The organism is uncultured Hyphomicrobium sp. (assembly GCF_902826555.1).
GTDB lineage: Bacteria > Pseudomonadota > Alphaproteobacteria > Rhizobiales > Hyphomicrobiaceae > Hyphomicrobium_C.
On the sequence record NZ_CADEFI010000009.1, the window covers coordinates 1 to 94,145 of the forward strand.

Sequence of the window (94,145 nt, forward strand, 5' to 3'; positions counted from 1 at the left end):
GCACGAACCCCCGCGCGTGGCGATGAAACAGGGAAACCTTGAGATCGCGTTCGAGCGCCGAAACCTGGCGGCTGACCGCGGACTGGCTCATATGCAGCGCGTCGCCCGCATGGGTGAAACTTCCGGCGGCAGCCGCCGCGTGAAAAATCCTGAGCTTGTCCCAATCCATAAAAGCAATTCCCCCGCAGCATCTGCGCGATGCAATCCGCACGCACACGCATCAATTGCCGAGCATTGCGACTATTCGATATCTAAACTGGCCAAGCCATCGAAAAATGCATACCAGCGCCGATCCACCACAGGGGATCACGCATTGGCGAGACCTCTCCGAATACCTATTAAACGGGCACACCCTCCCGAAGGGCCCGGCCCCGCGCCTCGTTGAAGCCCCCACCACCAGCATAAGGTCCAAGAACCCATGAGGATTTTGCGCGTTGCCGCCCTCGCCGTTGCCAGTTCACTGGCGGCCTGCGGTGGCTCTGACCAGCCGACCAAGCTCTGGGAGGCAACCGGCTTACAGAATCCCGAATCGGCGCTGCCCGACACCGCGGCCGGCGTGATCTACGTCAGCAACGTCGCCGGCGGTCCAGCAGACAAGGACGGCAACGGCTTCATCTCGAAGCTCTCGCTCGATGGCAAAGTGACGGCCGAGAAATGGGTCACCGGCCTCGACGCTCCCAAGGGCCTCGCCCTGCACAACGGCAAGCTGTTCACCGCCGACGTCGACAAGCTGGTGGAGATCGACGTCGCCACCGGCACCGTCACCAAGCACGAGGCGGCGGGTGCCAAGATCCTGAACGACGTCGCAGTCGACGGCGAGGGCCAAATTTACGTCACCGACTGGCAGGGGAATGCGATCTGGCGCCTTGCCGACGGCGCGTTCGAGAAGTGGCTCGAGAGCCCCGACCTCAAGAACCCGAACGGAATAATCGTCGAGGGCAACAAGCTGATCGTCGCCGCCTGGGGGCCCATGCAGCCCGACTTCTCCTCCAAGACGCCGGGCAACCTCCTGGCGGTAAGCCTCGTCGACAAATCGATCGCCAACCTCGGCAGCGGCGCGCCGGTCGGCAATCTCGACGGCCTCGAGCCGTTCGACGCCGACAGCTACATCGTCACCGACTGGATCGCGGGCAAGGTCTTCCAGATTTCGCGCACGGGCGAGGCCAAGGTGCTGCTTTCGCTCGGCCAGGGTACCGCCGACCTCAACTTCAGCCCCGACAGCCACACGGCCATCATCCCGCTGATGGTCGAGAACAAGGTCGTCGCCTACAAGTTCTGACGCGCCTCGCTCGCCACCGAAGAGGGGCGAAAAGTATCGCGCCACCCTCGCCTCTCTTCAGGGGAGAGGCCGCGCAGCTTCGCTGCGCGGGTGAGCGGGCTCACTTGCGCCGCCCTTACGTGCTCATAGCGGATTACTCCGCCGCGGCAGCCGAGGAGCTGGCCTCGTGCGCCAGATACCGTTCGGCTTCTAGCGCCGCCATGCACCCCATGCCCGCCGCCGTGACGGCCTGCCGGTAGACGTCGTCCTTCACATCGCCGGCCGCGAACACGCCGGGGATCGAGGTCGCGGTCGAATCCGGAGCCGTCACCAGATAGCCCGAGGCTTTCATCTCGAGCTGCCCCTTGAACAGCTCGGTCGCCGGCGCATGCCCGATGGCGACGAACACGCCGTCTACCTTGCGCTCGGTCACCTTGCCCGTTTTGACATTCTTGATCCTGACACCCGAGACCGCGCGCGGTTCGCCCGTGCCGACGATCTCCTCGATCGCGCTGTCCCAGACAACCTCGATCTTCTCGTTCTTGAACAGGCGATCCTGCAGGATCTTCTCGGCGCGGAAATGATCGCGCCGATGCACGACGACAACCTTCTTCGCGAAATTGGTGAGGAAGATTGCCTCCTCAACGGCCGTGTTGCCGCCGCCGACCACCACCACCTCTTTGCCCTTGTAGAAGAAGCCGTCACAAGTGGCGCACGCCGACACGCCATAGCCTTTGAACGTCTCCTCGCTCCCGATCCCGAGCCAACGGGCCTGCGCACCCGTGGCAATGATCAGCACGTCGCAGGTGTAGCGGTCGCCGGAATCGCCCTCGAGCCGGAACGGCCTGACGCTGAGATCCACCTTGACGATGTAGTCCATGATGATCTCGGTGCCGACATGCTCGGCCTGCGCCTTCATCTGCTCCATCAGCCACGGCCCCTGGATCACGTCCGCGAAGCCCGGATAGTTCTCGACGTCGGTCGTGATCGTCAGCTGTCCGCCCGGCTGGTTGCCCTGGATGATCACCGGCTTCAGCATGGCACGGGCAGCGTAGATGGCGGCGGTGTAGCCGGCCGGCCCGGAGCCCAGGATGATGACGCGGGAGTGCTTGGCTTTGCTCATGATCGACCCTTCTGCCGCAACGACGCGTTGGCGGCCCCCAAGCCGCGAAGCACACCGATGAGGCGCGCGCGGCTGCCCTGATATAATCAAGGAAAACGCCCGGTGCGAGCCCCGCCGTCCGCAAGCTGCCGACTATCAACCGTCCATTAGATAGGATGACGCTGCGCGAATCACCGGCGGAGCGAATAAAATATTCCGGTGCCCCAAGCCATCGACCGCCAGAAGCTCTGCTCGGGGGCAGGCAGCGACGATCTCCTCCGCATTCCGGAACGTCACTTCGCGATCATCCAGCGCATGCATCACGAGCGCCGGCCGGCCGGTCTGAGCCAGCAGAGTAGCGGCCGTAAAAGTCGCCATCGGCCGATGGGCGATCCGCTCCAGGCGCCGCTCGAAGGCACGGGTAGCCGCCGCCCCGAGATGAAGCTCGTCGGCGAATTCCTGCGTAATGGTCTGGAAGCGGTTCGGCGACGAGACCAGCACATAGCGCTCGAACGGATAGGCATGCGCCAACGGCAGTCCGCCCTCTCCGACAAGCAAAGCGGCGAGCCCGCCCATCGAATGCGTCACCGCGAAACGCAAAGGACCAAGGGCCTCCGCCACTGCGAGCGAAGCGCGCGCGCAATCGATGAGGCTGGCCCGTTCCTGCGCACTTCGGCCGTGCCCCGGCTGGTCGAACGCAACCACGCGGAACCCGGCACGCCGGAGCTGCTCCGCAATCACGGCCATGAAGGACGCTTCGCTCGTCCAGCCATGCGAGATCATCACGCCGCCGCGCTGCGCTCCGGCGTCCGGTTCGAACACATAGGCCTGCACCTCCCCTTCGCTCGTAGGAACGCGCACCCAATGTGCGTTGCGGAGATGGAACCGCGCCCGCTCCGTCAGCACGGCATGGTCCGGGCTGCGCCGCGTCGAGAACTTCGGCAAGCAGAAGCGCCGGTAGGCGAGATCGCCCGCCAGGGCCGGCGGCAAATGGTCGAGGCGAACCGGCCGTGTTCTCTCTCTCCGATCGAAAAACAGTGTCATCCGGCTGTCGCCTCCTCGGGACGCCTCAAGCGAGTTTCGAACCCTCAGCCACGATCTCGAAAGGCCCGCCACCGTTCGACACCTGGGTTGCCTCTAGTAGAAAAGACACCGAGACGTCGCGCCCGCAATCCGACGAGACGGCGCACGCGAACACGATATCGCTTCACGCTTATCGAACGGTAAGTGCCGGTTTGAAGGAGCGGCCGGCCTGGCCCCGGCGCGACCTAGATCAGCCGCATTGCGCGAAAGCTTGCATGACCGTTCCGGCCCACAATGACATGATCGTGCACCGTGACGCCGAGCGGCCGGCCAGCCTCGACGATCAGGCGCGTCATGTCGATATCCGCCCGCGAGGGCGTGGGATCGCCCGACGGATGGTTGTGCACGAGCACGATGGCGGTCGAGGACAGCTCGAGCGCCCGTTTCACCACCTCCCGCACGTAGACCGGAGTATGGTCGACGGTACCCTGCCCCTGCACCTCGTCGGCGATCAGCCGGTTCTTCTTGTCGAGAAACAGGATGCGGAACTGCTCGCGATGCGCGAACCCCTGCACCGCCTTGAGATAGTCGAGCACCTGGGTCCATGACGAGAGCAGCGGCGCCGACGTAATCTCGCTGCGCATGAGCCTCAACGCCGCCGCGTGAATGAGCTTGAGCTCGGTGACCACTGCCTCGCCCACGCCCTGCACCTCTTTGAGGCGTGCGTCCGGCGCATTGACCACCTCCGCGAACGAGCCGAAGCGCGCGAGCAGACGCTTCGCGAGATCTTTCGTGTCGCGCCGGGGAATGGCGCGGAACAGCACCATCTCGAGCAGCTCGTAGTCGGGCAGCGCGTCGGCACCGCCCTTGCGGAACCGCTCGCGCAAGCGCTCGCGATGACCGGAATGGGGCGGCAGCGGCACCTCGAGGAAAGAGCCCTGGACCCCGGAGCCTCCCGAACCCTCCCTGAGCCCGTCCGCCGGCCCGTCGTCCGGATCGGTGTCCTTCGGATCACGCGGGCCGGGGTGGGGCATCGGCTTCCCCCGCGGTCAGCTCTGGCGCGACGGCCACTCGAGACCGGCTGGCGAATGCGTGAACACCTCGACGCCGGTCTCGGTCACGCCGACCGTGTGCTCGAACTGCGCCGACAGCTCGCGGTCCCGCGTCACCGCCGTCCAGCCATCCGACAGGACCTTCACCTGCGGCTTTCCGAGATTGATCATCGGCTCGATCGTGAACAGCATGCCGGGCTCCATCACCGCTCCGTCGCCCGCCTCGCCGTAGTGGAGGATGTTCGGGCGATCGTGAAACAGCCGGCCGAGCCCGTGCCCGCAGAAATCCCGCACCACGCTGCAGCGCTGATCTTCGGCGAACTTCTGGATTGCGGCGCCGATGTGACCCAGCGTATTGCCGGGCTTGACCTGCTCGACACCGAGCCGCAGCGCCTCGTACGTGACCTCGATCAGCCGTTCCGCCCGCCGGCTGATGGCACCGACCGAATACATGCGGCTCGTGTCGCCGTGCCAGCCATCGACGATCAGCGTCACGTCGATGTTGATGATATCACCCTCGCGCAGCGGCTTCGGCCCGGGAATGCCGTGGCACACCACGTGATTGACCGACGTGCAGATGGACTTGGGAAAGCCCCGGTAGTTGAGCGGCGCCGGCACCGCGCCATGATCGAGCGCGAACGCCAGCACCCGATCGTCCAGCTCTTCCGTCGTCACGCCCGGCTGCACGTAGGGCCCGATCATGTCGAGCGCACTGGCCGCGAGTTGTCCGGCCTTGCGCATGGCAGCGAAGGCCTCGGGCCCATGCCGCTTGATCTGACCCGTTTCGCGCAGCTGCGCGCGGCTGACTTCGACGTTCGACATCATGCTGGGGCCTCTCCCCGAGGGAACATCCTCGAAATGTAGTCCAATTCGCCCGCGGCGCAACGCTCCCCGAACGGACGGACATCATAGCAAAACGGCGGCCGCCCCGAAGGCATGCCGCCGTCCCGATCATCCGCGCTGGCCCGGGTTACCCGGGCCGCCGGCTTATTCCTTTGCCTCGTCCGCCGGAACCTCGGCGGCGGCAGCCTCGGCGATGAGCTTCTGCGCCTCGCCGACCCAGTCGTCGCGCTCGATCTGGCCGTTGAGCTTCAGCGCGTCATCGACGTTGGCGATGTCCTCATCGGAGAAATTTGCGATCTGCTCGAACTTGGTGCAGTTGAGCGTCTTGAGCCGCGCCGCAAGATCGGCGTCGATGCCCTTGATCCGCGTCAGATCATCGGCTTCGCCCTTGGCCTTCTTGAAGCCCTTCCACGCCGCATTGAGGCGGCGGGCGCGAACGTCGGTGCGCTCGAAGATGCGGGCAGCACGGCCACGGCGGCCACGCAAGTAATAGAGCTTCGCGCGGCGGACGCGGCCACGGCGCAGAACCTCGATTTCAGCGATGTAGGGCGAGTAGATCGGGAACACGCGCTCCACGCCCTCGCCGTAGGAAATCTTGCGGACCGTGAAGCTCTCGTTGATGCCGCCGCCCGAGCGCGCGATGACGACGCCCTCATAGGCCTGGAGGCGCACCGACTGGTTCTTGCCCTCGCCCTCGATGACCTTCACCATCACTTTGACGGTGTCGCCGGGGCCAAACTCCGGCACGGTACGGGTCTTGAGCACGGCGTTGATCTGCTCGCGCTCGAGCTCTTGAATGATGTTCATTTTCGTTCCTTTTTGCTTGTACATCAATGCAGAGGAGCGGCGCCGGAACATGCAAGTTCGCGAGCACGGCTCGTGCGGCTCCTTATGGAGCGGACCCTTAATGGGGAGTTGTTGGGGCGGCCTATAGCCGAAATGCAAGCCCCTGTCGAGGGGTAGGGCACATACGGGCCAGGAGCAAGCTTGTCACCCGCTGGGGCCCGGACCGGCGCAAATTAACACTCCACGCCATAGCACCGGTTGAGGCAGCGCATCCGCACCCCTTTCGGTCTCCCACCGATCACCATCAATCATGTGATGCAGCCTCGATACGAGGAGCGTCACGATGCAGCCTCCGCGGGCGTGCGTCAAACGGCAGTCTCGATCGATGCCAGCGAAGATTAATGCCCCGCCGTCTGGGCGGGCACGTCGGCCGGCTTTTTCATGAGGAGCGCCATCAGCGCAATACCGGCGAACAGCGCGGTGAGTACGATGAACACGTCCGCGAACGCCATTACGTTGGCCTGCCGGCGAACGAGATGCGCAAGCTGCTTCACGGCTGCGAGATCTCCGTCTGCGATCTGCGCCGAAAGCTGCTGCGTGAGCCCTGCGAGCGTATCCTCGGCGACGGACCGCCCCCACGCGACGCTCTCGTGCAAGCGCACGAGATGCAGGTCGATCCTGTTGTTGAGCACGGTGTTGATCACCGCGAGCCCAACAGCACCGCCGAGATTGCGCGTCAGATTGTAAAGTCCCGACGCATTCTTGAGTTGGTCCGGCGGCAGCGTGCCGAGCGCCAGGTTGTTGATCGGCACCATGCAGATCATCAGCGACGCGCCGCGCAGGATCTGCGGGATCAAGAGCTCGTAGAAATCCCAGTCGACGGTGATGCCGGACGCGATATAGGTGCCGAGCGCAAAGCCCATGAAGCCCGCGAGCATCATGAGGCGTGGGTCGACCACCTGCGACAGCCGTCCGGCAAGAGGCGCCGCCAAGAACATGGCGACACCCGTGACGAACATCGTCTCGCCGATCATCAGCGCATCGCAGCCGCGCACTTGAGAGAGATAGACGGGATAGAGATAGGTCAGCCCGTAGAGACCGATGCCCATGACGAAGCTGAACAGCGAGCCGAACGCGAAGTTGCGGTCCCGGAATGCCCTGAGCTCCACGATCGGCTGTGCGGCCGTGAACGCGCGCCAGAAAAAGATGAGCCCGCCGGCGATGCAGAGCGCGGCGAACGTTGCAATGGTGGAATCGTCGAGCCAATCGTAGCGCGGCCCTTCCTCGAGCACGTATTCCATCGAGCCGAGAAAAAGCGCCATGGCTCCGAGCCCGATGAAGTCGAAACGGCGGAGCAGCGAGCGGTCCGGCTTGTCGAAATCGACCAGGAAGAACACCGACACCGCCACCACGATGCCCGGCACCACGTTGACGAGAAACAGCCAGTGCCAGGAGAAGGTATTGCTGAGATAGCCGCCGACCGTCGGTCCGATGGTGGGTGCCAGCGTCGCCACCAGGCCGATCATCGGCGAAACGATGCCGCGCTTGGAGGCCGGGAACAGCGAGAACGCGACCGCAAACACCGACGGGATCATGCCGCCGCCGATGAAACCCTGCAACGCCCGGTAAAGGATCATCTCGTCGATCGTCGTCGCGGTCGCGCAGAGCAAGCTCGCGAGCGTGAAGCCGACCGCCGAGGCGACGAACAGCACCCGCGTCGAGAGCGCGCGCGCCAGGAAGCCCGACAGCGGGATCATCACCACTTCGGCGATCAGATACGATGTCTGAACCCAGGGGATCTCGTCCCCGCTGGCCGAAAGACCGGCCTGGATCTCCGACAGCGACGCCGACACGATCTGGATGTCCAGGATCGCCATGAACATGCCGAACACCATCGCCAGGAAACCGGCAAGCTCGCGCGGCGTGACGCCGATCCATTCGAGCTTCCTGGGCTCGGACGGTACCGGGCGATCAGCGGTGAATGAAGTGGACTGGGCCATGGCAGCGGCTCCGAGACCGATCCGTTACTCGGCATGCCTAGCGAGTTGCTGCGAGGCGGCCGCACCGACGTCTTTCGGCGCCGCGCGCGTGTCGATGCCGACCACGACCGAAAGGCCCGGGCGCAGGTTGCCCTTCGCCTCGGATGCCGGCACCACGATGCGCACCGGAACGCGCTGCACGATCTTGGTGAAGTTGCCGGTCGCATTCTCCGGCGGCAGCAGGGAGAACTGCGATCCGGACGCCGGCGCGATGCTTTCCACAGTGCCTTTGAGAGACGCGCCGTCGAGCGCATCGACGCTGACCTCGGCCTGATCCCCGACCTTGATGCCCGCGAGCTGCGTCTCCTTCACGTTCGCATCGACGTACACCTTGTCGAGCGGCACGACCGCCGCAAGCCGCTTGCCGGGGGTCACGTAGTCGCCCACCTGCACGCTCCTGTTGCCGATCACGCCGTTGAACGGGGCCCGGATAACGGTGAACGAAAGGTCACGCTTGGCCTTTTCGACGGCGACCTCCAGCTCCTTTGCGACCTGGAGGGCCTGCTCACGCTGCGAGTGGAGCACGGCGGTGCTCGCGTCCGCCGAGGCAATCGCAGCCTCGCCGGCTTTGGCCTGCGCACGCGCCGTATCGCGGGCGGCAATGGCGGCATCGAGCGTCGCTTTCGAGGTGAAGTCGCGGTCCGCCAGCGGTTTTGTACGCTCGTAGTCGGCTTGCGTCTTGGCGACGTTGGCAGTGTACGCATCGAGCTGCGCGCGCATCTGCGCTTCCGTCGCCTCCGCGGCCCGGATCTGCGCATCGAACGTGGTGATGGCCGCATTTTGCGTGGCAAGCTTGGCCGTCGCCTGATCGAGATCCAGACGATAGTCGCCGTCGTCGAGGCGCACGAGCACATCGCCTTCTTTGACGGACTGGTTTTCGACGATCGGCACCTCGGCCACGTTGGCCGCGACCTTGGGCGAGATGATCGCCATGTCGGCACCCACATAAGCGTCGTCGGTCGAGACGATGAAGCGTCCCACCGTCAGATAGTCGTAACCGAACCACGCACCGGCAGTCAGCACCGCCGCGCCGACCGCGCCGAGAACGAGCGTCTTGCGCGAGCGTGGCGCCGGAGTCTGGCCCCCCGCCTCGGCATCGGCCTTGGGAGCCCGTGTCTCGCGGGCGGTCGAGGGCAAATCGGGCGGCCCTTGATCGCCGCGATCTTGAGGGAGGAGCACCGGCGGAGCATGCTGGGCGGCCTGCGAGAGTGCCCCTTCGTCAGAGGGCGGCCGCTGGCGCCGGTCATCGGCAGATCTGAAGTTCGGGTCCGCTTTGAAGCGAAGGGCTTTGGTGGTTGACATGAGCGTCATCCCGAAGAAGGAACAAAACCGTACGGTTTAGTTCGGTATTGACATAGCGTACGAATGCACCGATATCAATACCAAACTGAACCGTTTGGTTCGATGTGCGACGCATTTGCGCAGGAAGGCCGATGAGCGAATTGAAATCTATGGAGAAAAAGGACACATCAGCGGATGCACCGGAGGCTCGCCGCGGCGGCCGCCCTCCGGCCGGCACCGATCCGCAGAAGCGGCATCAGATTGTCGAAGGCGCCGGCCGCGTCTTCGAGACCCTTGGCTTCGACGCCGCCAGCATGAGCGACGTCGCCCGCGAGGCCCAGGTCTCCAAAGCCACGCTCTACGTCTACTTCCAGGACAAGGAGCACCTCTTCGCGGCCGTCTGCGGCGAGCGCCGCGACCGCAACATCGCCGAGATGATCGCCATGCTCGATGTCGAGAAGCCGCTCGAGGCGATGCTGCAAACCTTCGGGGCGGAGATCACGCGCAAGATCTCGCAGCCCTATGTCGTGGCAGCGCACCGCATCGTCATCGGTGTGGCCGAGCGCATGCCGGAGATCGGCAACGAGTTCTTCGAGCAGGGACCGATGCGGGTCGTGAACGCCTTTGCCGCCTTTCTCGACCGGCACGCGGCGAGAGGAAACTTGAAGATCGAGGACACCGTCCTCGCCGCCGTGCAGTTCCTTGAGCTGTCACAGGCCACGATTTTCCGCCCACGCCTTTACGCCTTGACCAAGGAGCCCGCCTCCGAGCACGAGATCGAGAAAGTGGCCGCCTCTGCCGTTCGCGTCTTTCTGGCCGCCTACCGCGCCTGATCCGGTGTCGTCACCGCGGCCGGCGCCGCCACTGCGGCGACCGGCTTGTCCTGATCCATCACATCCGCCGTCGAAGGACTGAGCGGCGTGGCTTTGTTTTTGGGCGGCGTGAGAGGTGTCGGCTCCGGCGTCGTCATGTTGCCCCTCAGAAGTGAACGGCCTGCCGTGAACCCGCCGACGAGCTGCAGTGCCAAACGCTCCTCGTCGCGCTTGCGCACGTCTCGTGCCGTATCCTCGGCTTCCGCCGGGCTGAACCCGAGGCCCACCAGCACCGCCTGTCCGAAGGCGAGCGCCGATTCGAACGTCTCGCGGATCTGGTAGTCGACGCGGGCCTCGATGAGCCGGAGCGTGTGCCCGCGGTCGAAGGAGCGCACGAACAGCTTCGCCACCGGGAACTCCGACTTGACCAGCTGCACGATCTTGTCGGCGGACTCCGGCTTGTCGACGCAGACCAGAATGGCCTCCGCCTCGGCCGCTCCCGACGCGTGCAACACGTCGAGGCGCGTTCCGTCCCCGTAGTAGACCTTGAATCCGAAATTTCCGGCCGCACGGATCATGTCCACGTCGATCTCGATCAGCGAGACATCGACGCCGCGCGCCAGGAGCGGCTGGCTGACGAGCTGCCCGAAGCGTCCGAAGCCGATGATGAGTACTCGGTTCTCGAGCCCGTTGGCCTTCTCCACGCCGTCGAACGACACCTTCTCCGGCGGGATGTAGCGCTCGAAAAGCAGCAGGAAGAGCGGCGTCAGCGCCATCGAGAGGATGACGATCGCGCTCATGATCGCGGCAGCCCGCGAATCGAACACGCCGGCGCCAAGCGCCGCAGAATAGAGGACGAAGGCGAACTCGCCGCCCTGTGCGAACAGCGCCGCGCGCAGGAGCGACTCCCGCCAGCTCGCGCCGAACAGGAGCGCGATCGCGAAAATGCCGATCGCCTTGGTGATCATGAAGGCGAGCACACCGGCAAGGACGATCGCCCATTCCCTGGCCACGAGCGCCAGATCGAGCGACATGCCGACGCCGAGAAAGAACAATCCAAGCAGAAGCCCCTTGAACGGATCGATGTCCGCCTCGAGCTGGTTGCGGAAACTCGATTCCGATAGCAGCACGCCGGCCAGGAACGCGCCCATGGCCATCGAGAGGCCGCCCCACTGCATGAAGAAGGCCGCGCCGAGCACCACCATCAGCGACGCGGCAAGCATGATCTCGCGCCCGCCGAGCGTCGCCACCAGACCGAACATCGGATTGAGCAGCCAGCGCCCAGCCACGAACACGGCCACGATCGAGACGATGGCCACCCCGATATTGATCCACATTTGCTGGCCGGTCGTTTCCACGTGCCCGCCGCCGAGGGCCGCCAGCAGCGCCACCAGCGCCAGCAGCGGCACGATGGCGAGATCCTCGAGCAGCAGGATGGACACGGCCCGCTGGCCGGCGGGTGTCGCCGTCTCGCCGCGCTCGTCGAGCATCTTCATGATGACGGCGGTCGACGACAGCACGAAGCCCATCGCACCGATGATGGCGACCGGCCACGAGAGACCGCCCAGGAACACGCCGACGCAAGAGAGCAGCGCCCCGCACGTCAGCACCTGCACCAGACCAAGCCCGAAAATGTCCTTCCTGAGCGCCCACAGCTTTGCCGGCCGCATCTCGAGCCCGATGATGAAAAGGAACATCACCACGCCGAGCTCCGCCACGTGGATGATTTCAACGGGGTCGGTGAAAAGGCCAAATCCGAACGGCCCCATGATGAGCCCGACGGCGAGGTAGCCGAGCACCGAGCCGAGACCGAACTTCCGGAACAGGGGGACCGCCACCACGCTGGCGGTGAGCAGCGCCACCACGGGACCGAGACTGACGGTTGCTTCTGCTGCCATGGCTGGATCTCCGTAAAATGCGACGAGGCCGGAGCAACGGCAGCATCACGAGCGATGTGGTTGCATAGTCTCGATAATCCGATCGGATGGAATTATGCAAGCTTCCATACCGACCCGGCATCCCGGAGGGGCTATGGTTTGCGGTGCAGGAGATCGGGTCGCCGCTCGCGTGTGATGCGCTCGGCTTCCGCCCGGCGCCACTCGGCGATCTTCTTGTGATCGCCGGACATCAGGACCTCGGGCGTCGCCCGCCCTTCCCACTCTCGCGGCTTCGTATACTGCGGATATTCGAGCAACCCATCCTCGAAGCTCTCGTGCACCAGGCTCTCGTCCGCTCCGAGAACACCCGGGACCAACCGCACGCAGGCATCGATCAGCACCATGGCAGCAAGCTCGCCGCCCGAGAGCACGTAGTCGCCGATGGAAACCTCACGCGCGCCACGGGCCGCAATGACACGCTCGTCGACCCCCTCGAAGCGCCCGGCCAGGATGATCGCGCCCGCCCCGTCCGACAGCTCGCGCACGCGCTCCTGCGTGAGCGGCACGCCGCGCGGCGACATATAAAGAAGCGGCAGGTCGGGATCGGTCTCGCGTACACGGTCGATCGCGGCCGCGATCACATCCGGCCGCATGACCATCCCGGCTCCCCCGCCGGCAGGCGTATCGTCCACGGCGCGATGACGCCCGATCCCGAAGTCGCGGATCTGGTGCGTGGCGAGCGACCACAGTCCCGCATCGAGCGCCTGCCCGACCAGCGAGACGCCGAGCGGTCCTGGGAACATCTCGGGAAAGAGGGTGAGCACGGCCGCACGCCAAGGCGGGAGGCCCGTACCGGTCGGAAAATGCGCCATGAATTGCTCGAGCTCGGACCGTGATCACTTCATGCGCCACCGGCTCAACGCGGATCCCGCGCAGGCCCTGAGGCGTGGCCTCGGAAAAAACCCGCGGCTTCAGCGCCGAATGTAGTGCGATCACACGAGCCGATACACGCCTATTTCCGATCCGTGATGAACGGATGCCGGCGCGTGCTCAGGGTGTCTCAATGAGGATTGAGGGAGAAGACGGGACCGCTAGGCGCGGCAAGTACTCCTCAGCGGCGCGCCACGCCATGAGGCTGTATGCAATCCCCGACCAGAGCGCAGAGGCCCCTGAGCCCAAGGCTCAGCCAGCCCATGAAATAGCCCTGCCACCGATCCGCGAGATCGTCGAAATGATCTTCGAGCTTGTAGAGCAGCTTGGACATCTCCCACCTCGTGTCTCAACGGTAGGTCCCCACGCTTAAGAAAAAGCTAACCTGCGATTGGGGCTGTCAGACGGCGGGAGTGAGGTCAATTTCGGCCAAAATCGACGTTCTAGGCGAGTATCAGACCCCCTCGACGACGGTAATGTCGATCGTGCCGGCTCCAGCCCGCAGGGCTTTGGCCTCCGCATATTCGGGGCTCGTGGCATAGCCCAGCGCATGCTCGTAGCTCGGAAACTCGAGCACCACGTTCCGCTGCGTACCCTTGCCTTCCATGATCTGGCACTTGCCGCCGCGCACGATCGGCCGCCCCTCGTACTTGTCGAGCGCGACCTTGGACTTGGTGACATACTGCCCCCACTTCTCCGGATCCGTGACGGTCGCATGCGCGATGACGTAACCCTTGGCCATGAACGCTCTCCTGAAGATCTATGATGAGTGAGTCTAATGCGGGCCTGACGCGCCGGCGGTCGCCTTGGCGATCACCTCGCGGATATGGTGAATGAAGGTCTCCGCCGCGAGCTTGGGATCGTCGGCCTGCGTGATCGGGCGCCCCACCACGATGTGATTGGCCCCCGCCGCGATGGCATGCTCGGGCGTCATGACGCGCTCCTGATCGTCCGTCGCACTACCGGTCAAGCGGATGCCGGGCGTGACGATGAGGAAATCCGGTCCCGTGGAAGCACGGATCCGCGCCGCCTCCTGACCCGAAGCGATCACCCCGTCAAAGCCGGCGGCATGCGCCAGCTCTGCACGGCGCAGGACGAGATCGGCAGGCGAGAGCGTCGAGCCCTGCTGGCGCAGATCCTCTTCCGTGAGGTTGGTCAGCACGGTCACCGCAAGCAGCTTGACCTTGCCCGAGGCGCGCCCCGCAACGGCCGCCCGCAAAGTTTTGAGATCGTGGCCATGCACGGTGAGAAAAGTGATGTCGAGCTCGGTGGCATTGGCAACGGCACGCTCGACCGTGTTCCCGATGTCGAGCAGCTTCATGTCGAGGAATACGCGCTTGCCGCGACGCCGGAGATCTCGGGCAAGATCGAGGCCTCCCGCAAACAGCAGCTCGAGCCCGACTTTGTAGAACGACACCGTGTCGTCGAGCTTGCTGACGAGTTGGCGCGCCTCTTCGACGCTCGGCATGTCGAGGGCGACGATCAATCGGTCTCGGACGGTATCGTGGCTCATGGGATCAGCCATGCAGCACATGCGCAGCGCGCGCCAGCTTCTGGATCAGCCGCTTGAAGTTCTCCTGGCTTTCCTTGTTCTTGAGGTGGCCGTTGTCCTCGAAAGCCTCGCCTGCCTTCGGCACGGCGAACTGATCAGGCAGAACCAGCGCATTGAGCCCGAGCTCGAGCACAGTCCTCACCGTATTGACGCCGCGCAATCCGCCCATGCCTCCGGGCGAGGCCGAGCCCAGCGCGAACACGCGCGTCTTGTAGACGGCAAGCGGCTCCTCGCCCTCGATGCGCACGCGGCTCACCCAGTCGAGCGTGTTCTTGAGCAGCGGCGTGATCGACGCATTGTATTCGGGGCAGGCGATGAAGATGCCGGTGTGCACTTTCATCAGCGCTTCGAACTTCCGCGCGTTCTCCGGGATGCCCTCGAGCGCCTGCAGGTCGGCATCGTAGAGCGGCATGGGATAGTCGCCGAGATCGGCGAATGTCGCCGCAAGCCCGTTGGCCTCCGCAATCTCCGCGCCGAGCCTCGCGAGGCGTTTGTTGTAGGAGGCATCGCGCGCACTTCCGGCGAAGAAGAGGAGCTTGGTTGAAGAAAGGCTCATGCGTCCTCCAGGGTCGCCAACAAGGCAAACGAGCGCGGGTTATCCGCTCTTGCCGTCGAAAAAGTCCTTCACCCGCGCAAAGAAGCCGGCGCTCTCCGGGCTCGTGCCTTTGTGACTCTCGCGCTCGAACTCTTCCAGCAGCTCCCGCTGGCGCCGCGTGAGATTCTTCGGCGTCTCGACATCGACCTGGATGTACATGTCGCCGATCGTTTTCGAGCGCAGCACCGGCATGCCCTTGCCCTTGAGCCGGAATTGCTTCCCGCTCTCGCTGCCTTCGGGAATCTTGACGCGGCTCGCCGTGCCCTCGAGCGTCGGCACCTCGATCTGCCCGCCGAGCGCCGCCGTCGTCATGGAAATCGGCACCTTGCAGAACAAATCCGCCCCGTCGCGCTGAAAGAACGAATGCGGCTTGATGGAGAGAAAAATATAGAGGTCGCCGGGCGGTCCGCCGCGCAGTCCCGCTTCGCCGTCACCGACCAGGCGCACCTTGGTTCCATCCTCGACACCGGCCGGAATGTTGACCGACAGCGTCCGCTCGCGCATCACGCGACCCGCACCCGAGCACGCCGGACACGGATCGTCGATCACCTCGCCGCGCCCAACGCACGCCGGACAGGTCCGCTCGATGGTGAAGAAGCCCTGGCTCGCGCGCACCTTGCCGATACCGCCGCAGGTCGGGCACGTCGTCGGCTTGGTGCCGGCCTTCGCCCCGCTCCCCGAGCACGTATCGCAAGCAACGCTCGTCGGCACGCGGATCTCCGCCGCCTTTCCCGTGAAGGCTTCGTCGAGCGTGATTTCCATGTTGTAGCGAAGGTCGGCCCCGCGCTCACGCGAGCTGCCGCGCCGCTGGCTGCCACGCCGCCCACCCATGAATTCGCCGAACAGATCGTCGAAGATGTCCGACATCGATGACGCGAAGTCGGGCCCGAAGCCCGCACCCGGATGACCACGCCCCATGCCGTGATCGAAGGCGGCATGGCCGAACTTGTCATAGGCGGCCCGCTTCTGCGGATCCTTGAGCGCTTCGTAGGCCTCGTTGAGATCCTTGAAGCGCTGCTCGGCATCCTTGTCACCCGGATTACGATCCGGATGGCATTCCTTGGCGAGCTTGCGGAAGGCGGATTTGAGGTCCTGCTCGCTCGCGGTGCGCGGCACACCGAGGATTTCGTAGTAATCGCGTTTGGCCATGGGAGGGCATTCTATCCGGCGGGCGGAGGCGGGAAGCAAGCACTATCACGGAACAATTGGCCTTAGCCTTTCCGCCCGGCAACACCCGCTGCAAAAAAAGCTCTCCCCGGCCTGCGGAGCGCGCATGTGCCGGGGAGAGGGGTCCCGAAGCAGGCGTTTAGCCCGCCTTCTTCTTGTCGTCCTTGACCTCTTCGAAGTCCGCGTCGACGACATTGTCGTCCGCGTCCTTCGCGGAGGGGGCATCGCCCTGGTCGGCATCGCCGCCCTTGGCGCTATAGACCGCCTCGCCGATCTTCATCGCCACCTGCGCAAGCGACGTGGTCGCCTGCTTGATGCGATCGACATCGTCGGAGGCGATCGCCTCCTTGGCAGCCTCGACGGCCTTTTCGACGTCGGCCTTCACCGCAGCCACCGCCGGGTTCGACCCGTTCTCGACGAGTTCCTTCTCGGTTGCGTGAATCAGGGCTTCGGCCTGGTTCTTGGCCTCGACCTGCTCGCGCTTCTTCTTGTCGTCGGCCGCATGCGCTTCCGCGTCCTTCACCATCCGCTCGATCTCGGTATCGGAGAGACCGCCGGAGGCCTGGATGCGGATCGACTGTTCCTTGGCCGTCGCCTTGTCCTTGGCCGAGACGTGCACGATGCCGTTGGCGTCGATATCGAACGTCACCTCCACCTGCGGCACGCCGCGCGGCGCCGGCGGAATGCCGACCAGATCGAACTGGCCAAGCAGCTTGTTATCGGCCGCCATCTCGCGCTCGCCCTGGCTCACGCGAATGGTCACCGCATTCTGTCCATCCTCGGCCGTCGAGAACACCTGGCTCTTCTTGGTCGGGATGGTCGTGTTGCGATCGATCAAGCGCGTGAACACGCCGCCCAGCGTCTCGATGCCGAGCGAGAGCGGCGTCACGTCGAGCAACAGCACGTCCTTGACTTCGCCCTTGAGAACGCCGCCCTGAATCGCTGCGCCGACGGCCACCACCTCATCCGGGTTGACGCCCTTGTGCGGCTCCTTGCCGAACAACTCCTTGACGACCTGCTGCACCTTGGGCATGCGCGTCATGCCGCCGACCAGCACCACCTCGTCGATGTCGGCCGCCTTGAGGCCGGCATCCTTGATGGCTTGCTCGCACGGCCCGCGAGTCTTCTGGATAAGGTCGTCGACAAGGCTTTCGAGCTTGGCGCGCGTGAGCTTCATCGTCAGATGCTTCGGACCCGACTGGTCCGCCGTGATGAACGGCAGGTTGATCTCGGTCTGGGCCGACGAAGACAGCTCGATCTTGGCCTTCTCGGCAGCTTCCTTGAGACGCTGCAGCGCGAGCTTGTCGTTGCGCAGGTCGATGCCCTGCTCCTTCTTGAACTCGTCGGCCAGATAGCTGACGAGCTTCATGTCGAAGTCTTCACCGCCGAGGAACGTGTCGCCGTTCGTGCTCTTCACCTCGAACACGCCGTCGCCGATCTCGAGGATCGAGATATCGAAGGTGCCGCCGCCGAGATCGTACACGGCGATAATCTTGGCACTGGTCTTCTTGTCGAGCCCATAGGCGAGCGCAGCTGCCGTCGGCTCGTTGATGATGCGCAGCACTTCGAGTCCGGCGATCCGGCCGGCATCCTTGGTTGCCTGCCGCTGGGCGTCGTTGAAGTAGGCGGGGACCGTGATCACGGCCTGAGTGACTGTCTCGCCGAGCTTGGCTTCGGCCGTCTCTTTCATCTTCTGCAGGATGAACGCCGAAATCTGCTGCGGCGAATATTCCTTGCCGTTGGCCTCGACCCAAGCGTCGCCGGTCGGCCCCTTCACGATCTTGTAGGGGACGAGCTTCTTGTCCTTCTCGACCATCGGGTCGTCGTAGCGCCGTCCGATCAGGCGCTTGATGGCGAAAAGCGTGTTCGTGGGATTGGTCACCGCCTGGCGCTTGGCCGGAAGGCCGACCAGACGCTCGCCATCGTCCGTAAAGGCGACAATGGACGGGGTTGTATTCACGCCTTCGGCATTCTCCAGCACCCGGGGTTTGCCCCCTTCCATGACGGCGACGCACGAGTTCGTGGTGCCGAGGTCGATACCGATGACTTTTGCCATGTCTCCGAAATTCCTCTTCGTTGCGGCAGACCGTCCGGACCCTTTGCTAGGCCGGCGCCCGGTTGTGTCTCTTCGCCTCCGGATGGAGGTCTGGAGTACGGTCCCCAGGAGAACAATTGATGATGCGCGGTTATATAGGGTGGGCTTTTCGGCACGCAACGGGCCGACGAAACCGCCGCACGATCAATTTTGGGGCTCTTGGTTTAACACTTCTCACAGGCGCGGACGCAAGACCTTTGGCGCCACAAGCGACGACTTGGCAGCGGCGAGCGCAGGTGCCGCGACGCGGGCTGAGCTTTACTTGCCTGATCAACTGTTACCGATCGGTCCCATTTGATACCTCGCCCACCTGTCGCGCCACCGGCCTGGCCTTCCGCCGTTCTACGAGGCGTCCGTGTCGTCGCCGGAACGCGGACCGTCGGACGCTTGAGCCGTACCGTCGGCGCCAGCCGAAGTCTCGCTCTTCCCAGCTTTCGGCCCGCCCTTGGCCACCACCACCATCGCCGGCCTGAGCACGCGATCGTCGATGACGTAGCCGCATTGGAACACGTCCAGGATGGTGCCCGGCGGCACCTCCGCGTTCTGCATTTCCATCATCGCCTGATGCTGATGCGGATTGAACGGCTCGCCCTTCGGATTGACGCGCTTGACGCCGTTCCGCTCCAGTACGTTGATGAACTCGCGCTCCGTCATGCTAACGCCGTCGACCAGGCTTTTGAGCGCGCTGCTCTCCTCGACCGCTTCGCCTGGCACCGCCTGAATGGCGCGCTCGAAATTGTCGGCAACCGTCACCACGTCACGCGCGAACTTGGTAATCGCGTACTTGGCGGTTTCCTCGCGCTCGCGCTCGGCGCGCTTGCGAATGTTGTCCATCTCCGCGTGCGCGCGCAGAAGGCGGTCCGTGAGGTCGGCAATCTGGCCCTGGAGAAGATCGACCTCGGCCGCGAGGCGGTCGGCCTCTTGCCCCGGCTCGGCCGCAGCTTGAAACGGTGCCTTGGTTTCGGATCCTGGCGTCCCGCCCTCCTTGGAGCCAGGGTCGTTGGGATTTGTCGTCTCGTCAGCCATTGAAGCTCCACGTCTCAAAAAAGAGGGGGGGCAGCGCCCGGGCCGGATACCAGCCTTGCAGAGCCGCCGAAGATGGGCCCGATATCAGCCCCTAAGATGAAAAAATCAAGTCAGGACACGGCTCACCAGTCGGGCCGTGTAGTCCACCATCGGTATGATTCGCGCATAGTTGAGACGCGTCGGACCGATGACGCCGAGAACTCCAACCACCTTGCGCTCGGTATCGTGGAACGGCGCCACGATCAGCGACGATCCCGACAACGAGAACAACTTGTTCTCCGAGCCGATGAAAATACGCACGCCCTCGGCATGCTCGGCAAGCCCGAGGATCTGCGACAGGTCGCGTTTGGTCTCTAGATCGTCGAACAGTTGCCGGATCCGTTCCAGATCCTCGATTGCGGTCAAATCTTTGAGCAGGTTCGCCTGCCCGCGCACGATGAGGCTCTTGCGGTCGTCGACGGTGCCGGACCATTCGGCAAGTCCCGCCTTGATCACCTTCTGCGTCAGCTTGTCGAGCTCGGCCCGCGCCTTCCCGAGCTCCGTCTCGACGGAGGCGCGCGCCTCCCCGATCGTGAGCCCGCGAATGCTCGCGTTGAGATAATTGGCAGCCTCGACCAGCGCCGACGGCGGCAGCCCGGCCGGAATGTCGATCAGGCGGTTCTCGACATTCTGATCCTCGTCGACAAGCACCACCAGCGCCCGCAGCGGATCGATGGGAACGAAGTCGATGTGCTTGAGGCGGGCCACCTGCTTTTCCGCCAGCACCACGCCGGCGCAGTGCGAGAGACCCGAGATCATCTCGCCCGCTTCCCTCAGCACCTGATCGAGCGACTTGCTGCGCTTGACGGCGATCTGCGCCTCGATCTGGCGCCGCTCCTCCTCGGAGAGGTCTCCGACCTCGAGCAGCCCGTCGACGAACATCCTGAGCCCCGAGTGCGTCGGCAACCGCCCCGCTGAGGTATGCGGCGCATAGATCAGCCCCGCATGCTCGAGATCGCTCATGACGTTGCGGATCGACGCCGGTGAGAGCGCCATCGGCAGGACACGCGACAGATTGCGCGAGCCAACCGGCTCGCCCGTCGCCAGATAACTGTCGACGATCTGCCGAAGAATGGCGCGCGAGCGCTCGCTGAGCTTTTTGATCTCGGACTGAGCTTCGGACATCGGCAGATTTCGCACTTTCATCGACGCTGGCGCAAGGAGCCTAAAAATGGCGGACCGGCTCGTCAATGCAAGAGCCGCCGAGCCCACTGGTAACCTTGAGCACCGCCCCAGGGCGGGCATGTGATTGAGGTTGATCCGGCAAGGCCGCTCCCGTAGGGTCGCGCCAAAGCACGGCCGGGTGGACGGGGAGCGCGCCCCACGACCCGGCGGCACGCCATCCGCAACAATATAGAGCTAACATGCGCCCGTCCAAACGCCAGCCAGGCGAGCTTCGCCGCGTTTCTCTCGAGCGCGCCGTATCCATGCACGCCGAAGGCTCGTGCCTGATCAAGTTCGGCAATACCCACGTGCTCTGCACGGCCAGCCTGGAGGAGCGAATTCCGCCGTGGCTCAAGGGCCAGGGTCGCGGCTGGGTGACTGCAGAGTACGGCATGCTCCCGCGCGCCACCAGCGAGCGCACGCGCCGCGAGGCGAGCGTTGGCAACCAGTCCGGCCGCACGCAGGAAATCCAGCGTCTGATCGGCCGCGCGCTCCGCGCCGTTGTCGATCTGCCGAAGCTCGGCGAGCGTCAGATCTCCATCGACTGCGACGTCATTCAGGCCGACGGCGGGACGCGCACTGCCGCCATCACCGGCGCCTGGGTGGCGCTCTACGATTGCATCCAGTGGATGAAGCTGCGTGACATGGTGAAGGACGGCGTTCTGCGCGACCACGTCGCGGCCGTCTCCGCAGGCCTCTACAAGGGCTCGCCTGTTTTGGACCTCGATTATGCCGAGGACTCTGCGGCGGATGCGGATTCCAACTTCGTCATGACCGGCGCCGGCGGCATCGTCGAGGTGCAAGGCACGGCCGAAACCGTGGCCTTCAGCCAGGAAAGCTTCGACCAACTGATGGCGCTCGCGAAGAAGGGCATCGCGGAACTCGTCGAGCTGCAGAAGCTGACCGTCGCCTGAGGCGCGGCGGCAGACAGAGCGCATAGACCGCAAAACATGCGGTCTGTCGCCAGCGTCGCCCTGCCCGAGAAAAGGAGCTCCATGCTCACTGGACACATGGCCCTGACCGTTGCAGCCCTATTCACCGGCGCGGCATTCTACATCAACTTCGCCGAGCAGCCGGCGCGCTTGACGCTCGACAACCGCGCACTTCTGACCCAGTGGAAACCGAGCTATGCGCGCGGGTTCGCGATGCAGGCCTCCCTCGCCGTCATCGGCTTCCTGCTGGGCGCCGGAACCTGGTGGCTCACGGGAGATTGGCGTTGGCTTGCAGGCGCCCTCGTGCTGCTCGTCAACTGGCCATTCACGCTGTTCGTGATCATGCCGACAAACTATCGTCTCAACATGACTCCCCCGGAATCCGCCGGTCCCGTGACGCGCGAGCTGATCCAGAAATGGGGCGGCCTCCACGCCGTGCGCACCGTCCTCGGGGCCGTTTCCACATCGGTTTTCCTATGGGCGCTCAACTGAAAGTCTTGGAAACTGTGCTCTACGCGCCGGATCTTGCCGCCGCCGAGGACTTTTACGGACGCGTGCTCGGCCTGAGCATGCATGCGAAGGCCGAAGGGCGGCACGTCTTCTTCAAGCTCGAGAACCAGATGCTCCTGATCTTCAATCCCGATGCCACCAAAAAGCCAGGAGCAGGCGCGCTGCCCGTGCCCAACCATGGCGCCGAAGGCCAAGGGCACGTCTGCTTCGCCGCCGACACCGCCCAGCTCCGCGAATGGCGCCACCGCTTCGCCGACGTTGGCGTTCCCATCGAGGCTGACTTCGAATGGCCCGGCGGTGGCCGCTCCATCTATGTGCGCGATCCCGCTGGCAACTCCGTCGAATTCGCGGAACCGAAGATTTGGGGGATCGAGGCATGAAGCAGCTCGAACCCGGCAGCCGCCTCGTCGTCGCCAGCCACAATCCCGGCAAGGTGTGGGAGATAAAGCAGCTGATCGCCCCCTACGGCTTCGATGCCATCTCTGCCGGCGATCTCAAGCTCATCGAGCCCGAGGAGACGGAGCCGACGTTCGAGGGCAACGCGCGCCTCAAGGCACTCGCCGCCGCCGAGGCATCGGGCTTGCCGTCGCTCGCCGACGACTCGGGCCTCGAGGTCGACGCGCTCGGCGGCGCACCCGGTATTTACTCCGCCCGCTGGGCCGGCCCCGGCAAGGATTTCGCCCTCGCCATGGAGCGCGTCCACGACGCCCTCGCCGAGAAAGGGGCCTGGGACGGCCTGCCGCCGCGCGCAAACTTCATTTCCGTGTTGTGCCTCGCCTGGCCGACCGGCGAGCACCGTCTGTTCGTCGGGCGTGTGTTCGGCACGCTGCGTTGGCCGGCCCGCGGTGGCAACGGTTTCGGATACGATCCGATGTTCGTGCCCGACGGCGCAAGCCAGACATTCGGCGAGATGGAGCCGGAAGCAAAATACGCTGTCTCCCACCGCACGCGCGCGTTCGAGGCCTTCAAGCGCGATTGCCTGGAGCACGTCCCGAAAGCCAATGCCGCCGCCGGAAAAGGACGCGACCTCGAAGGTCTCGAGGCCGCCGCCCGCAATCTGTCGACGCAACTGGAATTGGCACGCTTTGTCGCCGGCCTCCGCGAGGATCTGGCCCGCAACGGCGCCTCCTGGAGCGCACACGATATCGCAACCTTCCTCGCCGCCCTTGAAACGGCGGTGGCTTCGACCGACGTTCCCGACGCAGAGCCGCGCTGGCGCACGCTGGCGCGCGCCTTGCTTGCCGCCAGCCGATAGAGGACAACGGCAGGCGGCGAGTGGCGAACCATAACCGGATCGAAATCGATCCGGCATAGAGAGCACCGAGCGACGTGTCCCACGACGAGCCGGGTTTCGGCGTCTACATCCACTGGCCGTTCTGCGCGCAGAAGTGTCCCTACTGCGATTTCAATAGCCATGTCCGCTTCGGCGGGTGGGACGAGCCGCGCTATCTGGCGGCCTACAAGCGCGAGCTCGATCACACCGCGCACCTCATCGCGGGCAAACCGAGAACCGTCTCTTCCATCTTCTTCGGCGGCGGCACACCCTCCCTGATGAAGCCGGAAACGGTCGCGGCCATCCTCGATCATATCGGGGCTCTCTGGCCGGTCGCACCCGGCGCCGAGATCACGCTCGAAGCCAATCCCGGAAGCGTGGAAGCCGCCCGCTTCGCCGGCTACCGCGCAGCCGGCGTCAACCGGGTCTCGATCGGCGTGCAATCTCTGCGCGACGCCGACTTGAAACGCCTCGGCCGCATCCACTCGGTCGACGAAGCCAAAGCCGCCGTCGCCATTGCACACCGCACCTTCGACCGCGTCTCCTTCGACCTCATTTACGCGCGCCCCGAGCAGACGCTCGAGAGCTGGCGCGACGAGCTCGCCGAAGCCCTCGCCATGGCGAGGGGGCATCTCTCGCTCTACCAGCTCACCATCGAGCCCGAGACGCGCTTCGCCGATCTCTACGCTAAAGGCCGGCTCGTCATCCCTGCCGCCCAGGACGCTCACGACCTTTATGAGCTGACACAGGAGCTGACCGCGGCCTCCGGCCTCGCCCAATACGAAATCTCGAACCATGCGCGCCCCGGCGAGGAGAGCCGGCACAATCTCCTTTACTGGCGCTACCACGAATACGTGGGCGTCGGACCGGGCGCCCACGGCCGCCTGAACGCGCCGGACGCCCACCTCGCGACGATGACCGAGCGCAATCCCGAGCGCTGGCTGGCGCTCGTCGAGGAGAAAGGCCACGGCATCGCCGACACGGAGAGTTTGTCGCCGGCCGCGCGCGCCGACGAAATGCTGCTCATGGGCCTGAGGCTCGACGAGGGACTGGACCTCGACGCGCTGGCCCGCATCGGCGGTGTGGCACCCCGGCCTACCGTCGTCTCCGGCCTGATGAGCCAGGACCTCATCGAGCGGCTTCCCGCGCGCGCTGCTTCGAGCGAGCCGGGCCTGGACGAGATCCGCGCCTGCCTGGGGCCGGGCCTCGCACCTGCGGGCGTTGCACGGCCCGCACCCCTCGGCCGCATCCGCGCCACCAAGGCCGGCCGCTTCCTTCTCAACCAGCTCGTGCTCGAATTGTCGGCAGGCTTCGATCCCGTGACGCCCGCGCTTCACCACGACGAATGCGCCGCAATGGACAACCGGCCTGCCGCCCACTAATCAGCCACAGGCACACCTTTCTGGGGGGAGCACGCAAGCGATGATGCGGCGGCTGTACGATTGGATGATGGCGAAGGCCAACTCTTCCCGCGCGCCTCACGCGCTCTTCTGGGTGTCGTTCATCGAAAGCTCGTTCTTCCCGATCCCGCCGGACGTCATGCTGGTGCCGATGGTGCTGGCAAATCGGCTCAAGGCCTGGTGGTACGCAACCATTGCCACCATAGGCTCCGTCATCGGCGGCGTGTTCGGCTACATGATCGGTTACTTTTTCTTCGAGCAGATCGGCCAGCCGATCCTCGAGTTCTACGGCAAGGCCGAGAGTTTCGGCGAGTTCACGAGCTGGTTCAACGAATGGGGCGTCTGGATCCTGATCATCAAGGGCATGACACCGTTTCCATACAAGGTGCTGACCATCACCGCCGGCGTGACACACATGCCGCTGATCGAGTTCATGGTCGCGAGCGTCATCGCCCGGGCCATGCGCTTCTATCTCGTCGCCGGCCTTCTCTACTTCTTCGGCGATCCGATCCGCGACTTCATCGAGAAGCGCCTGAGCCTCGTGACAACCGTATTCGTCGTCTTGCTGGTATTGGGCTTCATCGCCATTAAGTACGTGTTCTGAATCACGATCGCTCGGGCCTGTCGGGCCGGCGCGCGAACCATCGTCTCGTCAAGAGATTGGGCCTGGAGCGGAGAGTATGCTGACATTCGATACGCCCGAGCGCAGCGCTGCGTACCGCTACGGCGGCCTCACCCTTTTCCTTGCGGCAGCGGTCATCCTGACCGCTCTCGCCTTCCAGTACCTTGGCGGCTACGCGCCGTGCCCGCTGTGCCTGATGCAGCGCTACGCCTATTACGCCGGCATTCCACTGCTGTTCGTCGCCATGGCGCTTGTCGCCGAGATGCCTCGTCTCGCCGGCTTCATCTTCTTCGCCGTCGCCCTCGCGTTCCTGGCCAACGCTGGGCTTGCTGGCTATCACGCCGGCGTTGAATGGAAATTTTGGCCGGGACCGGACACCTGCGGCACCGCATTGCCGCTTCCGACCGACGCGTCGGATCTCCTCGGTAGTCTCGACTCCATCCGCGTCCCGCGCTGCGACGAGGCGGCGTGGACCTTTGCCGGCCTCTCCATGGCGGGCTGGAACGTGATCGCCTCGCTGGCGGCCTTCGCGCTCGCCCTCAAGGCCGCCTTCCTTGCGGCAAGCGCGCGGGATTGATCCGTCCGCGTTTTCAACGCCTTCTGGTTATCAACAAGAGACGCCGGTCGAACAAATATGTTGGCCGCTGAAGCTCTTGCGCGATAGCCGTGTGGCCGCATCGCATCTTGTCAACATCATATCGCGCAGAGGCCAAGTTTGCGCCTTCGCGTGGCCACAGTGTCACGGTTAATTGGTCTCATTCGCGGAACACAAAAGGAACTTCTGTTGTGAGCGTACCGCGGTGGGAAGGGAAGTCGAGGTCAGGTGAGTCCATGCTGCAACAGCAGCGGGATGTGCCGCCGGAAACTGCAACCTCCCCAGTGTCGAGGCAAACGAGAGACGAGCTCCCCCGCTCCGTGCTCGAGTTTTCAACAAGTGTCCGTTCCGTCGTTCGGAACCCGTTGAGTGAGCGTTGCGTCAGTAGCGTACCGAGTGCCGTTGCGTTGCGTAAGCGTGAGTTGCGTACCAGTGAGTGGCGTACAGGCGTACCGAGAGTAACTGCGTACCCCCCTGCATCCCCCAGAGACACGCTTGTCGGCGTGTTCGACAGAATGAAGCGAGCCGCTCGGACGAAAAAGTTCGTGTGTATCTCCGAGCGGCTCGCCACCCAATCGTAGAGTTTGCGTCCCCTGGCGTAGGCGTGAAAGCGAGAGCTTTGACGCGCGCGTTCTGCCGGGCCGCGTAGCAAGTGTGAGTGAGAAAATGCCGGTTGAAGAGAGTGCGTGGCGTTCCTTGAGTGATGTTGTCGGTTGCGTTCTCGAGGCAGCCCGTGGTGAGCGGACAGCCCCAGCCGCCGAAAGCATCGGAAAATAACACGGGCCGCGGTCGAAGCCCGGGGTAGTGCGTAGCTCGACCATGAGATTTAGGAGGCCAAGCCTATCGCTGGCCTCCAACGAAAAGGCAAGCATACCGAGCACCTGACGAGCAGTCCCAGTTGGTGCCGCATGAACCGGTCGCGCGTAGTGGCACTGAAGACGCCGGTGTGCTTGCCCCCCTTTGCGTAGCAGTAGAATTGAGGAGCGATCGATGATCCCCGCACATATCAATCCGCTAGAGTGGCATCAGGCCGTCGGCATTGCGCGCCAGTCCTGCGCGCGCTTCTTCCGCGACGGCGGAACGGCCGAGGATGCCATGCGCGCCTTCGGCGCAGATGTGACGTCCCCCGACGCTGCGGATTGGGGAAAGGCCGTCGAGGCCATCGCCTTCACGCTCTGCGCGCGCGGCCAGAAGCGGGCCGCTTGAACCAGGCGACCGGCCGGAGCTTAGAGGCCCCGGTTGAGCCTGCAGGGCACGCGCTCCCGCGTGCCCGTTGGTTACACGTTAGACCTTCCAATCTCTGGCCCCGGCAACGGGGCCTTTTTTTATGCGAGCCACACCGCCAGCCCGTGACTTGACTGTCGTCCTCGGACTTGTCCCGAGGATCCAGATCTCAGCGGACCATTGGGGGTGAAAACGGCGGTTGCCGCAAAACCCGCTTCCAGGCCCAAGGCCTGGGATGACGGCAAAGCCGAGTAACCGAGCTAAGGCTCGAGTTCGGTATCCCAGTAGAGATAGTCGAGCCAGCTGTCGTGCAGGTAGTTGGGCGGGAACAGCCGTCCGTTGCGGTGCAGTTCGAACACCGTCGGCCGGTACGGCATCTGATGCGGACGCATGCCCGCATCCCACGGCATCGCACCACCCTTCTTGAGGTTGCACGGCGCGCACGCCGTCACCACGTTGTCCCAGCGCGTCTGGCCGCCGCGCGAGCGCGGGATCAGATGGTCGAACGTCAGGTCCTCGCGCGAATTGCAGTACTGGCAGGAGAACCGGTCACGCAGGAACACGTTGAACCGCGTGAAGGCCGGGTAAAGCGCTGGTTTGACGTAGGTTTTGAGCGAGACGACGGAAGGAAGCCGCATCTCGAAACTGGTGCTCCGGACCGTACGGTCGTACTCGGAGACGATGTTGACGCGATCCAAAAAGACAGCCTTCACCGACTCCTGCCAGCTCCAGAGCGACAACGGGTAGTAGCTCAGGGGCCGGAAGTCGGCGTTGAGAACCAGTGCCGGAAACGACTCCGGCGTGGCAGCATGAGCATTCACAAGCTTGCTTCCAGTCGGTTCTTGTCGAATCGGGGCGTCACCCCCGCTTTCGGGTGCGGATACTAGCGACGCGTGTCAGCTCTGTGAAGGCCCCCGCCCACAGGAGAACTTTCTGCGTCGGATCAGTAAGATGATCGTGATTTATACGGGAAAAATGGCCGATCGGATGACCGCGCGGCCTCACGAATCGCGATGCGCGTAGAACGACCAGAGCAGCCGGGCGGCAACCCCACGCCAGGGCCGCCAGCGCTCCGCGATCTGCTCGAGCTCGCCCGCACTGGGTCTCGTACCGAGCCCGAATGCGCGCTGCGCCGCAACCTGAAGCGCAAGGTCGCCGGATGCAAAACCGTCGGCATGGCCAAGACAGAACAGGGTGTAGATGTCAGCCGTCCACGGCCCGATGCCGGTGATCGCCAGGAGACTGGCGCGCAACTCATCATCCGCCACCGGCGTCTCCAGATCGAGCGCACCGCTCGCGATCGCTTCCGCCGCGGCACGCAGCGTCCTGACCTTGCCCACGGACAGCCCCGCCCCTCTCAGCGTTCCGACGTCCATCGCAAGCAGGTTCGGCGCATCGAACGGGTCGACGGCGAGAGCCGTGCGTTTCCAGATCGCATTGGCGCTCGCAGTCGAGAGCTGCTGGCTGACCACGACCTGCGCCAGTCCGACAAACCCGGAGACGTGGCGGCGCAACGGCGGATCGCCGACAAGCCCGTGCACGCGCTTCATCACGGGACAGAGCTTGCCCAGCGCCCGGGCACCCGCGCGGATGTCTCCGTCGGTTTCGATCACGCGCGGGCGACCGCGCGAGACGGTTCGCAGAATTGCTTTTTGTGGACGGGCTTGCTTCGGCATGGCTGGAACACGCTCACCGCTTTTCGTTCTCCACATGCCAAAGTAGGGTGAAGAACGCGAGATGAGAATGTCTCGCCTTCAGGTGGTGAGGTGGTGTGATGCGGCACAACCGGAAAGGGCGCTGGTCGAGAAATGCAATGATCCTCGGTTTGGCGGGCGTTGCCCTGACGCTTGCGACCGGCAGCCAGGCAGCACGCGTCAAGCTCGCGCAATGGGAGACCATTCAAAGCGAGCGCTACGGCTTCATGATCGCCTACCCCGGCTCGGTCTTCATGCCGAGCCAGAGCGTATCCGCCGAGGACGGCCATGTCCTCGTCTCCCGCGATGGCGGCGCCCGTCTCCTCATTGGCGCCTTCGACAACGAGGCCGCTGCGACACTCGCCGAATATCGTGACCAGATCCTGAGCGAGAACTACAGCGGCGCCGATCTCGATTACGCACCGGTCAAGAAGCGCTACTTCGTCGTTTCCGGCACGCGCGGCACCATGCATTTCTACGAACGCGTCAGCTTCACCTGCAACGGACGCTACATCAACAGTTGGGCGCTGCTCTATCCGGTCTCCGAGCGCCACATCTATGATCGCATCGTCGAAGCCATCGCGCCCACCTATTCGCCTGGCGCCGGCCGGACCGGGCAATGCGATTGATCGCACACACATGGGACACGGCGAGCCCAACATGACCACGCGGCCTGTCCTGCGTTTCGCACCCTCCCCGAACGGCGAGTTGCACCTCGGCCACGCGCTCTCCGCCCTCGTCGGCTTCGACATGGCGGAGCGGCTCGGCGGCCGCTTCCTCGTGCGCATCGAGGACATCGACACCACGCGCTGCCGCGAGGAGTACGTCTCGCAGATCTTCGACGATCTCGCCTGGCTCGGCATCACATGGGAGGAGCCGGTGCTGCGCCAGAGCGAGCATTTCACCACCTACGGCAAAGCCGCCGACTGGCTGCTGAAGCTCGGCCTCCTCTACCCGTGCTTTGCCACGCGATCCGAAATCAGTGAGGCGACGGAGACCGCGCCAACCCCGCCGGCGCTCGATCCAGACGGCACGCCGCTCTATCCTGGGCTTCACAAGCACCTGCCGAAAGAGGAGATCGCCGCACGTCTTTCTCGCGATGAGCCGTTCGCATTGCGCTTTCACATGGACCGCGCCCTCGACGCGCTTGAAGGCATCACGGGCAAGCGCCGTATTTCGTTCCGGGAGCTGGACGAGCAGGGACGCGCGGAGACCATCGAAATGGATCCCGCCGACTGGGGCGATGCCGTCATCGTGCGCAAGGATGTGCCGGCGAGCTACCATCTTGCCGTCACCGTTGACGACGGGCGCCAGGGCGTGACGCACGTGACGCGCGGTCGCGACCTCTATGCGGCGACGAGCCTGCACCGCCTCCTGCAAGTGATCCTCGGCCTCCCCGAGCCCATCTATCACCACCACCGCCTGTTGACGGATGCCGATGGCCATAAGCTCTCGAAAAGCGCCGGCGACACGTCCCTTCGCCAGCTTCGCGAAAAAGGCATGAGCAAGTTGCAGATCCGACAGCGCGTGGGATTGCCGCCACAGAACGTCGAAGGGAATCTTTCGTAAACCAATTTTTACGATGGTAGACCATCGGGTTGTCACCTAGACTTTAGAAACTGTTTACTTTCTCGTTTCAGGCCTCTCAGGTGAAGAAGCAGCCGCGCAAGCCACGGCAGAAAGCTAATCAGCACCGCACGAGAAGCGATGTGGCTGCGCCGAGGCGCGCATGGACGCCACCCAGAAAACCCCATTTCGAGGACGTTCTCGCCACCGCCGGGCACGCGGCGGTCTCCGCGAGGCGTGCGCTCGCCCGCTTCGCTAATGCGGGGCGAGCAGACTTTAGACGCCTCGCCCGTCGCGTCGCGCCGACCGAGCTCGGTCTCAGTTTGCACCGTCTCCGTGCCGAGGCGCGCGCTTTCTCCCTCCCCTATTCGCACGACGAGCGCCAAGCCCTGCTGCTTCTGTTTCTGCCGTTTCTGCTCGTCGCGTCCGCCATCGTCGTCCATCAATCCGTGCGCACGCTGCAGAGCTACCTGACGGCCGTCGCCATTCCCGACGTCGAAATCGCACCTGTCCGCCCGAGCCTCACAGCCGAGATGCCGCCCGCGCCACGACTTGTCGCCCGCGAAGCAGCCCCCATCCGCACCGCCCTGGCTCCCGTTCGCTCCGAGAGCGAAGCCCGCTCATTGCCAGGCCCGTCGCTCACACTCACACCATCGCCGATGACCGCCATGACGAAATCGGCTTTGGCCCCCGAGATCGTGCTGGAACCGAGCGCAGACAACACCGCACTCCCGCAAGCCGTCGCTGCGAGCCCTGCCGTAGCGCCCGCCGAAACCCGTCTTGCACTGCTCGCGCCCGCCGGCGACCTCCACCGGAGCATCCGGCCGCTCACACCCGACCCCATCGACTCCTTCGAGGCCGATGAGGGCGGAAAGCCCATTCGCGCCGGAATTTGCTCGATCGACGACGCCAAAAGGACGGCAACGCCGGTATCGTTCGTGGCCCGCGATGACGCCCCCCAGAGCCTCGGCGCCGAGACCTTCGGGCTGCGTCTCGCGCAAGCCGCCGAAGCCCAAGCCGGCGCCTTCGTCATCTACAACGACGCCTATCGCAGCATCTCCTATCCCATGGGCGACGTGAACACGCTGTTCGGCGTCTGCACCGACGTCATTGTGCGCGCCTATCGCGCGTTGGGCCTCGACTTGCAGGCACTCGTGCACCAAGCCCGCGCCGGCAGCGGCGACACCAACATCGACCAGCGCCGTACCGAGGTCCTTCGCCGCTTCTTCGCGAAGGAAGGCGAGAGCCTGCCCGTCACCACATTCCCCGAGGACTACCGCCCCGGCGATATCGTCACCTACTACCGCCCGCAGAACCAGCGCACGCGCGCCCACATTGCCATCGTGTCGTCTGTCACGGCACCGTCGGGACGGCTGATGATCGTGCACAATCGCGGTTGGGGCCCGCAGCTCGAGGATGCGTTGTTCGTGGACGAGATCACGGGCCACTTCCGCTATCGCGGCCCCGCCACGACGCGGAACGCCGCTCGCGCGGACAACAGCGGCGTGAGCCCGGTCATCGGCTCGGCTGCACCGGTCCTGCCGGCCTCGTACCCCGCCTCTCGCAGCCCGCCCCGCGACGCGCGCAACCCATAGCGGCACGACGCCTCCGAATTGTATCGGCCAGCCTTTCCGTTAATCGATCATTAGCCATACCATTTCAGGATTGTTTCGTTTTCGCGGGCGCCGAGAAAACGAGACGGCATGAAAACGCGCTTGCCTAAAGGTGCGAATAAGCTCAGCTTTCGACCGCCCACCGAAATGCCGCGAAACCACGCCGCGCCGCAAATGCGCACCGCGTTCCGGATTCGCGTCGCCTCGAGCAGGAATGGGATTTCCGAATGCTTGGCTTCCGCATCAATCCGCCCGGGCCGTTCTGGTTCGAGGATCTGATGTTTTTCGTCGTCGACGAGGCTCGGCGACTGCCGAAGCGCGCCAACGCGGTCGCCCGTGGCATTCACCGGCTCGCCGGCAAAGCCGCCGCCTTGGATCTTCGGACGCTCCTGCAACGTGGCAAGGCGGCAGAGCCGGTCGCCCCGGCCCCCGCAATCGCGCTGCACCGCGAGGTCCCGCCGCTCGACGAGCCCGAGGCCTGGGCCCTCGCCACCGAGCCGCTGACGGCCGCCGGAGCCGGGGCGCAGACGGCAGTTGCCATGCACAAAGCCGCCGCAGAGCAGCTGGATGCCCTGACCTATGTCCTGGATCGCATGCGCGAGGAGCTGCGGCCGATGATGACGTACGCGCCCTTCAAGGACGACAACATCCAAGTTCTTCACGATCCGGCAGCGCTTGAGACCTCGATCGAGGCGCTCCTCGAGTTGTCGCGGCAGAACGAAGCCACGCGTCCTAAGAGCCGCGTCAGAACCGCCGCTTAGACGGTCTGGATCCCCTCTCTACCGCGCTGCCGTAGCCCTGCCGTCGGGCGCCACCATCGGCGCCGGTTCGAGCACGTTGCCTCCGAACGTCTGCAGCTCGAGCACCGCCAGTCCGCGTTCCGGCGTCCCGTCCGACCGCAGGCGGATACTCCCTTCGACACCCGTAAATCCAGCCGGACGCGTCAACGCTGCCGGCGTGAACCGTTGCCCGGGTTCCGCCGACGACAACGTGATGGCGATGCTGACCGCATCATAGGCCAGACTCGCGAGCTTGGGCGGCGACTGCCCGAACGAGCGCGAGAAGCGCTGCGCGAAGTCCGTCCAACCATGCGGATCCGAACCGGGATACCAGCCACCCACGAAGGCACCGTTGCGCCCGGCACTCGGAAAATCCCAGCCGCCCGTGCCGAGCAATTGAATGCGCCCTCCGCCAATTCCGGCGTAGGTCAGAACCGGATCGATCTGCGGCAGCATCTCGGGCCCGGCCGCAATCAGGACGGCGTCGATCGGCGCCGCCGTATCCGCGCTTTGCTTCACCTCGTCCGCGAGCGCCCGCACCGGGTCCAACATCGCGTTCGCCTCGAGCGGATAGCGGCCAACCGAACCGACCATGCCGCCGCTGCGTTGCACCGCCTGCCGAAACGCCGGTTCCACCACCTGACCGTAGGCATCGTCGGGCACCAGAGCCGCAAACCGGCGCTTGCCGCGGCTCACTGCATAGGCAACGACGCGATCGACCTCCTGTTCGGGCAGCACGCTCATCATGTAGACGCCGTTGCCGGCCACGCGCCTGTCGTTGGACAACGTCAGCACCGGCACGCTCGATTTGCGTGCAACCGGTGCGACCGCGCTCGTCGCGGCACCCGTAATCGGCCCGACGATGATTTCTGCGCCCTCGCCGATGGCCTCTTGAGCGGCCTGCGCGGCACCCTCGGGCGTCCCCCGGTCATCCTTGACGATGAGTTGAACGAGCGCGTTGTCGAGCTCGAATAGCGCCAGCTCCCCCGCCTGCTTCATGCCCTTGGCCGTGACGGCCTGCGGCCCATAGCCCGAAAGCGTGAGCAGCATGCCGATGCGAACCGGCTTTTGCGGTTTACCGTCGGCGAGCGGAGGTTTCTGCTCACCCAGCGCCGATGTCGAAGAGGACGAGCCGTTGAGATTGGTGGCACAGGCCCCCACGAGGCCGGCCGCAAGGGCGGCCACGCCGGCACACACGATCTTCCGCCACAGGCTCGTCACGCAGGAAGCCCCATGACCACTCGGATACGCTCACGATCTGCTCGTGTGTTGGAGGTTCTGGTTACAGGCTCAGCTACCGGCGGTGAAGCGAAATTTGTTGCACGTGTTGAATAAGTCCTGGCTTTTCCCCGGCTGAGGCGGGAAACAGGAAAGCCGCGACACTGTCGCGCACAACCCATCCAAGGCGTGCCGATGAGCGATGAGGAACCGGAGAATTCGACCAACGATGCGCCTGCGACAACGGCTAGGGTCGCATTCGAGATCGAGCGCCAGATCGGCCTGCCCCTGGCTCCCGGCCTCTATCTCGTCGCGACGCCGATCGGCCACCTGGCCGACATCACGCTACGCGCCGTGGCCACTCTTGCACGCGCCGACGTGATCTACTGCGAGGACACGCGCCACAGCCGCACACTGCTCGCACACTACGCCATCCGCGCGCCCCTCCGTCCCTACCATGAGCACAACGCCGACGAGCAGCGCCCCCGCGTTCTCAAAGATCTCGACGATGGCCGTGTCGTCGCCCTCATCAGCGACGCCGGTACACCGCTGGTATCCGACCCTGGCTTCAAGCTCGTGCGTGAGGCGACCGCGCGCGGCCACTTGGTCACGGCCATTCCCGGTCCCTCTGCCACCCTTGCGGCGCTGAGCGTTGCGGGGCAGCCGACCGACGCCTTTTTCTTCGCGGGATTTCTTCCTGCCAAAGGAGGTGCGCGAAAATCTCGGGCCGCGGAGCTCGCGGCCGTCCCCGGCACGCTGGTCTTTTTCGAAGCACCGACCCGGCTGGCTCAGACGCTCGCCGATCTTGCTGCTGTACTCGGAAACCGCCCGGCCGCGGTGGCGCGCGAATTGACCAAGCTGCACGAAGAGGTGCGCCGCGCGCCGCTCGCGGACCTTGCCCAGGACTTCGAGAGCAATCCGCCCAAGGGCGAGGTCGTGATCGTCGTCGCCCCGCCCGGAGACATCGAGGTCAGCGATGCCATGATCGAGGCGAAGCTGACCCCCGCTCTCGAAGACCTCAGCCTCCGCGACGCCTCCCGCGTTGTCGCCGACGCGCTGCACATTCCCAAGGCGCGCGTCTACGATTTGGCCCTTGCCATGAAACGCGGCCCGCGGAGCTGATCGATGACCCTCCGCCCCGTGCCGACCGCGAGCGACAGACGGCGGGAGGAGCGGCGGGTCCGCAACCGGAGGGGTTCGCGGGCGGAATGGATGGCGGCGCTCGCTCTACGCCTGCGCGGCTATCGCATCCTCGGCAGACGGCAAAAAACCCCACTCGGCGAGATCGACATCATTGCCGTCCGCGGCCGCCGCCTGGCATTTGTCGAGGTCAAGCAGCGGGCCTCGCGGGAGGCCGCCGAAGCGGCCGTGACCGCCACCCAGCGCGAGCGCATTCGCCGCGCTGCCGGCCTCTGGCTGGCGCGTCATGAGCGCTACCAGCACCACGACATCGCCTTCGACCTCGTATTCGTGGTCTCCCGGCGCTGGCCCGAGCACATCGAGAACGGGCTTTAGGCGGCCCACCACACTCAAAGAACACGAAGATGTGTGATTGCAGGGTCTTCCCGGTCGCATCCGTGATGAATTATACGCTACACTATAACATGGGGACCATGCGAAACCCAATCGAGGCATGTGGAGGAAATCACGATGAGAAAGTCGACTGTCGCGCTGATGTTGGCCACCGGGGCCTTGTTTATTGGAGCCGGGACGGCCTCAGCCGCGAGCCTCGTCTCGGCCAAAAAGCTCGAGATCAACGTCGACGAGACGAAAACCGAGGCCGAGCGCAAAGCGCTATGGGAGAAGGTCGGCGGATGGTGCGCCATCAAGGACTGGCACCCGGCCGTAGCCGCCTGCGAGGAGCGCAAGGAAGGTGATGATACCTTCCGCACGCTGACTTTGAAGGACGGCGGCAAGATCGACGAGAAACTCGTAGACACCGGCGCCACGAGCTACCGTTACATCATTCTCACGAGCCCGTTCCCGGTAAAGAACTACGAGGCTCAATTCTCGGTGACGCCCGATGACGACGACCTCGACGAGATCAACGTCGTCTGGAGCGCCACCTATGACGCTGCCGACGGTAAGGACGACAAGGACGCCCGCGCAACCATAGACGGCGTCTTCAAGGCCGGCATCGACAGCATCAAGGAAAAGTACGGCACAAAGGGCGACGACGACGACAAGAAATAGCGTCGAGACCGCATCACGATTGAGCAATGCAAAGGGCGCGATCCTCGCGGATCGCGCCCGAATTCGTTCGCGACATGAAACCTTACTGCGCGGAAGCCGTCACGGCCTTGCCTGCCTTCGCCGCGCGCCGGCGGTTGACCTCCGCCTGCGAGACCTCGCCCGCGCCGATCAGCGCACTGACGCAGCGCTTCGACAACTGCGCACCATGGGAGCGCATGCACTGGCGCACAGCCGTACTACCCACCGGGTGCTGGCTGCAGTAGGAGTAGTAATCCGAGGCGCAGGCGAGCTTGACGCCGAGGCTCACAGCGCCGGCCTGCGAGGTAAGCGCACCCGTCAGCACGACAGCGACGAAGGCGGCGCGGGCAGAGGTGGACTTGATCAGGGTCGACGGCGTCATGGCGATCTCCATTGGCCTTGCATGACGCAGAACGTACTTGGATGTGCAGGCGCTCGCTGTCTCACGGGTGACTGGAATTAAAATGAACGCCTCAAAGTTAATAAAGCGTTGAGACGTCCTGCCAGAATTCGGAAAGAGCAGGACAAAACGAAACGAGAGGAGGAAGCACATGAGCCGCCTGTACGGACCGCAGCACAGGGAGTTGCAGGATCATTTCGCGAGCCGGGCGATGGCCGATCGGATCGAGCTGATCGCCGCCAAGACGGAGATCGATGACCTCGCGCGCGGCTTCATCGAAAGCCGTGACATGTTCTTCCTCTCGACCGTGGACCACCAGGGCCGCCCGACGGTCTCTTACAAAGGCGGCGCCCCGGGCTTCGTACGGGTCATCGATCCGCAGACCATCGCCTTCCCCAGCTACGACGGCAACGGCATGTACTTCTCCATGGGCAACATCGCCGCTCACGCGGAGATCGGCTGCCTGTTCATCGATTTCGAGAAGCCGTTCCGGCTGCGCCTCCAGGGCCGCGCCGAGCTGGTGAAAGACGGCGCCCTGCGTGCCCACTTCAAGGAAGCGGAGCTCGCGGTAAAGGTCACGGTCTCCGACGTCTGGATGAACTGCCCGCGCTACGTGCACCGCTACAAAAAAGAGACCACGTCCCGCTACGTGCCGCGCGCCGAGACGGAAACACCGCTCTGCGAATGGAAACGCATCGACGGCCTGCAGGACATCCTGCGGCCCCACGAGCTCGCGGCCGTCGAAAAGGCGGGCCACATCAGCCAGGACGAATGGATGGGTCACGTCCTCGCGGGCGACGACAAAGTCTGAGCCCGCCATCACCGGGCAACGTGCTTTTCGTTCCACGCGATCTTGTCACGCACCGTCAAGATTAACGGCGCGTACGCACTGCTGGGCGTCGTCCCGCACAGACCCGCGCCGGTGACGAGCACGCGACCTTGCACGCATATGGGCATCTCGTGCTAAGCCTTGGCCGATCTTGAGCCTTCCCGAGAGCACGTCCATGCCCCTTCGCGTTGCCTGCCAGATGGACCCCATCGAGCGGATCGACATCCGCGGCGACAGCACGTTCGCCATCCTGCTCGAAGCGGAGCGGCGCGGGCACGAGATCTTCTACTACACGCCGCAGAACCTCGCCCTCAACGGCCGCGACCTGATCGCCGCCGGTCACGCCTTGAGCGTGGTCGACAAGATTGGCGACCACTATCGGCTTGGCCGCCACAGCCGCGAGAACCTCGCATCCTGGGACGTCGTGCTGCTGCGTCAGGATCCGCCGTTCGACATGGCCTACATCACCACCACGCACTTGCTCGAGCGCATCCACCCGAAGACGCTTGTCGTCAACGATCCCGCGCACGTACGCAACGCGCCAGAGAAGATCTTCGTGCTCGACTTCCTGGACCTGATGCCCGCAACCCTCGTCACGCGCTCGATCGACGACGTTCTGGCCTTCCGCCGCACGCACAAGGACATCATCCTGAAGCCGCTCTACGGCAACGGCGGCGCCAGCGTGTTTCGCATCCGCCCCGAGGATACCAACCTCGGTTCGCTCGTCGAGCTGTTCCAGACCGTGTTTCGCGAGCCGTTCATGGTGCAGGAGTATCGCGCCGAAGTCCGCGACGGCGACAAGCGCATTATCCTTGTCGACGGAGAATACGCCGGAGCCATCAACCGCGTGCCGGCCGAAGGCGAAACCCGCTCTAACCTGCACGTCGGCGGCACGGCGGCAAAGACGGAGTTGACCGAGCGCGAGCGCGAGATCTGCGCCCGCCTTGGCCCCGAGCTCAAGCGCCGCGGCTTGATCTTCACCGGCATCGACGTCATCGGCGGCTATCTGACCGAGATCAACGTCACGTCGCCCACCGGCATTCGCCAAGTGAAGGCGTTCGGCGGTGCCGACATCGCCGCCCTGATCTGGGATGCCATCGAGGACAAGGTCGCGGTCAAGGCGTCTTGACGGCAGCTGCAAACGGGTGCCCGGCGCTCCAGCGCGAAGCCGGAGCGCCGAAGCGCGATCAGTAACGCACCGTCAACTGCGCCGACCCGATGTGGGCCAGGAAGTCTTCGCGAATATTGGCGTCGTAGTTGAGCTGGAACGTCGACTCCGCCCCGACCTGCGCCAGGAGACCCAGGCCAATCGCCGCTGAATCGCGCCCGACGCCAGGCCCAGCGGCCGAGAACGTCGCGCCGCCGGCGGCGAAGCTCGCGGTCACATCCTGCGCATCGTCCGCGAACTCGTGCAGCCACAAGGCGCGCGCCTCGAGCACGGTATCGGCGGCAACCGGCACCAGCGCCTTGACGCCGAGCCCCGACACCAGCGAGTCGTTGTCCTGGTCGTCGACGGCGAGCGCCATGCCGGCGCCGCTGGTCTCCGTATAACCGTCCTGCCGCAGGTTGGAGTATGTCAGCGACGCGACCGGCGTCAGCACGCTGCCGCCACCGACACGCATCGGCACCCCGACCTCCAGCGCAGCATTGTATTGCTGGCCGTCGTGATCGCCCTTGGCCACGTCGTCCAGCGGCACGCTCAGAACGCGCGACGTTTCGTAGTCGTGCCAGGTGAAGCCCGTGCGACCCGTCGCATACCAGCCCGAGCCCTTGTACGAGCCGTAAAGTTCGACCAGATAGCTGTCGATGCTGGTATTGTTCTGACGCGTATCGCCCTCGCCATCAATCTCCGTGTTGGCATACCCGACGGCCACGCCGACGCGCACGCCCGGAGCCGTCCAGTTGTCGTAGCCAGCGAGAATGCCGTAGAGGCGTGCATCGTAGCCATCGACGTGCTCGACCTCGTCCTGATTGAAGCCGACACCGAAGGCACGGCCCCAGAGCGCATTGCCGCCCGCGGACGGACCCGCATCGACGCTCGCCGTGGGTCCGCCGAGGCTGGACCGGTTGGGATCGCTTTGCTTCATGCCGAGACCCGAAGGCTGCGCGAAACTGCCGGCCGAGCCCGTCGCCCCCACCGACGAGAGGCGTGCATCGATATGCTGCCCCGTCGCCTGATTGAGAAGAATCGCAGCCTGCTGCGTGGCGTAGTTGGTCTCGGGCTTCAGCTGCTCGCCCGCCTTGCGCACGTCGTCGTCTTCCGTGAGGTTCTGCACGGCCGCCGCCAAAGCGTCCACATCGGGATCGCTGCCGTCAGTAGCCATGAGAGCATTGAGAGTGGTGATGCCGGGGTTCGACAAGCCTTCGACAACCGACGCGTCGGCGACCGTCGACCCGACGACCAGCGACTTGTTCAGGTTCTTGTCGATCGCCCACGTGACGAGGACGGTGTTGCCTTCGACTCCGGGAAGTTTGTCGCCATAGAGCTCTTTGGCGACGAGGAACCACTCGCCGCTGTGAACGGCATGGTCGATGATCGGCGTCACGGTTGTCTTCGTCGATCCGCTCGCGCCATCCGCCGAGATCGTGCTGCTGCTGCCGTCGACCGCAAGGCCGGTCACGTTCCAGCCGGCCATGGCGCCGTCGCCGATAGCGAGCCGGCCCTTGATGTATCCGCTCTGATCGGACGGCGCGTCTTTGCTCGAGTTCGCGCCCGATCCCGTGATATGCGGCTTCAGGTCGACCGTCTGCGGCGTAATCGTCACATTGGAGCCGGCGGTGCTCAGCAGCGTGGCGTCCAGATATTGATGGTTGACGGTCAGGATGCTGAGGTCCCGTTCGAACACACCTGCGTTCTCGAACGTGAAGTGGCGGTCGGGATTGTCCTCGACCAGCTTGGCAACGGCGTTTGCAAGCGCCGCTGCATAAGTCAGTCCGGTGTCCGACGTGAAGATCTCGGGCGCGCCGCCCTCGTCCTCCTCCTCCTCCTCTCCTTCGTCCTCGCCAAAGGCTGCGCTACGCCCCGCGACGTAGACGCTGTAGGGATTGCCGTTGATTTGCCGTCCGGCAACATCGCCAAAGTTGTTTGCGTCGAGGTAGTTCGTGACGCGCCGCATGTCGACGATGACATTGCCGTCAATGGTGGCACCCGCGTTGTTCTTCAGAACGTGGGCGCCATTTCCGTAGTAGAGATTGCCGATGAGCGTGCCGTTGTTCTCGATCTCGCTGTCGCGGCGGTCGACTATGCCACCAGGGGTATTGGAATTCGGGATCGCCCCATTCGCACCGTTGATGGTGATGGGATCAGCACCAAAACCAATGCGTCCCATGACCGATAGGCCATTGAGACCCGTTACGATCACGTTGCCGTTGATCGTGCCGTTGTTCTCGATGAATGATTTTCCGAAGCCCGCCTCGCGCCCCGTGCAGACGTTAGGCGACGTGCAGTTGGCAACTTCCCCATCGGGCATGTGCTTCAGCAAGCGACCGTCCCACGTCACAATGGCGGCGGCCGACCCGGTCGTTCCTGGCGTGTTGGTGAGCGGATCGGGCGCGACCTCGTAGCCGGAAATCGTGCCGTTGTTCACCAGCTCGAAGGAGTTCGAGCGCGTGAAGATGGCTGCAGTGTATTGGCCGGTCGCCTTGATTGTCCCGTTGTTCGTGACGTTGTGGTCCCTGATCTCCTCTTCGTTGTTGTACACGCCGGCAGCTGCAGCCAGCGTACCGGGCGTTCCTCCGGCATGCGCCGTGGCAGTGATGGCGCCGGCACCGTTGACGGAAATGGAATCGAGCTGTCCGCGCTGCACGGAAATCAACCCGTCGTTCACCATCGTCACTTCGTCGGCATCATTCTGGACGAAGACGCTGGCCGCCTGCCCGAGCCCGTTGTGGATTGCGCTGATCGATCCCGTGTTGAAAAGGGTGAACTCGCTGATGTTGTCGGAGTCGCTGGCCTTGATTCCGTAGATCGCGAAATTCTTGTTGGTGTTGCTGACCGGATTGACCACCACGCCTGTCATCGGGTTGGTCACCACGCCCAAGGTCGCGGTGATATTCGCCGTATTGGTCAGGATCGCTGTTCCCTCCTCTCCCGGCGCGGAGGTGGCCTTGACGCGGATCACCTTGTTGCCCGTGGCACCGTTGGCGGCGTTTCCGGTGTCAGGATCCGTATTGGCGGTCGACCCGCCGAAATCCCCGGTGGTATCCGTCGAGAAGGTCGACGTATCGGTGCAAGTGAAAAGCGATGAGGTGTCCCCGGCACCGCTCGAGACGCAAGCCGCCATCGCCGGATGAGAGACGGTAATGCTTAGCGCGAAGGCAAATGACGCCGTAGCGGCAGCGAGAGCAAAGCGGCTGGAAGTCGTGAACGCAAAACGAGTCATATCCTCCCCCATCGACAGATGTTGGTGCTTGCATTTTATTGTTTGATGTCTGAGCGGTTAGGCGCGCAGGGGCGCCCTAGGCCTGGAGCCCGTTAGGGCCACGGCAATCGCAACGGCGGCTCGGGAGATCGTTGCAAAATCGTCGGGGTGACGGTGACGTCGACAACGCAATACATAGCCCCTCCCCTTGGGAACCCATGCGCCAAAGCGGAGAGACGCTCCCCATCGGCAACTGACTTCCTCGTTCGTCACGCATGGCAGCCGAAGCCCAGGACATGCGGAACACAATAACATTTCACGCTTTGCACACTGATGGTCAGGCTGAGTAATGAGAATAGGATTTGTTCCCGACCTCGGTATTGCTCCGCTAGGAACTTTCCCGATGTTGCCATACGGTGACATCGCGGATCGCACCCATCCGTTCTCTGAGCACGTGCAACATTGCAACGGCCGACGAATTGTTTACTGACTACGTAGACAATTCGATGCCCCCATGTATGGTCGTTTATGTCAGCGTGACTATTAGCCAGCGTACCGTGGGATCGGCACCCAGCCAGCCAACCTCCGTCTGACAAAACGGGATTTGTCGGCTTGGGGGGCTGAATAATGAAACTCTTTGTTGGACGTTTGCGCACCGCTGCGCAGATGACGACGTGCGCCGCTGCACTTTTCGCCAACGCCGCTCACGCTCAGAAGGCCGCTGAGCCTGCCCAGACGCCGGCCGAGCTGCCGCCGTTGGAGGTGACGGCGAAAAAGGCGCAAAAAACCGCTCCCGCAAAGAAAGCACAGGCAAAGGCTGCACCGAAGGCCGCACCTCAGCCGGTCCAGTCCGCTTCCCAGGATGAGGATCGCTCGGGTCTTCCGAGCGGCGTCGCTCCGGTCAAAAACTATGTGGCCAAGGACGCAACCACAGGCACCAAGACCGATACGCCGCTTCAGGAAACGCCCCAGTCGATCTCCGTCGTCGGTGCCGAGCAGATCCGCGACCAGGGCGCGCGCACGATCCAGGAAGCAATCCGCTATGTGCCGGGCGTGCTTGCGGACGGCTTCGGCTACGACAGCCGCGGCGACTACTTCTACATTCGCGGCGTCGAAGGCGCGCATTTCCTCGACGGCATGAGAACACCTCTCGGCTACAACCGCATCCCGCTCGATCCGTTCACGCTCGAGCGCGTAGAGGTGCTGCGCGGACCCGCTTCCATGCTCTACGGTCAAAGCTCCTCCGGCGGACTCGTCAACGGCATCTCGAAGCGTCCGCAGGAAGACGCGCACCGGGAGATCACGGTCGAATACGGATCGTTCGATTTCAAGCAGGTCAAGACCGACATGACCGGTCCGCTGACCGAGGACGGCAAGTGGCTGTACCGCATCGTCGGCGTGGCGCGTGATGCCGAGACGCAGGTGGACTACGTCGACAACAACAACCTGATGCTGGCTCCGTCGATCACCTACAAGCCGACCAACGACACCAGCATCACGCTGCTGACCAGCTTCCAGGACTACGAATCGGGTTCGACCCAGCAGTTCCTGCCTCACGAAGGAACGCTCTATCCTAACGCCACGTACGGGCGCGTACCGCGCAGCCAGTTCCTCGGCGAGCCCGGCGACTACTACGAGACCGAGGCGCAGTCGGCGTCGCTGCTGATCGATCACAAGTTCAGCAAGGACCTGATCCTGCACCACGGCGTGCGCTATGGGCATACGGAAAACGCCTACGAATCGACCTATCCCGCCATCCTGGGAGCCGGACGGATCGCGACCATCAACTCCGCGCTTAACGGCGCAATCCTCGATACGATTTTCCCGGGCTTCGGCTTCCCCGCTCCTGCCGACGTTCCGTTCAGCGTCCCCAATGCACCCTTCCTCGACGCCGCGCATACGCAAATGGCGCGCGCGCAGACGGTGCGCTACACGACGACGGAGATTGTGACCTCGGATACGAACCTCACCGGCAAATTCGATACCGGTCCCGTCTCTCACACGTTGACCGGCGGCTACGATCTCATGTGGTACGACACCCACGGACAGACCACGCCGATCCTGATCAACAACCTCCTGCAGTCGGACATCCTGTCCCCCGGGTTCAACACGTTGCTTACGCCGTACGATGCCCTGATTCAGTTCTTCTCTGGTGGCGCGGCAAACGCAGCATCGGTCGCACAAGGACTGACGCAGGCCTTCGGCGGGCAGAAGCCATTCAACATCTTCAACCCGCAGTATGGACAGAACTCCCCGGTCTTCGAATTCGGAAACGTCACTTACGCGAACGGCATCCCGATGACACCGTTCGGGCAGGAGCAGATCCAGAACGGCATCTATCTGCAGGACCAGCTCCGCTTCGGTCCGTGGATCGCCGTGCTCGGACTGCGGCACGATTGGCTCACGATCAAGAGCCGTGGCCAGCAGGACGAGGAAGAGACGGCGACCACGGGCCGCGCCGCACTGATGTACGCTTTCGACTTCGGTCTCACGCCGTATGTCAGCTATTCGGAATCGTTCACTCCGATTCCCGGTACCCCCATTGTCGAAGACTATACGGACACGACTTTCAAGGCCGCGAAGCCGATGGAAGGCGAGCAAGTCGAGATCGGCTTCAAGTTCGCCCCCCGCGGCACTCCGTTCATGCTCAACGTTGCCGCCTACGAGCTCACGGAATCGAACCGCATCGTGCAGCCCGACATCCTGTTCGAAGCGCTGCAGGGCGCCTCGGTCCGCGTGCGCGGCGTCGAGGTGGAGGCGGCCGGCAGGGTCACGGAGAACTTCAAACTGATCGGCACCTACGCCTTTACCGACGCCATCTACGAGAAGTATCACCCGCTCTACGCCTACAACGAGGGCACGGCCGTCGAGGGAATCCCCCGCCATCAGGCGTCGCTGTGGGGCATCTACAGCTTCAACGACGGGTTCCTCAACGGCCTGTCGCTGGGCCTGGGCGTGCGTTACGTCGGAGAGACGTCGGACGTCGGACAGCGGCTCGCGGCTCCGACCTATTCGTCGACCGAGCTCTTTGAGGTCACCACGCCGTCCTACACGCTGGTCGACGGCATGATCGCTTACGAGACAGACGACTGGCGCTGGCAGCTTTCGGCGCAGAACATCGAGGACAAATATCACGTGGTATCCTGCACGGCCGATCGCGGCGACTGCGCCATCGGACAGGCCCGCACCGTCATCACCGGCTTCACTTACAAGTTCTGACGTTTGAAGGAACACCCAACGGCACACGAGAGGTCGCCGACCATTGAGCCTTGAAATTCTCGATCGCGTCGCAGTGCTTGCGATCGCCGGCGGCCTCCTCATGGCTGCCGGCGTCGTCATGCTGCGCGCGCGCTGGCTCGCCCGCGGCACCGGCGGACGTGTCTACCTGATCGGCGGTTGGGCAGCAGTTCTCTCCGCGTTCTTTGCCTTCTCCGAGGCCTCCGGCGCAGAGCTCGGCACGACCTACGCCCTCGGCGCGCTGTCGGTCGCGGCCTATGCCCTGATCGCCATCACCTTCGAGCAACGCGACGCCAAACGCCGCGAGCCGCGCGAGCCTGCTCTCGACCCGGAGGAGCGCCCGACCAACTGGCGGCGCGGCATCGGCAAGGCTCTGCTCGCCATCGTACTCGCCGGGATCGCCTCCATCGGCATCGGTGTCGCGTTGGCGATCTATCTTCCGCTGCCGCCGGCAGACCGCGCCGTCATCGGCGGCCTGTTGGTGCCGATCCTGTGGGGCGGCGGCATGGCCTGGACACTCTGCGACCCGCGTCTCGTGCGCGCCACCGTCATCTTGCTCGTCGTCTCTGCGCTAGGCTACGGCGTCGCCTTCCTTCCCAAGGTGCTGTCATGATGCAGGACGTCGCGTCCCAAAAGCCGCGCAAGCGACAATTTCTCCCGCCGCAATTCGTGCGCGCCATGCTGGCCGGACATTCCGCGCTCGGCATCGCCTTCGCGGCGCTGATTTACGTCGTCTGCCTGACCGGAACCCTGGCAGTCTTTCTCCATGAGCTGCAGCGATGGGAGCAGCCGGATGCTCCGGTGATCGATGATCCACTGACGCCTGCAGCCGTGACCAACGCCCTCGATGGCGTCTATCAGAAAGCGGTCGCCCTGAATGCAGCCCACGACGTCTTCCTCATGGGCCCCGGACCGGTGCAAAAGCGATTTATTGTCAGCTTCCATGATCACGATTCCGGCCTCGAAGGCGAATGGATCGCTGATACCGGTGGCAACCTCGCAGTCGAGCACAAGGCCCCCTGGTCGGAATTCGTCGGCGAACTCCATATGCACCTGCATCTCCCGCGCACCTGGGGCCTGTTCCTCGTGGGTCTGACGGGCGTGACGCTGCTCTCGTCCCTCGTCTCGGGGCTGCTCTCGCATCCCCGCCTCTTCAAGGACGCGTTTGCGCTCCGATGGGGCGGCTCACGCCGCTTGCAGGAAGCCGACCTGCATAACCGTCTCGGTGTCTGGGGCCTGCCGTTCCACGTCGTCGTCTCCACCACCGGCGCGCTCCTCGGCTTGTCCACGCTCATTGTCGGCGTGCTCGCGCTCGCAGCTTATGACGGCGACTCCGAGAAGGCTTTCGCCACCATCCTCGGGCCCATGGCAACCGAGGACGAGACCGCCGCACCACTCCCAGACCTCGCAGCCATGATCCGCCAGGTCCAGGCCCAGCATCCCGGCGCCGAATTCGCGAGCGCCAACATCGGCCACATCGCCAAGAAAGGGCAGGTGGTGCATCTCGGCATGCGCACGTCAGGCCACCTCGCGATGTCGAACAGCTATTATTTCGACGGTACCGGAAAACCGCTCGGCGACGGCGGCCTCGAGACAGGAAGCATCGGCCAGCAGATCCTCGGCGCGCTGCAGCCCTTGCATTTCGGATGGTTCGGCGGCTTTCCCGTCAAGATCGCTTACGGCATCCTCGGCCTGGCACTGACCGTCGTCACGCACACGGGCATTACCGTCTGGCTGGCGCGGCGGCGCGAACGGGGGCGCCCTAGCCCGCATTGGGAAAAAATCTGGACGGCCCTGGCCTGGAGCCAGCCGCTGGCCCTTGCCGTTGTCGCAATTGCAATCTTTGCCGGCGCCGAGAGCCTCGCCGTCACGGCCTATCTCGTCACGACCCTCGTCAGCATGGTGGGATCTCAGGCAGCAAGCCAAGCCACGACGGCCGGGCGCATCATCCGCTTGTTGGCTGCGCTCGCGATCCTCGCCGCACTCGCCATGCATGCCCTCGCCTGGGCAGATCGTATGACGGACCCCACCGCGCCCTGGGTCAGCGCAGCCTTCGCCGCAACAGCGCTCGCCTTGCTCGTCTCGGCCGTTCGGCCCTGGCCCCGGTCTCGCGCCGGAGCCGCGTGATCCTCACTCGGACTTGACGAGGCGGAGAAGCGCGACGCCATCCTCACCGAGAAGCCTGAGGAACGTCCCCTCGATCTCGAAGCTGCTGGTCCTCTCGAGGGCTTGGAGAAACTTGCGCTCCTGGTCCATGACCGCAGGCGGACACATCTTGCGGCTCGTCGCCAGCGGCCCGAATGCGATCTTGGCGTCCTCGATCTTGGCCATGCCGTTGAACCGGTTGCAACCGCCCGACCCGCTCGCGCGCCCCGCGGCGTCGATCACAAGCGTCGAGGCGACATTGTCCACGACACCGGCTCCACCGATATCCTCCGCAAGCCATGTCACGCCCGCAATCTGGATATCCTCCTCTGCACTCGCGGAGGGGCCGGAAAGCGCCAATGCCATGAGCGTTGTCACCGCCGCATATTCGAATGCTCTCATTGCAACTCTCTCCCTGGACGAGACACCGCCACCCCTGCGACAATTCAATTTAGGAATCGGCTACAATCATGTCGTATCCATTATGAGGGTAAATACGAAGCGGCGGCCGCCTTGTGTCGAGCTGCCCGCCGCACCTGCCACGCGACGGAGACCGCCGACGATCCGACCACGATCGCTTTGGGCCGCATCAGCTCCGACGATCATCGGTCCCATCTAGTGCCGACGATCCCGCCGCTCCTTGAAGGAGGAGACGGAGAAATGGATCTGTCCGCGCAGAGGTCGGCAAAGCCGCCCTCACCGACCTTCCGTGAGCTGTTCACCCCGAAGCTCGTCACGCTGCTTCGCGAGGGCTACGATGCGAGAACTCTGACCGCGGACGCCATTTCCGGCCTTACGGTAGCGATCGTCGCACTGCCGCTCTCCATGGCCATCGCCATCGGCTCTGGACTATCGCCCGAAAAAGGCTTGTTCACAGCCATCGTCGGCGGCTTTTTGATTTCGGCTCTCGGTGGCAGCCGCTTTCAGATCGGCGGTCCGGCCGGCGCCTTCATCGTACTCATTGCCGCGATCGTCGAGCGCCAGGGCTACAATGGCCTCGTCCTTGCGACGCTCATGGCTGGCCTCATGATGATCGCAGCCGGATTTCTGAGACTTGGAACCTATATCAAATACATCCCGCTCCCGGTCACGGTGGGCTTCACCGCTGGCATCGCCGTCATCATCTTTGCCAGCCAGCTGCGAGAGCTTCTCGGCCTCCACATGGCAAGCGAGCCGGCCGCACTGGCTCCGAAGCTCACCGCCATCTGGTCGGCCCTCGGCTCGATCAACCCGGCCGCAATCGCCATCTCCGCGCTCTCCGTCGCCACCATCGTCGGCCTGCGCCGCTGGCGCCCCAAATGGCCGGGTATGTTGATTGCAGTCGGCTTGGGTGCGGTTCTGACGGCCATGCTGGGGCTCGAGATCACCACCATCGGCTCCCGCTTCGGCGACATTCCGCGCATGCTTCCCGCGCCCCACATTCCGGCGTTCGACCTGGCCAAGTTGCGAGCCGTCTTTCCGGATGCGATCGCAATCGCACTCCTGGGCTCCATCGAAAGCCTGCTCTCCGCCGTCGTCGCGGACGGCATGAGCGGCCGCCGTCATCGCTCGAACTGCGAGCTCGTTGCACAGGGCGTCGCCAACATCGCATCCGTCACCTTTGGCGGCATGTGCGCCACCGGCACCATCGCGCGCACGGCAACGAATCTCCGCGCCGGCGCCCGCACACCCGTGTCCGGCATGTTGCACGCCGCATACCTGTTGCTCTTCCTCCTCATCGCCGCGCCGCTCGCCGCCTACATCCCGCTTGCGGCCCTCGGCGGCGTGCTCGCCGTCGTCGCCTGGAACATGGCCGAGAAGCAGGAATTCGCGAGCCTGCTTCGCTCCTCCTGGGGCGACGCCACAGTCCTTGTGGCGACCTTCCTGCTCACCATATTCGAGGACCTGACTGTCGCCATTGCGGTCGGCGTAACGCTCGGTGCGTTTCTGTTCATGCATCGCATGGCCGAAGACGTGGAGGTCGCCACCGGCAGCCCTCTCGTGGCGGAGGATGCGGCCGACGAAACCGGCGCTTCGCGGGCCAGCTACGATCCCGCCGAGTACGGCAGCGATGTTCTTGTCTACCGGATCTCAGGCGCCTTTTTCTTCGCCGCCACGTCGTCGGTGCGTGCCGTGCTCGACCGCATCGGCGAGCATCCGAAGACCTTCGTCCTCGACTTCGACGACGTGCCGCTCGTGGACAGTACCGCCGCGAAATCCCTCGAGGGATTCGTGCATACGCTGAGCCGTGCCGGAACGCGTGTCTACTTCACATCTGCGCGCCCTGCCGTCCGCCGGACGTTGCTTCGCGCCGGCCTGCGCACCCCGCTTGTCGCCTACGCGCCGACCATCGCCGACGCCGTCGAATCCGCACGCAAATCGTCGGCCCCGAAACAGCCGTGACGACGGACGGCACACGTCCGACCGATGTCGCGACGGATTAGTGCGTTCCTGACGTTCTCTCTACGGATCACCAGCGTGCTTCCGGAAAAACTTGTCCCGGCCAAGGCCGGGATGGGAAACAGGGCATGGCGAAGCCATGCACCGACCATGTCCGATGAGAAGCACGCCCACATCGTCGGGGGACGTATCATGTACGGCACCATCGCCACACTCGCGTTTGTCGGCGTCGAGGCGCGCGCCGTCGAGGTGCAGGTTCGCATCACCCCGGGCGCGCAGGCGTTCATGATCGTCGGCCTTCCCGACAAGGCCGTCGCCGAGAGTCGCGAGCGCGTGCGTAACGCGCTGCATGCCGTCGGCCTCGGCCTCCCCTACAAGCACATCACCGTCAATCTCGCCCCCGCCGATTTACCGAAGGAAGGCAGCCACTTCGACCTCGCCATCGTGCTGGCCCTCATGGTTGCCATGGAAGCCATCGCGCCGGACGCCATCGAACGCTACGCGGCCGTCGGCGAGCTGGCCCTCGACGGCTCGATCCGCCCAATTCCCGGCGCGCTGCCGGCCGCCATTGGCGCCAACGCGATGACCAAGGGTCTCATCTGCCCCGCCGAGTGCGGACCCGAGGCCGCCTGGGCCGGGGAGGACACCGACATTCTGGCCGCGCCGCACCTCCTCTCCCTCGTCAATCACTTCAAGGGCCTGCAGACCCTCTCTCGTCCAAAGCCGGCCCTTGACCGCGAGCGAACCGCACTCCCCGACCTCCGCGACGTACGCGGCCAGGAAAACGCCAAGCGCGCACTCGAGGTCGCCGCGGCCGGCGGACACAATCTCCTGATGATCGGCCCGCCGGGATCCGGCAAATCGATGCTCGCAGCCCGCCTGCCGTCGATCCTGCCGCCGCTGTCGCCCGAGGAGATGCTCGACGTCTCGATGGTCCACAGCCTCGCGGGCGAGCTGATGGGCGGCAAGCTCTGCACCGAGCGCCCGTTCCGATCGCCGCACCATTCGGCAAGCATGGCAGCACTCGTTGGCGGCGGCACGCGTCCGCGCCCCGGCGAAGCGAGCCTCGCACACCTGGGCGTGCTCTTCCTCGACGAGCTGCCCGAGTTCCAGCCCGCCGTGCTCGACGCATTGCGCCAGCCGCTTGAAACGGGCGAGCTGATCATCGCCCGCGCCAATCATCGCATCGCCTATCCGGCGCGCTTGCAGCTCGTCGCCGCCATGAACCCGTGCCGCTGCGGCGGCGGACCGGGACAAGCCTGCAAGCGCGGCCCGCGCTGCGCCGCCGACTATCAGGCGCGCATCTCGGGTCCACTCCTCGATCGCATCGATCTTCAGATCGAGGTGCCCGCCGTCTCCGCCGCCGACCTCACGTTGCCAGCGCCGAACGAAGGCAGCGACGACGTTCGCGCTCGTGTAGCGCGAGCCCGCGAGATTCAGCGCCAACGCTTCAAGATCCACGGTGCCGCAAAGCTGCGCACCAACGCCGAGTGCGTTGGACACATGCTGGAAAAATTCGCCCAGCCCGACGATGCCGGCCTCGCTCTCATCCGCCAGGCGGCCGACACGCTGAGCCTATCGGCCCGCGGCTTTCATCGCACGCTGCGCGTGGCCCGCACCCTCGCCGATCTCGACGGCACCGAGACCGTCGCCCGCATCCACATCGCCGAGGCACTGTCCTACCGAGGGGAAACGCTGCGCCAGGAGGGGGCAACGGGCAGCAGGCAACGGGCAGCGGGGGAAAGATGATCCAGTCTTATCGGGACTTGAGAGTCTGGCAGCTCGCGATGGATCTCGCAGAAGAGGCTTACCGAGCATCTCGAGCGATGCCCGTTGCGGAAACCTACGGCTTTGTTTTCCCAAATTCGCCGGTCGACCGCTCCGTGCCTGCAAACATTGCCGAGGGCTACGGTCGCGAAAGCACACGCTCCTATATTCTTTTTCTAAAGACGGCACGCGGCTCACTTCGAGAGTTCGAGACCCACGTGCTCCTCGCGGAAAGAATAGGGCTACTGGCAAACAACGAAGCGCAAGCACTCGTGAAAAACGCCGAAACACTCGGAAAAATGCTCTACGCGCTGATACGATCCCTCAACAAAATAAAGCCGGCCGCCCCATAAAGGCGACCGGCCAAACCCAAACTGCTTCCTGTTGCCCGTTGCCGGCTGCCTGTTGCCCGCTGCCTACTAGATCCCGTACTGGATCTTCGCTGCCGTCACCGTGTTTTGCAGCAGGCACGCGATCGTCATCGGGCCGACGCCGCCCGGAACCGGCGTGATGGCACCGGCCACCTCCGCGCACTCGGCATAGGCCACGTCGCCGACCAGCTTGGTCTTGCCGTTCTCGCCCGGCACGCGATTGATGCCGACATCGATCACCACGGCACCCGGCTTGATCCAGTCGCGCTTCACCATTTCAGGAATACCAACGGCGGCGACAAGGAGATCCGCGCCACGGCAAACCGCCGGGAGGTCTTTCGTCTTCGAATGCGCAATCGTCACCGTGCAGCTCTCGCGCAAGAGCAGGGCCGCCATCGGCTTGCCGACGATATTCGAGCGGCCGATGACGACGGCGTTCACGCCCTTGAGATCCGGGATCACCTTTTTGGCGAGGATGGCGGAGCCCGTCGGTGTGCAAGGCACCAGCGTCCGCTCACCGATCCACAGCCGTCCGACATTGGTCGGATGGAAGCCGTCCACGTCCTTGTCCGGGTCGATCGAGTTCAAGACCTTCTCGGCGTTGACATGCTTCGGCAGCGGCAACTGCACCAGGATGCCATTGACGTTCTTGTTGGCGTTGAGGCGCTGCACGAGCGCCAGGATGTCGTACTCGGAGGTATCCGCCGGCAGCTTGTACTCGAACGACTGCATGCCGCACTCGACGGTCTGCGCCGCCTTGTTCTTGACGTACACCTTGCTCGCCGGATCCTCGCCGACGAGAACGACGGCCAGGCCGGGCGTCAGGCCATGGCTCGCCTGGAGCGCCTTGACATCGGCCGCCACCTGCGCGCGGACTTCGGCTGCGATGGCCTTGCCATCGATGATCTGGGCTGCCATGGGCTCTCCCTCCTATTTTCTTCGTTGCGTCTTCGTTGTCGTCACGTGAGGCCGGCCAGCCGCTCCGCCAGCCTTGCCTCGATCTCTTCCGTGTTGCCGGTGATTTCGACTGACTTCACCCGCGACTTCCCGCCCTTGGCGAGGCGCAAGCGGCCCTGCCCGACGCCCAGCCAGCCGGCCAGAAGCTTGAGCAGCGCTGCGTTGGCTTCGCCCTCTGAAGGCACCGCGCGCACCCGCGCCTTGAAGGCGGCCCCCTCTGCCGTCTCCTCGATACCGTCGATGGCATCTTTGGACGATTTTGGCGTCAGCCGCACGCGCACGATGACGCACGCGCCACCATGCCGCCAGGGCACGGAGACGGGCGCCGCCGGGGACTTGACCGCCGCCATCGTCACACGAACAGCTTGGCGATGTTGGGAAGCACGACGCTCTGCACGAAGAAGCAGCCGAGCAGCAGCACCAGCGGCGAGAAATCGATGCCGCCGAAGTCGGGCAGTGCATTGCGGATCGGTCTGAGCAATGGCTCTGTCACCGCGCCGAGGGCCTGCGCCAACGCACCGACGAAGCGGTTGTAGGGGTTAACGACGCCGAACGCCATCAGCCACGAGAGAATGACCGAGGCCAGGATGATGTAGACGTAGAGGTCTATGAGATAGCTGATAAATCCGAGCAGCTCGATCATGCGCGCCAAATCCTTGGGTGCTTGGGAAATGCCTGTCCGACGTGTAGCCGTTGGGGCGCCGGGCAGCAAGACGCGGCACGCGCCGACGCACATGCGGCGCGCGCCAAAACACCGGAACGGCGCCGCCGGGCGGGATCGGCCGGTCTGAAGACCCCGCTTTCTTGACAACCCGGAAGCGCGGACGGTAAATGCCGGCACCTTGGGCAGCGGTCTCGCCGGACATCTCGCTGGCACCCGGACGCCCAAGTCCCATGGTTAGGGGCCGTAGCTCATCTGGGAGAGCGCCGCAATCGCACTGCGGAGGTAGTCGGTTCGATCCCGATCGGCTCCACCAATTAAATCAGCAAGTTAGATATATCCTCGCTAACCGCTTCAGTCGCTCGCGCCGCGTCGGCGGGCGCGCCGAGGCAGATGCCGAGCGCGAGCAGCGTCATTAGCAGACCCGCCAAGAGCAGCAATCCGGGGAACACGAACATCGCTCCGGCCGTAGCATCGTAAGCCTGCTCGGGACGAACCGGATCGATCCGCACGGTCATCAGAGATCCCACCGGGTTCCTGACCCATCCTTCGCGTGTGTATTGCCTGTCGAGCCTCGCACAGATGCTATGCCCATCGGCGGCGGTGTACCGGACGTACGGAGTGGCGGTAGACGCAACTTTGCTGCCCAGCGCCTGGGCCAGCCAGAACCTCGCACCCGCCGGCGGCGACGGGCGGGACCGGCCTACTGATCCAGATCAACGCCGGCCCATCCCACCGATGTATTTTTCATCATGCACCGGGACAGCGACTGAGACCACGCGCGGCAACGGAACGAACAAAAGGCACTCCCGGGCAAGAAAAACAACCCGCAGCGGAGAGGAAGCTCATGATCAACCGCAGGCTCGCCTACATCATCAGGGATCAGGAGCCGATTCTCCTGCGCGGAACCGACACCGTGCAGGAGGCCAGCAAAGCTATGCGCGAGCGGCACATCGGTTCCGTGCTCGTCATCGACGAGCATGAGCATCTGATCGGAATCTTCACCGGCAGAGATGCGTTGAAGCTGCTCGCCAAGGGACAAGGCGGAGATGTCCCGCTTGCGCAAGCGATGACGCCGCATCCGGTGACCATATCGCCGGATCAGAAGGCCATCGATGCTCTGCGCGCCATGAGCGACGGCGGCTTCCGTCATATCCCGGTCGTCGAGCGCGGCCACATCTGGGGCATCGTCTCCCGTGCTGACTTCAAAGGCCAGGAGATCGATCGCCTGGACGAGGAAGAGGGATTGGCGGAGCGCATCCGCTGAGCAAGGAGAAGCAGTAATGACGATTCCGCGCGCCATGGCGTTCACGGCAGCGTTGACGCTGGTGTCGACGGCAAGCTTTGCCGGACCCGCGACGCCAAAACCAGATCCTGCAAAGGGCCGGACTTTGGCAGAGCGTGTTTGCGTCGCATGTCATGCGATTTCGAAAACCCCCGCTTCGACGGTCGCCAGCGAGGTGCCGAGCTTTCCCGCAATCGCCAACAAGCCCGGCCAGTCGATGGAAGCAATCGCCGGACGCATCGTCATCCCCCATCCTCCCATGCCCGCCATCGCCCTGACGCGCGAGGAGATCGTCAATGTCGTCGCTTACATCATGACGTTCAAAGACGCCCCGGAAACGAACCCATAGGCCGCGCCGCTTTGCACAGGCGAGGCCTCTCCCATCAGCAAGACATGGAGCACCGATGTCCAACACGCCGCACACGCTATCTGAAGAATTCCCAGGCCAGGCCGAAACCATTCACAAGCTCAAGGTGACAGATCCCCATTTCGCACAGCTGCTCAAGGATTACGACGACGTGAACGACCAAGTGCATCTGGCGGAAACCAACGTCCGCCCGATGCATCAGTTCGAGGAGGAAAAGCTGCGTAAACGTCGGCTTCAGATCAAGGACGCGATCGCCAAGGCACTGTCCGGCTGAGGCGGCACCGGCCTTACGATGCGGGATCGGAGTGCTCCGCGCTGGATGTCGCGAGAAACTCCGTGCGCACCACGTAAAATGCGCCGATCGCAGCCATAACGGCCAGCGCAAACCACGTCAGGGCATAAATGAGGTGGCTGTTCGAGAAGTGGACGCGCGTCAGTCCACCGAGCGGCCAGCCGCCCCTGTTCGGCGTCGCGTCCGCGTCGACAAAAAAAGGAGCGACGGCCGCGAGACTTCCCGCCGTGCCGATCTCGATCGGATCGCGGCGATACCAGCGATCCGCGACGGGATCGTTCTTGCGCAAAATCCAGCTATCCCGCTCCGAGATCCTGAGCAGGCCAACGACCGTCGCCGGTCCTTCGATTTGGCCCGCCGCGCGCACCGAGGCATCCCGCATCTCGTTCGGCACGAACCCGCGATTGACGATCACGGTAGTCCCGTCCTGCCGCACGAGGGGAGTCATCACCCAATAGCCAGGCCCGCGCTCGGTCGAGGCAACGACGCGCACTTCCTTGTCGTGGAGAAAAATCCCATCGAGCCGTACGCGGATATACTCGTCATGAGATGCATTGATCTCGGACCAGCGTTCCGGCCCCGGCGCCGACACTGGCTCCGCATGGACACGCGCATCCACGCGCTCGATCAGGTCGAGCTTCCACGCCAGCCGTTGCACCTGCCAGACGCCGAGCCCCGCGAAAGCCGCCGCTACGGAAATGAGGGCAAACAGCAGGATCCATCGCCGCACCGGCGAGCGGCGGACGGCTATGTCTCGCCCGGTGCCCGTCATCCAACCGCACTCCTCGGCAGCGCAGGCGACAGGCCGCCCGCTACGGCATCTGATGCATCATGTGCTCGGGCGACATCGGCATCATGTGCGTATTGAGATGGTGCATGACCCACATCGAGCCGATCAGAGCGATGAGCACGATGACAACGGTAAAGATCAGCGCCATCATCGTCCAGCCGCCTTCGGACTTCGTGTTCATGTGCAGGAAATAATACATATGCACGAAGATCTGCACGACGCCGAGCTCCAGAACGAAAACGGCCGTCACCATGTTGTTCCCGAACACGTCGCCCATGACGAGCCAGAACGGGATGATCGTCAGCACCACCGACAGCAAAAAGCCGATCATGTAGCCGCGGAAGCTGCCGTGCGCGGCCCCGCCATGGTGATCGGCGCCATCGCGGGCGGCAGCGTTTGCGGCGTTCGGAGCGGAGCTCATTGCAGGACACCCATCAGGTAGACGAACGAGAACACACCGATCCACACCACGTCGAGGAAGTGCCAGAACATGCTGAGGCACATCAGGCGCCGCTTGTTGTCCGGGATGAGCCCACGCTGCCACACCTGCACCCCGAGCACGATCATCCAGATCATGCCGAAGGTGACGTGCAGGCCGTGCGTGCCGACCAGCGTGAAGAACGACGACAGGAAGGCGCTCCGCTGCGGCGTCGCACCCTCGTGGAAGAGATGCGAGAATTCATAGAGCTCGAGCCCGAGGAAGCACCCGCCGAAGAAGAACGTGACGGCAAGCCAGACGAGCGTCGGCTTCACCCGGTCCTTGTCCATCTCCAGCATCGCGAACCCATACGTGATCGACGACAAAAGCAGCATAAACGTCGATACGAGGATGAGCTTGAGATCGAAGAGATCCGCGGGCGAAGGGCCGGCCGCGTAATTGCGCCCCAGCACCGCGTGCGTCGCGAACAGGCACGCGAAGATGAGGCAATCGCTCATCAGATAGATCCAGAAGCCGAGCATCGTGCCCCCGTCGGAGGCGTGCCCATGCTCGCCTTCGCCATGACCGTGCCCGTCGTCCTCGACGTAGAATTTTACATCCGTGGAATCGACTTCAAGCGTCGAAGCGGTATGGGCCATATCAGACGCTCCCCCCCGCGAGCGAGCGGGTTCGCTCGTCCTCGGCTTGCGTGACTTCGTCGGCAGGGATGTAGAAGTCGCGGTTGTAGTCGAACGTGTGCCAGATCGCCACCGCAGCCGTCGCCACCGCCGACACGATCACGAGCCACCAGATGTGCCAGATAAGCGCGAACGCGAGCACGACGCTCAAGCCGGCGAGAATGATGCCGGTGCCGGTGTTCTTCGGCATATGGATCGGCTGGAAGCCTTCGAGTGGCCGCTTGTAGCCGCGGGACTTCATATCCCACCACGCATCGAGATCGTGAACCATGGGCGTGAACGCGAAGTTGTAGACCGGCGGCGGAGACGACGTTGACCATTCGAGCGTCCGCCCGTCCCACGGATCGCCCGTCGTGTCGCGGAGCCGCTCGCGGTCCCGGATGCTCACATAGACCTGCATGATGAAGGCGAGGATGCCTCCGAGCACGAACAGCGAGCCGATGCCGGCGACCACGAAATACCAGTAGAGCGACGTGTCCTCGAACTGGCTCAAGCGCCGCGTCACGCCCATGAGGCCGAGCGCATAGAGCGGCATGAACGCCAGATAGAAACCGATCAGCCATCCCCAGAAGGACACCTTGCCCCAGAACGGATCGAGCCTGAAGCCGAAGGCCTTCGGGAACCAGTAGTAGATGCCGGCGAACATCCCGAACACGACGCCGCCGATGATGACGTTGTGGAAGTGCGCCACCAGAAACAGGCTGTTGTGCAGCACGAAGTCGGCGGGCGGCACCGCCAGCAGCACGCCTGTCATGCCGCCGATGACGAACGTGATCATGAAACCGACCGTCCACAGCATCGGCACGTCGAAGCGGATGCGTCCGCGGTACATGGTGAACAGCCAATTGAAGAGTTTTGCGCCCGTCGGAATCGATATGATCATCGTCGTGATGCCGAAGAACGAATTGACGCTCGCCCCCGCCCCCATCGTGAAGAAGTGATGCAGCCAGACGATGTAGGACAGGATGGTGATGACGAGCGTCGCGTAGACCATCGACGTGTAGCCGAACAGCCGCTTGCCGCTGAACGTCGACACCACCTCCGAGAACACGCCGAACGCCGGCAGGATCAGCACGTAAACCTCCGGATGCCCCCAGATCCAGATCAGATTCACGTACATCATCGGATTGCCGCCGAGATCGTTCGTGAAGAAGTTCGTGCCGACATAACGATCGAGCGAGAGCAACGCTAGCGTCGCCGTCAAAACCGGGAATATCGCGACGATCAGGATGTTGGTGCAGAGCGCTGTCCACACGAAAACCGGCATCTTCATGAGCGTCATGCCGGGGCAGCGCATCTTGACGATGGTGACGACCAGATTGATGCCGGAGAGCAGCGTTCCCACGCCGGCCACCTGCAACGCCCATATGTAGTAGTCGACCCCGACGCCTGGACTGTAGTCCACCCCCGAGAGGGGCGGATAGGCAAGCCACCCGGTCTGCGCGAACTCGCCGACGAACAGCGAGATCATGACCAGCACCGCGCCGGCCGCCGTCATCCAGAAACTGAAATTGTTGAGAAACGGGAAGGCGACGTCACGAGCGCCGATCTGCAACGGCACGACGAGGTTGATGAGGCCCGTCACCAGCGGCATGGCGACGAAGAAGATCATGATGACGCCGTGCGCCGTGAAGATCTGGTCGTAATGGTGTGAGTTGAGATAGCCCTCGCCGCCGCCCGACGCCATCGCTTGTTGCAAGCGCATCATCAGCGCATCGGCAAAACCGCGCAGCAGCATGATGATCGCCAGCACGATGTACATGACGCCGATTTTCTTGTGGTCGATACTGGTGAACCACTCGCGCCAGAGGTAGCCCCAGAGCTTGTAATAGGTGACCGCGCCGAGCACCGCGCCGCCGCCCAGAAGCACGACGAGAAACGTCGCGACGAGAATTGGCTCGTGCACGGGGAAGGCATCGAGCGTCAATCTTCCAAAGATCAGCTGTGTGAAGTCCATGACTTCGGACATTCCTTAAGGCTCGAGTGGCGAAACGTGGAGCCGGGCTCCATCGGTTGGTTTTGGCCCGGCTCGCCGGACAGCGGCGCTAGTGCGCGCCGTGCGAATGCGCGTCGTCTCCATGCATCTCATGGCCTGCATGCGGATCCTTGGGGCCCGCTTTCGCTCCTGCGCCGGCTCCATGCAACATGCCCGGCACCGTCAGCGGACCCTGATAGCGGTTGTCGTATTCGAGCCGCTCCTTGTTGCCGTGGCTTTCGACACCGGCGCCGCCCTTCATGTCGATGTGCATCATCTCACCCATGCACATCTTGGCCGGATCCACGCACATGTTGAGGATAGCGGTGTAGAGCTGCGCATCGACGGAACCGAAATGCCGGACTGGATCACGCTGCGACGGCCTCTCGATCTCGAGATATTCCCTGCGACCGAGCGTGGCGCCCTCCGCACGCACCTTCGCTACCCAGCCGTCGAACTTCTCTTGCGAGAGCCCATGGAAGGCGAAGCGCATATGCGAAAAGCCGTGACCGCTATAGTTCGCCGAGAAGCCTTCGTACTCGCCCTCGCGGTTGATGACCGCGTGCAGCTTCGTCTCCATTCCGGTCATGGCGTAGACCTGCCCGGCGAGCGCGGGCACGTAGAACGAGTTCATGACCGACGAGGCAGTGATCTTGAACGAAATGGGCACGTCGACGGGTGCCGCCAGCTCGTTGATGGTCGCAACCCCATAGTCCGGATAGATGAAGAGCCACTTCCAATCGAGCGCCACCACCTCGACGGTCAATGGCTTGATACCGGCCGGGATGGACCGCGCAGCGTCGATGCGGTCGAGGGGCCGGTAGGGATCGAGCTTATGCGTCGAGATCCAGGTGATGGTGCCGAGCACGATGATGATGGCCAGCGGTGCCGACCAGATGACGATCTCGAGCCGCGCCGAGTGATCCCAGTCCGGCGCATAGTCGGCGCCCTTGTTCGAGGCGCGATACTTCCACGCGAAGTAGATCGTGAGCGCCATCACCGGGACGATGATGAGCAGCATGAGGATCGTCGAGATGAGGATCAGGTTCGCCTGCTGAACCGCAATGTCGCCGGACGGCTGCATGACGACCATGTCGCAGCCGCCCAGGAATGGGATCAGCAAAACGAGAGCCGCCGTGAGAAGTCGCCTGTGGCCCGTCGCGTCGTATGCCCGCATGATGCCGCCGATTGATTTGGATTTCGCCGCCTTAGGAACATCAGCCGCGGGTCGCGAAGAATGTGATTTTTCGTCACTGCGTCGTACGCGCACACGACCACCACCCCCCTCATTCCAATTGCCATCCGGAATGGTGTAGCAATGGCGGACGACGACGCCTCGATTTGTCGACGTGCTGCGTCAGGGTTATCAGAGGCGGGCAAACCGCCAGAAGGAGACGGGCAGCATGACCGGCAGCGTGAGACAGGCAGGAGCGGCGGCGGCAGGCGCGCATTCCGACAACCCGGAAGCCGCAGCCAGCAGGATTGCCGGGGCCGTCGTCTTCGCCCGCACGACGGAGTTTTTCGACTTCTTCGTCTACGGCATCGCCTCGGTGCTGGTCTTTCCGAAGGTCTTCTTCGCGGCGCCCGACCACCTGACGGGCATGCTTTACTCCTTTGCCGTCTTCTCCCTCGCCTTCGTCGCGCGACCGATTGGCACAGTGCTCTTCACCGCCCTCGACCGCGAGTTCGGCCCGACCGTGAAGCAGACGGCCGCACTGTTTCTGCTCTGCGGCTCGACGATGGCCATCAGCTTCCTGCCGGGCTACACCGAAATCGGGCTCGCCGCCCCGCTCCTTCTCGCGATTTTCCGCGGCGGCCAGGGCCTCGGACTCGGCGGCGCATGGGATGGCCTGCCGTCACTCCTGGCACTCAATGCACCTCCGCAACGGCGCGGTTGGTATTCGATGATTCCCCAGCTTGGTGCCGCCTTCGGTTTCATGCTGGCGAGCGGCCTGTTCATCGTTCTAACAACCATGCTGAACTCCGACGATTTCCTGGCTTGGGGATGGCGCTTCCCGTTCTTCGTCGCCCTCGCGCTCAACGTCGTGGCGCTGTTCGCACGCCTGCGCCTGATCCTCACGCCCGAGCTATCGACCCAATTCCGGGACAAGGAGTTGCAGCCGCAGCCCGTCTTCAAGACCTTGCGCGCCCACGGCCGCGAGGTACTGATCGGCGCCTTCATCCCACTTGCCAGCTACGCACTGTTCCACATCGTCACCATCTTCCCGCTGAGCTGGACCACGCTCTACACCACCGAGGCCGCGTCCGAGTTTCTCACCGTCGAGCTGATTGGCGCGGTCATCGGCGCCGTCTCCATTGTGCTGTCGGGTGTTCTGGCGGACCGCATCGGCAGACGCCGGCTCCTCGTCATCGGCGCCGTCGCCATCGCACTGTTCAGTTTCTTCACGGCCCCACTCATCAACGCAGGCTCGGGCGGCCGCTATGCGTTCGTGCTGATCGGCTTCGCTCTTCTCGGCTTGTCTCTCGGACAGGCCAGAGGCGCGATGGCATCACGGTTCAGCAGCACCTATCGCTACACGGCGTCGGCTCTGACGTCCGACATCGCCTGGCTGATCGGCGCCGGCTTCGCGCCGATCGTGGCCCTTGGCCTGTCGAGCCGCTTCGACCTCACGTTTGCCGGCTATTACCTGCTGTCCGGCGCCGCCTGCACGTTGCTGGCACTCGCGATCGTTCAGCGAACCGATCCACCAGAAGAGAAGCCGACCCGCTAAAATTGCATGGCAGATCGCGTCTGGGAGCAGACACGCCAGACAACCAATTGAGTCAGATCACAAAAATGCGCAGGCATGCTTTTTTAGCATACCTGCCATAACGCCGCCCGCGTTGCCGGAAAAATCGATTTCGCACATGCACAACCTTCGTTTCCCGAGGGGGTTCGTCGGATATGTGGTGCAATGGGCAAACCTGAATTCGTCGGCAAGAAATCGAAGGCCGCAGGCGGCTGGGGTGCGCTCAAAAGCTGCGGCAAGAAGCTCCTCGCGAGCGGCGCACCACTGACAGGCGCCGCCGCCATGCTGAAGGCCAATCAACCCGACGGTTTCGACTGTCCGGGCTGCGCCTGGGGCGATCCCGAGCACGGCTCCTCGTTCGAGTTCTGCGAGAACGGCGTCAAGGCCGTCGCCTGGGAAGCGACCGACAAGCGTGTCCGCCCCGACTTCTTCAACAGTCACACCGTCACCGAGCTGCGCCGCTGGACCGATTACGAGCTCGAGCGCGAAGGCCGCTTGACGCATCCCATGCGCTACGACGCTACGAGTGACACTTATCTTGAGACCACGTGGGACGCGGCCTTTACCGAGATCGGCGCCGTCCTGAATAGCCTCGACAGTCCCGATCGCGCCGAGTTCTACACCTCCGGCCGCGCCTCGAACGAGGCCGCCTACGTCTACCAGCTTTTCGTGCGGCTCTACGGCACGAACAACTTCCCCGACTGCTCCAACATGTGCCACGAGGCGAGCGGCGTCGCGCTGGAGCAGGCCATCGGCATCGGCAAGGGCACCGTCGTTCTCGAAGACTTCGAGAAGGCCGACGCCATCTTCGTCATCGGCCAGAACCCGGGCACCAATCATCCTCGCATGTTGGGTGACCTGCGGCGCGCCGCGCTCCGTGGCGCCAAGGTCGCTGTCTTCAATCCCGTGCGTGAGAAGGGCCTCGAGCGCTTCGCCGATCCGCAGGACAAGATCGAAATGCTGACCGGCGGCTCGAAGCCGATCGCCAGCGAGTATTATCAGGTGCACCTCGGCGGAGACATGGCCGCCGTACGCGGCATGGCGAAAGCCGTGTTCGCGCTCGACGAAGCCGCACGTGCCGCCGGCAATCCCTCGCTCCTCGACCACGGCTTCCTGGAGCAGCACACCTCGGGCCTGGAGCATTATCGCGCTGCCGTCGAAGCCACGAGCTGGGACGACATCGAAAGCCAGTCCGGCCTGTCGCGCGCCGAGCTCGAGCACCTGGCCGGGATCTACGTTTCGTCGGAGCGCACGATCTGCACCTGGGCCATGGGCGTCACGCAGCATCGCCATTCCGTCGCCACCATCCGCGAGATCGCCAACTTCATGTTCCTACGCGGCAACGTCGGCCGTCCCGGCACCGGCCTCTGCCCCGTGCGTGGCCATTCGAACGTGCAGGGCGATCGCACGGTCGGCATCAACGAGAAGCCATCCCGCGCCTTCCTCGATTCTCTCGAGAAGGAGTTCGGCGTCTCGATGCCGCGCCGCGCCGGCCACAACGTCATCGGCGCCATCGGCGCCATGCTTGATGGCTCAGCCCAGGCCTTCATCGGCCTCGGCGGCAACTTCGCGCGCGCCACCCCGGACAGCGCGCTCATCGCCAAGGCCCTCCGCAGCCAGAAGCTGACCGTCAACATCGCCACCAAGCTCAACCACTCGCATCTGTTGCCTGGCGAGGTGAGCTACATCCTGCCCTGCCTCGGCCGCACCGAGATCGATCGCAACGCCAAAGGCGTGGCCCAGATCGTCACCGTCGAGGATTCGATGAGCATGGTGCACGGCTCCGGAGGCATCAATCGCCCGGCCTCCCCGCAGCTGCGCTCCGAGATCGCCATCATCGCCGGCATCGCTGCGGCAACTGTCGGCTCGGATGTCGTCGACTGGGCGGCGCTATCGCAGAACTACGACCTGGTCCGCGACCTCATCGCCCGCACGATCCCAGGATTCCATGGCTACAACGAGCGCGTCCGCAAGCCGCGCGGCTTCCGCCTCTACAATGCCGTCGAGCACCGCGTGTGGCACACGCGCACGCGCAAGGCCACCTTCTCCTCCGCGCACCTTCCCCGCGAGACAGAGCACCAGCAGGCTTTGGGCGAGCACGGCCTGTTCGTGCTGCAGACCTTCCGCTCCCACGACCAGTATAATACGACGGTGTACGGCCTCGATGACCGCTATCGCGGCGTCTATGGCGAGCGGCGCATTGTGTTCGTCAATCCCGACGACCTCGCCGAGATCGGCGCCGAATCCGGCGACCGCATCGATATCGTCGGACACCATGAGGACGGCGTCGAGCGCATTGCCGAAAGCTTCCGCGTCGTCTCCTATGACCTCCCGCGCGGGTCTGTCGCCGGCTACTATCCGGAGCTGAATGTCCTTGTGCCGCTCGCGAGCGCAGGCATCGAGAGCGACACGCCGACCTCGAAATCGGTTCTTGTCACATTTCGGCTTGCAGAACAGCGCAAGGCAGCATGAGCGCGTCCCCGGCAGCCGACATCTCCGAAGATCGGATTCTCGAGACGATCGCCGCAATACGCGCATCGGCCCCGGAAATCACGCCCATCGGCGGCGGCCTCATGGCCGCTCTGCACCTCGGCATCGCCAAGGACAGCCGCACATTCTCCCGCCTGCTCGGAATTGCGCATGCGCTCGTGCTGCGCGAGATCGCCGATCTGACTGAGCGCGACCGCTTGATCAGGGTCGTTTACCGCAACAGCCGCACGCAGCGCACGGAGTTCGCCTTCACCGAGAGCGGCGAGGCGCTTGTCGAGCAGGCCACCGCGGCATAGCGCAGGGTGGTCTAAGTGGCTCGCGCGAGCCACGCCCGCCAGCCGCCATACGACGTGATCTCCGTCGCCCCCTCGAGCGCGTAAGGCTCGCAAAGAAAACCCTTCACCCGGCTTCCATCGGCGAGTTCGAGCGTGCCGATCCCGAGCGGCGGCGGAATGAGCGCGACGAACGATCCGAATCCCGCCTCGTCCATCTCCCAGATCTCGACTTCGATGCCACCCGCACCTTTGCGGTCGAACACCAGGCCCGGCTTGGCCGGAACCGTACCGGCGAGCGCATAGAAGCTGTAGCCCGGCGCCGTGCGCGTCGTGCGGACGAGCCGCGCTGCCCGCTCCTGAAGCTGCCCGTTGAGCGCCTGCCCCGTGAGGTGCGCCCCGACAACGGCCACCGCCACGCGTCCGGTCGCGCCCGCCGGCTCAACCGGCTGAGTGCCGTCGAGGCGCGCCTCGGTAGCACCGAGCTTGAGGTCGGACAATGAACGATGCAGCGCATCGCCGACGGCCGCGATCCGCCCATCCGCGAACGCGCGCCCGACGATCGTGACGCCGAACGGCAAGCCGTTGGAGCGGAATCCGACAGGCACGGCAAGCGCCGAGAGATCCATCAGATTGACGAAGTTGGTGTACGTGCCGAGGTTGGAATTGAGTTGGATCGGATCCGCAAGCATCTCCTCGATCGTGTACGTTGTCCCCGTCGTCGGCAGCAGCATCGCATCCATCTTGAGCCACTCGGCCTCGGCCGCCCGTGAAAGCTCGGCGAGCCTGTAGAACCCTTCGAACGCGCCCACCGCCGTCAGTCCTGCCGCGCTACGGATGATCTCGCCCACCACCCTATGCAGCGCCTCGGGCTTCTGTTCCGCAAACGTGCGGATGGCCGCCAGCCGCTCCGCAACCCACGGACCCTGATAGAGCAGGCGAGCCGCATCCTGGAACGGCGCGAAATCGATCTCGACGATCGTCGCCCCACCCTGCGCCAGCCGCTCGACGGCGAGGTGAAACAGCCGCTCGGCCTCGCTGTCCCCGAAAAACGACAGCGCCGTCGTTGCCGGCACGCCGATGCGAAGCCCCACCGGAGCCGCTTCGACTGCGAACGGCCGCGCCGGCGCGCGGGAATAGGCGTCCTCGGCGTCGTACGCAGCCGAGCTGGCCATGACCCGCGCCGCATCTGCGACCGTCAGCGCAAAAATCGACACCGTATCCTGCGTCCGGCACGCAGGCACGACGCCGCGCGCGCTGAGAAAGCCCTTGGTCGGCTTCAGCCCCACGATGTTGTTGAACGCCGCCGGCACGCGCCCGGAGCCCGCGGTGTCGGTGCCGAGCGCGAACGAGACCAGCCCTCCCGCGACGGCGACCGCCGATCCCGAGCTAGATCCCCCGGAGATATACGCCGGATCGAACACGCTCGCCGGAATACCGTAAGGCGACCGCGTGCCGTTGAGCCCCGTCGCGAACTGATCGAGGTTGGTCTTGCCGATGACGATCGCACCCGCCGCCTCGAGCCGCGCCACGACCGACGCGCTTCGCTGCGGTACATACGCGAAATCCGGACACGCACATGTCGTCGGCACGCCGGCGACGTCGATATTGTCCTTCACCGCAAACGGGATTCCGTGCAGCGGTCCCTTCGGCGCGCCGGCGGCCTTTGCAAACGCCTGCTCGCGCGGCACGAGCGAAATCCAGACCGGACGCTCACCCGCCGCTTCGATACGCCGGTAGACCTCGGCCACAATATCAGCAGGCGTAAACCTGCCCGCGGCATAGCCAGCCTTCAGCCCATCGATGTCGAGCGACTGCGACGCCAGGAGCGACGTCATTGCGCCGCCTCCGCGCCCTCGTCCACGATCACGACCAGAGTCTGACCGAGAGCCACAGGCCGCCCCTCCGCGCAGCGAACCTCGCTCACGATGCCACCCGAGGGGGCATGCACGCTCATCTCCATCTTCATGGACTCGACGACCACCAGAAGATCACCTTCTTTGACCCGAGCGCCCTTGCTGATCTCGACCTTCCACACCGCGCCGGGAACCGGGCTTGCGACCGCGATGGCATTGTCGGCCAGCGCATCTTCGCCACCGTCGTCCAACGGCGCGTCACTCACGACTGCCCCGGTTTGATCGCTCGCTTGCCAGCGCGACCGCTCCTCTTCGAAGGCGTTTTGCTTGTGCGCCTTGAAAGCGGCAATCTCCTCCGCATTGTCCGCCAGGAATTTTCGGTAGTCGGAGAGCCTGAACGTCGCCGGCTCGATCCTGAGCCCGACCTTGCCTTGCAGAAAGCCGTCGCGAAACGTTGCAAGTTCCTCGGCCGAGACGGGGTAGAAGCGGATCTGATCGAAGAAGCGCAACAGCCACGGCTTGTCGGCATCGAACTCCGGCGTGATCCGATACGTGTTCCACACTTGCACCGTGCGCCCGATGAACTGATAGCCGCCCGGCCCTTCCATGCCGTAGATGCAGAGGTAGGCGCCTCCGATGCCGACCGCATTTTCCGGCGTCCAGGTCCGCGCCGGATTATACTTCGTCGTCACCAGCCGGTGACGCGGATCGATCGGCGTCGCCACCGGCGCGCCGAGATAGACGTCACCGAGCCCCAGCACCAGATAGCTCGCGCCGAACGCGATACGCTTCACATCCTCGATGCTGTCGAGCCCGTTGATGCGTCGGATGAACTCGATGTTCGACGGGCACCACGGCGCATCTGAACGCACGGACTGCATGTACTTCGCGATCGCGAGCTGTGTCGCCGCGTCGTCCCAGGAGAGCGGCATGTGCACGATGCGGCTCGGCACCTCGATGTCGCCGACATCTCCCATCGCATCCTCGATGCGGAACAGCTCGCCCAGGAGCGTCGTCAGCGGCAGCGCGCGGCTGTCATAGTGTACCTGCAGCGAGCGGATGCCGGGCGTGAGATCGATGATGCCGGAAATGCCCTGCCGCTCCAGCTCGGTCATCAGCACGTGCACACGGAAGCGCAGCTCGAAGTCGAGCACGATCGGCCCGTATTCGACCAGCAGATACTTGTCGCCTGCGCGCCGGTAGACCACGCGCGGCAACGATCCCCGCTGCGGCCGCGTGCCGACGATGCAGTCGTCGGCACCCAAACGTTTGACGTCGACCAGAGGCGCCGTCGCGACCGGCGCTAGAGACGCCACCTCCTGGTCCTGCACCAGCTCGCGCGCCCGCGCCTCGAGCGGCGAGAGCTGCTGGAACTGCACCTTGTCGCCGGGCCGCAGCTGCCCAAGCTTCCACAGCTCGGCCTGCACGATCGTTACCGGACACACGAAGCCGCCGAGCGATGGACCATCCGGACCGAGGATGACCGGCATGTCCCCGGTGAAGTCGACCGCGCCGATGGCATAGGCGTTGTCGTGGATATTGCTCGGATGCAGACCTGCCTCCCCGCCATCGGCACGCGCCCACGTCGGCTTGGGTCCGATGAGACGCACGCCCGTGCGGTTCGAGTTGTAGTGAACTTCCCACTGCGCCGCGAAAAATGTCGCGATGTCATCCTCGGTGAAGAAATCCGGCGCCCCGTGCGGCCCGTAGAGAACCCCGACGTCCCACGTGCGCGTCAATTCGGGTCTGAGCGCCTCCGCCAGCGGCTCGGCCGCGCTCGCAGCGCTGCCCGGATCCGGATCTGCGACGTGCAGCACGTCGCCCGTGAGCAAGGCGCGCCCGCCGTGCCCGCCAAACTTGCCGAGCGTGAACGTCGCCATGCTGTCGAGATAGGCCGGCACATCGAAACCGCCGCGCACGGCGAGGTAGGTTCGCGCACCGGCTCCCGTCACGCTACCGAGCTTCAAGACCTCGCCGGCCATCACGGCAACCGGCTGCCAGAACGGCACCGCGCGATCGCCGATCTTGGCCGCCATCTCGGCGCCCGCGAGACAAACGACGGCATCGCAATTGAACTGCAGCGTCGGTCCGGAAAGCGTGAGTTCGAGTGCGGGCGCCCCCTCCGGATTGCCGACAAGGCGATTGGCGAGGCGGAACGAAAGATGGTCCATCGGACCGGACGGCGGGACACCGACGGCCCAGTAGCCGGTGCGGCCCGGCCAATCCTGCACTGTCGTCTGCGTGCCGGGTGAAAGCACCTCGATGGTTTGCGCGAGATAGGGAAAAGTCGCCAGCGTACGCGTCAGCATCTGCCCGTCAGCCAGAACCTCGGACGCTGCGAGCTGGCGCAGGTAGTCGAGGTTGGTCTCGAGCCCACCGATCTCCGTCGCATCGAGTGCTTCGCGCAGCCTGGCCAGCGCCTCCGGCCGCGTCTCGGCCCGGACAATGATCTTCGCCAGCATCGGATCGTAGAACGGCGACACCTCCGCCCCGCTCTCGACCCAGGTCTCGACGCGCGTATCCCTGGGCCACGCGACATGCGAAAGCAGGCCCGAGCTAGGCCGGAAGTCGCGTCCCGGATCCTCCGCATAGAGGCGCACCTGGATCGACGCACCTTTCGGCGCGACGCGCTCCTGGTCGAGCGGCAAGGTCTCGCCTGCGGCCTGCCGCACCATCCATTCGACGAGATCGAGCCCCGTCGCTTCTTCGGTCACCCCGTGCTCGACCTGGAGCCGCGTGTTGACCTCCAGGAAATAGAAGTCGTCGCTATCGCTGTCGTAGAGAAACTCCACCGTGCCGGCACTTTCGTAGGAGACGGACTTGCCGAGGTTGCGCGCCGTCTCCCAAAGCGCAGCGCGCGTCGTCGCGGAAAGCCCTGGTGCAGGCGTCTCCTCAATCACCTTCTGGTTGCGCCGCTGCGCCGAGCAGTCGCGCTCGCCGAGGGCGACAACACGGCCCTTTCCGTCGCCGAAGATCTGCACCTCGATGTGCCGCCCGCGCGCGACGTACTTTTCGAGGAACAAGCCGGGATCCTTGAAGTTGTTGCGCGCCAGTCGTCCGACGCGCTCGTAGAGCGGTTTGAGCTCCGCAGCCGACGAGACGAGTTGCAAGCCGATGCCGCCGCCGCCCGCCGTGCTCTTCAGCATCACCGGATAGCCGATGCGCGCCGCTTCCTTTTCCGCCTCGACGAGATCGCCGACCAATCCCGAGCCGGGCGCGAGAGGCACGCCGGCTGCGAGCGCCAGCTCGCGCGCGCGATGCTTGAGGCCGAACGCACGCATCTGATCCGGCTTGGGCCCGATGAAGACAATCCCCGCCTTTGCACAGGCCTCCGCAAAATCGGGGTTCTCGGACAGGAACCCGTATCCCGGGTGAATCGCTTCCGCGCCTGTCGCCCGTGCCGCGTCGAGGATCGCCTCGATCTTGAGGTAGCTCTGCGCCGCCGCAGCGGGACCGATCGCGACCGCCTCGGTCGCCTGCGCGACGTGCATCGAATGCCGGTCGGCTTCCGAGTAGACGGCGACGCTCGCAACACCCAGGCGATCAAGCGTGCGGATGATCCGGCAGGCGATGGCGCCGCGATTGGCAATAAGAACTTTCTTGAACACGGGTTATGCCCCCTCCGGCCAGATCAACACCTCGATGGGTGTGGGGTTGTAGGCATTGCAGGGATTGTTGAGCTGTGGACAGTTCGAGATGAGGACGATGACGTTCATCTCAGCGCGCATCTCCACGTACTTGCCCGGGCCCGAGACGCCATCCGCGAACGTCAGCCCGCCGTCCGGCGTCACCGGCACGTTCATGAAGAAGTTGATGTTGTGCGCGATGTCCCGCTTGGTGAGCCCGTACTGCTCGTTCTCGACCACCGCCAGCAGATAGCTGTCGCGGCACGCGTGCATGCTCTTTTTCTCGAGCGCGTAGCGCACCGTGTTGCTTTCCGCCGCGCACGCCCCGCCCAACGTATCGTGCCGCCCCACCATGTCGGCGGTGATCGTCATCAGCGGCCGGCAGAGATCCGACAACAGCGGCGATCCCGGACCGAGATAGACGTTTCCTTGTTCGCGAATGGTGTCGCATGCCGAGTACCTCTCATGAGGATCGTCCGCATTGAAGAACAGCGTATCGGCGGCCTGGTTGCCCTCCAGATCGACAATGCGCAGCGTCTCGCCGCGCTTCACCACATGCATCCAGTAGTTCCCGGCGAGCACCGTCTTGCGATAGATCGCGGCCGAGGGATCGAGCGCGCTTTCCTTGATCATGGCCACTCCCTCACGCGCAACCGCAGCCGGCGTGAAACAGCCGGTTGTTCTCGAACCCGCGCCCGTTCTCAGGCGCCGACAAGCGGCAGATATCGTCCGCCGACGCCGGCGCGCCGGCGAGAATCTCGAAGCGCACCGGCTTACGCGGATAGGCGGGGCTTGGATCGAGCGGATGCGGGCAGGTGTGCAGCAGCACCAGCGTATCCATGTCGAAGCGCAGCTCGACCGTGGCGCCGGGTTTCGCCGAGCTCGCATCGAAGGTCATGCGGCCGGCTTCGTCCGTCGTGACTTTGCTGAACCAGTTGACGTTGGCCGCGAGATCGCGCCGCCCCATGCCATACTTCGCCGCCTCGACGAGAAAGCTGTCGCGGCCGTTCTGCTGCCAGTCGTTGCGATGCGTCTGATAGGAGGCTTCACCCCAACGTGCCGCCACCATCGCCTTCGTGCTTGCCCCGCAGACGGTGTCGTGCCAGCCCGCCGTATCGGCCACGACCGAGCAGAAGATGCGCCCCATATCCGAGTAGAGGCAGTGCCCCTGCGTGAGTTTGAACGTGTGCTGGCATTTGAGGGTATCGGGCGCATTATAGCGCTCGAGCAGATTCTGGGGATTGTAGAACAGCATGCCGACATTGGCTCCGCCGTCCACGTCGACAAGACGCAAACGACGGTCGCGCCGCAACGTCATTGACCAGTGCTTCCCGCCCGGAAGAACATCGCTCGTGATCGTTTCCCTCAAAATCGCCGCTCCTCTCTGCGGGCGCAGTTCCCGCTGATCTGTCCGGGCCGTCCCGGGTGAGAAAGAAGCCGCGCGGGGCCGTCCCCGGCGGAAAGCCGTCCCATCAACCCGGTGCTTGACTGTCGTTGGCAGGCGCGAGCTTCAAATCGAGCTGCGCACCAGCACCCGCCGCACCGTTCGGAAGAGCTGCTGCCACCTTCTTCGGCCACACATCGAAATCGCGCGTCACGCTTGCGCCCGCTTTCGACAGGGCCTCCGCCACCGAAACGTCGTCGAGCGTCGCGCCATAGCGCTCCAGCTCCTCCGGCCGGTTGCGGGGCCGCTCGAACGCGATCACGCGCGTGCCGAGCCGGAACGCCTCCGAGAGATCGTGCGTCACCATCACGACCGTGAGATCGTTCTCGTTCCAGATGCGCCGGATCAGCACATGGATGTCGGCGCGGATGCCCGGATCGAGCGCCCCGAACGGTTCGTCGAGCAGCAGGATCTTGGGCTTGCGATTGAGCGCCTGCGCCAGCGCGAGGCGCTGCTGCATGCCGCCGGAAAGCGCCGCCGGATACTTGTCTTCGTGTCCCTTGAGACCGACGGCATCGAGCAGCTTGCGCGCTTCGGCTTCGGCCTCCCGCCGCCGGAACCCGAACAGCTTGCCGAGCAGGGGCGACTCCTCGAATTCGCGGCCGATGATCACGTTCTGGAGCACGGTCAAGTGCGGAAACACCGAGTAACGCTGGAACACCACGCCGCGGTCGGCCCCGGGCTCCGCCTTGAGCGGCACGCCGCCGACGAGAATTTGCCCGCGCGTCGGCTTCTCCTCGCCGAGCAGCATGCGCAGAAACGTCGTCTTGCCGCAGCCGGAGGGCCCGACCAGAGCCACGAACGAGCGCGGTGCGATCGAAAGCTCGATGCGTTCGAGCACGACATGGTCGCCGTACTCCTTCCACACCTTGTCGAAGACGATCGCCGTCATGCCGCGCGCGCTCCTGCAAACCAGGGAAAGGCCTTTTGCTGCAAAAGACGCAGCGCCAGATCCATGAGGAAGGCGAGCAGCGTGATCCAGATCACGTACGGGATGATCACATCCATCGCCAGATAGCGCCGCACGAGAAAGATCCGGTAGCCGAGCCCGGCGTCGGCGGCGATGGCCTCGGCTGCAATAAGGAAGAGCCACGCCGGACCCAGCTCGAGCCGCACGGCATCGATCAGGCGTGGCAGCATTTGCGGCAGCACGACGCGCGTGCCGATCTGCCACGTGGAAGCCCCGAGCGTCTGCGCCTTGATGATCTGCTCGCGCGGCAGGTCCTTCACACGCAACGCCACGTCGCGGACGAGCTTAAGCGCCGTGCCGATGACGATCAGCGCGATCTTCGCCGCATCTCCCAGCCCCATGATGATGAACAGGATCGGCAGCAACGCCAGCGGCGGCACCATGGAAGCGACGGCAACCACCGGGCCGAACGTCGCCCCCACGAGCGGCAAGAGCCCGATCAGGATGCCGACCACGAGGGCGATCAAGGTTGAAACGGCGAGTGCCGTCAGCAGAAGCGACAGGCTCGACAGCGTGTCGTTCCACATCAGGTAGATGCCGCTGCGCGGATCGGGCTGCAGCGCCATGTGCTTCACGGCTTCCGCCATGGCACCGAAGCCCGGTAGCAACTTGTCGTTGGGATTCTCGGCGAGACGCATCGCCGAACCCATCAGGTAGGCGACCAGCAGCGCCAAGAACGGTAAGACCGCAAGGGCAAAAGTCCAGGTTCGATCTGGCTTGATGTTGATGAGGCGCATCAGTCCCTCACGGCCTTCCCGGTAGCGTCAAAGTGACGGTAGGCTCAGAGCTTCCCGTCGGCCGCGGCCTGCATGTAGGTCGCATCGAAGCGCAGCTTCACGTTGCCCTTCTCCCCGAACACGCTCTTGTCGGGAAACTCGATGCCGATGGCACCCGCGGACTTGGCATCCTTGCCGAGAAGCGCCTTGTCGAACAGGAACGTCGAAACGAGCTCCGACTTGGCCTTGATGTCGGCTCCCGTCGTGAAGGCGATCGCATCCGCGGGCGTGGCGAACAGCTTGGTGGTCTTGAGCTGATCGTCGAAACCGGCAACATCCGTACCCGACGCCTTGGCCATGTGCTCCTTGGCAGCCTTGTCCTCGGCGAGCGCCTTCATCGTGTCGTACCAGATGCCCGCCAGCGCCTTTCCGAACTTCGGATTGTCCTTCAGCACCTCGGTGTTGGCAGCCATCAGATCGATGATCTCGCCCGGGATCGACGAGCTGTCGTAGACAAGCTTGGCGTCCGGAGACTCGAGAATTGTGGAGACGATCGGCTTCCAGGTAGCGACCGCCGTAACGTCGGGCGTCGCGTAGGCAGAGGCCATGTCGGCGTCCGACGTGTTCACGACCTTCACGTCCTTCTCGGCGAGCTTGACGCTCTCGAGCGCGCGCGCCAGCAGATAGTGCGAGACCGAGAACTCGACCAGGTTTACCGTTTGGCCTTTGATATCCTCGAGCTTGTCCTTGCCTTTGAGAATGATGGCGTCGTTGCCGTTCGAATAGTCGCCGACGATGACGGCGGTCGTGTCGACGCCGCCCGCGGCCGGGATCGACAGCGCATCCATGTTGGTCAAGGTCACCGCATCGAACGCGCCGGCCGTGTATTGATTGATGCTCTCGACATAGTCGTTGAACTGCTTGACCTCGATTGTGATGCCGTACTTGTCGGCCCACTTCTTCACGATGCCCGTGTCGGTGGCATAGCCCCACGGCATCCACCCGACATAGATCGACCAGGCGACCTTGAAGTCTTTCTTCTCGGCGGCATGCGCGGGCGAAAACGCGAGCGTGAGGCTCGCGGCCGCGGCAACGGCACCCGTGAGAAATCTGGAGACGGACCGGTTCATGAAAACACCCCTGTGCTGACCACAACATGAGTCATTCGCAAGGGGCTTCGAACGAACGGCGGGCGCACGACGCACACGAGGAGGCCTTCCGTTCGAGAGCCGAAGCTCCCTGCGGTATAGGTCTCCCGGGCTTTTATCCCGCCGTGGCTTCGCTCAAACCGCAAGGCCTGAGCGAGAGGACCTCTCTCGGACCAGCATCGCTGCATTCGCGCGGCGACCGGAACCCTAGAGGCATTATGCAGAGATATGCTGCACGAGCCGTGCCAGTCGAGAAACGCTTTGAAACAAGGGAATTTTCGCGGGGCACCGAGCAGGCTTGCCTGCATTTTCACCCGGATGCCATGTTGACGGGCAGGCACCGGCCGGCGCGCGCAGGCCGTAAAGGGCACGCCGGGACACCGGCGCAAGGAGGTGTCAGCCGGTGTTTTTCAGCATGAACGCCACGCGCGTAAAATTGCGCATGAGATCCGCCCTGACGTCCTCCGCCAGCCCGACGCGATCGATGGCGATCTCCATGCAGCGCAGCCATGCATCGCGCGCCTCGGCGTCGATCTCCACGTGAGCGTGCATCTCGCGCACGTTGGAATGACCGAACTTCTCCACGTAGAGCTTCGGCCCGCCCAGGAAACCCGACAGGAAGTTGAATTGCTCGATGCGCGAGTGCGCAACGCCGTGACCGCGGAGATGAAGGATATGAAGACGCTCGCCCGCGGGCTCGAACTCGACGATGTCGTAAAACGTCTCGACGAGTTGCCGCAGGCCGCTCTCCCCGCCCACGCGCTCATAGAGCACAGGAGCCTTTGACGCCGAAGCCGAACCGGAGTTCGCAGCCCCGCCATGACATGCCGCACCTGCAGTGTCGGACCTGCGCGTCTCCATGGTCGCCTCGGGACAATGCAATAAAGATGTATACTTGATACATCTTTAATCCAGAGTTGCCACATGGTCAATAAATATTCTCCTGGATCAACAGATCCCGCGCTCCGGTTGGCGAGTCCCCCGTGAAGCGCCTCACGATGGCGCTACGCGCGTTAACGCCGCTTAACCGACAACCGGCTCCGACTCAGCCAGGCTTGGCGCATCTCATGTCTCAACGAGGCTCCATGCGCGTCTTCTACCTGAGCGACCTGCACCTCGAATCCCAGGACTTTCCCTGGAAGCTTCAGAAAGGCGACGTTCTCATCATCGCCGGCGATCTCTGCCACGCGCGCGTGCTCGATCCATCGCGAACCGACAAATATGGCGTCAACCAGCGCAACCGCGTGATGCGCTTTCTCGACAAAGCGCGCGCGAGCTTCACGCATATCGTCCTTGTCGCAGGCAATCACGAGCACTACGACGGCGTGCTCGAGGACACGCACACGCTCCTCCGCAAGCACCTCGAAGGCATCCACGTCCTCGACGACGACTCCATCGCCATCGGCGGCGTTCACATGTTCGGAAGCACGCTGTGGTCGGACTTCGAAGGCCGCAGCGAGACCGCCATGAATGGCGTACGCAAGCGCCTCGGAGAGTACTTCTTCGTGAAAACGCGCCGCACGGACGACCAGGGCCGCGAGATGCTATCGAAATTCCAGCCCGAGGACGCGCTTCGCGCCCACGATGCGGCATGGGCCGCCTTGCTGCGCTTCGCTGGCCAGAACACCACAGGCCATAAAATCATTGTCACGCACCACGCGCCGAGCCGGTGCGGCCTCAACACTGCTCATGTTGGTAACGGGCTGGACGGCGCCTTCGCAAGCGATCTCGATGACCGGATCGCCCAATTCGAAGGCGTCCCCATCTGGATTCACGGCCACACGCACGTGCGGCACCGCTATCGCATCGGCGCAACCACCGTGCTCGTCAATTGTCGCGGCTTCGACGGCCGGGAGACGTCAGCGCGCAGCTTCTCGCCGGACACCAGCTTCGATCTATGACGGCTCCCGGCGGGATCAGACCGCCTTGTCCTCGCGGAAGCGGCCGAAGCTCTGCGGCGCACCTTCGCCGAACAGCATGACTTCGTAGATTTCGGGCTCCCCGCCTTCCATGCCTGGCGATCCGACCGGCATCCCCGGCACCGCCAGCCCTCGGCCCGCCGGCTTCTCTGCCAGCAGCCGCTTGACCGCCGCGGCGGGGACATGCCCCTCCACCACATAGCCGCCGATCTCGCCTGTATGACAAGCCGCGAGCTCCACCGGCACGCCCAAGCGCGCCTTGATCGCCTTCAGGCTCGGCGCATCGTTCACGGTCACGCTGAACCCGTTGGCTCTCAGATGCTCCACCCATTTATGGCAGCAACCGCAGCTGGGATCCCGGAACACGCTCATCTCGGGTAGCGTTTCGGCGCGCGCATGCGACACGGCGAGCAACGGAGCGGCGACCATGAAACCGACCACGCGGCGGCGATCGAAAGACATCGGCTTCGGATTCATGTCATACCTCGCTCCTCGTTGCCGGCATTATGATCCTGATCAACGCGCACTGCGCGCCAGAACGTCCATCAATTCATCGATCTTTTGAGTCTGCTCGGCTTTGTCGCCACTCGCCATCGCATGCGCGACGCAATGGGAGATGTGGTCGCGCAACACGTCTTCCTCGACGCGACGGAGCGCCGCTCTGACCGCCGCGATCTGCGTCACGATATCGATGCAATAGCGGCCCTCCTCGACCATGCGGCCGAGGCCGCGCACCTGACCTTCGATGCGCGAGAGGCGTTTGATGCGGGCGGATTTCGAATCTTTCGTCATGACTTGACGGATACCCCACCGGGGTATACATGTCAATACATACCCCCATGGGGTATTAACGCGACCAGCACGAGAGGAGCGTCGGCCATGGCCGGTCACGAGAAGCACACGGCGGACTCGTCTTGCTGTCAGAAAGGCGCAGCGGACAGCGGCCATGGCCATGCGCAAACGCACACCCACCATCGCGCCTCGGAAACGTCGAACGCCGTCAAAGACCCGGTCTGCGGCATGACGGTCGACCCGCACACCGCCAAGCACCGCGCCACCCATAACGGCAAACCCTACTATTTCTGCGCCGCACGCTGCCGTGAGAAGTTTCTGGCCGATCCGGCCGCCTATCTCGCCCCGGAGCAGGCCAAGCCCGAGACCGCGCCACCGCCGGGCACCATTTACACCTGCCCGATGCATCCCGAGATTCGTCAGGTCGGACCGGGCTCTTGCCCGATCTGCGGCATGGCGCTCGAGCCCGAGGTCGCAACCGCCGACGCTGCACCCAATCCCGAGCTGGCCGATATGACGCGCAGGCTCTGGATCGCAGCCGCCCTCACGCTCCCCGTGTTTGCGCTTGAGATGGGCGGCCACCTCACCGGCCTCAATCACTGGCTCGGCGGACAGGCCTCGAACAGCATCCAGCTTGTCCTCGCGACGCCCGTTGTCCTGTGGGCCGGCTGGCCCTTCTTCGAGCGCGGGTGGGCGTCGATCAAGACGCGGAACCTCAACATGTTCACGCTCATCGCCATGGGCACCGGCGTGGCGTGGATCTATAGCGTCGCGGGCACGCTCTGGCCCGACCTCTTCCCCGCGGCCATGCGGAACGCGCATGATAGTTCGGTCCCCGTCTATTTCGAGGCTGCCGCCGTCATCACGGTGCTTGTTCTCGTCGGACAGGTTCTGGAGCTGCGCGCCCGCGACCAGACCAGCGGCGCCATACGCGCCCTCCTCAATCTTGCCCCGAAGAAGGCACGGCGCGTTCGTGCCGACGGCACCGACGAGGACGTCGATCTCGACCAGATTTCGGCCGGCGAACGCCTGCGCGTCCGGCCCGGCGAGAACGTGCCGGTCGACGGCGCAATTCTGGAAGGCCGCAGCACCATCGATGAATCGCTGGTGACCGGCGAGTCGATGCCCGTGACCAAGTCTGCCGGCGACGCCGTCATCGGCGGCACGACCAACCAATTCGGCGCCTTCGTCATGCGCGCCGACAAAGTCGGCCGCGATACCGTTCTCGCCCGCATCGTGCAGATGGTCGCCGACGCGCAGCGCAGCCGCGCACCCATCCAGCGCCTCGTCGATCAGGTCTCCGCCTGGTTCGTGCCCACTGTCATCGCTGTGGCCGTGCTTGCCTTTGCGGCGTGGTGGATCTGGGGACCGGAGCCTCGCCTCGCTTACGCTCTCGTGGCGGCCGTTTCCGTCCTCATCATCGCTTGTCCGTGCGCACTCGGTCTCGCCACGCCCATGTCCATCATGGTCGGCGTCGGTCGCGGAGCAAAATCCGGCGTGTTGATCAGGAACGCCGAAGCACTGGAGCACATGGAGAAGATCGACACGCTGCTCGTCGACAAGACGGGCACGCTGACGGAAGGCAAGCCGCGCGTGGTCGCAATCCGCCCTGCGAGCGGCATCGACGAGACCGAACTCCTCCGCCTCGCGGCCAGCATCGAGCGCGGCAGCGAGCATCCGCTGGCCGCCGCCATCGTCGCGGAAGCGAACGCGCGCACTCTCCAGCTCTCCGAGCCGCAAGGCTTCGAGTCACCTGTCGGCAAAGGCGTCCTTGGTTCGATCGATGGCAAACGTCTCGTTATCGGCAATCGCCACATCATAGCGGACGCGGGCATCGACATCGCCGCCGTCGAACCCGCCGCCGACGCACTGCGCAACGATGGCGCCACGGCCATCTTCGTTGCAGTCGACAGCCGAGCCGCGGGCGTCATCGCCATCGCCGATCCGATCAAGCCGACGACACCCGCCGCCATCGCCGCGCTGAAGAAGTCCGGCATTCGCATCGTCATGCTGACTGGCGATCAGCGCACCACCGCGCGCGCCGTAGCAGCCAGGCTCGGCATCGATGACGTCGAAGCCGAGGTGCTGCCCGAGGACAAAAGCCGCATCGTCACGCGCTTCAAAAGCCAGGGCCGCACCGTCGCCATGGCCGGTGACGGCATCAACGATGCCCCGGCCCTCGCCGCCGCCGACGTCGGCATCGCCATGGGAACCGGAACCGACGTGGCCATGGAAAGCGCGGGCGTCACGCTGCTCAAGGGTGATCTCACCGGCATCGCCCGCGCTCGCGCCTTGTCGGTCGCGACCATGGCCAACATCCGCCAGAACCTGTTCTTCGCGTTCGTCTACAACGCTGCCGGCATCCCCATCGCCGCAGGTGTGCTCTACCCGGTCTTCGGGCTTCTGCTTTCGCCCATGATCGCCGCCGCGGCCATGTCGCTCTCATCCGTCAGCGTCGTCGCCAACGCGCTGCGTCTCAACCGCGTCGAAATCTGATCGAAACCCGGAGGTCGCCCGCCGGGTTTCGAGGACATTGATGGTGTCCTGGAGCTAGTACTGCTTCGGACACCAGGATTCGCCGGAGGACTTGCACGACACGGGGAAGGCCTTCGCCATCTTCTCAGCGGCGGCCCACTCGTCCTCATCGACGCCGTTGTTCACGTCCGCGTCCATCGCCGTGAAGGTCGGCGCCGGATCGAGCTTAAGCTTCGACACGTTGGCCTCGTACTCGGTACGGCTGATCCGGCCGTTTCCATCGGTGTCGAGTGTCGAGAAACTCCCCGCCCAATCGGCCATCGCAACCGAGGGAAGCAAGGCAACTGCCGTGGCAATCAAAAGGCGTTTCATCGTGTCTTCTCCCTAATGAATATCGGTGCCCGTTTTGGGCTTTCACGCCGCAGAACCTCGTCCGCGACCTGCCGATTGAGCGCGAGGACACGGCACTTCGACAAGGTCAGAGCTGGCAAAGATCCGCCGGACAACTTGCAGGATCGCCAGCGATGAAGCGGCAACGATCGGCGCGCTTTTCGACCATATGCTCCGGGAAGCCGCGTGGTGATTGGGTAACGGCCCACAAAGAAAAGCGTGAGAGATGAGGCGGGCGAGGCGGCCAATCGCGCCCCTAGGCTTGCGCCCCTCGGCAGCACGGCCTAAGTCGCAGAAAGCAATAAGCGCAACTGCACCGCAACAGCGGCCGCAGCGAAGGAGCCGGACGATGATGACGAAACTCGTGCTCGCCTCTGCAATCGGCGCTGTGGCGCTGCTGTCGGCCCCCCTCGATGCGAACGCCGGCCGGAAGAAGCCGACGAGGCAAGAGGCGCCGGCCGTCGCTCACGACTGCAAATCCTACAACGGCCCGTCCGGCTACGAAGGCAACCCGTGGTGCGACGGCGGCTGGAAGTACGCCGAGGATTGGGCACCGGGCACCGGGGGCTATCTCGACGCGTTCGACCTGCCTCAGGTCCAACGCCTGCGTCGCCGATTCGAATAACCGCCGCTGTTCCGGTCGAGAGATCGCCGCCGCCCGCATGGGCGGCGGCTTTTCTTTTACGCCTCAGGTTCGGCGGCGACTTTCGCTGGCGAGGCCACGCACACGCCGTCCGGCCTGCCGCAGCTCGTCCTCGAGCACCACGCGGCCTTCGAGCCTCGGATCGCCGACGTCGAGTTCGATCACCAGTTCGCCGCGTCCGGTGATGCGAGAGGAGAACGCCAGGTGATGCCCGCCGAAGCGGATCTGCTGGTGCGCCACCTCGAGTTGCCGATGGTCTTGCAGCATGGCCCTGAGCGCCAGCACCGCGGCGCGCTCGGCCTTACGGCCGAGCCGTTCGGCAACCGCATGCGACGTGAGAACGTGGAAGGGAAGAAAGGCGCGGTAGGTCATCGGGATCTCCTTCTGAGACACACCAACGCGCGTGCGTAATTGCACGGGCGGGCGGGGCTCTTTCGAAGGAGATGTCGCTATCTGCGCATGGCGGACATGTACGCCCACGGACGACACCCGTCAAGCGACGGAATACGCCCGCGTTCCGCGTTGGCATGACATGCCACAGGCCGGAGCGCCGGCAAAAACGAAGGAACGCCACATCGCCGTCACGGTTTTGAAGTGACTGCCGTTCACACGCCGAGATTGGAGTGACGATGAAGAAACTGAGACTGATAGGTGCGTTTGCCGGTTTGACTCTGATGAGCATAACCGCGGCTCATGCCGCCCCCGGCTTTTCGACCGCCAACGTCAACGTGAGAACAGGTCCCGACACGGACTTCCCGAGCGTCGGCGTCATTCCCGAGGGCGACGAGGTGGAGATCACCGGCTGCCTGCGCGATGAATCCTGGTGCGATGTGATCTGGGCCGGCAATCGCGGCTGGGTCTACAGCGAATATCTCGCCTTCGAGCAGCGCGGCGAGTACGTGCGCCTGCCGGATGTCGGACCTGCTGTTTTCCGCATCCCGTTTGTGACGTTCACAGCCCGCGATTACTGGGATCGCCACTATGTCGGCCGTCCTTGGTACAGCGATCGCGGACGCTGGTATTCCTACAAGGTCCGCCCTCGTCCCGGCTGGCGCGCCCCGCCTCCGGGCGCGCGCAGAGCGGGCTGGTGGCGGTCCGGCTATCATGCTCCGCAGGGCATGGCCCTGCCCCCCGATCGCTGGCGGCGCATGGAACGACGCCACGAGAGACGCGAGGATCGGCGGGACTGGCGTGAGGAACGTCGGGACGACCGCCGCGAATGGCGCCAAGACCGCCGCTGAGGGAACTCGTTCCTGGAGTAAAAAAGCCCCCGGCAATCTGCTGGGGGCTTTGTCGTTCCGGAAACGCAACGCACGTTACAGCATCACGCCGGTGCGCCTTCGCTGAACTGCGCATTGAGGCTGGCATAGAGCTGGTTCATATCGAACACCGCTCCTTCGAGATACGCAAGCCCGTTCGCATCGTCCCACACGCCGCCGCCGTCCTCGTGCACCCACACGTAGTGTCCCGCCGCGTGCCGGATCCGATAATTGATATTCCAGTTCTTTCGCTGCTGGAGACCGACGACGACAGCCGTGTCGACCGCCTCGGAGTCGTCCGGATGAATGAGGGACGCAAATGAGCGCGCCCGGTTGCCGAGCACCTCGTTGGCGTCGAAGCCGAAGCACCGCTCGAAGCCCGAGGTCAGCTCGAGCATCGTGAATTCCTTGTCGGCTCTGCACCGGTAGAGAAATCCGTTCATCCGCCCAAGAACGCTATCGAGAAATGGAGCTTCGACGCCCGGTGATAAGCTCATGCGCATACTCTCTATGTGATGAGATGGGACAGTCCGAGGCGAACTTAAAACACCAACTCACCGCTCCCCGTCAATGCGACCGAGCATCTGACGCTGCCGCGCGCGGGCATGGTGCAGCCGCACAAAAAACAGGCGAAGCAACGCACAATGAAGGATTCCCTGGACCTGCGTCGCGAGCCTTCGTACCAATTTGGCGAAACCCCACGGGTTCCGCATCGACGCGGGAAAAAATCCGATGAAGCACACGCTCGCAGTGATTGCAGCACTCCTTTTCACTCCGCCTGCAGCGGCGCAGGAAACGATCGCGTTGGCCATCGAAGGCTGGCAGCAGGAGTCCCGCTCGGATGGCATCGTCTATTATCGCTGCGCCAGCGACATTTGCGCTGCCGGCTCGGTCGTGAGCTACAAGGAACAGCCGCACCGCACCACGATCACGCTCAAGGACTTCGAGAACCACCATCGCGGACTGGCCGAGCACAACAAAGGCTCGGGCCACGTCCGCGACGCGCGCATAACCGCACCCGCCGAGCGCACGGTCGACGGCGTTCACGTGTTTCAGGTCAACCGCGAGGTGGATTGGGACGACGGCACGACCACCTTCACCATCGAGGCCCGCTTGATCGGAAGCGACAGGAGTTTTTCCCTGGTAAGCGACTCCCCCAAGCGCGAATGGACCGCCAACAACTTCGAAGGCTTCCTCCGTTCCCTGGTTGTCGTCGCAAGCCTCAAGCGTCCTTAGTCCGTCTGTGAAGACTGATACTCAGGAGCGAGGCGGCTTCCCGCCCGGGCGCTCCGCATCCCACACCGCCAGCTTCGGCTGCGCATCACCCGATGTGAGTTGCCAGAACGCCGTAAGCCGGCCGGCGTCGTGATACTCTTCCAGACGCGAGATGAGACCAGCCTTGTAGGAGATGACCTGCCGGTACTTGCCCTCGAGCACCACCGGAGTCCCGCGCCGCTCGAGGCGGTAGTGAGCTTTGGTTCTCCCGCGCACGCCGTCGAAGTCGAACGAAAGAATGTGGGAAATGCAGTGCGTCGTCCGCAGAACCGCGGCCAGCGTCTCCCCAAACGCGGCCTTGCCCTTGATCTCGACCGGCCCTCCGGACGGGTCGCCGGCATTGCACCAATACTCCATGTCGTCGGCGTACTGGGCGAGCAGCCATTCGAGATCGCCCCGCCTCCATGCCTCATGCGAGCCCTCGATAAGCTCGCGTGCTCGCGTACGGGTCAGCATTTGCTTCCGTGAATAACCAACAATACACGACAGGAGTATCGAGCGATCTCCGCAGGCACAAGAAAAACTGAACCTGCCCGCCTCCGTCCATCCTCAGATTTGAGGCGCTCCCGCCTCGATCGCGGCCTCCTCGAGATAGGTAACAAAGCGCTGAAAGGCGTCGATGTAGGCTTCGTCGAGAAACTCGTCGATACGGGAGAGCAGCCCGTCCCTCACGCGCACGCGGAACCTCACGCGCACGTCCAGTCTCTCGCCGGTCTTTCGATGCCTGTGATATCCAAGAACGGTCGCGCGGATTTCCTCGCCGTCGCAGACGAGGTTTTCAATGATGAAAGCGTTGACGACGAACGTTCGATCGATCAGCGCCAGCCGTGCGGTGACATCGGCCTTTCCGGCGGCACTCGACACCCAAGGGATTTCGAGCTTGTCGACATTGACGTTGTGAACGATGTCATCGGCCAGTAGCGCGATGACGCCGTCGAAATTCCCCTCGCTCCAGTAGCGCACGGCGAGGCGGAACACCGCGATGTCGTCATCCTTCGACACTGGCTCTCTCCAACACCCGACCAATACCTGGTCAACGGATGGCGCGGAGATTTCACCCCGCAGATTGCGCCAATGCTCGAGACGGAGACGGCCCGCCCTCAGTTCTCGTCCATCTTGAGCGCGGCGATGAAGGCTTCCTGCGGGATCTCGACCTTGCCGAACTCGCGCATCTTCTTCTTACCCGCTTTCTGCTTGTCGAGAAGCTTGCGCTTGCGCGTGATATCGCCGCCGTAGCATTTGGCAATCACGTCCTTGCGGAGCGCGCTGATGGTTTCGCGTGCGATCACCTTGCCGCCGATGGCCGCCTGGATTGGAATTTTGAACAGGTGCGGGCGGATCAGCTCCTTGAGCTTCTCGCACATGGCGCGGCCTCGGCTCTCGGCTCGCGTCCGGTGCACGATCATGGACAGCGCATCGACAGGCTCGTCGTTCACGAGGATAGAGAGCTTCACGAGCTCGTTCTCCTCGTAGCCCTTGATGTGATAATCGAACGACGCATAGCCGCGCGAGACCGACTTCAGCCGGTCGTAGAAGTCGAACACCACCTCGTTGAGGGGCAGCTCGTAGATCAGCATGGCGCGCGTGCCCACGTAGGTGAGCTGCTTCTGGCGGCCCCGGCGATCCTGGCAAAGCTTCAGCACGGCCCCGAGATATTCGTCCGGCACCAGGATCGTCGCCTCGATCCAAGGCTCCTCGATGTGATCGATCCGCACCGTATCCGGCATATCGGCCGGGTTGTGCAGCTCGATCGTCGATCCGTCGGTCATGTGCAGGTGATAGATGACCGACGGCGCCGTCGTGATGAGGTCGAGATTGAACTCGCGCTCGAGCCGCTCGGTGATGATTTCGAGATGCAAGAGGCCGAGGAAACCGCAACGGAAACCGAAGCCCAGCGCGGCCGACGTCTCGGTCTCGAACGAGAAGCTCGCGTCGTTCAGGCGCAAGCGCCCCATGGCATCGCGGAGATCCTCGAAGTCCGCCGCGTCGACCGGGAACAATCCGCAGAAAACAACCGGCTGCGCCGGTTTGAAGCCCGGAAGCGGATCCGGTGTCGGATTTTTCTCGTCGGTCACGGTATCGCCGACGCGCGTATCGGCCACTTCCTTGATCGCCGCCGTGAAGAAGCCAACCTCGCCCGGCCCCAATTCCGGGAGCATTTCCTGCTTGGGCCGGAAAATACCGATGCGCTCCACCTGATAATGGCCGCCCGTCGCCATCATCTGCACCTTCTGGCCGCGCTTCAACGTGCCGTCGATGACACGCACCAGCACCACGACCCCCAGATAGGCATCGTACCAGCTGTCGACGAGCATGGCCTTGAGCGGCTTGTCCGGATCGCCCTTGGGCGCCGGCAACCGCTCCACGATCGCCGCCAGAACGGCTTCCACGTTGAGACCCGTCTTCGCCGAGACGCCGATCGCCTCAGAAGCGTCGATGCCGATCACGTCCTCGATCTGCTGCTTCACCCGGTCTTCGTCAGCCGAGGGCAGATCGACCTTGTTCAGCACCGGAAGGATCTCGAGATTGTTGTCGAGCGCCTGATACACGTTGGCCAGCGTCTGCGCCTCGACACCTTGGCTGGCGTCGACGACCAGGATGGCCCCCTCGCACGCCGCCAGCGAGCGCGACACCTCGTAGGCGAAATCCACGTGCCCCGGCGTGTCCATCAGATTGAGCTGATAGGTTTTTCCGTCGCTATGCTTGTAGTCGAGGCGCACCGTCTGCGCCTTGATGGTAATGCCCCGCTCGCGCTCGATGTCCATCGAATCGAGGATCTGCTCCTTCATCTCGCGGTTCGAGACGTTGCCGCAGATCTGGATCAGCCGGTCCGACAGCGTGGACTTGCCGTGATCGATGTGCGCGATGATGGAGAAATTGCGGATCAATGAGGGTTCGGTCATGCGCGCGTGCTTATCACCTCGCTCGGCAGGGCAAAAGAGCGTTCGGAGCGGCCATCGACCGCGCTGAAAACAGTCCCAGGCTATATAGTCTAGAATAATTCTAATAAAAGCGGATTTGCCGAGGTAGCAATCGGTAAGGGCCGGAAATCAGGCGCATGCGGCGCCGACAGCAGTCTTGACGGCGCCATACGGCTCAGCATGAGTGGCGGCGAAAAATTGATATCGGATGGACCGAATAATGCGCTTCCCTCGTCTTGCCGTTGCCGCCGCCGTGACGGCTTTGACTTTTTTCGCGCAGCAGGCCTCGGTGACGGCCGGTGGCATCGAGTTCGGCCCCACCAGCGACAAGTCCAAACCACGGAAAAAGCAGGCGCCTCCGGCCGCCGCACCGGCGCCATCCCCCCAGACACCACCCGGCGGGCAGGCCGCTCCTGCGGCCGAGGCGGCGACCCCGCCCGCGGCCGCGACGCCCGCTGTTGTTCAGGCCGCCCCCGCGGCTCAAGCCCCCGCGCCCCAAGCCACTGCCCCGGGCCGCGTCTCGACAAAAGGTCTTCCGCCGCCGCCGGCGCCACGCAATTGCAAGACGACATGGGCCTTCGACACCTGGATGCGTGATTTCCGCCGCGAGGCCGCAGCCGAAGGCATCAGCCAGCGCACCATCTCGCTCGCGCTCGACGGCATGACGCCCGACCAGGGCGTGATCTCCCGCGATCGCCGCCAGGGCTTCTTCGCCCAGAGCTTCCTGGATTTCTCGGCCAAGCTCGCCACCCCCAACCGCGTCACCAACGGCCGCGCCCAGATCGAGAAAAACCGCGAGGCTTTTGACCGCGCGATCAAGCAGTTCGGCGTCCATCCCGCTGTCATCACGGGCTTTTGGGCGCTCGAAAGCGATTTCGGCGCCGGCATGGGCAAGCTCCCGATCATGCGCTCCCTGGTCACCCTCGCCTATGACTGCCGTCGCGGTCCCATGTTCCGCGACGAGCTGAAGGCGGCGCTGCAGATCATCGATCGCGGCGACATGACCCCCGACACCATGATTGGCTCTTGGGCCGGCGAAATTGGCCAGACACAGTTCCTGCCGACCCGCTACCTCGAGCACGCCATCGACTACGACGGCGACGGCCGGCCCAACCTCTTCTCGAATGCCACCGACATCATTGGCACCACCGCCAACTATATGTCTCATCTCGGCTGGCGCCCCAACGAGCCGTGGCTCCAGGAGGTTCGCGTTCCTGCCGAGATGCCCTGGGACCAGTCGGATCTCACCATCAAGCATCCCCGCTCGCAATGGTCCGCCTGGGGCGTGACGCAGGCGGATGGCTCACCGCTCGAAAACGACGCGCTTCCAGCCTCCCTGCTTCTACCGATGGGCCGCTTCGGGCCGGCATTCCTGGCCCTTCCCAATTTCGACGTCTATCTGCAGTGGAACCAGTCGCTGAACTACGCCACCACCGCAGCCTACCTCGCGACTCGCATCGACGGGGCCCCGTCCATGCGCCGCGGCCGGGAAGGCATTCCTGTGTTGACCATCGACGAAGCCAAGGAGCTGCAGCGCCAGCTTACGGCGCGGGGATTCGATGTCGGCGAGATCGACGGCCTGATCGGTCTCAAGAGCCGCCAGGCCATCAAAGCCATGCAGATCAAGTACAAACTGCCGGCCGACTCCTATCCGACACCGGAACTGCTGGCAGCGCTGCGCGGCAGCTGAATCCGCCTCTCCCGCTTTACCAATCGCCCGCCAAACCCTATCAATCAGGGGCGAAGTGTTCATCATGGCCTTCGTTGGTTGCAGCGCGGGGGCGCCAGCCGACGGCCGTGTGACCATCGAGTCCGCGCGGATGCTTGCGCGGCTATAAGCATTTTCCGGCCGTGGGGACCGTCGTAGACTGCGACGGAGCGAGAAGGGGGAAGTGCCGTGCAACGTTCGATCGTGACGGGCATCGAAGAGCGCTTGGCCGAGGTTGACGCCGTCGCCGACCGCCATATGCGCTCGGCGGGCGAGCTGGAAGCGATGCTGCGCTCTCTGTATCAGCTCCTCTACGACACGGACCTCGGAAGCGCCGATCGCCGCGAGGTCGCCGCCGCGGCACCTCAACTGCTGCAACGCCTTTTCATATCCCGCCTGCGGCTGCGCGATCGCATCGCCGGTTGGCAGGCGCAACATGTGTTCTCACGCCCCGCACAGAGCGCCTTGCGGGACGTGTTCCGCATCGCCCGCTACGGCACCGACATGCTCGGCGAAATCGCAAACGGAAATGCGCGCTTTGCACCCGGCGAAAAAAGTAAGCGGGGCTTCACCGGCAAAGACTGGAACACGCTCGTTCACCCGGCCTTCGACACCAGCAAGGACATCCCATTTCGCTCCGGCGACGTCCTCTTGATGCGCGGCAGCGCCCACAACAGCGCCGCCATCGCGCGTATCGGCGATGTGGATACCCAGTTCAGCCACATCGCCATCATCTACGTGGACCCGGAAGGCAAGCATTGGGTCGTCGAGGCGCTGATCGAGGACGGCTCCGTCATCAACTCGCTCGACCACGTGCTCGATCACGGACTGGGACGCGCGGTCCTCTACCGTTTTCGGGACAACGAGATCGCAGCGCGCGCCGCGAAGCTCGCCTACGATCGCGTTCTCGCGACCAGGACGGGGACTGCACCACACATTCCCTACGATTTTTCGATGCGGCTCAAGGGACGGCGCAAGCTCTTCTGCGCCAAGCTCGTCGCCCAGGCCTATGCCGACGCAAGCAACGGCGAAATCCAGCTGCCCGCCTACAAGACGCATCTCGACCAGCGCAACAACAAGGCGTTCCTGAAAGCCATCGGCGTGCGCGCCAAAGAAACCTTTGCCCCCGGCGACATCGATCTCGACCCGCGCTTCGATCTCGTTGCCGAGTGGCAGGACTACCGGGCGACGCCGCTGCTGCGTCGCCAGGATATGATCATGACCAAGTTCTTCGAATGGATGGAGACCAAGGGCTACGTCTTCCACGAGGACTTCATCATCAAGCTGATCTCCGTCTTTGGGCGGCTGTCGAGCCACCTGTCGGACCGGGCCAAGAACCTGCTGTCGAGCGTTGTGCCGAAGGTCCCGAGCAACATGAAGCGCTCGTGCATCGCCACCATCGCCATGCTGCACAAATCTGCCGAGGAGGTCATGCCGTCGCTTTCAGCACTCGACGACGATCACGTGCGCATGACCGGCTTCCCGCTGCACCCCCGCGAAATGTTCGTTCACCTGGAGCGCTTGCGCGAAGTATCTGACGGACGCATCGGCTATCTGCGCGGCAAAGCCTGAGCGTTGGAGAACGGCCGCATCGCCACCCTCAGGCAAACGTAGAGGAAGAAGTAGAGCAACTCCCAGCTCGCCAGTACCGCAAGCTTTGCGCCGAGGTTGCCGTAGGAATCGTTCCAGACCGCATCGAGCAGAAGCAGAGCGAGCGCAGGGAAGAAGACGGCGAATGGCGCACGCCCGGCACCGCGCCAGCCGCCACCGAGTGCGGACCAGGCCACGATGTGCGCCAGCACGAACGTGAAAACGACACTCAGCGAGCACATGGCACGCTTCCTCCGCCGGACCCGATGTCCGCGGGCAGACGGTAGCAAACCCCGGTCAACCCGGATTTTAAGGCTTGCGTAAAATTCGATCGATCGCCCGCCCTGGCGCACTTTTTCAGCCAACACCCGCTTGGGCTGCGCCGAGCGGCACGCGCTGTTCAGCTTTTGTTAGGTTTTGGCGGCGGCATGGCGTCGAAGTGCGGCACGCTTTCGGTGGTGATATCCCAACGCGGCCGGCGCTTGGTGTAGAACACGAACTGCGGCTCGTACCAGTTGCTGTCGTCGAACGCGCCAACCGCGAACGTGATCATCCCCGGCCGCGCCTTGCTCGTAAGAAACAACCGCGCGCCGCATGTCGGACAGAAATGCCGCGTCAGGACGTTGCCGCTGTCGGACGGGCTGGCGAAGCTCGTCGTGACCCCGGAGACCTCGACGTCCTGCTCGAGAAACGTCGCATTCGAAGCGTGCCCCGTACCGGTGGCCCGCTGGCAGTCCACGCAATGGCATTGCGCCATGCGCAGCGGCTTGCCCGAAACTTTGAAACGCACGGCACCACACAGACAGCCACCGCTCGCGTTCACCTCGCCTGCCATCCACGACTTCCTTGCTGCGTAAGCCTCAGTGCAGTTTGACGTGCGGCTCCGTGCGGCGCGTCAGAAGCCGCGAGATCGTATCCAACGTCACCTTCCAATACCCGTGCAGCGCCGTCTCGTGCATCTTGTAGAGCGAGCGGTACATGAGCTTGGCGACGAAACCTTCGATGATCATCTTGCGACCGGTCACGAAGCCCATCAGGCTACCGACGGTGGAGTAATGGCCGAGCGACACCAGCGATCCGAAATCGCGGTACTTGAACGGCTTGAGCGGTTCGCCCCGCAGCCGGGCTCGGAACTGCTTCACGAGATGTGAGGCTTCCTGGTGCGCGGCCTGCGCACGCGGAGGAATGGCCTGCGTTTCCCCAGGCGGCACAAGGTAGGCGCAATCGCCGAACGCGAACACGTCGGGATCGCGCGTCGTCTCCAGCGTCGGCTTGACGACCAGCTGATTGGACCGGCTGACCTCGAGGCCATCGAGCTTCGCCAGCACGTCCGGCCCCTTGACGCCGGCCGCCCACACCACGAGTTCGGAGCCGATGAAGTCGCCGCTTGCGAGCTTCACGCCACCCGCCGTCACCTCGGTCACGCGCGCGCTGGTCCGGATATCGACGTTGAGTTTGCGCAGGATCTCCGTCGTCGCCTCCGAGATGCGGGGAGGCAACGCCGGCACGATGCGATCCGCCGCCTCGATCAGCGTGATCTTGATGTCCTTCTCCGGGTCGATCTTGTCGAGCCCGAACGCAACCACGCCACGCGCCGTCCCGTGCAGCTCCGCGGAAAGCTCCGTCCCCGTCGCGCCCGCGCCGATGATGGCCACGTGCAACTGCTCCGACCGGATCGGGCCGGATTGAGTGTTCGCCCGCACGCACGCGTTGAGAAGCCGCCGGTTGAAGCGCTCGGCCTGCTCGGGCGTATCGAGCATCAGCGCGTGCTCTTTGACGCCGGGCACGCCGAAATCGTTGGATACGCTGCCGATGGCGACGACGAGCGTGTCGTAGGGAAGCCAGCGGTCCGGCGTAATCTCGCGACCGTCTTCATCGACGGTGTGCGCCAGGTGCACGAGTTTCTTGGCGCGATCCAGGCCGATCATCTCGCCGTAGCGAAACTTCACGCCATGCCAGTGAGCATGCGCCTGATACTCGACCTCATGGCGGTCGGCCTCCATGCTGCCGGCAGCGATCTCATGCAGCAGCGGCTTCCAGATGTGGGTGCGCGACCGGTCGACGAGCGTGATGGCAGCCTGCCGCTTTCGAAACCAGGTGTCCCGCCCGAGCTTGTCGCCGAGCCGCGTCGCAAGCTCGAGACCGCCCGCGCCGCCCCCAACCACGACGATGTGGTGCAGGTCTGGCTTTGGCAGAATAAGGGGCTCCGCACCTTCGGCAGTCGATGTCACGTCCGCACCCATCTCGTTTCTCCCGCACGTTGGGTCAGTGCGCAGTCTCTTACCAAATATTCCTCGAGCGCGGCGACAGAATATCGATAGCTGCGATGCATCGCGCGCCGGTCTCCCAAAGCACCCCGGACACGTTCCAGGGCCCCGGGCGGCACGGCAACGCCACCCAAGGCAAAAACACCGATAGACGCCTTTGCATTAGCTGCGGATTTCGCCGCCGGTTGCTTTTTTCACGTCGGCGACGATCTTCTGCGAGATCGCTTCGATGTCCTTGTCGGTCAGCGTCTCGGAGGCGGGTTGCAGCGTAACCTCGATACCGACCGACTTCTTGCCCTCGGCCGCCAACGCCCCACCCTCGAACACGTCGAACACCGACACCGCCGAGATGAGAGCCTTGTCGGCACCGAGTGCCGCCCGCACCACATCACCCGCGGCAACGCCCCGGTCCAGAACGAACGCAAAATCGCGTCTGACGGGAAGCAGGTCGGACTGGGCGAGCGCCGCCTTGGCGCGGCTCTTCCGCTTCTCGGGCGGCAGTGCATCGAGGAACACCTCGAAACCGACCACCGGACCCGCCACATCGAGCGCCACCAGAGTCCTCGGGTGCAGCTCGCCGAAATAAGCGAGCACGGTTTTCGGCCCGAGCCTGAGGGTGCCCGAGCGGCCGGGGTGGTACCACGCCGGCGCATCGCGCGTGATCTGCGCCTTGGACGCATCGATGCCAAGCGCGGCGAGCACGGCCACCGCATCCGCCTTGGCGTCGAACACCGTGACCTCTTGCGCCTTGCCGTCCCAATGACGGCCGCCGCCCGAAGCGCCCGCCGTCCCGGCGCGAACACCGGCAGCCGAAAGATACTGGTCCTGAGGACGCTCGCCGCGATAGGCCTGCCCCAGCTCGAACAGTGCCACATCGGCAAAGCCGCGGTTCCGGTTTCGCTCGATCGCCGTCACGAGCCCGGGCAGGAGGCTCGGCCGCATGACGGCGAGATCCACCGAGATCGGGTTCTGAAGCTCGACCAATGCGCCGGTACCGAACAGCTCCGCCTGCGGCTTCGGCAGAAACGACCACGTCACCGCTTCGACGAGACCGCGCGCAGCAAGCAGATGCCGCGCTTTACGCGCGCGCTTCTGCGTCTCGGTCAGCACCGGGCGCGAGACTCCGCTCGTTCGCGGCAGGGCTGTCGCAGGAATACGGTCGATGCCCGCGATCCGCACCACCTCCTCGACCAGATCCGCCGGTCCATGGATATCGGGTCGCCATGAGGGGGGCGTCACCTCGACGACATCGCCCTCGCCCACCAGCACGCAACCCAGCGCTTCCAGGATGGTCTTGATCTCCTGCGCGGGCAGCGCCAGTCCGGAAAGCTTCTCCACGCGCCCGAGTTCGAGCACGATCGCGTTGCGCGTGTCCGGCACTTGACCGGCCACGGTCGCTTTCGAAGGTTTGCCGCCGCAGATCTTGAGGATCATCTGCGTCGCGAGATCGAGCCCCGGCATGACGCTCTCGGGATCGACGCCGCGCTCGAAACGGTAGCGCGCTTCCGTGACAAGACCTGCTTTGCGTCCCGTTGCTGCCGTGCGCAAGGGATCGAAATAGGCACTCTCGACGAGCACGTTGGTCGTCGCCTCGGTGGAGCCCGAGGCTTCGCCGCCGATGATGCCGCCGAGGCCCAGCGGGCCGCTGTCGTCGGCGATCACGCACATCGTCTCGTCGACGGAATACTCCTTGCCGTCGAGCGCCAGAAATTTCTCGCCCGACTTGCCGAGGCGCACCGTGACCGCGCCCTTGAGCTTGTCGGCGTCGTAGACGTGCAACGGACGGCCGCGATCCTGGCTGATGTAGTTCGTGACATCGACCAGCGCATTGATCGGCCGCAGCCCGACAGCCTTGAGCCGCGTCTGCAGCCACTCCGGTGACGGCCCGTTCGCAACGCCTTTGATCAGCCGCCCCGCGAACGCTGGGCACGCGTCCTCCGTCCCCTTGGCGAACGCAAGCTTGATGGCGATCGGATTGTCATAGCCGCCCTCGACGCCGGCGATGGCCTTCTCGGGCTTGAGCGTGCCGAGCCCTGCTGCGGCGAGATCGCGTGCGATGCCCCGCACGCCCGTGCAATCCGGCCGGTTCGGCGTCAGCTTCACCTCGAACACGGGATCATTGAGCCCCGCGATATCGATGTAGCGTGCCCCCACCTGCTCGGCCATTTCGGGCGCAAGCTCGATGATGCCTTGGCTCTCGTCGGAGAGCTCCAGCTCCGCCGCCGAGCACATCATGCCGTTCGAGACCACGCCGCGCACGGGCTTCTTCTCGAGCGTAATCTTCGAGCCCGGAATGTAGGTGCCGAGCGGCGCGAACACGCTGACGAGGCCTACGCGCGCATTGGGGGCTCCGCACACGACCTCGAGCAAGGGTTTCCCCTTCTCGACCTCGACCATCACCACTTGCAGCTTGTCGGCATTCGG

Annotated in this window: 91 protein-coding genes, 1 tRNA gene and 1 riboswitch; of the genes, 39 read left to right on the forward strand and 53 right to left on the reverse strand. The window is 64.2% G+C overall.

Annotated features, from left to right (window positions below; translation table 11 throughout):
• A partial coding sequence (locus tag QZV93_RS06060) for a LysR family transcriptional regulator (RefSeq protein WP_295556967.1) occupies window positions 1-169 on the reverse strand: 169 nt, incomplete at its 3' end.
• A 249-nt stretch (window positions 170-418) separates the two neighbouring features.
• On the opposite strand from QZV93_RS06060, the gene QZV93_RS06065 reads away from it, so the two are divergent.
• Complete coding sequence (locus QZV93_RS06065) at window positions 419-1,279, forward strand: hypothetical protein (protein ID WP_295556829.1); 861 nt, start codon at window positions 419-421, stop codon at window positions 1,277-1,279.
• Window positions 1,280-1,412: 133 nt separating this feature from the next.
• Here QZV93_RS06065 and trxB read toward each other — a convergent pair whose 3' ends face one another.
• From trxB to QZV93_RS06100, 7 genes are all read right to left on the reverse strand, one after another.
• Window positions 1,413-2,381, reverse strand: a complete 969-nt coding sequence (gene trxB, locus QZV93_RS06070) for a thioredoxin-disulfide reductase (RefSeq protein ID WP_295556831.1) — start codon at window positions 2,379-2,381, stop codon at window positions 1,413-1,415.
• Window positions 2,382-2,516: 135 nt separating this feature from the next.
• Window positions 2,517-3,404, reverse strand: a complete 888-nt coding sequence (locus QZV93_RS06075) for an alpha/beta fold hydrolase (RefSeq protein WP_295556833.1) — start codon at window positions 3,402-3,404, stop codon at window positions 2,517-2,519.
• Window positions 3,405-3,628: 224 nt separating this feature from the next.
• The gene (gene radC, locus QZV93_RS06080) at window positions 3,629-4,417 is read right to left on the reverse strand and encodes a DNA repair protein RadC (protein WP_295556835.1); all 789 of its coding nucleotides are present in this window, start codon (window positions 4,415-4,417) and stop codon (window positions 3,629-3,631) included.
• A 15-nt stretch (window positions 4,418-4,432) separates the two neighbouring features.
• Window positions 4,433-5,257 (reverse strand): type I methionyl aminopeptidase, encoded by an 825-nt coding sequence (map, locus tag QZV93_RS06085; RefSeq protein ID WP_295556968.1) that lies wholly within the window; start codon window positions 5,255-5,257, stop codon window positions 4,433-4,435.
• 165 nt (window positions 5,258-5,422) lie between these two features.
• On the reverse strand, window positions 5,423-6,085 hold the full coding sequence (gene rplS / locus QZV93_RS06090) for a 50S ribosomal protein L19 (RefSeq protein ID WP_295556837.1): 663 nt from the start codon (window positions 6,083-6,085) through the stop codon (window positions 5,423-5,425).
• A gap of 377 nt (window positions 6,086-6,462) precedes the next feature.
• Window positions 6,463-8,064, reverse strand: coding sequence for a DHA2 family efflux MFS transporter permease subunit (locus tag QZV93_RS06095; RefSeq protein WP_295556839.1), 1,602 nt, complete (start codon window positions 8,062-8,064; stop codon window positions 6,463-6,465).
• Between the two features lie 24 nt (window positions 8,065-8,088).
• Window positions 8,089-9,405: an HlyD family secretion protein gene (locus QZV93_RS06100; protein ID WP_295556840.1), complete on the reverse strand. Its 1,317-nt coding sequence runs from the start codon at window positions 9,403-9,405 to the stop codon at window positions 8,089-8,091.
• Between the two features lie 131 nt (window positions 9,406-9,536).
• Here QZV93_RS06100 and QZV93_RS06105 point away from each other — a divergent pair, with 131 nt between their 5' ends.
• Complete coding sequence (locus tag QZV93_RS06105) at window positions 9,537-10,217, forward strand: TetR/AcrR family transcriptional regulator (protein WP_295556842.1); 681 nt, start codon at window positions 9,537-9,539, stop codon at window positions 10,215-10,217.
• On the opposite strand, the gene QZV93_RS06110 is transcribed toward QZV93_RS06105, so the two are convergent.
• The 10 genes from QZV93_RS06110 to hrcA all read right to left on the reverse strand — a co-directional run bounded on the left by QZV93_RS06110 (window position 10,205) and on the right by hrcA (window position 20,623).
• Entirely contained in the window at window positions 10,205-12,094 is a 1,890-nt protein-coding gene (locus tag QZV93_RS06110) for a monovalent cation:proton antiporter-2 (CPA2) family protein (protein WP_295556844.1), read from the reverse strand. The genes QZV93_RS06105 and QZV93_RS06110 overlap by 13 nt on opposite strands.
• A gap of 131 nt (window positions 12,095-12,225) precedes the next feature.
• Window positions 12,226-12,945, reverse strand: a complete 720-nt coding sequence (gene trmD, locus QZV93_RS06115) for a tRNA (guanosine(37)-N1)-methyltransferase TrmD (RefSeq protein WP_295556846.1) — start codon at window positions 12,943-12,945, stop codon at window positions 12,226-12,228.
• Window positions 12,946-13,184: 239 nt separating this feature from the next.
• On the reverse strand, window positions 13,185-13,337 hold the full coding sequence (locus QZV93_RS06120; protein WP_295556848.1) for a hypothetical protein: 153 nt from the start codon (window positions 13,335-13,337) through the stop codon (window positions 13,185-13,187).
• Between the two features lie 120 nt (window positions 13,338-13,457).
• Window positions 13,458-13,745: a DUF1330 domain-containing protein gene (locus QZV93_RS06125; RefSeq protein ID WP_295556850.1), complete on the reverse strand. Its 288-nt coding sequence runs from the start codon at window positions 13,743-13,745 to the stop codon at window positions 13,458-13,460.
• A gap of 33 nt (window positions 13,746-13,778) precedes the next feature.
• Complete coding sequence (pyrF, locus tag QZV93_RS06130; protein WP_295556852.1) at window positions 13,779-14,516, reverse strand: orotidine-5'-phosphate decarboxylase; 738 nt, start codon at window positions 14,514-14,516, stop codon at window positions 13,779-13,781.
• 4 nt (window positions 14,517-14,520) lie between these two features.
• The gene (locus tag QZV93_RS06135) at window positions 14,521-15,111 is read right to left on the reverse strand and encodes an NAD(P)H-dependent oxidoreductase (RefSeq protein ID WP_295556854.1); all 591 of its coding nucleotides are present in this window, start codon (window positions 15,109-15,111) and stop codon (window positions 14,521-14,523) included.
• A gap of 39 nt (window positions 15,112-15,150) precedes the next feature.
• Window positions 15,151-16,299, reverse strand: a complete 1,149-nt coding sequence (dnaJ, locus tag QZV93_RS06140; RefSeq protein WP_295556856.1) for a molecular chaperone DnaJ — start codon at window positions 16,297-16,299, stop codon at window positions 15,151-15,153.
• Window positions 16,300-16,456: 157 nt separating this feature from the next.
• Window positions 16,457-18,373 (reverse strand): molecular chaperone DnaK, encoded by a 1,917-nt coding sequence (gene dnaK / locus QZV93_RS06145; RefSeq protein ID WP_295556858.1) that lies wholly within the window; start codon window positions 18,371-18,373, stop codon window positions 16,457-16,459.
• A gap of 381 nt (window positions 18,374-18,754) precedes the next feature.
• Window positions 18,755-19,438 (reverse strand): nucleotide exchange factor GrpE, encoded by a 684-nt coding sequence (gene grpE, locus QZV93_RS06150; protein ID WP_295556860.1) that lies wholly within the window; start codon window positions 19,436-19,438, stop codon window positions 18,755-18,757.
• A gap of 105 nt (window positions 19,439-19,543) precedes the next feature.
• A complete protein-coding gene (hrcA, locus tag QZV93_RS06155; RefSeq protein ID WP_295556862.1) occupies window positions 19,544-20,623 on the reverse strand; it encodes a heat-inducible transcriptional repressor HrcA in 1,080 nt (359 codons plus the stop codon).
• Window positions 20,624-20,841: 218 nt separating this feature from the next.
• Between hrcA and rph the strand changes: the two genes are divergently transcribed.
• The 8 genes from rph (at window position 20,842) to QZV93_RS06195 (ending at window position 27,179) form a co-directional block, all read left to right on the forward strand.
• Entirely contained in the window at window positions 20,842-21,555 is a 714-nt protein-coding gene (gene rph, locus QZV93_RS06160) for a ribonuclease PH (RefSeq protein ID WP_295556864.1), read from the forward strand.
• Window positions 21,556-21,636: 81 nt separating this feature from the next.
• Window positions 21,637-22,065 carry a DUF1772 domain-containing protein gene (locus QZV93_RS06165; RefSeq protein WP_295556866.1) on the forward strand — a complete coding sequence of 143 codons (429 nt, stop codon included), beginning with the start codon at window positions 21,637-21,639 and terminating at the stop codon, window positions 22,063-22,065.
• Window positions 22,050-22,463, forward strand: a complete 414-nt coding sequence (locus QZV93_RS06170; RefSeq protein WP_295556868.1) for a VOC family protein — start codon at window positions 22,050-22,052, stop codon at window positions 22,461-22,463. Before QZV93_RS06165 ends, QZV93_RS06170 begins: the two co-directional genes overlap by 16 nt.
• Window positions 22,460-23,338 (forward strand): RdgB/HAM1 family non-canonical purine NTP pyrophosphatase, encoded by an 879-nt coding sequence (gene rdgB / locus QZV93_RS06175; RefSeq protein WP_295556870.1) that lies wholly within the window; start codon window positions 22,460-22,462, stop codon window positions 23,336-23,338. Before QZV93_RS06170 ends, rdgB begins: the two co-directional genes overlap by 4 nt.
• A gap of 74 nt (window positions 23,339-23,412) precedes the next feature.
• On the forward strand, window positions 23,413-24,738 hold the full coding sequence (gene hemW / locus QZV93_RS06180; protein WP_295556871.1) for a radical SAM family heme chaperone HemW: 1,326 nt from the start codon (window positions 23,413-23,415) through the stop codon (window positions 24,736-24,738).
• Window positions 24,739-24,778: 40 nt separating this feature from the next.
• The gene (locus QZV93_RS06185; protein ID WP_295556873.1) at window positions 24,779-25,360 is read left to right on the forward strand and encodes a YqaA family protein; all 582 of its coding nucleotides are present in this window, start codon (window positions 24,779-24,781) and stop codon (window positions 25,358-25,360) included.
• Window positions 25,361-25,436: 76 nt separating this feature from the next.
• A complete protein-coding gene (locus tag QZV93_RS06190; protein ID WP_295556875.1) occupies window positions 25,437-25,955 on the forward strand; it encodes a disulfide bond formation protein B in 519 nt (172 codons plus the stop codon).
• Between the two features lie 1,008 nt (window positions 25,956-26,963).
• Window positions 26,964-27,179, forward strand: coding sequence for a hypothetical protein (locus QZV93_RS06195; protein ID WP_295556877.1), 216 nt, complete (start codon window positions 26,964-26,966; stop codon window positions 27,177-27,179).
• Between the two features lie 278 nt (window positions 27,180-27,457).
• Here the strand turns inward: QZV93_RS06195 and QZV93_RS06200 are convergent, their stop codons facing one another.
• The gene (locus QZV93_RS06200; RefSeq protein WP_295556878.1) at window positions 27,458-28,018 is read right to left on the reverse strand and encodes an HNH endonuclease; all 561 of its coding nucleotides are present in this window, start codon (window positions 28,016-28,018) and stop codon (window positions 27,458-27,460) included.
• A 180-nt stretch (window positions 28,019-28,198) separates the two neighbouring features.
• A complete protein-coding gene (locus QZV93_RS06205; RefSeq protein WP_295556880.1) occupies window positions 28,199-28,810 on the reverse strand; it encodes a DNA-3-methyladenine glycosylase 2 family protein in 612 nt (203 codons plus the stop codon).
• Window positions 28,811-29,010: 200 nt separating this feature from the next.
• Between QZV93_RS06205 and QZV93_RS06210 the strand changes: the two genes are divergently transcribed.
• The 4 genes from QZV93_RS06210 to QZV93_RS06225 all read left to right on the forward strand — a co-directional run bounded on the left by QZV93_RS06210 (window position 29,011) and on the right by QZV93_RS06225 (window position 32,831).
• The gene (locus QZV93_RS06210; protein ID WP_295556882.1) at window positions 29,011-29,520 is read left to right on the forward strand and encodes a hypothetical protein; all 510 of its coding nucleotides are present in this window, start codon (window positions 29,011-29,013) and stop codon (window positions 29,518-29,520) included.
• A 31-nt stretch (window positions 29,521-29,551) separates the two neighbouring features.
• Complete coding sequence (gene gluQRS / locus QZV93_RS06215) at window positions 29,552-30,460, forward strand: tRNA glutamyl-Q(34) synthetase GluQRS (RefSeq protein WP_295556883.1); 909 nt, start codon at window positions 29,552-29,554, stop codon at window positions 30,458-30,460.
• Between the two features lie 320 nt (window positions 30,461-30,780).
• Window positions 30,781-32,052, forward strand: coding sequence for a DUF1287 domain-containing protein (locus tag QZV93_RS06220; protein ID WP_295556884.1), 1,272 nt, complete (start codon window positions 30,781-30,783; stop codon window positions 32,050-32,052).
• Window positions 32,053-32,297: 245 nt separating this feature from the next.
• Entirely contained in the window at window positions 32,298-32,831 is a 534-nt protein-coding gene (locus tag QZV93_RS06225; RefSeq protein WP_295556885.1) for a hypothetical protein, read from the forward strand.
• An 18-nt stretch (window positions 32,832-32,849) separates the two neighbouring features.
• On the opposite strand, the gene QZV93_RS06230 is transcribed toward QZV93_RS06225, so the two are convergent.
• Window positions 32,850-34,070, reverse strand: coding sequence for a penicillin-binding protein activator (locus QZV93_RS06230; RefSeq protein WP_295556886.1), 1,221 nt, complete (start codon window positions 34,068-34,070; stop codon window positions 32,850-32,852).
• 192 nt (window positions 34,071-34,262) lie between these two features.
• On the opposite strand from QZV93_RS06230, the gene rsmI reads away from it, so the two are divergent.
• The 3 genes from rsmI to QZV93_RS06245 all read left to right on the forward strand — a co-directional run bounded on the left by rsmI (window position 34,263) and on the right by QZV93_RS06245 (window position 36,260).
• On the forward strand, window positions 34,263-35,189 hold the full coding sequence (gene rsmI, locus QZV93_RS06235) for a 16S rRNA (cytidine(1402)-2'-O)-methyltransferase (protein WP_295556888.1): 927 nt from the start codon (window positions 34,263-34,265) through the stop codon (window positions 35,187-35,189).
• 3 nt (window positions 35,190-35,192) lie between these two features.
• Window positions 35,193-35,582, forward strand: coding sequence for a YraN family protein (locus QZV93_RS06240; protein WP_295556889.1), 390 nt, complete (start codon window positions 35,193-35,195; stop codon window positions 35,580-35,582).
• A 135-nt stretch (window positions 35,583-35,717) separates the two neighbouring features.
• Window positions 35,718-36,260: an SRPBCC family protein gene (locus QZV93_RS06245; protein ID WP_295556890.1), complete on the forward strand. Its 543-nt coding sequence runs from the start codon at window positions 35,718-35,720 to the stop codon at window positions 36,258-36,260.
• Window positions 36,261-36,342: 82 nt separating this feature from the next.
• Here QZV93_RS06245 and QZV93_RS06250 read toward each other — a convergent pair whose 3' ends face one another.
• Window positions 36,343-36,660, reverse strand: coding sequence for a hypothetical protein (locus tag QZV93_RS06250; protein ID WP_295556891.1), 318 nt, complete (start codon window positions 36,658-36,660; stop codon window positions 36,343-36,345).
• A 169-nt stretch (window positions 36,661-36,829) separates the two neighbouring features.
• On the opposite strand from QZV93_RS06250, the gene QZV93_RS06255 reads away from it, so the two are divergent.
• A complete protein-coding gene (locus QZV93_RS06255; protein WP_295556892.1) occupies window positions 36,830-37,489 on the forward strand; it encodes a pyridoxamine 5'-phosphate oxidase family protein in 660 nt (219 codons plus the stop codon).
• A 193-nt stretch (window positions 37,490-37,682) separates the two neighbouring features.
• Window positions 37,683-38,636 (forward strand): glutathione synthase, encoded by a 954-nt coding sequence (gshB, locus tag QZV93_RS06260; RefSeq protein WP_295556894.1) that lies wholly within the window; start codon window positions 37,683-37,685, stop codon window positions 38,634-38,636.
• A 58-nt stretch (window positions 38,637-38,694) separates the two neighbouring features.
• Here the strand turns inward: gshB and QZV93_RS06265 are convergent, their stop codons facing one another.
• Window positions 38,695-41,889: an autotransporter outer membrane beta-barrel domain-containing protein gene (locus QZV93_RS06265; protein ID WP_295556895.1), complete on the reverse strand. Its 3,195-nt coding sequence runs from the start codon at window positions 41,887-41,889 to the stop codon at window positions 38,695-38,697.
• Between the two features lie 606 nt (window positions 41,890-42,495).
• Here QZV93_RS06265 and QZV93_RS06270 point away from each other — a divergent pair.
• The 3 genes from QZV93_RS06270 to QZV93_RS06280 are packed head-to-tail and all read left to right on the forward strand — an operon-like array spanning window position 42,496 to window position 47,232.
• Window positions 42,496-45,087, forward strand: a complete 2,592-nt coding sequence (locus QZV93_RS06270; protein WP_295556897.1) for a TonB-dependent receptor — start codon at window positions 42,496-42,498, stop codon at window positions 45,085-45,087.
• A 43-nt stretch (window positions 45,088-45,130) separates the two neighbouring features.
• A complete protein-coding gene (locus tag QZV93_RS06275; RefSeq protein ID WP_295556898.1) occupies window positions 45,131-45,718 on the forward strand; it encodes a hypothetical protein in 588 nt (195 codons plus the stop codon).
• The gene (locus QZV93_RS06280; RefSeq protein ID WP_295556899.1) at window positions 45,715-47,232 is read left to right on the forward strand and encodes a PepSY-associated TM helix domain-containing protein; all 1,518 of its coding nucleotides are present in this window, start codon (window positions 45,715-45,717) and stop codon (window positions 47,230-47,232) included. Before QZV93_RS06275 ends, QZV93_RS06280 begins: the two co-directional genes overlap by 4 nt.
• Before the next feature lie 3 nt (window positions 47,233-47,235).
• Here QZV93_RS06280 and QZV93_RS06285 read toward each other — a convergent pair whose 3' ends face one another.
• A complete protein-coding gene (locus QZV93_RS06285) occupies window positions 47,236-47,652 on the reverse strand; it encodes an META domain-containing protein (protein ID WP_295556901.1) in 417 nt (138 codons plus the stop codon).
• 258 nt (window positions 47,653-47,910) lie between these two features.
• Here QZV93_RS06285 and QZV93_RS06290 point away from each other — a divergent pair, with 258 nt between their 5' ends.
• From QZV93_RS06290 to QZV93_RS06300, 3 genes are all read left to right on the forward strand, one after another.
• Window positions 47,911-49,632, forward strand: coding sequence for a SulP family inorganic anion transporter (locus QZV93_RS06290; protein ID WP_295556903.1), 1,722 nt, complete (start codon window positions 47,911-47,913; stop codon window positions 49,630-49,632).
• A gap of 189 nt (window positions 49,633-49,821) precedes the next feature.
• Window positions 49,822-51,378, forward strand: a complete 1,557-nt coding sequence (locus QZV93_RS06295) for a YifB family Mg chelatase-like AAA ATPase (protein WP_295556969.1) — start codon at window positions 49,822-49,824, stop codon at window positions 51,376-51,378.
• Window positions 51,375-51,749: a four helix bundle protein gene (locus QZV93_RS06300; RefSeq protein ID WP_295556904.1), complete on the forward strand. Its 375-nt coding sequence runs from the start codon at window positions 51,375-51,377 to the stop codon at window positions 51,747-51,749. The genes QZV93_RS06295 and QZV93_RS06300 overlap by 4 nt, the downstream gene beginning before the upstream one ends.
• Before the next feature lie 66 nt (window positions 51,750-51,815).
• Here the strand turns inward: QZV93_RS06300 and folD are convergent, their stop codons facing one another.
• Genes folD through QZV93_RS06315 form a run of 3 tightly spaced genes read right to left on the reverse strand, consistent with a single transcriptional unit; the run spans window position 51,816 to window position 53,367 of the window.
• A complete protein-coding gene (folD, locus tag QZV93_RS06305; protein ID WP_295556906.1) occupies window positions 51,816-52,685 on the reverse strand; it encodes a bifunctional methylenetetrahydrofolate dehydrogenase/methenyltetrahydrofolate cyclohydrolase FolD in 870 nt (289 codons plus the stop codon).
• Between the two features lie 41 nt (window positions 52,686-52,726).
• Window positions 52,727-53,074: a DUF167 family protein gene (locus QZV93_RS06310; protein WP_295556907.1), complete on the reverse strand. Its 348-nt coding sequence runs from the start codon at window positions 53,072-53,074 to the stop codon at window positions 52,727-52,729.
• A gap of 2 nt (window positions 53,075-53,076) precedes the next feature.
• Window positions 53,077-53,367 carry a YggT family protein gene (locus QZV93_RS06315; RefSeq protein ID WP_295556908.1) on the reverse strand — a complete coding sequence of 97 codons (291 nt, stop codon included), beginning with the start codon at window positions 53,365-53,367 and terminating at the stop codon, window positions 53,077-53,079.
• A gap of 258 nt (window positions 53,368-53,625) precedes the next feature.
• On the opposite strand from QZV93_RS06315, the gene QZV93_RS06320 reads away from it, so the two are divergent.
• Window positions 53,626-53,701, forward strand: a tRNA-Ala gene (locus QZV93_RS06320).
• A 1-nt stretch (window position 53,702) separates the two neighbouring features.
• On the opposite strand, the gene QZV93_RS17585 is transcribed toward QZV93_RS06320, so the two are convergent.
• The gene (locus tag QZV93_RS17585; protein WP_363156681.1) at window positions 53,703-54,047 is read right to left on the reverse strand and encodes a DUF3592 domain-containing protein; all 345 of its coding nucleotides are present in this window, start codon (window positions 54,045-54,047) and stop codon (window positions 53,703-53,705) included.
• Between the two features lie 185 nt (window positions 54,048-54,232).
• Between QZV93_RS17585 and QZV93_RS06330 the strand changes: the two genes are divergently transcribed.
• Genes QZV93_RS06330 through QZV93_RS06340 form a run of 3 tightly spaced genes read left to right on the forward strand, consistent with a single transcriptional unit; the run spans window position 54,233 to window position 55,311 of the window.
• Window positions 54,233-54,652 (forward strand): CBS domain-containing protein, encoded by a 420-nt coding sequence (locus QZV93_RS06330; protein ID WP_295556911.1) that lies wholly within the window; start codon window positions 54,233-54,235, stop codon window positions 54,650-54,652.
• 16 nt (window positions 54,653-54,668) lie between these two features.
• Window positions 54,669-55,019, forward strand: a complete 351-nt coding sequence (locus QZV93_RS06335; RefSeq protein WP_295556912.1) for a c-type cytochrome — start codon at window positions 54,669-54,671, stop codon at window positions 55,017-55,019.
• Window positions 55,020-55,074: 55 nt separating this feature from the next.
• Entirely contained in the window at window positions 55,075-55,311 is a 237-nt protein-coding gene (locus QZV93_RS06340; protein ID WP_295556913.1) for a DUF465 domain-containing protein, read from the forward strand.
• 13 nt (window positions 55,312-55,324) lie between these two features.
• Here the strand turns inward: QZV93_RS06340 and QZV93_RS06345 are convergent, their stop codons facing one another.
• The 5 genes from QZV93_RS06345 to cyoA all read right to left on the reverse strand — a co-directional run bounded on the left by QZV93_RS06345 (window position 55,325) and on the right by cyoA (window position 60,387).
• Entirely contained in the window at window positions 55,325-56,101 is a 777-nt protein-coding gene (locus QZV93_RS06345) for an SURF1 family protein (protein WP_295556914.1), read from the reverse strand.
• Window positions 56,102-56,141: 40 nt separating this feature from the next.
• On the reverse strand, window positions 56,142-56,540 hold the full coding sequence (gene cyoD, locus QZV93_RS06350) for a cytochrome o ubiquinol oxidase subunit IV (RefSeq protein ID WP_295556915.1): 399 nt from the start codon (window positions 56,538-56,540) through the stop codon (window positions 56,142-56,144).
• Window positions 56,537-57,196 carry a cytochrome o ubiquinol oxidase subunit III gene (gene cyoC, locus QZV93_RS06355; RefSeq protein WP_295556916.1) on the reverse strand — a complete coding sequence of 220 codons (660 nt, stop codon included), beginning with the start codon at window positions 57,194-57,196 and terminating at the stop codon, window positions 56,537-56,539. The genes cyoD and cyoC overlap by 4 nt, the downstream gene beginning before the upstream one ends.
• Before the next feature lies 1 nt (window position 57,197).
• Window positions 57,198-59,192 (reverse strand): cytochrome o ubiquinol oxidase subunit I, encoded by a 1,995-nt coding sequence (cyoB, locus tag QZV93_RS06360; RefSeq protein ID WP_295556917.1) that lies wholly within the window; start codon window positions 59,190-59,192, stop codon window positions 57,198-57,200.
• Window positions 59,193-59,280: 88 nt separating this feature from the next.
• A complete protein-coding gene (cyoA, locus tag QZV93_RS06365) occupies window positions 59,281-60,387 on the reverse strand; it encodes a ubiquinol oxidase subunit II (protein ID WP_295556918.1) in 1,107 nt (368 codons plus the stop codon).
• 226 nt (window positions 60,388-60,613) lie between these two features.
• On the opposite strand from cyoA, the gene QZV93_RS06370 reads away from it, so the two are divergent.
• The 3 genes from QZV93_RS06370 to QZV93_RS06380 all read left to right on the forward strand — a co-directional run bounded on the left by QZV93_RS06370 (window position 60,614) and on the right by QZV93_RS06380 (window position 64,746).
• Complete coding sequence (locus tag QZV93_RS06370) at window positions 60,614-61,942, forward strand: MFS transporter (protein WP_295556920.1); 1,329 nt, start codon at window positions 60,614-60,616, stop codon at window positions 61,940-61,942.
• A gap of 183 nt (window positions 61,943-62,125) precedes the next feature.
• Window positions 62,126-64,432, forward strand: a complete 2,307-nt coding sequence (locus QZV93_RS06375; protein WP_295556921.1) for an FdhF/YdeP family oxidoreductase — start codon at window positions 62,126-62,128, stop codon at window positions 64,430-64,432.
• Window positions 64,429-64,746, forward strand: coding sequence for a hypothetical protein (locus QZV93_RS06380; protein WP_295556922.1), 318 nt, complete (start codon window positions 64,429-64,431; stop codon window positions 64,744-64,746). The genes QZV93_RS06375 and QZV93_RS06380 overlap by 4 nt, the downstream gene beginning before the upstream one ends.
• 11 nt (window positions 64,747-64,757) lie before the next feature.
• On the opposite strand, the gene atzF is transcribed toward QZV93_RS06380, so the two are convergent.
• The 8 genes from atzF to QZV93_RS06420 all read right to left on the reverse strand — a co-directional run bounded on the left by atzF (window position 64,758) and on the right by QZV93_RS06420 (window position 75,343).
• A complete protein-coding gene (atzF, locus tag QZV93_RS06385; RefSeq protein ID WP_295556924.1) occupies window positions 64,758-66,560 on the reverse strand; it encodes an allophanate hydrolase in 1,803 nt (600 codons plus the stop codon).
• Complete coding sequence (gene uca / locus QZV93_RS06390) at window positions 66,557-70,186, reverse strand: urea carboxylase (RefSeq protein ID WP_295556926.1); 3,630 nt, start codon at window positions 70,184-70,186, stop codon at window positions 66,557-66,559. Before uca ends, atzF begins: the two co-directional genes overlap by 4 nt.
• 3 nt (window positions 70,187-70,189) lie before the next feature.
• Complete coding sequence (locus QZV93_RS06395) at window positions 70,190-70,837, reverse strand: urea amidolyase associated protein UAAP2 (RefSeq protein ID WP_295556928.1); 648 nt, start codon at window positions 70,835-70,837, stop codon at window positions 70,190-70,192.
• Window positions 70,838-70,847: 10 nt separating this feature from the next.
• On the reverse strand, window positions 70,848-71,573 hold the full coding sequence (locus QZV93_RS06400) for an urea amidolyase associated protein UAAP1 (protein WP_295556929.1): 726 nt from the start codon (window positions 71,571-71,573) through the stop codon (window positions 70,848-70,850).
• A gap of 103 nt (window positions 71,574-71,676) precedes the next feature.
• Window positions 71,677-72,540, reverse strand: a complete 864-nt coding sequence (locus QZV93_RS06405; protein ID WP_295556932.1) for an ABC transporter ATP-binding protein — start codon at window positions 72,538-72,540, stop codon at window positions 71,677-71,679.
• A complete protein-coding gene (locus QZV93_RS06410; protein ID WP_295556933.1) occupies window positions 72,537-73,355 on the reverse strand; it encodes an ABC transporter permease subunit in 819 nt (272 codons plus the stop codon). Before QZV93_RS06410 ends, QZV93_RS06405 begins: the two co-directional genes overlap by 4 nt.
• Window positions 73,356-73,399: 44 nt before the next feature.
• A complete protein-coding gene (locus QZV93_RS06415; protein WP_295556935.1) occupies window positions 73,400-74,464 on the reverse strand; it encodes a putative urea ABC transporter substrate-binding protein in 1,065 nt (354 codons plus the stop codon).
• 120 nt (window positions 74,465-74,584) lie between these two features.
• A riboswitch (guanidine-I (ykkC/yxkD leader) is annotated at window positions 74,585-74,704 on the reverse strand.
• A 174-nt stretch (window positions 74,705-74,878) separates the two neighbouring features.
• A complete protein-coding gene (locus tag QZV93_RS06420) occupies window positions 74,879-75,343 on the reverse strand; it encodes a group II truncated hemoglobin (protein WP_295556937.1) in 465 nt (154 codons plus the stop codon).
• A gap of 224 nt (window positions 75,344-75,567) precedes the next feature.
• On the opposite strand from QZV93_RS06420, the gene QZV93_RS06425 reads away from it, so the two are divergent.
• The gene (locus QZV93_RS06425; RefSeq protein ID WP_295556938.1) at window positions 75,568-76,383 is read left to right on the forward strand and encodes a metallophosphoesterase; all 816 of its coding nucleotides are present in this window, start codon (window positions 75,568-75,570) and stop codon (window positions 76,381-76,383) included.
• A 15-nt stretch (window positions 76,384-76,398) separates the two neighbouring features.
• Here the strand turns inward: QZV93_RS06425 and QZV93_RS06430 are convergent, their stop codons facing one another.
• Window positions 76,399-76,830: a DUF411 domain-containing protein gene (locus tag QZV93_RS06430; RefSeq protein ID WP_295556970.1), complete on the reverse strand. Its 432-nt coding sequence runs from the start codon at window positions 76,828-76,830 to the stop codon at window positions 76,399-76,401.
• An 87-nt stretch (window positions 76,831-76,917) separates the two neighbouring features.
• A complete protein-coding gene (locus tag QZV93_RS06435; protein WP_295556940.1) occupies window positions 76,918-77,193 on the reverse strand; it encodes a metal-sensitive transcriptional regulator in 276 nt (91 codons plus the stop codon).
• A gap of 87 nt (window positions 77,194-77,280) precedes the next feature.
• Between QZV93_RS06435 and QZV93_RS06440 the strand changes: the two genes are divergently transcribed.
• Complete coding sequence (locus QZV93_RS06440; protein WP_295556941.1) at window positions 77,281-79,689, forward strand: heavy metal translocating P-type ATPase; 2,409 nt, start codon at window positions 77,281-77,283, stop codon at window positions 79,687-79,689.
• A gap of 54 nt (window positions 79,690-79,743) precedes the next feature.
• On the opposite strand, the gene QZV93_RS06445 is transcribed toward QZV93_RS06440, so the two are convergent.
• Complete coding sequence (locus tag QZV93_RS06445) at window positions 79,744-80,040, reverse strand: hypothetical protein (protein ID WP_295556942.1); 297 nt, start codon at window positions 80,038-80,040, stop codon at window positions 79,744-79,746.
• 367 nt (window positions 80,041-80,407) lie between these two features.
• On the opposite strand from QZV93_RS06445, the gene QZV93_RS06450 reads away from it, so the two are divergent.
• Entirely contained in the window at window positions 80,408-80,683 is a 276-nt protein-coding gene (locus QZV93_RS06450; protein WP_295556944.1) for a hypothetical protein, read from the forward strand.
• Between the two features lie 63 nt (window positions 80,684-80,746).
• On the opposite strand, the gene QZV93_RS06455 is transcribed toward QZV93_RS06450, so the two are convergent.
• Window positions 80,747-81,073 (reverse strand): hypothetical protein, encoded by a 327-nt coding sequence (locus QZV93_RS06455; RefSeq protein WP_295556946.1) that lies wholly within the window; start codon window positions 81,071-81,073, stop codon window positions 80,747-80,749.
• A 257-nt stretch (window positions 81,074-81,330) separates the two neighbouring features.
• Here QZV93_RS06455 and QZV93_RS06460 point away from each other — a divergent pair, with 257 nt between their 5' ends.
• Window positions 81,331-81,942, forward strand: a complete 612-nt coding sequence (locus QZV93_RS06460; RefSeq protein ID WP_295556947.1) for an SH3 domain-containing protein — start codon at window positions 81,331-81,333, stop codon at window positions 81,940-81,942.
• An 83-nt stretch (window positions 81,943-82,025) separates the two neighbouring features.
• Here the strand turns inward: QZV93_RS06460 and QZV93_RS06465 are convergent, their stop codons facing one another.
• Entirely contained in the window at window positions 82,026-82,457 is a 432-nt protein-coding gene (locus QZV93_RS06465; protein ID WP_295556949.1) for a PAS domain-containing protein, read from the reverse strand.
• Window positions 82,458-82,692: 235 nt separating this feature from the next.
• On the opposite strand from QZV93_RS06465, the gene QZV93_RS06470 reads away from it, so the two are divergent.
• Window positions 82,693-83,196, forward strand: a complete 504-nt coding sequence (locus QZV93_RS06470; protein ID WP_295556951.1) for a hypothetical protein — start codon at window positions 82,693-82,695, stop codon at window positions 83,194-83,196.
• 21 nt (window positions 83,197-83,217) lie between these two features.
• On the opposite strand, the gene QZV93_RS06475 is transcribed toward QZV93_RS06470, so the two are convergent.
• The 3 genes from QZV93_RS06475 to lepA form a co-directional block, all read right to left on the reverse strand.
• Entirely contained in the window at window positions 83,218-83,691 is a 474-nt protein-coding gene (locus QZV93_RS06475; RefSeq protein WP_295556953.1) for a nuclear transport factor 2 family protein, read from the reverse strand.
• 93 nt (window positions 83,692-83,784) lie between these two features.
• Entirely contained in the window at window positions 83,785-84,237 is a 453-nt protein-coding gene (locus QZV93_RS06480; RefSeq protein ID WP_295556955.1) for a nuclear transport factor 2 family protein, read from the reverse strand.
• 98 nt (window positions 84,238-84,335) lie between these two features.
• Entirely contained in the window at window positions 84,336-86,138 is a 1,803-nt protein-coding gene (gene lepA, locus QZV93_RS06485) for a translation elongation factor 4 (protein ID WP_295556956.1), read from the reverse strand.
• Between the two features lie 238 nt (window positions 86,139-86,376).
• Between lepA and QZV93_RS06490 the strand changes: the two genes are divergently transcribed.
• Together QZV93_RS06490 and QZV93_RS06495 are read left to right on the forward strand one after the other, a co-directional pair.
• Window positions 86,377-87,846 carry a lytic murein transglycosylase gene (locus QZV93_RS06490; protein ID WP_295556958.1) on the forward strand — a complete coding sequence of 490 codons (1,470 nt, stop codon included), beginning with the start codon at window positions 86,377-86,379 and terminating at the stop codon, window positions 87,844-87,846.
• 207 nt (window positions 87,847-88,053) lie between these two features.
• Complete coding sequence (locus QZV93_RS06495) at window positions 88,054-89,436, forward strand: YiiX/YebB-like N1pC/P60 family cysteine hydrolase (protein WP_295556960.1); 1,383 nt, start codon at window positions 88,054-88,056, stop codon at window positions 89,434-89,436.
• On the opposite strand, the gene QZV93_RS06500 is transcribed toward QZV93_RS06495, so the two are convergent.
• From QZV93_RS06500 to pheT, 4 genes are all read right to left on the reverse strand, one after another.
• Window positions 89,415-89,696: a hypothetical protein gene (locus QZV93_RS06500; protein WP_295556962.1), complete on the reverse strand. Its 282-nt coding sequence runs from the start codon at window positions 89,694-89,696 to the stop codon at window positions 89,415-89,417. The genes QZV93_RS06495 and QZV93_RS06500 overlap by 22 nt on opposite strands.
• A gap of 158 nt (window positions 89,697-89,854) precedes the next feature.
• Entirely contained in the window at window positions 89,855-90,289 is a 435-nt protein-coding gene (locus QZV93_RS06505) for a GFA family protein (RefSeq protein WP_295556964.1), read from the reverse strand.
• Between the two features lie 25 nt (window positions 90,290-90,314).
• Complete coding sequence (locus QZV93_RS06510; protein WP_295556965.1) at window positions 90,315-91,697, reverse strand: NAD(P)/FAD-dependent oxidoreductase; 1,383 nt, start codon at window positions 91,695-91,697, stop codon at window positions 90,315-90,317.
• Window positions 91,698-91,883: 186 nt separating this feature from the next.
• A partial coding sequence (pheT, locus tag QZV93_RS06515) for a phenylalanine--tRNA ligase subunit beta (RefSeq protein WP_295556966.1) occupies window positions 91,884-94,145 on the reverse strand: 2,262 nt, incomplete at its 5' end.

What these genes read in the sequence shown, in the direction of transcription:
- dnaJ (WP_295556856.1), bottom strand. Translation starts at nt 16,299, where the DNA reads ATGGCCAAACGCGATTACTACGAAATCCTCGGTGTGCCGCGCACCGCG.
- QZV93_RS06330 (WP_295556911.1), top strand. Translation starts at nt 54,233, where the DNA reads ATGATCAACCGCAGGCTCGCCTACATCATCAGGGATCAGGAGCCGATT.
- QZV93_RS06280 (WP_295556899.1), top strand. Translation starts at nt 45,715, where the DNA reads ATGATGCAGGACGTCGCGTCCCAAAAGCCGCGCAAGCGACAATTTCTC.
- QZV93_RS06095 (WP_295556839.1), bottom strand. Translation starts at nt 8,064, where the DNA reads ATGGCCCAGTCCACTTCATTCACCGCTGATCGCCCGGTACCGTCCGAG.
- cyoB (WP_295556917.1), bottom strand. Translation starts at nt 59,192, where the DNA reads ATGGACTTCACACAGCTGATCTTTGGAAGATTGACGCTCGATGCCTTC.
- cyoA (WP_295556918.1), bottom strand. Translation starts at nt 60,387, where the DNA reads ATGCGGGCATACGACGCGACGGGCCACAGGCGACTTCTCACGGCGGCT.
- QZV93_RS06120 (WP_295556848.1), bottom strand. Translation starts at nt 13,337, where the DNA reads ATGTCCAAGCTGCTCTACAAGCTCGAAGATCATTTCGACGATCTCGCG.
- QZV93_RS06345 (WP_295556914.1), bottom strand. Translation starts at nt 56,101, where the DNA reads ATGACGGGCACCGGGCGAGACATAGCCGTCCGCCGCTCGCCGGTGCGG.
- QZV93_RS06255 (WP_295556892.1), top strand. Translation starts at nt 36,830, where the DNA reads ATGAGCCGCCTGTACGGACCGCAGCACAGGGAGTTGCAGGATCATTTC.
- QZV93_RS06300 (WP_295556904.1), top strand. Translation starts at nt 51,375, where the DNA reads ATGATCCAGTCTTATCGGGACTTGAGAGTCTGGCAGCTCGCGATGGAT.
- trmD (WP_295556846.1), bottom strand. Translation starts at nt 12,945, where the DNA reads ATGGCGCATTTTCCGACCGGTACGGGCCTCCCGCCTTGGCGTGCGGCC.
- QZV93_RS06375 (WP_295556921.1), top strand. Translation starts at nt 62,126, where the DNA reads ATGGGCAAACCTGAATTCGTCGGCAAGAAATCGAAGGCCGCAGGCGGC.
- rsmI (WP_295556888.1), top strand. Translation starts at nt 34,263, where the DNA reads ATGAGCGATGAGGAACCGGAGAATTCGACCAACGATGCGCCTGCGACA.
- dnaK (WP_295556858.1), bottom strand. Translation starts at nt 18,373, where the DNA reads ATGGCAAAAGTCATCGGTATCGACCTCGGCACCACGAACTCGTGCGTC.
- QZV93_RS06475 (WP_295556953.1), bottom strand. Translation starts at nt 83,691, where the DNA reads ATGCTGACCCGTACGCGAGCACGCGAGCTTATCGAGGGCTCGCATGAG.
- QZV93_RS06395 (WP_295556928.1), bottom strand. Translation starts at nt 70,837, where the DNA reads ATGATCAAGGAAAGCGCGCTCGATCCCTCGGCCGCGATCTATCGCAAG.
- rph (WP_295556864.1), top strand. Translation starts at nt 20,842, where the DNA reads ATGCGCCCGTCCAAACGCCAGCCAGGCGAGCTTCGCCGCGTTTCTCTC.
- QZV93_RS06440 (WP_295556941.1), top strand. Translation starts at nt 77,281, where the DNA reads ATGGCCGGTCACGAGAAGCACACGGCGGACTCGTCTTGCTGTCAGAAA.
- QZV93_RS06460 (WP_295556947.1), top strand. Translation starts at nt 81,331, where the DNA reads ATGAAGAAACTGAGACTGATAGGTGCGTTTGCCGGTTTGACTCTGATG.
- QZV93_RS06105 (WP_295556842.1), top strand. Translation starts at nt 9,537, where the DNA reads ATGAGCGAATTGAAATCTATGGAGAAAAAGGACACATCAGCGGATGCA.
- cyoD (WP_295556915.1), bottom strand. Translation starts at nt 56,540, where the DNA reads ATGAGCTCCGCTCCGAACGCCGCAAACGCTGCCGCCCGCGATGGCGCC.
- QZV93_RS06490 (WP_295556958.1), top strand. Translation starts at nt 86,377, where the DNA reads ATGCGCTTCCCTCGTCTTGCCGTTGCCGCCGCCGTGACGGCTTTGACT.
- QZV93_RS06410 (WP_295556933.1), bottom strand. Translation starts at nt 73,355, where the DNA reads ATGCGCCTCATCAACATCAAGCCAGATCGAACCTGGACTTTTGCCCTT.
- QZV93_RS06405 (WP_295556932.1), bottom strand. Translation starts at nt 72,540, where the DNA reads ATGACGGCGATCGTCTTCGACAAGGTGTGGAAGGAGTACGGCGACCAT.
- QZV93_RS06265 (WP_295556895.1), bottom strand. Translation starts at nt 41,889, where the DNA reads ATGACTCGTTTTGCGTTCACGACTTCCAGCCGCTTTGCTCTCGCTGCC.
- QZV93_RS06240 (WP_295556889.1), top strand. Translation starts at nt 35,193, where the DNA reads ATGACCCTCCGCCCCGTGCCGACCGCGAGCGACAGACGGCGGGAGGAG.
- QZV93_RS06285 (WP_295556901.1), bottom strand. Translation starts at nt 47,652, where the DNA reads ATGAGAGCATTCGAATATGCGGCGGTGACAACGCTCATGGCATTGGCG.
- QZV93_RS06210 (WP_295556882.1), top strand. Translation starts at nt 29,011, where the DNA reads ATGATCCTCGGTTTGGCGGGCGTTGCCCTGACGCTTGCGACCGGCAGC.
- QZV93_RS06170 (WP_295556868.1), top strand. Translation starts at nt 22,050, where the DNA reads ATGGGCGCTCAACTGAAAGTCTTGGAAACTGTGCTCTACGCGCCGGAT.
- grpE (WP_295556860.1), bottom strand. Translation starts at nt 19,438, where the DNA reads ATGGCTGACGAGACGACAAATCCCAACGACCCTGGCTCCAAGGAGGGC.
- hrcA (WP_295556862.1), bottom strand. Translation starts at nt 20,623, where the DNA reads ATGAAAGTGCGAAATCTGCCGATGTCCGAAGCTCAGTCCGAGATCAAA.
- gshB (WP_295556894.1), top strand. Translation starts at nt 37,683, where the DNA reads ATGCCCCTTCGCGTTGCCTGCCAGATGGACCCCATCGAGCGGATCGAC.
- QZV93_RS06500 (WP_295556962.1), bottom strand. Translation starts at nt 89,696, where the DNA reads ATGTGCTCGCTGAGTGTCGTTTTCACGTTCGTGCTGGCGCACATCGTG.
- map (WP_295556968.1), bottom strand. Translation starts at nt 5,257, where the DNA reads ATGTCGAACGTCGAAGTCAGCCGCGCGCAGCTGCGCGAAACGGGTCAG.
- QZV93_RS06100 (WP_295556840.1), bottom strand. Translation starts at nt 9,405, where the DNA reads ATGTCAACCACCAAAGCCCTTCGCTTCAAAGCGGACCCGAACTTCAGA.
- gluQRS (WP_295556883.1), top strand. Translation starts at nt 29,552, where the DNA reads ATGACCACGCGGCCTGTCCTGCGTTTCGCACCCTCCCCGAACGGCGAG.
- QZV93_RS06370 (WP_295556920.1), top strand. Translation starts at nt 60,614, where the DNA reads ATGACCGGCAGCGTGAGACAGGCAGGAGCGGCGGCGGCAGGCGCGCAT.
- QZV93_RS06510 (WP_295556965.1), bottom strand. Translation starts at nt 91,697, where the DNA reads ATGGGTGCGGACGTGACATCGACTGCCGAAGGTGCGGAGCCCCTTATT.
- trxB (WP_295556831.1), bottom strand. Translation starts at nt 2,381, where the DNA reads ATGAGCAAAGCCAAGCACTCCCGCGTCATCATCCTGGGCTCCGGGCCG.
- QZV93_RS06135 (WP_295556854.1), bottom strand. Translation starts at nt 15,111, where the DNA reads ATGAGCCTTTCTTCAACCAAGCTCCTCTTCTTCGCCGGAAGTGCGCGC.
- QZV93_RS06225 (WP_295556885.1), top strand. Translation starts at nt 32,298, where the DNA reads ATGCTTGGCTTCCGCATCAATCCGCCCGGGCCGTTCTGGTTCGAGGAT.
- QZV93_RS06445 (WP_295556942.1), bottom strand. Translation starts at nt 80,040, where the DNA reads ATGAAACGCCTTTTGATTGCCACGGCAGTTGCCTTGCTTCCCTCGGTT.
- cyoC (WP_295556916.1), bottom strand. Translation starts at nt 57,196, where the DNA reads ATGGCCCATACCGCTTCGACGCTTGAAGTCGATTCCACGGATGTAAAA.
- QZV93_RS06125 (WP_295556850.1), bottom strand. Translation starts at nt 13,745, where the DNA reads ATGGCCAAGGGTTACGTCATCGCGCATGCGACCGTCACGGATCCGGAG.
- QZV93_RS06340 (WP_295556913.1), top strand. Translation starts at nt 55,075, where the DNA reads ATGTCCAACACGCCGCACACGCTATCTGAAGAATTCCCAGGCCAGGCC.
- QZV93_RS06065 (WP_295556829.1), top strand. Translation starts at nt 419, where the DNA reads ATGAGGATTTTGCGCGTTGCCGCCCTCGCCGTTGCCAGTTCACTGGCG.
- QZV93_RS06335 (WP_295556912.1), top strand. Translation starts at nt 54,669, where the DNA reads ATGACGATTCCGCGCGCCATGGCGTTCACGGCAGCGTTGACGCTGGTG.
- pyrF (WP_295556852.1), bottom strand. Translation starts at nt 14,516, where the DNA reads ATGAGCCACGATACCGTCCGAGACCGATTGATCGTCGCCCTCGACATG.
- rplS (WP_295556837.1), bottom strand. Translation starts at nt 6,085, where the DNA reads ATGAACATCATTCAAGAGCTCGAGCGCGAGCAGATCAACGCCGTGCTC.
- QZV93_RS06380 (WP_295556922.1), top strand. Translation starts at nt 64,429, where the DNA reads ATGAGCGCGTCCCCGGCAGCCGACATCTCCGAAGATCGGATTCTCGAG.
- QZV93_RS06420 (WP_295556937.1), bottom strand. Translation starts at nt 75,343, where the DNA reads ATGGAGACGCGCAGGTCCGACACTGCAGGTGCGGCATGTCATGGCGGG.
- QZV93_RS06450 (WP_295556944.1), top strand. Translation starts at nt 80,408, where the DNA reads ATGATGACGAAACTCGTGCTCGCCTCTGCAATCGGCGCTGTGGCGCTG.
- lepA (WP_295556956.1), bottom strand. Translation starts at nt 86,138, where the DNA reads ATGACCGAACCCTCATTGATCCGCAATTTCTCCATCATCGCGCACATC.
- QZV93_RS06415 (WP_295556935.1), bottom strand. Translation starts at nt 74,464, where the DNA reads ATGAACCGGTCCGTCTCCAGATTTCTCACGGGTGCCGTTGCCGCGGCC.
- radC (WP_295556835.1), bottom strand. Translation starts at nt 4,417, where the DNA reads ATGCCCCACCCCGGCCCGCGTGATCCGAAGGACACCGATCCGGACGAC.
- QZV93_RS06195 (WP_295556877.1), top strand. Translation starts at nt 26,964, where the DNA reads ATGATCCCCGCACATATCAATCCGCTAGAGTGGCATCAGGCCGTCGGC.
- folD (WP_295556906.1), bottom strand. Translation starts at nt 52,685, where the DNA reads ATGGCAGCCCAGATCATCGATGGCAAGGCCATCGCAGCCGAAGTCCGC.
- QZV93_RS06435 (WP_295556940.1), bottom strand. Translation starts at nt 77,193, where the DNA reads ATGACGAAAGATTCGAAATCCGCCCGCATCAAACGCCTCTCGCGCATC.
- QZV93_RS06245 (WP_295556890.1), top strand. Translation starts at nt 35,718, where the DNA reads ATGAGAAAGTCGACTGTCGCGCTGATGTTGGCCACCGGGGCCTTGTTT.
- QZV93_RS06430 (WP_295556970.1), bottom strand. Translation starts at nt 76,830, where the DNA reads ATGGTCGCCGCTCCGTTGCTCGCCGTGTCGCATGCGCGCGCCGAAACG.
- QZV93_RS06110 (WP_295556844.1), bottom strand. Translation starts at nt 12,094, where the DNA reads ATGGCAGCAGAAGCAACCGTCAGTCTCGGTCCCGTGGTGGCGCTGCTC.
- QZV93_RS06165 (WP_295556866.1), top strand. Translation starts at nt 21,637, where the DNA reads ATGCTCACTGGACACATGGCCCTGACCGTTGCAGCCCTATTCACCGGC.
- QZV93_RS06270 (WP_295556897.1), top strand. Translation starts at nt 42,496, where the DNA reads ATGAAACTCTTTGTTGGACGTTTGCGCACCGCTGCGCAGATGACGACG.
- QZV93_RS06315 (WP_295556908.1), bottom strand. Translation starts at nt 53,367, where the DNA reads ATGATCGAGCTGCTCGGATTTATCAGCTATCTCATAGACCTCTACGTC.
- QZV93_RS06455 (WP_295556946.1), bottom strand. Translation starts at nt 81,073, where the DNA reads ATGACCTACCGCGCCTTTCTTCCCTTCCACGTTCTCACGTCGCATGCG.
- QZV93_RS06295 (WP_295556969.1), top strand. Translation starts at nt 49,822, where the DNA reads ATGTACGGCACCATCGCCACACTCGCGTTTGTCGGCGTCGAGGCGCGC.
- QZV93_RS06250 (WP_295556891.1), bottom strand. Translation starts at nt 36,660, where the DNA reads ATGACGCCGTCGACCCTGATCAAGTCCACCTCTGCCCGCGCCGCCTTC.
- QZV93_RS06185 (WP_295556873.1), top strand. Translation starts at nt 24,779, where the DNA reads ATGATGCGGCGGCTGTACGATTGGATGATGGCGAAGGCCAACTCTTCC.
- QZV93_RS06505 (WP_295556964.1), bottom strand. Translation starts at nt 90,289, where the DNA reads ATGGCAGGCGAGGTGAACGCGAGCGGTGGCTGTCTGTGTGGTGCCGTG.
- QZV93_RS06190 (WP_295556875.1), top strand. Translation starts at nt 25,437, where the DNA reads ATGCTGACATTCGATACGCCCGAGCGCAGCGCTGCGTACCGCTACGGC.
- QZV93_RS06465 (WP_295556949.1), bottom strand. Translation starts at nt 82,457, where the DNA reads ATGAGCTTATCACCGGGCGTCGAAGCTCCATTTCTCGATAGCGTTCTT.
- QZV93_RS06425 (WP_295556938.1), top strand. Translation starts at nt 75,568, where the DNA reads ATGCGCGTCTTCTACCTGAGCGACCTGCACCTCGAATCCCAGGACTTT.
- QZV93_RS06310 (WP_295556907.1), bottom strand. Translation starts at nt 53,074, where the DNA reads ATGGCGGCGGTCAAGTCCCCGGCGGCGCCCGTCTCCGTGCCCTGGCGG.
- QZV93_RS06470 (WP_295556951.1), top strand. Translation starts at nt 82,693, where the DNA reads ATGAAGCACACGCTCGCAGTGATTGCAGCACTCCTTTTCACTCCGCCT.
- atzF (WP_295556924.1), bottom strand. Translation starts at nt 66,560, where the DNA reads ATGACGTCGCTCCTGGCGTCGCAGTCGCTCGACATCGATGGGCTGAAG.
- QZV93_RS06075 (WP_295556833.1), bottom strand. Translation starts at nt 3,404, where the DNA reads ATGACACTGTTTTTCGATCGGAGAGAGAGAACACGGCCGGTTCGCCTC.
- rdgB (WP_295556870.1), top strand. Translation starts at nt 22,460, where the DNA reads ATGAAGCAGCTCGAACCCGGCAGCCGCCTCGTCGTCGCCAGCCACAAT.
- QZV93_RS06290 (WP_295556903.1), top strand. Translation starts at nt 47,911, where the DNA reads ATGGATCTGTCCGCGCAGAGGTCGGCAAAGCCGCCCTCACCGACCTTC.